The sequence below is a fragment of the Acidovorax sp. LjRoot118 genome, from assembly GCF_964253575.1.
Classification (GTDB): Bacteria; Pseudomonadota; Gammaproteobacteria; order Burkholderiales; family Burkholderiaceae_C; genus Acidovorax.
In genome coordinates this window covers 3200271-3315613 of the sequence record NZ_CAXURB020000001.1, presented here as the reverse complement: position 1 = coordinate 3315613, position 115343 = coordinate 3200271, and the positions used below count along the sequence as shown (strand labels likewise).

At 65.9% G+C, this 115343-nt stretch carries 89 protein-coding genes (2 of these 89 cut by a window edge); 40 read left to right on the top strand and 49 right to left on the bottom strand.

The window, feature by feature from the left end; translation table 11 throughout:
* On the top strand, positions 1-128 hold the end of the coding sequence (locus ACSQ9E_RS15590) for a hypothetical protein (RefSeq protein ID WP_436218382.1). The gene continues 139 nt to the left of window position 1, outside the view; the window shows 128 of its 267 coding nt (coding positions 140-267); its start codon lies off the left edge, out of view; it ends in the stop codon at positions 126-128.
* Positions 129-167: 39 nt separating this feature from the next.
* Here the strand turns inward: ACSQ9E_RS15590 and ptuB are convergent, their stop codons facing one another.
* The 4 genes from ptuB to ACSQ9E_RS15570 all read right to left on the bottom strand — a co-directional run bounded on the left by ptuB (position 168) and on the right by ACSQ9E_RS15570 (position 6039).
* A complete protein-coding gene (gene ptuB, locus ACSQ9E_RS15585; protein ID WP_436218381.1) occupies positions 168-821 on the bottom strand; it encodes a retron Ec78 anti-phage system effector HNH endonuclease PtuB in 654 nt (217 codons plus the stop codon).
* The gene (locus ACSQ9E_RS15580) at positions 821-2296 is read right to left on the bottom strand and encodes an AAA family ATPase (RefSeq protein WP_436218380.1); all 1476 of its coding nucleotides are present in this window, start codon (positions 2294-2296) and stop codon (positions 821-823) included. The genes ptuB and ACSQ9E_RS15580 overlap by 1 nt, the downstream gene beginning before the upstream one ends.
* 146 nt (positions 2297-2442) lie before the next feature.
* A complete protein-coding gene (locus ACSQ9E_RS15575) occupies positions 2443-5247 on the bottom strand; it encodes a PAS domain-containing protein (protein ID WP_436218379.1) in 2805 nt (934 codons plus the stop codon).
* 117 nt (positions 5248-5364) lie between these two features.
* The gene (locus tag ACSQ9E_RS15570) at positions 5365-6039 is read right to left on the bottom strand and encodes a hypothetical protein (protein WP_436218378.1); all 675 of its coding nucleotides are present in this window, start codon (positions 6037-6039) and stop codon (positions 5365-5367) included.
* 164 nt (positions 6040-6203) lie between these two features.
* On the opposite strand from ACSQ9E_RS15570, the gene ACSQ9E_RS15565 reads away from it, so the two are divergent.
* Positions 6204-6560 carry a hypothetical protein gene (locus tag ACSQ9E_RS15565; RefSeq protein WP_436218377.1) on the top strand — a complete coding sequence of 119 codons (357 nt, stop codon included), beginning with the start codon at positions 6204-6206 and terminating at the stop codon, positions 6558-6560.
* A 53-nt stretch (positions 6561-6613) separates the two neighbouring features.
* Here the strand turns inward: ACSQ9E_RS15565 and ACSQ9E_RS15560 are convergent, their stop codons facing one another.
* On the bottom strand, positions 6614-8593 hold the full coding sequence (locus ACSQ9E_RS15560; protein ID WP_436218376.1) for a hypothetical protein: 1980 nt from the start codon (positions 8591-8593) through the stop codon (positions 6614-6616).
* 557 nt (positions 8594-9150) lie between these two features.
* A complete protein-coding gene (locus ACSQ9E_RS15555; RefSeq protein ID WP_436218375.1) occupies positions 9151-10731 on the bottom strand; it encodes an NYN domain-containing protein in 1581 nt (526 codons plus the stop codon).
* Positions 10732-10899: 168 nt separating this feature from the next.
* Here ACSQ9E_RS15555 and ACSQ9E_RS15550 point away from each other — a divergent pair, with 168 nt between their 5' ends.
* Positions 10900-11253 carry a hypothetical protein gene (locus ACSQ9E_RS15550; RefSeq protein WP_436218374.1) on the top strand — a complete coding sequence of 118 codons (354 nt, stop codon included), beginning with the start codon at positions 10900-10902 and terminating at the stop codon, positions 11251-11253.
* Positions 11254-11470: 217 nt separating this feature from the next.
* Here the strand turns inward: ACSQ9E_RS15550 and ACSQ9E_RS15545 are convergent, their stop codons facing one another.
* From ACSQ9E_RS15545 to ACSQ9E_RS15505, 9 genes are all read right to left on the bottom strand, one after another.
* Positions 11471-11848, bottom strand: a complete 378-nt coding sequence (locus ACSQ9E_RS15545) for a tetratricopeptide repeat protein (RefSeq protein WP_436218373.1) — start codon at positions 11846-11848, stop codon at positions 11471-11473.
* 82 nt (positions 11849-11930) lie between these two features.
* Entirely contained in the window at positions 11931-13295 is a 1365-nt protein-coding gene (locus ACSQ9E_RS15540) for an MATE family efflux transporter (protein WP_436218372.1), read from the bottom strand.
* A 251-nt stretch (positions 13296-13546) separates the two neighbouring features.
* Complete coding sequence (locus tag ACSQ9E_RS15535; RefSeq protein WP_057199778.1) at positions 13547-13972, bottom strand: type II toxin-antitoxin system VapC family toxin; 426 nt, start codon at positions 13970-13972, stop codon at positions 13547-13549.
* Complete coding sequence (locus tag ACSQ9E_RS15530) at positions 13969-14283, bottom strand: type II toxin-antitoxin system Phd/YefM family antitoxin (RefSeq protein WP_057267340.1); 315 nt, start codon at positions 14281-14283, stop codon at positions 13969-13971. Before ACSQ9E_RS15530 ends, ACSQ9E_RS15535 begins: the two co-directional genes overlap by 4 nt.
* Before the next feature lie 144 nt (positions 14284-14427).
* Positions 14428-15051: a hypothetical protein gene (locus tag ACSQ9E_RS15525; RefSeq protein WP_057199779.1), complete on the bottom strand. Its 624-nt coding sequence runs from the start codon at positions 15049-15051 to the stop codon at positions 14428-14430.
* A gap of 201 nt (positions 15052-15252) precedes the next feature.
* On the bottom strand, positions 15253-17301 hold the full coding sequence (gene fusA, locus ACSQ9E_RS15520) for an elongation factor G (RefSeq protein WP_057199780.1): 2049 nt from the start codon (positions 17299-17301) through the stop codon (positions 15253-15255).
* A 490-nt stretch (positions 17302-17791) separates the two neighbouring features.
* Positions 17792-18091, bottom strand: coding sequence for a hypothetical protein (locus tag ACSQ9E_RS15515; RefSeq protein ID WP_157412307.1), 300 nt, complete (start codon positions 18089-18091; stop codon positions 17792-17794).
* Between the two features lie 105 nt (positions 18092-18196).
* Positions 18197-18733 carry a GNAT family N-acetyltransferase gene (locus ACSQ9E_RS15510; protein ID WP_369819429.1) on the bottom strand — a complete coding sequence of 179 codons (537 nt, stop codon included), beginning with the start codon at positions 18731-18733 and terminating at the stop codon, positions 18197-18199.
* A 38-nt stretch (positions 18734-18771) separates the two neighbouring features.
* Complete coding sequence (locus ACSQ9E_RS15505) at positions 18772-19173, bottom strand: hypothetical protein (protein ID WP_057199782.1); 402 nt, start codon at positions 19171-19173, stop codon at positions 18772-18774.
* 228 nt (positions 19174-19401) lie between these two features.
* On the opposite strand from ACSQ9E_RS15505, the gene ACSQ9E_RS15500 reads away from it, so the two are divergent.
* Entirely contained in the window at positions 19402-20145 is a 744-nt protein-coding gene (locus ACSQ9E_RS15500) for a TerC family protein (RefSeq protein WP_436218371.1), read from the top strand.
* A 51-nt stretch (positions 20146-20196) separates the two neighbouring features.
* Here ACSQ9E_RS15500 and ACSQ9E_RS15495 read toward each other — a convergent pair whose 3' ends face one another.
* The 7 genes from ACSQ9E_RS15495 to ACSQ9E_RS15465 form a co-directional block, all read right to left on the bottom strand.
* Complete coding sequence (locus ACSQ9E_RS15495) at positions 20197-21195, bottom strand: J domain-containing protein (protein WP_436218370.1); 999 nt, start codon at positions 21193-21195, stop codon at positions 20197-20199.
* Positions 21196-21390: 195 nt separating this feature from the next.
* The gene (locus tag ACSQ9E_RS15490) at positions 21391-21654 is read right to left on the bottom strand and encodes a hypothetical protein (RefSeq protein ID WP_057267334.1); all 264 of its coding nucleotides are present in this window, start codon (positions 21652-21654) and stop codon (positions 21391-21393) included.
* A gap of 9 nt (positions 21655-21663) precedes the next feature.
* Positions 21664-22419, bottom strand: a complete 756-nt coding sequence (locus ACSQ9E_RS15485) for a hypothetical protein (protein WP_436218369.1) — start codon at positions 22417-22419, stop codon at positions 21664-21666.
* 29 nt (positions 22420-22448) lie between these two features.
* On the bottom strand, positions 22449-22853 hold the full coding sequence (locus ACSQ9E_RS15480; RefSeq protein ID WP_436177979.1) for a DUF4345 domain-containing protein: 405 nt from the start codon (positions 22851-22853) through the stop codon (positions 22449-22451).
* Positions 22854-22982: 129 nt separating this feature from the next.
* Positions 22983-27209 (bottom strand): DUF4347 domain-containing protein, encoded by a 4227-nt coding sequence (locus ACSQ9E_RS15475; RefSeq protein ID WP_436218368.1) that lies wholly within the window; start codon positions 27207-27209, stop codon positions 22983-22985.
* Between the two features lie 226 nt (positions 27210-27435).
* On the bottom strand, positions 27436-35856 hold the full coding sequence (locus ACSQ9E_RS15470) for a DUF4347 domain-containing protein (protein WP_436218367.1): 8421 nt from the start codon (positions 35854-35856) through the stop codon (positions 27436-27438).
* 578 nt (positions 35857-36434) lie between these two features.
* Positions 36435-37274, bottom strand: a complete 840-nt coding sequence (locus tag ACSQ9E_RS15465; protein ID WP_436218366.1) for a sulfotransferase family protein — start codon at positions 37272-37274, stop codon at positions 36435-36437.
* A gap of 161 nt (positions 37275-37435) precedes the next feature.
* Here ACSQ9E_RS15465 and ACSQ9E_RS15460 point away from each other — a divergent pair, with 161 nt between their 5' ends.
* The 11 genes from ACSQ9E_RS15460 to ACSQ9E_RS15410 all read left to right on the top strand — a co-directional run bounded on the left by ACSQ9E_RS15460 (position 37436) and on the right by ACSQ9E_RS15410 (position 49112).
* Positions 37436-39754, top strand: coding sequence for a portal protein (locus tag ACSQ9E_RS15460; RefSeq protein WP_436218365.1), 2319 nt, complete (start codon positions 37436-37438; stop codon positions 39752-39754).
* Entirely contained in the window at positions 39751-39987 is a 237-nt protein-coding gene (locus ACSQ9E_RS15455; RefSeq protein WP_436218364.1) for a hypothetical protein, read from the top strand. The genes ACSQ9E_RS15460 and ACSQ9E_RS15455 overlap by 4 nt, the downstream gene beginning before the upstream one ends.
* Positions 39988-39989: 2 nt before the next feature.
* On the top strand, positions 39990-41429 hold the full coding sequence (locus ACSQ9E_RS15450) for a hypothetical protein (protein WP_436218363.1): 1440 nt from the start codon (positions 39990-39992) through the stop codon (positions 41427-41429).
* Positions 41426-41878, top strand: a complete 453-nt coding sequence (locus ACSQ9E_RS15445; protein WP_428001212.1) for a hypothetical protein — start codon at positions 41426-41428, stop codon at positions 41876-41878. The genes ACSQ9E_RS15450 and ACSQ9E_RS15445 overlap by 4 nt, the downstream gene beginning before the upstream one ends.
* Positions 41879-41881: 3 nt before the next feature.
* Positions 41882-42799 carry a hypothetical protein gene (locus ACSQ9E_RS15440; RefSeq protein WP_428001211.1) on the top strand — a complete coding sequence of 306 codons (918 nt, stop codon included), beginning with the start codon at positions 41882-41884 and terminating at the stop codon, positions 42797-42799.
* Between the two features lie 9 nt (positions 42800-42808).
* Positions 42809-43363, top strand: a complete 555-nt coding sequence (locus ACSQ9E_RS15435) for a hypothetical protein (protein ID WP_436177987.1) — start codon at positions 42809-42811, stop codon at positions 43361-43363.
* The gene (locus ACSQ9E_RS15430) at positions 43360-44238 is read left to right on the top strand and encodes a hypothetical protein (RefSeq protein WP_057203432.1); all 879 of its coding nucleotides are present in this window, start codon (positions 43360-43362) and stop codon (positions 44236-44238) included. Before ACSQ9E_RS15435 ends, ACSQ9E_RS15430 begins: the two co-directional genes overlap by 4 nt.
* Positions 44238-47150 carry a hypothetical protein gene (locus ACSQ9E_RS15425; RefSeq protein ID WP_436218362.1) on the top strand — a complete coding sequence of 971 codons (2913 nt, stop codon included), beginning with the start codon at positions 44238-44240 and terminating at the stop codon, positions 47148-47150. The genes ACSQ9E_RS15430 and ACSQ9E_RS15425 overlap by 1 nt, the downstream gene beginning before the upstream one ends.
* On the top strand, positions 47147-47743 hold the full coding sequence (locus ACSQ9E_RS15420) for a hypothetical protein (protein WP_157412576.1): 597 nt from the start codon (positions 47147-47149) through the stop codon (positions 47741-47743). The genes ACSQ9E_RS15425 and ACSQ9E_RS15420 overlap by 4 nt, the downstream gene beginning before the upstream one ends.
* A 116-nt stretch (positions 47744-47859) precedes the next feature.
* The gene (locus tag ACSQ9E_RS15415; protein WP_436218361.1) at positions 47860-48507 is read left to right on the top strand and encodes a hypothetical protein; all 648 of its coding nucleotides are present in this window, start codon (positions 47860-47862) and stop codon (positions 48505-48507) included.
* An 8-nt stretch (positions 48508-48515) separates the two neighbouring features.
* Positions 48516-49112 carry a hypothetical protein gene (locus tag ACSQ9E_RS15410; RefSeq protein ID WP_305745432.1) on the top strand — a complete coding sequence of 199 codons (597 nt, stop codon included), beginning with the start codon at positions 48516-48518 and terminating at the stop codon, positions 49110-49112.
* Positions 49113-49604: 492 nt separating this feature from the next.
* Here ACSQ9E_RS15410 and ACSQ9E_RS15405 read toward each other — a convergent pair whose 3' ends face one another.
* The 3 genes from ACSQ9E_RS15405 to ACSQ9E_RS15395 form a co-directional block, all read right to left on the bottom strand.
* Positions 49605-49907, bottom strand: a complete 303-nt coding sequence (locus tag ACSQ9E_RS15405) for a hypothetical protein (protein WP_057268261.1) — start codon at positions 49905-49907, stop codon at positions 49605-49607.
* A gap of 244 nt (positions 49908-50151) precedes the next feature.
* Positions 50152-51651: a M12 family metallo-peptidase gene (locus ACSQ9E_RS15400; RefSeq protein ID WP_436218360.1), complete on the bottom strand. Its 1500-nt coding sequence runs from the start codon at positions 51649-51651 to the stop codon at positions 50152-50154.
* Between the two features lie 236 nt (positions 51652-51887).
* Entirely contained in the window at positions 51888-52664 is a 777-nt protein-coding gene (locus ACSQ9E_RS15395; protein ID WP_436177992.1) for a hypothetical protein, read from the bottom strand.
* Positions 52665-52885: 221 nt separating this feature from the next.
* Between ACSQ9E_RS15395 and ACSQ9E_RS15390 the strand changes: the two genes are divergently transcribed.
* Positions 52886-53287, top strand: coding sequence for a hypothetical protein (locus tag ACSQ9E_RS15390; RefSeq protein WP_057268258.1), 402 nt, complete (start codon positions 52886-52888; stop codon positions 53285-53287).
* 119 nt (positions 53288-53406) lie between these two features.
* Here ACSQ9E_RS15390 and ACSQ9E_RS15385 read toward each other — a convergent pair whose 3' ends face one another.
* Together ACSQ9E_RS15385 and ACSQ9E_RS15380 are read right to left on the bottom strand one after the other, a co-directional pair.
* The gene (locus ACSQ9E_RS15385; protein WP_436177993.1) at positions 53407-54195 is read right to left on the bottom strand and encodes a hypothetical protein; all 789 of its coding nucleotides are present in this window, start codon (positions 54193-54195) and stop codon (positions 53407-53409) included.
* Between the two features lie 252 nt (positions 54196-54447).
* Entirely contained in the window at positions 54448-55680 is a 1233-nt protein-coding gene (locus ACSQ9E_RS15380) for an NAD(P)/FAD-dependent oxidoreductase (protein WP_436218359.1), read from the bottom strand.
* Positions 55681-56016: 336 nt separating this feature from the next.
* Here ACSQ9E_RS15380 and ACSQ9E_RS15375 point away from each other — a divergent pair, with 336 nt between their 5' ends.
* From ACSQ9E_RS15375 to ACSQ9E_RS15365, 3 genes are all read left to right on the top strand, one after another.
* A complete protein-coding gene (locus ACSQ9E_RS15375; RefSeq protein WP_436218358.1) occupies positions 56017-58455 on the top strand; it encodes a PAS domain S-box protein in 2439 nt (812 codons plus the stop codon).
* A 147-nt stretch (positions 58456-58602) separates the two neighbouring features.
* Positions 58603-59028 carry an SRPBCC family protein gene (locus ACSQ9E_RS15370; RefSeq protein WP_436177996.1) on the top strand — a complete coding sequence of 142 codons (426 nt, stop codon included), beginning with the start codon at positions 58603-58605 and terminating at the stop codon, positions 59026-59028.
* 116 nt (positions 59029-59144) lie between these two features.
* Positions 59145-60803 (top strand): hypothetical protein, encoded by a 1659-nt coding sequence (locus ACSQ9E_RS15365; protein WP_436218357.1) that lies wholly within the window; start codon positions 59145-59147, stop codon positions 60801-60803.
* Between the two features lie 72 nt (positions 60804-60875).
* Here ACSQ9E_RS15365 and ACSQ9E_RS15360 read toward each other — a convergent pair whose 3' ends face one another.
* From ACSQ9E_RS15360 to ACSQ9E_RS15315, 10 genes are all read right to left on the bottom strand, one after another.
* Entirely contained in the window at positions 60876-61199 is a 324-nt protein-coding gene (locus ACSQ9E_RS15360) for a hypothetical protein (protein ID WP_157412569.1), read from the bottom strand.
* Positions 61200-61831: 632 nt separating this feature from the next.
* Entirely contained in the window at positions 61832-62134 is a 303-nt protein-coding gene (locus ACSQ9E_RS15355) for a hypothetical protein (RefSeq protein WP_436218356.1), read from the bottom strand.
* A gap of 16 nt (positions 62135-62150) precedes the next feature.
* Complete coding sequence (locus tag ACSQ9E_RS15350; protein ID WP_436218355.1) at positions 62151-64100, bottom strand: hypothetical protein; 1950 nt, start codon at positions 64098-64100, stop codon at positions 62151-62153.
* A gap of 340 nt (positions 64101-64440) precedes the next feature.
* On the bottom strand, positions 64441-64725 hold the full coding sequence (locus ACSQ9E_RS15345; protein ID WP_428001195.1) for a hypothetical protein: 285 nt from the start codon (positions 64723-64725) through the stop codon (positions 64441-64443).
* A 17-nt stretch (positions 64726-64742) separates the two neighbouring features.
* Entirely contained in the window at positions 64743-65183 is a 441-nt protein-coding gene (locus tag ACSQ9E_RS15340) for a hypothetical protein (RefSeq protein WP_436218354.1), read from the bottom strand.
* A gap of 10 nt (positions 65184-65193) precedes the next feature.
* On the bottom strand, positions 65194-67929 hold the full coding sequence (locus tag ACSQ9E_RS15335; protein WP_436220228.1) for a JAB domain-containing protein: 2736 nt from the start codon (positions 67927-67929) through the stop codon (positions 65194-65196).
* A gap of 117 nt (positions 67930-68046) precedes the next feature.
* Positions 68047-69684: a hypothetical protein gene (locus tag ACSQ9E_RS15330; protein WP_436218353.1), complete on the bottom strand. Its 1638-nt coding sequence runs from the start codon at positions 69682-69684 to the stop codon at positions 68047-68049.
* Positions 69685-70458: 774 nt separating this feature from the next.
* On the bottom strand, positions 70459-70899 hold the full coding sequence (locus ACSQ9E_RS15325) for a hypothetical protein (RefSeq protein ID WP_436218352.1): 441 nt from the start codon (positions 70897-70899) through the stop codon (positions 70459-70461).
* 2 nt (positions 70900-70901) lie between these two features.
* The gene (locus tag ACSQ9E_RS15320; RefSeq protein WP_436218351.1) at positions 70902-79346 is read right to left on the bottom strand and encodes a JAB domain-containing protein; all 8445 of its coding nucleotides are present in this window, start codon (positions 79344-79346) and stop codon (positions 70902-70904) included.
* Between the two features lie 798 nt (positions 79347-80144).
* Positions 80145-81056, bottom strand: coding sequence for a LysR family transcriptional regulator (locus tag ACSQ9E_RS15315; protein WP_057268249.1), 912 nt, complete (start codon positions 81054-81056; stop codon positions 80145-80147).
* A gap of 357 nt (positions 81057-81413) precedes the next feature.
* Between ACSQ9E_RS15315 and ACSQ9E_RS15310 the strand changes: the two genes are divergently transcribed.
* Both ACSQ9E_RS15310 and ACSQ9E_RS15305 read left to right on the top strand, forming a co-directional pair.
* A complete protein-coding gene (locus tag ACSQ9E_RS15310; protein WP_057203450.1) occupies positions 81414-82385 on the top strand; it encodes a Bug family tripartite tricarboxylate transporter substrate binding protein in 972 nt (323 codons plus the stop codon).
* Positions 82386-82439: 54 nt separating this feature from the next.
* The gene (locus ACSQ9E_RS15305) at positions 82440-84026 is read left to right on the top strand and encodes an amidase (RefSeq protein WP_436218350.1); all 1587 of its coding nucleotides are present in this window, start codon (positions 82440-82442) and stop codon (positions 84024-84026) included.
* A 6-nt stretch (positions 84027-84032) separates the two neighbouring features.
* Here ACSQ9E_RS15305 and ACSQ9E_RS15300 read toward each other — a convergent pair whose 3' ends face one another.
* Positions 84033-85847: an RCC1 domain-containing protein gene (locus tag ACSQ9E_RS15300; protein ID WP_436218349.1), complete on the bottom strand. Its 1815-nt coding sequence runs from the start codon at positions 85845-85847 to the stop codon at positions 84033-84035.
* Between the two features lie 102 nt (positions 85848-85949).
* A complete protein-coding gene (locus tag ACSQ9E_RS15295; RefSeq protein ID WP_436218348.1) occupies positions 85950-87812 on the bottom strand; it encodes an RCC1 domain-containing protein in 1863 nt (620 codons plus the stop codon).
* A gap of 241 nt (positions 87813-88053) precedes the next feature.
* Here ACSQ9E_RS15295 and ACSQ9E_RS15290 point away from each other — a divergent pair, with 241 nt between their 5' ends.
* Entirely contained in the window at positions 88054-90090 is a 2037-nt protein-coding gene (locus ACSQ9E_RS15290) for a tetratricopeptide repeat protein (RefSeq protein WP_436218347.1), read from the top strand.
* An 81-nt stretch (positions 90091-90171) separates the two neighbouring features.
* On the opposite strand, the gene ACSQ9E_RS15285 is transcribed toward ACSQ9E_RS15290, so the two are convergent.
* Positions 90172-91008, bottom strand: coding sequence for a dienelactone hydrolase family protein (locus tag ACSQ9E_RS15285; protein WP_436218346.1), 837 nt, complete (start codon positions 91006-91008; stop codon positions 90172-90174).
* Positions 91009-91250: 242 nt separating this feature from the next.
* On the opposite strand from ACSQ9E_RS15285, the gene ACSQ9E_RS15280 reads away from it, so the two are divergent.
* The 6 genes from ACSQ9E_RS15280 to ACSQ9E_RS15255 all read left to right on the top strand — a co-directional run bounded on the left by ACSQ9E_RS15280 (position 91251) and on the right by ACSQ9E_RS15255 (position 95702).
* Complete coding sequence (locus tag ACSQ9E_RS15280) at positions 91251-92072, top strand: hypothetical protein (protein ID WP_436218345.1); 822 nt, start codon at positions 91251-91253, stop codon at positions 92070-92072.
* Positions 92062-92793 carry a hypothetical protein gene (locus ACSQ9E_RS15275; RefSeq protein WP_436218344.1) on the top strand — a complete coding sequence of 244 codons (732 nt, stop codon included), beginning with the start codon at positions 92062-92064 and terminating at the stop codon, positions 92791-92793. Before ACSQ9E_RS15280 ends, ACSQ9E_RS15275 begins: the two co-directional genes overlap by 11 nt.
* Positions 92783-93610: a hypothetical protein gene (locus ACSQ9E_RS15270; protein ID WP_436218343.1), complete on the top strand. Its 828-nt coding sequence runs from the start codon at positions 92783-92785 to the stop codon at positions 93608-93610. Before ACSQ9E_RS15275 ends, ACSQ9E_RS15270 begins: the two co-directional genes overlap by 11 nt.
* A gap of 349 nt (positions 93611-93959) precedes the next feature.
* Positions 93960-94241, top strand: coding sequence for a hypothetical protein (locus ACSQ9E_RS15265; RefSeq protein WP_057203402.1), 282 nt, complete (start codon positions 93960-93962; stop codon positions 94239-94241).
* A 160-nt stretch (positions 94242-94401) separates the two neighbouring features.
* Positions 94402-94806, top strand: coding sequence for an SRPBCC family protein (locus ACSQ9E_RS15260; RefSeq protein WP_235514626.1), 405 nt, complete (start codon positions 94402-94404; stop codon positions 94804-94806).
* Between the two features lie 185 nt (positions 94807-94991).
* Positions 94992-95702 carry a hypothetical protein gene (locus ACSQ9E_RS15255; protein ID WP_436218342.1) on the top strand — a complete coding sequence of 237 codons (711 nt, stop codon included), beginning with the start codon at positions 94992-94994 and terminating at the stop codon, positions 95700-95702.
* 60 nt (positions 95703-95762) lie between these two features.
* On the opposite strand, the gene ACSQ9E_RS15250 is transcribed toward ACSQ9E_RS15255, so the two are convergent.
* Positions 95763-97580: an RCC1 domain-containing protein gene (locus tag ACSQ9E_RS15250; RefSeq protein WP_436218341.1), complete on the bottom strand. Its 1818-nt coding sequence runs from the start codon at positions 97578-97580 to the stop codon at positions 95763-95765.
* 74 nt (positions 97581-97654) lie between these two features.
* A complete protein-coding gene (locus tag ACSQ9E_RS15245; RefSeq protein ID WP_436218340.1) occupies positions 97655-99502 on the bottom strand; it encodes an RCC1 domain-containing protein in 1848 nt (615 codons plus the stop codon).
* A 285-nt stretch (positions 99503-99787) separates the two neighbouring features.
* Here ACSQ9E_RS15245 and ACSQ9E_RS15240 point away from each other — a divergent pair, with 285 nt between their 5' ends.
* The 3 genes from ACSQ9E_RS15240 (at position 99788) to ACSQ9E_RS15230 (ending at position 101899) form a co-directional block, all read left to right on the top strand.
* A complete protein-coding gene (locus tag ACSQ9E_RS15240; protein WP_436218339.1) occupies positions 99788-100777 on the top strand; it encodes an alpha/beta hydrolase in 990 nt (329 codons plus the stop codon).
* A gap of 25 nt (positions 100778-100802) precedes the next feature.
* A complete protein-coding gene (locus ACSQ9E_RS15235) occupies positions 100803-101228 on the top strand; it encodes a DMP19 family protein (RefSeq protein WP_436218338.1) in 426 nt (141 codons plus the stop codon).
* A 137-nt stretch (positions 101229-101365) separates the two neighbouring features.
* On the top strand, positions 101366-101899 hold the full coding sequence (locus ACSQ9E_RS15230; RefSeq protein ID WP_436218337.1) for a hypothetical protein: 534 nt from the start codon (positions 101366-101368) through the stop codon (positions 101897-101899).
* Between the two features lie 151 nt (positions 101900-102050).
* Here the strand turns inward: ACSQ9E_RS15230 and ACSQ9E_RS15225 are convergent, their stop codons facing one another.
* The 4 genes from ACSQ9E_RS15225 to ACSQ9E_RS15210 form a co-directional block, all read right to left on the bottom strand.
* Positions 102051-102452, bottom strand: a complete 402-nt coding sequence (locus ACSQ9E_RS15225; RefSeq protein WP_436218336.1) for a hypothetical protein — start codon at positions 102450-102452, stop codon at positions 102051-102053.
* A gap of 124 nt (positions 102453-102576) precedes the next feature.
* Positions 102577-102804, bottom strand: a complete 228-nt coding sequence (locus ACSQ9E_RS15220) for a hypothetical protein (protein WP_436218335.1) — start codon at positions 102802-102804, stop codon at positions 102577-102579.
* A 136-nt stretch (positions 102805-102940) separates the two neighbouring features.
* Positions 102941-104056 carry an FUSC family protein gene (locus ACSQ9E_RS15215; protein ID WP_436218334.1) on the bottom strand — a complete coding sequence of 372 codons (1116 nt, stop codon included), beginning with the start codon at positions 104054-104056 and terminating at the stop codon, positions 102941-102943.
* 5 nt (positions 104057-104061) lie between these two features.
* Positions 104062-104514 carry a MarR family winged helix-turn-helix transcriptional regulator gene (locus ACSQ9E_RS15210; protein WP_436218333.1) on the bottom strand — a complete coding sequence of 151 codons (453 nt, stop codon included), beginning with the start codon at positions 104512-104514 and terminating at the stop codon, positions 104062-104064.
* A gap of 182 nt (positions 104515-104696) precedes the next feature.
* On the opposite strand from ACSQ9E_RS15210, the gene ACSQ9E_RS15205 reads away from it, so the two are divergent.
* Positions 104697-105419, top strand: coding sequence for a class I SAM-dependent methyltransferase (locus ACSQ9E_RS15205; RefSeq protein WP_436178020.1), 723 nt, complete (start codon positions 104697-104699; stop codon positions 105417-105419).
* A gap of 13 nt (positions 105420-105432) precedes the next feature.
* Complete coding sequence (locus tag ACSQ9E_RS15200; RefSeq protein WP_436218332.1) at positions 105433-105828, top strand: VOC family protein; 396 nt, start codon at positions 105433-105435, stop codon at positions 105826-105828.
* Positions 105829-105869: 41 nt separating this feature from the next.
* Here the strand turns inward: ACSQ9E_RS15200 and ACSQ9E_RS15195 are convergent, their stop codons facing one another.
* From ACSQ9E_RS15195 to ACSQ9E_RS15185, 3 genes are read right to left on the bottom strand one after another with little or no spacing between them, the layout of a single operon-like run.
* Positions 105870-106262: a hypothetical protein gene (locus ACSQ9E_RS15195; RefSeq protein ID WP_436218331.1), complete on the bottom strand. Its 393-nt coding sequence runs from the start codon at positions 106260-106262 to the stop codon at positions 105870-105872.
* Between the two features lie 60 nt (positions 106263-106322).
* Complete coding sequence (locus tag ACSQ9E_RS15190; protein ID WP_436218330.1) at positions 106323-107354, bottom strand: Bug family tripartite tricarboxylate transporter substrate binding protein; 1032 nt, start codon at positions 107352-107354, stop codon at positions 106323-106325.
* Between the two features lie 60 nt (positions 107355-107414).
* On the bottom strand, positions 107415-108560 hold the full coding sequence (locus ACSQ9E_RS15185) for a M20 aminoacylase family protein (protein ID WP_436220227.1): 1146 nt from the start codon (positions 108558-108560) through the stop codon (positions 107415-107417).
* Positions 108561-108860: 300 nt separating this feature from the next.
* Between ACSQ9E_RS15185 and ACSQ9E_RS15180 the strand changes: the two genes are divergently transcribed.
* From ACSQ9E_RS15180 to ACSQ9E_RS15150, 7 genes are all read left to right on the top strand, one after another.
* A complete protein-coding gene (locus ACSQ9E_RS15180; RefSeq protein WP_436218329.1) occupies positions 108861-109835 on the top strand; it encodes a LysR family transcriptional regulator in 975 nt (324 codons plus the stop codon).
* Between the two features lie 173 nt (positions 109836-110008).
* On the top strand, positions 110009-110821 hold the full coding sequence (locus tag ACSQ9E_RS15175; protein ID WP_436218328.1) for an SHOCT domain-containing protein: 813 nt from the start codon (positions 110009-110011) through the stop codon (positions 110819-110821).
* A gap of 175 nt (positions 110822-110996) precedes the next feature.
* Positions 110997-111509 (top strand): hypothetical protein, encoded by a 513-nt coding sequence (locus ACSQ9E_RS15170; RefSeq protein ID WP_436218327.1) that lies wholly within the window; start codon positions 110997-110999, stop codon positions 111507-111509.
* Positions 111510-111632: 123 nt separating this feature from the next.
* The gene (locus ACSQ9E_RS15165; protein WP_436218326.1) at positions 111633-111881 is read left to right on the top strand and encodes a hypothetical protein; all 249 of its coding nucleotides are present in this window, start codon (positions 111633-111635) and stop codon (positions 111879-111881) included.
* A gap of 353 nt (positions 111882-112234) precedes the next feature.
* Positions 112235-114130, top strand: coding sequence for a hypothetical protein (locus ACSQ9E_RS15160; RefSeq protein WP_436218325.1), 1896 nt, complete (start codon positions 112235-112237; stop codon positions 114128-114130).
* Between the two features lie 59 nt (positions 114131-114189).
* Positions 114190-114498: a hypothetical protein gene (locus ACSQ9E_RS15155; protein WP_057203386.1), complete on the top strand. Its 309-nt coding sequence runs from the start codon at positions 114190-114192 to the stop codon at positions 114496-114498.
* A gap of 244 nt (positions 114499-114742) precedes the next feature.
* Positions 114743-115343: the 5' portion of a hypothetical protein gene (locus tag ACSQ9E_RS15150; protein ID WP_436218324.1), read on the top strand. Its footprint extends 488 nt past the window's final position; 601 of the gene's 1089 nt are visible here — the first part of the coding sequence; the start codon lies at positions 114743-114745; its stop codon lies beyond the right edge, outside the window.

Below are 115343 nucleotides of genomic sequence, written 5' to 3'. Positions count from 1 at the left end.
ACAGTGGCGAGGAGTTTCTGGTGGTGCGCCTGATCTACCCCGCCGAGCAGGCAGCGCAGGCCATCAGCGACCTGGACGAGCAGTGCGATACGCATGGGGTGCTGCGCGAGTATGTGGCTGCTCAATGAACGCGAAGGGCAGGGACGGGTCGGTAGTGCAGTTCTCTGTCAGGCGATACGCATCAGCGTGTGTCTAATAGCGGTGGCAAAGGGCAGGTGCCGGGTATCTGCGAGAGCCAATTCAAGCTCCTCTTTGACAATTGGGAGCCATTCATTTTCGGGGAACTCAAGGGCCAACTCCGCCCACGCTTCCAGATACTGTTGGTAGCCGCATGCAGCGCCTCTCCGCATATGCGGTAGGCCCCCACTTTGAAGATTCAAGATTCGAATAGTCTCTTCTGCTCTGTGCTGCGACTGTTGCGATAAACCTGCTTTCGGATGAACGCCGCCCTGCGGGTCAAACACCAGGAAATCATCGGGGTCTTCGGTGTCGGGTTTGATCAAGTCGCCGTGCTGATAAAGGCCACATTGGTCCTTGTGCCTGCCGCAGGTGTCGTCACGGTTGCATGAACCGAAGAGATTCGACCATTCGAAAGTGCCTTGGGGGTATCGGTCGCGCTGGCGGAAGTGTTCGATGTGGCGGGCGTCCTCTTTCAGGGCGGCTTCGCAATAAGCACACCGGGTGGCTTGCATGGTATCAAGCTGAGTCCAGATGTCGGCGCGCTCGACAGGGTTTGGGCTTTGCATGCACCATTTGTCGCGACCATGGCGGTAGTGCTTCAGGCAAGCTGGGGCCTGCGGGTCACGGTGCAACCGGTGCATCAGGTGTTTCCCTCGTCTGTGCTGCGCATCGCAGGAAGCCTTTGCTTGAAGGCCTGCAAGCGGATCATGCGGTCGCAATCAAGCATCACGGGATGGTCAGAGGAGAAATGCATATCCAGCTCGGCGCGCATGCGCCTTCCGTCTTCTGAGTCGTGCAGGTTCTGCTGGATCAACGCGTGGTATGCAGAAAGGGTCTTGGCTTCGGGAACGTCGGGAATCGGGTTGACTCCCATGATGGAGGCCAGTGCATCAGCACTGGCTACGCCCCGGGTCTGGTGCGTGACGGGCTCGATGCTCACGCGGCTCTTGCCGGTTTGCTCATCTATGACCGAAACCAGCTTTCGAATGCAGGAGGCATCGACGCTGGTCAGCACCTGGGGACTGTGGGTGGTGACGATGAATTGCGTCAGCGGGAACGCGCGCATCAGGTCATTCAGTACCCGCTGCTGCCATGAAGGGTGCAGGTGTAGATCAATTTCGTCCACCAGCATGATGAGCGGGGCGCTCATTGTAAGGGTGTGCTGAAATGGGCTGTAACTGGCTGGATCTGGTCCTTCCAACACTGATGTCACATGCATTAGAAGTTGCTGATGCGCAAAGTCATCCCGCAATTCCAAATGGGGGTTCGCAATGGCCAGGCGGCGCGCGAAATCCATGGCCATTGCCAACATGCTTTGATAACCCTGGCTCAACTGGTTGACCTGCAGTTCGGCACCGTCGCTGACACGTTCCAGAATAAATTTGTGCCCCGCATTGAATCGTGGGTTGCGAAAGGCGCCGCTCAAAAGCTCAATTACCGTGGCGCGTACCGCTTCCAGCGACTCGAGAGGTATGTAGTTCTCGTCTGAGACGCCCTTGTTTGCGCGCAGTTCGGATGATTCCTCCTGATCGAACCAAGCCAGCATTTCCCGAAAGTCGCTGCGGGGATTGAAGCAGTCCACCAACGCTGCAGTCGGGTGCCCATAGTTATGTTTGGCAGAGCGTAGGCGCTCCGGCACTTCAATGTGGCCGCGACTGGCTCCGTAGTATGCAAACACGGGTGTGAAAGCCGGTTTTGCAGATTTGTAGCTGGCGGTAATTTCGTCCAGATACTCTTTGAGAGTCGTTTCGCCCCATGTGTCAGCAGGCTTCTTGCCCTTGCTTCCGCTGGACGGACGCCAGTAGTCCCAGCGCAGATTGCTATTGGTGGTGAGCATGATCTGGGCATAGTCGGCAGTGGTCCACTGCTCCCTGCCACGCGGTCGGGAGAATGACTGGAGGCGAAAATCCGAATCCTTGATTCCACGCCCGGTCAACCGCTGGTCTGCCGAAGACAAGTGCGTGAGAACCGGGGTCAATCCGCTGGCTATCCCATCCAGAATGGCCGTCTTGCCCGCCCCGTTCTCACCCACGATCACCGTGAGGCGCGGATGCAGGTCCAGTGTGAGGGACTCAAAGCACCGGAAGTTGTTGAAGGTGACAGATTTCAATCGCATGGTGCAGTCTTCGTTACACGCACAGGGGTGTCCCTGGAATTTCTTCGATTCTTCAGCATGAATGCCTGCGCGCATTGGGCCATCGGACGCGCCAAGCATGGGGCATCTCAGGCCGGCGGGCCAGTCTAGCAGGCGGGAAGCGGCGCCTACCTCACCCCATCCAGCATCTGCCGCACCTTGTTCACCAGGTGCGGTATCTCAAAGGGCTTGGTGAGAATGGCCATGCCTTCGTCCATGAGGCCGTTGCCCACGGCGGCGTTCTCGGCGTAGCCGGTGATGAACAGCACCTTGAGCCCTCGGCGCACGGTGCGGCCGGCGTCGGCCACCTGGCGGCCGTTGAGGCCGCCGGGCAGGCCCACGTCGGTGAGCAGCAGGTCGATGCGTTCGGGGCCCTGCAGCAGGTGCAGGCCGGTGGGGCCGCTGTCGGCCAGCAGCACGCGGTAGCCGGCCTCGGCCAGCACCTCGCTGACCAGCTCGCGGATGGTGTGCTCGTCCTCGATCACCAGCACCGTCTCGCCTGCACCTGGCGCCAGGTCGTGGTGGGCCGCTGCGGCTTCCTCCTGCGCATGGCCCTGGTGGCGCGGCAGGTACAGGTGCATGGTGGTGCCCTGGCCCGGGGCCGATTGCACGCGCACCTGCCCGCCCGACTGGCGCACGAAGCCATACACCATCGACAGCCCCAGGCCGGTGCCCTGGCCCAGGGGCTTGGTGGTGAAGAAGGGGTCGAAGATGCGCTTGATGAGACCCGGTGGCATGCCGGAGCCGGTGTCGGCCACGCTCAGCACCAGGTATTCGCCGGGGGCCAGTTCGTGCTCGCGGGCGCTGCGCTCGTCCAGCACCCGGTTGGCGGTGGTGATGACGAGGCGCCCGCCCTGGGGCATCATCGCGTCGCGCGCGTTGATGCACAGGTTGAGCAGCGCGTTCTCCAGCTGCGAGGGGTCGATGCGGGTGGCCCACAGGTCGGGGGCGGCGGCCACCTGCAGGTCCACCGTGGGGCCCACGGTGCGGGCGATCAGGTCCTGCATGCTGGCGACCAGGCGGTTCACGTCCACGGGGCGCGGGTCCAGCGTCTGGCGGCGCGAGAAGGCCAGGAGGCGCTGGGTGAGGCTGGCGGCGCTGCGCACCGAGCGCTCGCACATCTCGATGTAGCGCTCCAACCCCTCGCGCTTGCCCTTGGCCATCTGGATCTTCATGACCTGCAGGCTGCCGCTCATGGCGGCCAGCAGGTTGTTGAAGTCGTGCGCAATGCCGCCGGTGAGCTGGCCCACGGCCTCCATCTTCTGCGCCTGACGCAGGGCCTCTTGCGCCTCGTCGAACGCGGCCTGCTGGCGCAGCCGGTCGGTGATGTCCACACCGGTGGCAAATGCCCCGATCTGCGTGCCGTCGGCGGCGCGCAGCACTTCGAACTTGAGCTCATACTGGCGCTGGGCAATCGCCGGGTTGCCGAACTGGCCCTGGATGGTGAAGGACTCGCCGGCCATGGCACGCTGCCACAGCGCCAGCGCGGCCTGCACGTCGGCACCCGTGCCGTTCAGCAGCGCGGTCAGGCTATCGCCGGGAGCGGGGCGCACGCCGTACACGCGCTCGTACTCGTCCGCATTGGCCTGGTTGATGGCCAAAAACCGGTAGTCCCGGTCCAGCACCTGGATGAAGGCGTCGGTGGTCTGCACGATGGTGGCCAGCACGTCGCGCTCGGCCGTGCGCTCGGCCAGTGCGGCGGCGTGGTCCTTTTCGTCCTGCACGTCGCGGGTGATGCAGTAGACCAGGCCCTCTTCAGGCACCGCCACCCAGGACAGCCAGCGCCAGCCGCCGGCCTTCATGCGGTAGCGGTTTTCAAAGCGCAGCACGGGCAGGCCGCGCTCGCTGGCATCCACCCAGGCGCGCTCGCTGGCGGCCAGGTCGTCGGGGTGCACCAGCTCGCGAAAGCCCATGCGCTGCATCTCGTCTTCCGTCCAGCCCAGCGTGCGTTCCCAGGCGGGGTTGGCGGCCTCGAAGTGCCCGCTGGCGTTGATCACGCACAGCAGCTCGGGGCTCACGGCCCAGGCGCGGCCGCGAGATAGGGTGCGCTCGATCACCTGGCGCTCCAGGTCGGCGTTGAGCGCGCGCAACCGCGCCTCGCTGGCCTGCGCGGCGACCTGGGCCTGCACGCGCTCGGTCACGTCGTAGCCGCCGACGAAGATGCCGTGGATGGCGCCGGCGTCGTCGCGCATGGCTTCGTAGAGGATGTCGATATGGCGCTCGTGGGCCTCGCCCTGCAACTGGATGGGCATGGCCGAGGCTTGCATGGGCTCGCCGGTGGCGTACACCCGGTCCAGCATTTCGTAGTAGCCCTGGCCTGCCAGATCGGGGAACACTTCGCGCACGGTGCGGCCGATGAAGTCGCGCGGGCCCGAGATCTTCACGTAGGCATCGTTCACGTACTCGAAGGTATGTTCAGGCCCGGTGAGCACGCCCACGAAGCCGGGCATCTGCTGCAGCAGGCGCTGCTGGCGCGCGCGCTCAGACCGCGCCTTGCGTTCGGCGAGCACCTTGTCGGTGGTCTCGACCACCGTGTCGAGCATGGCGACGATGGCGCCGTGCTCGTCGAACCAGGGGCTGTAGCAGAAGGTGAAGTAGGCATCCTCCAGCGTTCCGCTGCGGTCGATGCGAAGCGGGAAGTCTTCGATGAAGGTGGACTCGCCCGCCAGGGCCTTCTCTGCAATGGGTTGGAGCCCCTCCCACGCCTCGGCCCAGGTCACGCGCAGGGGCTGGCCCAGCGCTTCGCCCTTACCGCCCAGGATGGCCTGGTAGCCGTCGTTGTAGATCGCGACCAGGTCTGGCCCCCAGAACAGGCACGAGGCGAAGTCGGAGCCGAGCATCATGTCCACAGCGATGCGCAGCGAAGCCGGCCACTGCGCGATGGGCCCCAGTGGCGTGGCAGCCCAGTCGAATGCGCGGATGCGGGCGCCCATTCGGCCACCGCCACCATGGAATGCAGAAGGTCGATGGGGGAGGGGTTTTATCGGGTCGGCTGACATGCAGTTACGAGGATAACCGGACGACAGCGCACAAGTTTGTCAGCCATTGCCTCATTGCACCCAGCGGAACGGCACGGTCTTGACCCCATCGCCGTTCCACGCCGACACGGTGCCCGTGATCTCGCGCCCTGCAGCGGTCTCCTTCGCCTGGATCAGGCTCAGGTGGTAGCGGTAGCCATCGCCATGGGCGGCGCGCGCCTGGGCGATGGCACGCGCCGCCGCATCGGTGTGCTGCAGGGCCATGCTGGCACCGGCCAGCAGCACGGCGATGCCCGCGCCCATGGCAATGGGCCAGCGCGTGCTGCGCACCTTGAGGCCGGCGGCGGCAATGGCGGCACGCACCGTGGGGGCGCCCAGCTCGCGCGCCAGCCACGCCATCAGCGCCACGGTGAACACCAGCAGCACACCGCCGAGCAGGGCCAGTGCAGCATGGGTCTTGACCATGGCGAGCGTGAGGCCCGGCGGCTGCAGCAGCGGCGACACCAGCACCACGGCGGCCAGAAGCGCCAGCATGGAGATGGCCATGCGCCGCACGATGGACGCCGCGCGCAGGCTGCCGCGCAACAGGAAGATGCCGCCCGCCACGGAGAAGATGTTGAAGCTCGACACATAGGGCACGTCGAGTGCCAGGCAGACGAGCCAGGCGGCGATGTCGATGCCGCCCACGATGAGCAGGGCCAGGCCGGTGCGGTGCAGGTGGGGGCGGTAGGAGGTATCGGTGGGCATGGGCTGTAATCGGTTTGCCCCGCAGTCTACGTGGGCTTGCGGGTCTTTCAGGCTTTGCCGACGGCTGCCATGCCGCCTCGCCGTCTTGAAGTGCCGCCATGGGTGCGGCGTCTCAGCCTGTCAGTACGTTTTGTGACAGGCCATGCGCTCGATGTGTCTATAACGTGAAAGCGTCTTCGGTACTGGTCGGCGCAGGACAAGTACAACCTGAATGGGAGAAGCGCATGGGATTTGTTGGTTTTTCGGGCTTGCTCGCGTTGTTCGCACTGGCCGGGTGCTCGGCCATGACCCGGCCACTGGAGGTGCACATCCGGCCCGATGCGTACCAGGTCGGCAGCGTCAAGTCAGCGCTTGCAACGCCTGCAGTGGACGAGGTGGTGCGCGTCAACCCCAGGAGGGTCTTGATGGTGACGTGCCGCAGCACGCCCCCGGCCAAGATCATTCAGTTTGAAGTGGAGCTGCGAGCGCGGCACAAGGCCGAGTTGCAAGGCACTCTCACGAGCGAAGGCTGCGCTGCGTAGGCACTTTTCCACCCCACTCCATCCCGAACCAGGGCACGCCCCATCGCGAAGACTTACTCCGCGTTGCTCGAGGGAGCTGCAGCCCTCTGGATACGGTACACGCGCAACTCGCCATCTGCCTGGGTCACCAGCAGTCGGCCGTCGGCACTGAACGACAGGGGGTACTGCGCCGCAGTGCGGATGCGCTGGCGCACAAGGCCGCTGGCCGCGTCGACGGCGATGAGTTCGCCTGCGCGCGATGCCTGGTGGGCGCGGCGCTCTATGAGCAATCCGTTGGCGGCGGATGCCAGGCTGTAGGCCGCGCCGTCCGGGGCTTCGGTCTGCGACACCATCGCGCCCGTGCGCATGTCATACGCCAGCTGGCCTTGGCGGCGCTCGCTCCAGGCGTTGAACCGGGCGACTCCCCGGCTTTCGTCGAACGAAAACTCCTGCAAGGTCCATTTCGGCCGGGGGAATGGTTCATCGGGAGGGGGCTGCAGGGCGACGGGCACGCGATCCCTGCCCAAGTCTCGAAAGCGCGCGTACGGAGGTCGGTGGTCGGTGTGCCATGACCACACCGATTCACCCACCTCCTTGAGCCCGCGCAATCGCCACGGTGCCAGGTCGCCGTAGCGGCGTTCTGCCTGCACTTGCAACAGCGGCACATCGAGCCGGAGCGCGAGGAGGTCGGCCGCCGTGGGCTGGAATATCGGTTCGCAGGCCAGCCACACGGCCGCGCCATCCCGCCCGAACAACACGGCGTTCTCGGTATGCGATTCGGCGAGGCAATGGGTTCCCGTGTGGCGGTACTCGCCGGCCGGTGCAAAGCCCGGCACTGCATACAGCCGCAGGCGAACCTGGTGCCGTACCCTCTTGTCCACCACCACCGTGTCACCGCGCGTGCGCAGCGCCAGCCACCGCGCGTCCGGGCTCCAGGCCCAATCGGGCGACTCGTGCATGCGCAGGACATCGGGGAGCCGGTGCACCAGCTTGCCGGTTGCCGCGTCGACAATGATGACCTGGTGATCGCTCGCCACCGCGATGATCCAGCGGCCATCGGGTGACACCGACGCTTTGCGCGGAATCTCGCGCACCCGCACGGGTGCGCTGAATGCGTATTTAAGCAGTGGCTCGCCTTCGGAGCTGTCCTGGGCCGGAGCGGGTGAGAGCGCGCGCTGCGCGGCCAGCTTGAGCCACTCGCCGCCACCGCCACCGGGCGCCAGCGCGGCCACGATACCTGGCACCAGCAGTGCGCCGACCAGCGCCGCTGCGCCCAGCCCGAGGCGCTGCTGCGATGTCTGCAGCAACGCGCCATGCGTTACGCGCACGGCCTGCGCAAAGATCAGCAGCGCGACGGCGGCCCAGATGGCGTGCGCCAGAGTCTGGGCGACCAGTGCCGAGGCGCGTCTGCCCGATGTCCAGCCGTTCATGGCGCTGGCCAGCAGATCGACATTCACCCCGGCCAGCGCCCACAGCCCCCACAAGAGCGCAACGACCATGGTGGCGCCGATCATCGCGACCAGCGGCACCCACCGCCGCACATGGGTGACGCGGGCGAAGAGCCAGGCCAGCACCAGCACGCCAATGGCGAAAAGGGCGCCAGCGGGCCCAATGAACAGCCTCCATGGCAGGCCGACGAACTCATCCGAACGGAATTCGGCGAGCGGGAAGACGCTGCGCATGACCACAATCGTCATCCGGTATGCAACACTCGCCGCGGCCTCAGCCGCCATGCTCGCCATCCACACGAGCGGCATGGCCAGCACGATCTGGCGCCAGCGCAGCGCCGGTGCCGCCCGCCGCAACACCAGGGCGTGCAGTAGCAGGGGCGCGGGCAGGGCCAATGCCCCCAGCAAGGCCAACGCGAACGCAAGCCATGAGGCGAGCGGGTCATCGGGCCGCACATCCTTGTTCAGCGCCGTCCAGCCCAGCGCCTGGAACACCGGCGTGGCTGCATGGACGAGAACCCAGGCGAGCGCGATGCCGCGCGTCAGGCACAGTGCACTATGGGTGTTGCTGCCGGCTGCAGCAGCAGGAGGTATTGCAGGGTTCAAGGGGTGTTGCTCTCATGCCTGGGCCGGCCCGCCGCCGCGCCCCTGTCTGTCGATCCTGAAGAGGCCGCTGTCGGGCCTTGGATCGAGTATTGCGGGCTTGTGTGAGGTGGGTATGAAGTCCTCTGGCCATGGGCATGGCGGTGCCGACAGCCCCATGGAGCCGAGCGTAAGCTAGACTTTTATCGAGTGCTCGTAGCGGCCGCTCTCGACGCCTCTTCCCCTCTAATGACCCCACCCGAACCAGGTACGCCGCTGAAATAAAATGCCCTTGGTGTTCAAGAGGCGTCGGCTTTCCAATCCCCAAGCGCACTTCGGCCCAGTGCCCCGTCTGCGGTGGCCAGGTCACCTATGCGTGTCGGGCCAAATGGGTGGTGCCTGGGCTGGCCGCAACGGCGGTGGCCTTGCGCCATGCGAATGGCGGCCTCCATAAGCGTGCTTGCGATTCCCAGAAGGGGTGGATGGGTTCCCTTTCCTCGACAGCAACAACCGCTGCAGGCACATGGGGCCCTTGCGGCCAGCGGCGGTAGTCGCTCGGCCGCAAGGGTACGCAAAGGGGACTATTCCGCCGCTTTGGCCGACTTGCCTTCACCGCGTGGCTTGCGCGCACGGGGTGCGGCCGCTGCCTTGGCGGGTGCGGCTGCAGGGGCGGCAGTTGCCGCCTTCTTGGCCCTTGCCGGTGCGGGCTCGGCGGAAGGTGCGTCGGCCTGCGCTGCGGCTGGCTTGCGCCCGCCGCTGCTGCTTGCGCCCTTGCGCGGTGCAGGTGCCGTGGCCGCACGGCGGCTGCGGGGGGCGCGCGCGGTGGCCGAAGCTGCTGCGCCAACGCTGTCCGCAGCGTCGTCCAGCGCGTCTACCATCGCAGCGGCTGCTGCCTCGGCACGCTCGTCGGCGGCTTCGGCATCGTCTGCCGGCTCGTCGCGGTAGGGCGGTTGTGCTTCAGCAGGCTCTGGCACCGGCACGGGGGCGGGCGCTGGCTGGGTGAAGTAGCTGGTGCGGGCCGGGCGCTCGGCTGGCGCGTCGTCGCGCTCATCGGCGCCCTGGTGGTCTGTGCGGACGTCTGCATGCTGTGGCTGCTGCAGGTCTTGCCGCGCATCGGCATGCTGCTGCGTCGCCCCGGATCGCGCGGAGCCGTCTCCACGGCGCCCGCGCGAGCGGCCGCCGCGCCCGCCACCGCCTTCACCGCTGCCGCCGCCAGAGGCATCTGGCAGCGCTGCCACGGCGTGGAAGTCATGGCGCTGGTTGCCCGCGTTGTTGCCCTGGCGTTCGGCGGGGGCTGCATCGCTGCGGCCGGCAGACTCGGGCGCATCGCCACCTGCGGTGCCCAGGCCGCGGAACACATACGCGCCAGACCGTTCGTCGCGGCCAAACTCCAGCAGCCCGCGCGCCTGCGCCTCTTCGAGCAGGTTGCCGAAGGTGCGAAAGCCGTAGTAGCTTTCGCTGAAATCGGGCTTGCGGCGCTTGATGGCTTCCTTGAGCACCGAGGCCCAGATCTTGCCGCTGTCGCCGCGCTCGGAGGTCAGGGCCTCGAAGGTCTCCACCGCCAGTTCCACGCCCTGGGCGCGGCGCACGTCCTGCGATTCCTTGCGGCTGCGCTCTTCCTCGGGCGTGCGGCGCGGGGCGGGCGGCGAGCCGGGGCTCTGGCGCCGGGCCAGGGCGCGCTGCTTTTCGCGCACCAGGTCGTCGTAGAAGATGAACTCGTCGCAGTTGGCGATCAACAGGTCCGAGGTGGACTGCTTGACGCCCACGCCGATGACCTGCTTGTTGTTCTCGCGCAGCTTGGAGACCAGGGGCGAGAAGTCCGAATCGCCGCTGATGATGACGAAGGTGTTGACGTGCGACTTGGTGTAGCACAGGTCCAGCGCGTCCACCACCAGGCGGATGTCGGCCGAGTTCTTGCCCGACTGGCGAACGTGGGGGATCTCGATCAGCTCGAAATTGGCCTCGTGCATGGTGGCCTTGAAGCCCTTGTAGCGCTCCCAGTCGCAATAGGCCTTCTTGACCACGATGGAGCCCTTGAGCAGCAGGCGCTCCAGGATGGGCTTGATGTCGAATTTGTCGTACTGCGCATCGCGCACGCCCAGGGCGACGTTTTCAAAGTCGCAAAACAGGGCCATGCTGATATTGTCGGGAGGGGTTGCCATGGAAGTGTGTCCGTTCTAGTTCGGTTGCCATCATCACACGGATCGCGGATGGCCCTGTGTCTGCAGGGGCTCAAGCGCCCCCCAACCGCGCTCGGATACCATCGTTGCCGACGTCTTATCCGTCCGCCTGCCTGCTTATCCACCTCATCGACACCACGGCTTGATGACATGATCGACATCATTTACTACACGCTGATGCTTCTTCTCGGGTATGCCGTGTACCGCTACGGGCAGAAACAGCTCGCCAAAGGCTATCGCGACGAGAACGACGAAGTCACCAAGCCGCCCCTGGGGCCGGTGGGTTTCGTGGTGTGCGCTGCCATCACCGGCTTTCTGTCCTTCGGCCTGCTGCGTGCGCTGGCCAAGGGCGAGATCGAATGCGTGGGAAAGGGCTGCAGAGGGCAGGTCTACACCCTGGCAGAACAGGCGGGCCAGTACTGGAGCAACATGTTCTTTCTGGCTTGGATAGTGCTGTTCCTGGCGTACATCCTGTACGTGACATTCAGGATGTGGAGGGGCTAAGAGCGGCTAACAAAACTCTTCTGGCGTCGTTGCAGCGTCTTGTCGTACTGCTCGTACTGCCTGCGACGCAGCGCCTAGCCAGAACCGCTTCGCTGAGTTTTGTTAGCCGCTCTAAGAGGCTGAGAGTCTTTCGTCCATGCCCGCCTTGCACGCCAAAACACCCCGGCTCGTCGTTGCAAATGCTCACCATAGCCCGAGCTATGGCTGCGCTTTGCGCCTAGATCCAGGGCGTTGTGGCGTGCCTTTCGGGCACGGTCAAAAAACTCCCAGCCTCTGAGGTCTGGTCTGTGCGCTGCAGGCGGCGCAGAAACACCTGCATCTCCTTGCTGGCCTGGTGATCACCCTTGCGTTCGGCCACGGCCATGCCCTGGGTCCAGGCGTCCTGTGCGGCCGCAGGGTTGGCGTTGAGCGCTTGGGCCTTGCCCAGCAGCTTCCACGCGGCGGAGTAGTCTGGAGACCATTGCAGGCACCGCTGAAGGTGGGCGACGGCTGTGCCAGCGTCGTTCATCTTCAGGTAGTGCGATCCTAGCGTGAACCTGAGCACGGCGTTGTCCACCCCGCGCTGGAGCAGGGCTTCGAGGGGTTGGATGTGCATGGTGCAGGGGCCTTGGTAGTTGCATTGCCCGTGTTTTTAAAACATCAACCGCACTTGAGGTCAAGCAGACCCGCCGGCCCCGCTACACCAGCCGCGTGATCGGCCGCTTGCGCCACACGGCATAGAAGTACGTCGCCTGCAGCACCAGCGCGCACAGGTAGGTCAGCGGGTAGCTGGCCCATATGCCCTGCAGGCCCAGCACCTGCTGCAGGGCATAGGCCAGTGGCACCAGCAAAAAGGCCAGGCACGACAGCGAGATCGTGGTGGGCACGCGCACCGTGCCCGCCGAGCGCATGACGCCGGTGAACACGCTGGCCATGCCGAAGGCGAGGCTGCCCCATACGGTGATGCGCAGCACCGTGGCGGCCAGGCCCACCACGGTCGGGTCGCTGGTGAACAAGCGGGTCGCCAGTGGCGCAGCGGCCGCCACGACGCAGGCCAGGCCGCCGGTCAGGCCCAGGTTCATCCACAGCCCCACCCGCGTGACGCGGCGCACCTCGTCGGGGTTGTTGGCACCAATCGCCTGCGCCGCAAACACCGAGGCCGCTATCGCAATCGACATGGCGGGCATCTGCACATAGGCCATCACTTGGTTCACCGTGCCCCACGCCGCCGTGGCCTGCCACCCGTAGCTGTTGATCAGGCGGAGCAAGAGCACATCGGCCAGCGAGCTGGTGATGAAGAACAGCCCGGTGGGCACGCCCAGCCGCGCCACGGTGCGCAACAAGGGCGCATCCCAGCGCAGGTGCGGCCGCAGGTGTCTGAGGGCCAGCAGGTGGTCCTTGCGATGCAGGTGCCAAGCCAACCAGGCCACCGCCACGCCGTTGCCTATCAAACTGGCCCAGCCGGCACTGGCCGTGCCCAGCTGCGGCAGCCCCAGCCAGCCCAGGATGAAGGCCGGCGTGAGCAGCATCCACAGGCCCGAGGCCAGCACCAGCACGCGCAGCGGCGTGGTCGTGTCGCCCAGGCCGCGCAGCAGGGCAGCGGCCAATTGGTGCACGAACAGCACCGGCATCGCCAGGAACAGGATGCGCGCATACGCCGTGGCCTCCGGCAGCACATCGTCGGCCGTGCCCAGCAGGCGCAGCAGCTCGCCAATGACCGCAGCGCCCAGCACCGCCACCACGCAGCCCAGGGCCAAGCCGCCGACCAGCACGGCGCCAGCGACGCGCCGCACCTTGTCCGGGTCGCGCGCGCCCCAGGCCTGGCCCACCAGCACCGACGAGCCCGCGCCCAGCCCGATCACGAACGCGATGCAGCACATGAACAGCGGAAAGAAGCTGACCGCAGCGGCCAGGGCGCGTGCGCCCAGCAATTGCCCCAGGCAGATGACGATCACCGTGCCGCCGAGCGCCTGGAGCAGGTTGGTGGCGAGCAGGGGGCCGAGGAAGCGCAGGAAGCGGCGGGGGAGGGTGGGCGTCGGGGTGGCGCCGGTGTCTGTTGGCATGGGAGTGCCATGGTAGGGGCGCTGCCAGCGCCGCGACAAGCGGTGGCGCGGAAACGCAACACGGAAGCCAGCGCAATGGCGGCCACAATGAGACGATTGCGCTGCTGTTGGCGGGAGCGCAGTTTGTAGAAATGCTGCGAGTGCAATCAATCACTGGAATTGATGGCATGAAGGCAGTGCCGGCGTGAGCTGGTGGTTCTGCGCTCGTTTTGCACCATCAGATAGGGTACTTTGCTATTGCGAATTCACCTTCAATTCACCCAAGGATTGCCCAGTGAAACGCCTGTCTTGTCATACCCGCCGGTATCCCGGGTCACGACGGACAGGCCATGGTGCAAGGCGGTGGCTGCAATGATGGGGTCCGGCTGCGGAAAGGTGTGGCCCGCTTTGCGATTTTCCTCGACCAGGAGTCTCCATCGAAGCATGGCATCCTCGCTGACCGGCAGCAACCGGTTCTCGAACATCGGACGCAGTTCGAGGTTCAGCCAATCCGTCAGGACCGAACGCTTGTGAAGGTCGTCGATCCGCTCGATGCCGAAACGGATTTCGGCGAAGGTGACGGAGCTGACGAAAAGGCTTTCAAGCGCTTGGGCGCTGACGAAGGCGACCACCCGGGGTTCCGGGCGGGGACGCCGCAACTCGGGCAGGATGTTCGTGTCGAGCAGGAAGCCCTTCACAGCTCCACGTCCCGAACGGGTGCGGCCACGGGTGGTGCCAGCGCAAGCTCGATGTTCTGGTGGGGCGAGGCCTGAAGGGCATCGACCAATGCCTGGCCGGTCCGCGCACCCTGCAGGCGCCGAAAGTCCTCCACCGCAATGACGACGACTTCATCCCGCCCATGGATGGTCACATGCTGGGGACCCTCGCTGCGCACGCGTCGCACCAGCTCGCTGAAGCGTGCTTTCGCATCCTGAAGCAGCCAGTGCCCCGGAGGCGGGGCCGGGCGCCTGGCGGAAGGTGGGCCATCGGGCTCGTTGAATCTGGTCATTCTGACCAAAATATCATCCGCCCCGTTGCACGGCAAGGAAAATCGGCCCCGCGCCGCTCCAACGCAGCAGCAGTCACGCACTCTTTTTGGCTTTTCAGTTTCGACAGTTCCTCTGGGGTCGCGTCGCCTTCATGGGCCTGCAACTCAGCCGTTGTGCGAGAAGATGATCAATCCCATAGAAGGAACGAGCACCAGATCGTGCTCGGGGCCGGTGGTGAAGAAGGCGCCTTCCTTGTCAACGAGTCGCTGTGCCTGCTGCAGCAAAGCGGGCGCATTTTTCACGCAGTGGGCACCGCGAAAGAGGTCCTCTTTCTTCGCAGCCGGGGTGGCTGTCCACGGCTGGTACTGGTAGTAGGGCGTGCCGACCCGACCCAGGCGAGCCGATTCCAGGTAGGTCAACCCTCCGCGGTGAATCCTCGCAATGCTCTCGTCGGAAAGACGGAAGATGGCCACACCGCAGCCCTCGCGAAAACCAGAGATCTCATCGTGGTAGAGGGTGTCAAGCAGTTCGAACTGCGGTGGGATCGCCTTGCGGTACATCTGCACCTGCAGATAGTCGCACCCTCGCATGGGCAGCAGAATCAACAGGCAGAGGGCGCAAGCGGCTGACCCAAGACGCAGTGCTGCAGCCGGAGGTCGGCGTTGAAACAGCAGGTAGGCCACTGACCCGAGGGCGTATGCGATCCCCTTTGCCGTGAAGAAGACCGCCACTCCCAAAAGCGCCAGACAGAACAAGCCGAAGCCAACAGCCATGATGACGATACCCATTGCCAACCTTCACGAGTTTCAGAATTGCGCGCAAGTGTTGACGCGCTGTGTGAGCTGAGCATGAAGTCTGTGAGGACCATGTGATCTTCTGGCGGAATGCGGCCATGCATGCTCTTCGCAAGAAAGAAAAGGGGCGCAGACTCCCGTCCACGCCCCTCCCGTCTTTGCGCTGCCAGGCAATCAAGCCCGGCTCAGTTCACTTCACTGAACCAGCGCAGCCATCGCCCCCGCAGGCACCACCCCGTAGTGGTCCAGCTGCATCGAGTACTGCGCACGCCCCGAAGACAGCGCACGCAAACTGCCGATGTAGCCGAACATCTCCTTCAGCGGTACCTCGGCCTCGACCGTGGCGGCGTTGCCGCGTTGGCCCTGGCCGCGCACCACGCCGCGGCGGCGGTTCAGGTCGCCGATGGCATCGCCCAGGTAGTCGGCCGGGGTGATGACCTCGACGGCCATCACGGGTTCGAGCACCTGGGGCGCGGCCTTGGCGAACGCCTCGCGGAAGGCGGCCATGGCCGCCAGCTCGAAGGCCAGCGTGGACGAGTCGCGCTCATGGAAGCTGCCATCCACCAGCGTGGCCACAAAGTCCACGGCGGGGAAGCCCGCGACCACACCCGTGAGGGCGGCGCGGCGGATGCCGGCCTCCACTGCGGGGATGAACTCGCGCGGCACGGCGCCGCCGACGATGCGGTTCTCGAACTGGATGCCTTCGCCCCGGGGCAGGGGGGCGAGCAGCAGCCTCACCTCGGCGAACTGGCCGGGGCCGCCCGTTTGCTTCTTGTGCACATGGTGTACCTCCACACTCTTCGAAATGGTTTCGCGATAAGCCACCTGGGGGCGGCCGACCGACACGTTGACGCCGTGGCGTGCGCGCAGCTTCTCGATCGAGACTTCGAGCTGCAGCTCGCCCATGCCGGACAGAATGGTCTGGCCGGATTCGGCGTCGTGCTGCAGCCGCAGGCTCGGGTCCTCGCGCAGCAGGGACTGCAGGGCCTTGGACAGGCCTTGCTGGTCCGCGCTCGCCTTGGGCTCGATGGCCACGTGGATCACCGGCTCGGGCACGCTAATCTGCTCCAGCACCACGGGGTGGCCCGGGTCGCTCAGGGTGTGCCCGGTCAGCGTGTCCTTGAGGCCCACGACGGCGGCGATGTCACCGGCCACCAGCTCGTCGCGCTCGATGTGCTTGTCGGCATGCACTTCGTACAGGCGCGAAACGCGCTCGGTCTTGCCCGTGCTGGTGTTGAGCACCACGTCGCCCCGGCCCAGCCGGCCGCTGTACACGCGCACGAACACCTTGGCGCCATGGTCGTCGGTGACGACCTTGAACGCCAGGGCAGCGAACGGGTCGGCGGCAGAAGCCGGCTTCTCGCTGCCTTCGCGCACGATGTCGTCCGGCGAGGGCAGGTAGTCCACCACGGCGTCGAGCAAGGGCTCCACGCCGCGGTTCTTGAAGGCCGAGCCGGCGAGCGCGGGCACGAAGGCGCCGGCCAGCACACCCTTGCGGATGGCGGCGCGCAGCACGTCGCCGGCGATCTCTTCGCCGTTCACGTAGGCCTGCAGGGAGGCTTCGTCCTGCTCCACTGCCGCTTCGACCAGGCGGGCGCGGCTGCGCACGGCTTGCTCAAGCAGGTCGGCGGGCACGTCGGCTTCGCGGTAGGGCGCACTCGCGTCGTCCTGGTCCCAGATGCGGGCGCGCAGGCTCAGCAGGTCCACCACGCCACGGAAGTCGCCTTCCGCGCCGATGGGGATCTGCAGCGGCACCACGCGCACGCCCAGGCGTTCTTCCATCATGGCCACCACGCGCTGGAAGTCGGCACCCACGCGGTCGAGCTTGTTGATGAAGGCGATGCGCGGCACGCGGTACTTGTCGGCCAGGCGCCAGTTGGTCTCGGTCTGCGGCTCCACGCCGGCCACGCCGTCGAACACGACGACCGCACCATCAAGCACGCGCAGCGAGCGGTTCACCTCGATGTTGAAGTCGATGTGGCCGGGTGTGTCGATCAGGTTGAGCTGCGTGCCCTTCCAGTGCACGGTGACGGCCGCGCTGTTGATGGTGATGCCGCGCTTTTGCTCCTGCGGGTCGAAGTCCATGTGCGCCGTGCCGTTGTGCACTTCGCCGATGCGGTGGCTTTCGCCGGTGTAGAACAGGATGCGTTCGGTGGTCGTGGTCTTGCCCGCGTCGACGTGGGCGATGACACCGAGGTTGCGCAGTTGCGCGTTGCTGTTGGGGGTGCGTGAATTCTTGGTCATGGCGAATCTTTCGGTCTTTCTTGCGGCTGCACTCGGCTCTGCGAGCAGTTGCCGCCTGGTTGGCATTGCGCCAGCCCAGGCATCACAAAAAAGGATTCGCCTGGGGGCTAGCGTCGATGGGAATTGCTGGTGCTGTCGCCGGAGCCCGGGCGCACGGGGCTCATGCTCCGGCGGTCGGGAATCGTGGCGATCAACTTGTCGTAGGTACGCATGGGTTGAGAAGTGAGTGAGTAGTCTGAAAACAAAAAACCCCGGGAGGGACGAAGCCTGCCGGGGTTGTTGGGTCCGGAAGGCGCACAGCCCTCCGACACGCGATCGAGGGGCGCAACTAGGTGGCGAACGATGCCTTGATCACGTTGGTGAGGATTTTCATAATGGGTGGATTATCCGCGCGGTGCACAAAGCTTGCAAGCGGCCTTGCCTATCGCGCCGATAGCGTAAGACCCGGCAGACCGGTGGGCCCCGGGAGGCGACCAGTGGCGCGTGCCCATCATGGCTCGCGCACCAACCGGTGGTACCGCCAGACCCCCCAGATCGCGCCGACGGTGAGGCCTATCCCTATGCTCCAGCCCGCCGGAACACCGAATGCGAACGTCAGGACGAACATCAGGCCGGCACTGACCAGCGCGATGAAAAACAGCGTGACGAAATCGAAGCGCGCGACTTCGATTGTGTCTTCCATGGCGCTGCGCTCCCGGTGGCCCTGCGCGCGGCGCTGGCCCCGGAACAGCAGGACATCCACCACGAACTCGAAGAAACCGATGACGATATCGGCGAGGGTACTGAACATGGGTTGCTCCATTGGCGGCGCAAGCTGAGCGCACGGTCGGCAGGGGCGGCCATCGTAGTCCTTTACCCCATTGACCGCAGGCGGACTGGGGCCTTGCACGCCGGCCTACCTGGCCACGATGGCCCAGCGCTCGTGGTCGCGCCAGCGGCCGCCGATCTTGAGGTACTTTGGCGAGTAGCCTTCTTGCGTGAACCCGCAGGACCGCACCAGTGCCAGCGAGGCGGCGTTGCCAGGCTGGATGTTGGCCTCCAGCCGGTGCAGCTTGAGCGTGCGAAAGGCATGCCGAACGGCCAGGGTGAGCCCTTCGCGCATCAGGCCCTGGCGCTCGTAACCCGCAAAGGCGTAGTAGCCGAGGTAGCCGCTGCAGAACGGTCCCATCACCATGTTGGTGATGTTGACCACGCCCGCCAGCTCCAGCGAGCCGGCGCCTTGCCGCACGACCAGCAGGCCGCAGTTGCCGGGCGTCTGCATGCGTGCCACGTAGGCAGTGAACTGCTCGGTTGTGGCGGGCGGTGATGTCCACGGGCGGTGCAGTGCCCGGCTGGCGCGCACGGCGGCAAGGAATGCGGGTTGGTGCATGGCCTGCACGGGCAGCAGGTGCACGCGGGCGGCGGTGGCTGGTGGTTTGCGGCGGGTGGTCACCTAGGGATTGTGACCCCGCCGCATGCCTTCCCTCAGGTTCAGAACTTGGTGGCCTTGATGTCCGCCTTGGCCTTGTCGTAGTCGGCCTTGGCCTGCTTCTCGCAGGCGTTCTTGGCATCACCCGTCTGGTCGTCGCACTTTTCCTTGGCGACATCGTGCGCGCCTTCGGCCTTGGCTTCGGCCACCTTGCGTGCATGGGCGGGGCTGGGCTTGTACTGCTGCTCCAGCTCGGCCTTGGCGATCTTCTCCTTCGCCTCGGCTTCTTCTTCGCAGACATCCTTGGCGTTGGCCTTGAGGGTGTCGCACTGGACCTTCTGGGATTTGTAGTCGGCTTCGATCTTTGCCTTGGCGGCCTTGTGCTGGTCGGCGGTGAGGGCGTGGGCGCCGGAGCAGGCCAGGAGGCCCGATGCAATGACTGCTGCAATGACGTTGGTCTTCATGGTGAACCTCCTTGGATGAGAGACAGTGCACTGTCGCTGTGCTGGCGCCTGTGCCACGTAGGCCATCGCTGACGAAGAAGGTCGGACGGGCCCATGGCCCGAAGCGCCTGGTCGGCCGGGCCAGCCTAAAAGGACGAAAGCCACGGCGTAAACGCTCTCGCCAAGCATGGTGCGTTTTCATCGGAGTTCATGGATGATGGAGAGACCCCGCCCAATGCCGAACTCGCCATGAATTACCTGCAAACGCTCGTTTCCGATCCTGCCGCCTGGATTGCCTTGCTCACCCTGATTGCGATGGAGGTGGTGCTGGGCATCGACAACCTGATCTTCATCTCGATCCTCACCAACAAGCTGCCGGAGAAGGACCGTGCCCGGGCGCGCAACATAGGAATCGGCGCTGCATTGGTGATGCGGCTGGCCTTGCTGGGGACCATCGCGTTCATCGTTGGGCTGACCGCAACGGTGTTCACCGTCTTCGGCAAGGGGTTCTCCTGGCGCGACATGATCCTCATCGCGGGCGGGCTCTTCCTGGTGTGGAAGGCGACCAAGGAGATCCACCACAGTGTGGACCCGGACCCCGGGCCGGATGTGTTCACGCCCCAGAGCGTGGGGCTGACGGTGCCGGCCGCCATCGGGCAGATCCTGCTGCTGGACCTGGTGTTCTCTATCGACAGCATCATCACCGCCGTGGGCATGACGGAGCACATTCCCATCATGGTGGTGGCGATCCTAGTCACTGTCGGGGTGATGCTGTTCGCCGCCACGCCGCTGGCCAATTTCATCCAGGCCAACCCGACCATCGTGATGCTGGCGCTGGGCTTTCTGCTGCTGATCGGCACCACGCTGATCGCAGAGGGCTTTGGCGCTGCCATCCCCAAGGGCTATATCTACGCGGCCATGGCGTTCTCGGCGCTGGTCGAGCTGCTCAACATGTTTTCGCGCCGCGCCAGGCAGCGCAATGCGTCCAGATGAGGGCGCCTGCGGCGGCATGCGCGCCCCCGCAGCGTCAGTTTGCCCCGCCCCTCAGAAGAAATCCGCCTCTGCCAGCTGCAGCGCACGCGGGTTGCCCTGGGGCTGCTTGTGCAGCGCCACGGTGGGGCCGGTGTCGCTGCTCGCGTTGCCCTGCTGATCCGTTGGTGCGCCGGCTTCCTGCACGGCCACGGCACTTGAGCGGGCGAGGGCGCCGGTGGCCAGGTTGCGGTAGCGCACTTCGTAGCGGCCGGCGCTGAGCTGCTCCACGGCGAAGCGGCGGAAGGCGGGCACGTACAGGTGGCGCACGGCCTGGGGCTGCATGCCGTCCAGCGACACCAGTTTGACGAACATGTCGCAATCGTTGTGGCTGTTGTCCACGGTCAGGCGTGCCGCCCCATCGGTGTTCAGCTGCGGGTAGCTGGCGAGGTAGCCGGCACTGGCGGGCCAGGGCTGGCCATTGGGGTCGGTGGCGGGGCGGTTGTAGCGCGGCACAAAGAACACGGGCACCGCGAACCCGCGCAGCGGCCCGGATGCTGCGGCGCCGATGTCGTTGTCATCGCCCAGAAAGGGCCGGGGTACCAGGGTGACCAAGGCCAGGCAGGCCACCACGGCGCCCAGGGCGTACAGGCTCCAGTTGCGCTGCAGGTGCTGCGCCAGGGCGCTGGTGGCGGGCGCATGCGCCCGGTTGCGGCGGCGGCGATGGCGGTTGCTGCCCCCGTTGATGCTGCTGCCCGATTGCAGCCCATGCGCCGTGGCGTGGCTGTAGCGCGGCGTCTCGCTGTGCATCCACAGGGGCTGGATGGAGGGGGGCGCTGTATCCACTTCGTCGTTCTGGTCCACCCACAGGTCGTGCAGCGCGCGCTGGTGGGGGTTGGAGAGCACGGCGTACGAGGTGTCGATGATGGCCATCTTGCGCGCGGCCTGGGGGTCGCCTGCGTTGTGCCCGGGGCCAAACCTGCGCACCATGGCCTGGTAGGCAGCATCGATCGCCGCCGGCGACGCATCGCGCGCCACCTTCAGGTTGTCGTAATGGGTGTGCAGCGTAGTCACGCGGGTGGCCATTGGGGTGAAGAATTTGCCGACCGTACCGGGGCTGGTGATATGAAACTACATGTTACATCGGCCGCTGTCTGTAATCCAGAGGATGCGTCTTGCAAATGCGCGCGAAAGTGATCCGCGTCACGGGAGTGCAGGCGGCGGCATATGAGCCTGCGTGCATAGGTTCCGTGCCCTTGCCCCCCGGTGTCAGTCGAAGACAGCCATGCCTTCGGCCCAGATGGTGTGGCCGGGGTGGTGCTCTGCGATGGTGAGCACGGCACCCGCCATGGCATCTGTGTCGCCGGGGTCGATGGTGTAGCTGAAGATGCTGACGTTGGCCACAGTGAGTTCGGGGCCGTGCAACTCGTCCTCGGCAAGCACGTTCGCGGTCACCCACAGCGGTGCTGTGGCGGTCAGGCCGAGAGAGAGGTAGTTTTCATATCCCTGGCGGGTATGGGCGAAGAACACCATGGGTTGATTTCAGGCAGGGTTGGAATGGCCCTGCAGTGTGCCAGCCGCGATGCCACGCCCGCCCAGGAACACCGCTACCGGTGCATCCAGCGCGAGCGGTTGCAGGGCGAAGCAGGCGGTGAGGCCCTGCAGGTCGGCGGCGCGTTCCACGCGTCGCACGAAGGGTTCGGCGATCTCGGGCTTGAGCGCGCCATGCCGGTCCAGGAACTGGCCCCACAGCGGCATATTGCGAAAGCGCTGCACGGGCACGGCGGTGGCCAAGTAGCCTGCGGGGAAGAGGCGGCGATAGGCCTCGATCTGGTAGAGCCATGAGGTGCCCAGCACGCGAACCCCTGGCGGCTCGTTGCGCTGGACCAGGTCGAAGAGGGCAGCGAGTTCTTGCGCGCGGTGCTCGCGGCGGGAGGCCGCCAGGGGTGACTGCCCCGATGCGTCGGAGTTGTGGAAGTGCAGCCGGATATGGCCGGGGCCCGCCAGGACGTACGCAAAGCAGCCCACGCTGGCGGCCGCAGGAGCGGGAATGTCGTGCGCCCGGCGGCCTTGGTAGAAATGCCAGGTCCAATTCTGGTTGGCTGTGCAGGACGAGGCCAGGCCACAGAGGTAGGCCTGCCATACCGGGTGCGTGGCATCGAATTCACGCCCCATGCCCCAGCGCACATACAGGTTGGTGTAGTCGAGAAGGGCCTGGGCCAAGGGCATGCCCGCCAATGTCGCCACGCGGTGTGCGAAGCGAAGCTGCAGGTCGAAAAAGGCCTTGCCCAATTGCACGGACAGCAGGTGCGCGGGCGGCCGGCTCTTCAGGCCGACGGCCTGGGGTTGCGGTGTGCCAGGGCCAGGATGATGGGCACGACCAGCTCGGGCACCAGGTAGCCGATCCAGGCAGCAGCCGGCTCGGGCAGGCCCACCTGGCTCATCGAGACCAGGCGCCCCACGGCGGCCATCGCCACGCCCAGAGCGATCAGGTAGACCAGCGTGCCCTGCTGGCGGATGGTGACGGCGGTCCATGCGGAGATGAAGCCCATCGACAGGTACACGCCCGCCATGAAGCGGTGCACGTTGTCCAGCCGGGGTGTGGTGTCGGGCTGGCCGAGGAACATCTGCAGCGTGCCGCCGAAGATGGAGATGGCGGCGACGAGGAAGAGGCAGACCTGCACCACGCGCTGGCGGCCGGTGATGGGGGATTGCGGTGGGCTGGGTGGCATGGCGGTTCCCGGTGGGTGGGCCGAGGCGCATGCCAGGGTTGCTGCATGCTAACGCCGGGGCGACCAGTTTGGCAAAGCATGTTTGGCATGCATTGGTCCACTGAATCCGAGAGTCAGGTCCCTTCGCCCTCAGGCGAATTCAAGCCCCTTGCTCGTGAGGCCCACCAGGTCGATGCGCACGGCCGTAGCATCCAGGTTGGCCGCCATCACCACTACCTCATTGAACGAAACCCCGCTGGCCATCAGGTCGGTGATCAGCTTGAGCTCGGCCTGCGTGCCCGCGCGGCCCACCACGTTGGTCCACAAGAGCTGCGCGACTTGGTTGGGCGTTTGCACGCCCAAGGCCTGCAGGCCGATGCCTGCGATGGTCTGGCTGGTGGCGCCAGCGTCCAGCAGGCGGATCACCTCGCCCACCACGCCCTTGTTGGTCAGCAGTGCTGGGCCGCCCAGGGCACCGAGCAGCTTGGCTGCCTGGCCGGCGTTGCCGGCGAGGTCCAGCGCCAGCTTGGTGTCGCTGAAAGTGACGCGTTCGACCTGCGTCACATCGAGCATGGCCCCATCGGTCAGGCGCTGCAGCGTGTAGTTGCCATTGCCATTGGCCTGCACATGGGTCTGGCCCAGTGTGGCAGGGATCACCACCGTGTCGGTGCCTGCACCGCCATCCACATACCGGGCCAGGCCCAATGTGGGGCTGATGGTGTTGTTGCCCGCATTGCCCGTGACGGTGACCTCGCGGATGGCATCCACGCGCACGGCGCCTGCGGCGTTCATTCCCTCCAGCAACTGCGCTGGCGTCTTGCCCGCGCTTTGCTGCGGGAAGAACTGGGCAAACAAGGTGGCCACCTCCAGCGCCGACGTGCTGGTGAAGGGTTGGATGATGGCCCCCTCGCCCTGCGTGAGATCGCGCCCCAGCCACTTCTGGAACAGGAAGGCGGCAGCCTCCTCGGCGGCACTGTGCGCCACGGTGAGGCTTGGGCCCGTCGCAAAGCGCACCTGCTCCACATCGACCAGCCAGTCGGAGACGCCCGAGGCGGTATGGGTCAGCTTGATGCCATTGGCTTCGAGCACCACCGTGTAATCTGCGCGCGAGCCTTCCTGCACGGCCACATCGAAGCCCGTGCCGCCATTGAGTTTGTCGCTGCCCGTGCCGCCCGAGAGCAGGTCGTTGCCCGCACCGCCGAAGACGATGTCGTCGCCCGCATCGCCGTAGACCTGGTCGTCACCGGCCTCGCTGCCCACGGTGTCGTTGCCGGCGCCGCCGTGGAGGGTGTCGTTGCCCGGGCCGAGCACGATCCACTGGGCGGCACTGTCGCCGACGGCCATGTTCGGGCCGGCACCGCCGATGGTGCGCACGGCACCGACGATGGCCACGAACTCCACGTTGTCCACATGGATCACGGTGCCCGCGGGCAGGGCGCTGGCGTCGATGATGATGGCCTGCTTGCCGTCACCGGCTGCGGCGCCGCCGTTGATCACCAGGGGCACATTGGGGTTGAAGCCTGCGCCGGTGATGGGTTTGATGGTCTGCACCACCAGCGATTCGCTGGAGCCCAGGGTCCCCAGGAAGTCCTGCGCCTGGGGGGTCAGGTCGGAGTTGCTGCCCGCCGCAGAATCGATGCGCTTGAGGAGCTCGGCCTGTGCGGCAGAGCCTGTGGTGCCGACGGACTGCCCCACGGCCGTGACGCCCATGCCCACGGGGATGCTGACGGACACCAGTGCGTGGCCGTCGGCGGCCTTGACGATGGGGATGTCGGCCAGCGGGCTGCCCGAGCCGGCCGTTTCGGGCCGGTTGCTGGCGACCACGGGTACCGTGGTGGTGGTGGTGCCGTCAGGCGCCGTGGTGATGATGACCGGCGTTCCATCCACGGTGTTCGATGCAGGCGGCGTGCCCCCGACCGTGATCGCGTTGCCGGTGAGGTCGGCGATCACCACGGTCGCATCGGCACCGGCGTTCCAGTCTTCGGCAAAGGCGATGTTGTAGGTGGTCTTGTCGGTGGCGCTGGTGCCGGTCTTGTCCAGCAACTGGTTCACGAAGGCCTTGTCGGAGGCGCTCAGCGTGAGGCTGAAGGTGGTGGCGCTGGTGGTGTCCACGTTGGGGGTGTCGGTCAGCACATAGGTGCCGCCGCCCTTGCCGGTGAAGGTGAGCTTGTTGGCCACGATGTCGTTGGCGGTGCCGGCCTTGCCCAGCAGGTTGGTGCCCGTGACCACCAGCACCCCGGTGCCCACGTCGTAGGTGGCGCTGGTGACTGTGGGTACGGCGACGTTGCTCACGGTGATGGCATTGCCCGTGAGGTCGGCCACCACCGATGCGGCATCCGCCCCGGCGGCCCAGTCCTCGCCGGCGGCCAGGTTGTAGGTGGTGCCACTGGTGGAGCCGGTGCCGTTCTTGTTGACCAGCAGGTTCAAGGCCGCACGGTCGGCCGTGCTGAGCGTCAGGGTGAAGGCGGTGGCGCTGGTGATCTCCACGTTGGCGGTGGTGGTCAGCGTGTACTGTGCGTCGCCCTCGCCGGTGAAGGTGAACTTGTTGGCGACGATGTCGTTGGCGGCCCCCGCCAGGGCGGTGAAGCCGGTGCCGGTGACCACCAGGGCGCCGCTGGTGGCGTTGTAGGTGGCGCTGGTGATGGTGGGCGCCGGCCCCGGGATGGATACCGTGACGGCATTGCCCGTGAGGTCGGCGATGTTGCCGCCCGTGACCACGCTGTTCCAGTCATCGGCTGCGGCCAGGTTGTAGACGGTGCCGCCCGTGGAGCTGCTTCCGACCTTGTTGAGCAGCGCCTCCACCGCGGCGATGTCGGCGCCCGAGAGGGTTACGGCAAAGCTGGTGGCCGACGTGACCTCGACGTTGGCCGAGGTGGTCAGCATGCGGGTGGCGCCGCCTTCGCCGGTGAGTGTCAGCTTGTTGACCGTGACGTCGTTGGTGGCCCCGTCGGCCTTGACCAGGTTGGTGCCCGTGACGGTGAGGACATGGGAGCTGGTGTTGTAGGTGGCGCTGGTGATGGTGGGGGCGGCCACGCCGGAGACGGCGACGGCGTTGCCGGTGGCATCGGCGGCGGCCGCCGACTGCCAGCCCGCCGCTGCCGCCAGGTTGAAGACGCTGGCGTCCACCGCCGCGACGCCGTTGCTGTTGAGCAGGCCGTTGACGTTGAGCATGTCCACCGCGTTGAGGGTGACCGAAAAGGCGGTGGCGCTGCTGGCGTTGACGTTGCTGCTGGTCAGCGTGTAGCTGGCGCCGCCCTGGCCGGCGAGGGCGAGCTTGCCGACATCGACATTGCCGCCGCTGGCGAGGTTGGTGCCTGTGACGGACAGAATCCCGGTCGATGCGTTGTAGGTGGCGCCGGTGATGGCGGCGAGCGATACGACTGCTGCCTCGAAATCCAGGTCATCAAGGGCCAGGGAGAGGTTCGTTCCCGCGAAGGTGAAACCGGTGATGTTCTGGAAGCTGGTGTTGGCCGAGGTATTGATGTTCTGCTGCAGGATGGTCGCGCCGCTGCTGGCGTAGGTCAGGGCCGATCCAACGTCGGGGGTGACGGTGATGTTGCCATCTGCCGCTGCACCGAAACTCAGGCCATTGAGCCGGAAGGCGCTGCCGTCGGCAGCCTCGACCTTGATGCTGGAAATGCCCGAGACGTTGGTCCGGTCGAAGCGCAGAAAGTAGTCGCCCGCGTCGTTGCCGAGCGCCGACAGGGTGCTGTCGTTGGAAACCCGGTTGGTGTAGCTGCCGGTGCCCGTGATCGTGTACTTGATCCCATCCAGCGTGAAGCTGGCCGTGGAGAAGTTGGTGACGCCATTGGAGTCGTAATTTTCGTCGGCGGGCACGGCCAGCACTGCGGCATAGGAGGCAGGGCCCACCAGCGCGGGGGTTTGCACGGTGCCGTGCTGCCGCCCGAGCACCCAGTCGCCGCCCAGCTGCGGCGATCCGGTGAGCGTGGTGGATGCCGCCACGTTGGCCCCGAACAGGTCGGACAGCGTGCGCAGCAATGCGGCCCCTTGCCGGCCCGCGCCGGAGTGGCAACCGTAGAGCAGCACGTCGCCATCGTCGGCAAGCGCGCTTCCCATGGCGCGCAGCAGGTCGGCATGCCCGGCGGCGCTGGCGGCATCCAGCACCGTGGTGCCCCAGTGCAGCCGGCCATGGCTGCCGTGGCTGAGCACATGCAGGGCGCCGATGCCACTGCGCCCCTGCAGGTGCGCGGCCATCTGCGCCAGGCCGTCGCACATGCCGTCGAGCACCACGACCTCGGCGCCCTGCGGGGCCGAGGTCGCCAGCGCAGCCCCATCGTGCAGGTCGTTGAAGATGAAGACCACCTGCACGGGGCCGTGAGCGCTTGTGGGATGGGTGAGGTCGATAGGGTAGGCCATGCTGATTGCATCCTCGTTCTGGCGGCCAGGAGACCGCATGCCTGCGGCATCAGAGCTCCATGGGGGACCGGATACCTGCGCGGGCGTCCGGCTTGGGGGCGTGCGGCACAGCGGCATGGGCTGGAGAAGCCCAGGATGTGATCGGCCGCGACCATTCTTTCTACCAGAAAGCAAGCGGCAGGGCGATGTGTTTATTGTTTGGGGCGCTTTGGCGTCCCCGTCGCCATCAGGCGAACTCGATCCCCTTGGCCGCCAGCCCCACCAGATCAATCCGCACCGCGTTCAGCTCCAGATTCGCCGCCATCACCGTCAGCTCGGAGGCTGATACCCCCCCAGCCATGATGTCGGTCAGCAGCTTGAGTTCGCTGTCCGTACCCGCCCGGCCCACCACATTCGTCCACAGCGTCTGCGCAATCTGCGTGGGCGTGCTCGCTCCCAGCAACTGCAGCCCCAGCCCCGCAATGGTCTGGCTGCTGGCCCCGGCATCCAGCAGGCGGATCACCTCGCCCACCACGCCCTTGTTGGTGAGCAAAGCCGGCCCGCCCAGGGCACCCAGCAGCTTGGCCGCTTCGCCCGCATGGCCGTTCAGGTCCAAGGCCAGCCTAGTGTCATTGAACGTGACCCGCTCCACCCGCGTCACATCCAGCATCGCCCCATCGGTCAGGCGCTGCAGGGTGAAGCTGCCATTGTTCTGGGACTGCACATAGGTCTGTGAGAGGGTGGCCGGGATGACCACGGTGTCGATGCCCGCCCCTCCATCCACATACCGCGCCAGGCCCAGCGTCGGGCTGATCGTGTTGTTGCCTGCATCGCCGGTCACAGTGATATCGCGCACGGCATCCACGCGCACGGCTCCCGCTGCACCCATGCCTTCCAGCAGTTGGGCAGGCGTCTTGCCCGCACTCTGCTCGGGGAAGACCTGGGCGAACAGCGTGGCCACTTCCAGCGCCGTCTTGCCCGTCAGGCTCTGGATGATGGCCCCCTCGCCCTGGTTCAGATCGCGCCCCAGCCACTTCTGGAACAGGTAGGCACCCGCTTCTTCGGCGGCGCTGTGCGCCACCGTCAGGCTTGGGCCCGTCGCAAAGCGCACCTGCTCCACATCCACCAGCCAGTCGGAGACGCCACTGGCGGTATGGGTCAGCTTGATGCCTGCGCCTTCGAGAGTCACGGTGTAGTCGGCGCGTGTGCCCTCCTGGATCGCCACGTCAAAGCCCGTGCCCCCATTCAGGCGGTCACTGCCGGTGCCGCCCGAGAGCAGGTCATTGCCCGCGCCGCCAAACACGATGTCGTCCCCGGCATCGCCAAAGACCTGGTCATCGCCGGCCTCGCTGCCGACCACATCGTTGCCGCCACCGCCGTGGATGATGTCGTCATCGGGGCCCAGCACGATCCATTGGGCACCGCTGTCGCCGCTGGCCGCGTTCTGGCCGGCGCCGCCGATCAGGCGCACATTGCCCACCACGGCGATGAACTCGATGTTGTCCACCTGGATCACCGTGCCCGAAGGCAGGGAGCGGGCATCCAGGATCACGGCCTGCTTGCCGTCGGCGGGGTTGTTGCTGCCATTGATCACCAGGGGCTGGGTGCCGTCGTAGCCGGCACCGATGGTGGGTTTGAGGATCTGCACCGACAGCGGTTCATTGGGATTGAGGGTGGCATAGAACACCTGGCCGGCGTTGGTCAGCTCGGGGTTGTTGCCGGTGACCCGCTCGATGCGGAACCCCAGTTCTGCCAGGGCGGCGGAGCCCATGGTCGTGGTGGTCAGGCCCTCGGCCTGCAGCCCCACCCCGGTGGGCACGCTGACCGAGACGATGGGGGTGCCGCTGGGCGAGGTGACCAAGGGGATGTCGGCCAGCGGAGAGGGTGTGCCAGGGGTATCGGGCCGGGTGGGCAGCACCACCGGGATGGTGATGATGGTGGAGCCGCCGGGGCCCGGTTCGGTGATGACAGGCACGCCGTCGATGGGGGTGCCGGCGGGTGGGGTGCCGCCACCGTCCGAGGGGAAGCCGCTGGCGGTGACCGCATTGCCCGTGAGATCGGCGATCACCACGGCCGCGTCGGCCCCGGCGTTCCAGTCTTCTGCCAGGGCAATGTTGTAGGTGGTGCCGCCGTTGGAGGCGGTGCCCTCCTTGTTGAGCAGCAGGTTCACGGCGGTCTTGTCGGTGGCGCTCAGCGTCAGGGTGAAGCTGGTGGAGCTGGCGATGTCGGCGTCCGGGGTATCGGTCAGCGTGTAGGTGCCCCCGGCCTGGCCGGTGAAGGTCAGCTTGTTGGCGACGATGTCGTTGGCAGCGCCCGCCCGGCCCAGCAGCCCGGTGCCGGTGACCACCAGCACCCCGGTGCCCACGTTGTAGGTGGCGCTGGTGACGGTGGGCACGGCCACGCTGGCCACGGTGATGCCATTGCCCGTGAGGTCGGCCAGCACCACGGCGGCATCCGCCCCGGCAGCCCAGTCCTCGGCCGCAGCCAGGTTGTAGGTGGTGCCGCTGGTAGAACTGGTGCCGTTCTTGTTGGCGATGGCGCGCACGGCTGCCTGGTCGACCGGGCTCAGGATCAGCGTGAACGACGTGGCGCTGGTGATGTCCACATTGGCGGTGGTGGTCAGCGTGTAGGTGGCGTTGCCCTCGCCGGTCAGGGTGAACTTGCTCGCAACGATGTCATTGGCAGGTCCCGCCTTGGAGCCCAAGCCCGTGCCGGTGACCACCAGTGCCCCCGTGGCCACGTTGTAGGTGGCGCTGGTGATGGTGGGCACGGGCACGTTCGAGACCGTGATGGCATTGCCGGTGAGATCGGCAATGTCGCCGCCGGTGACCACGCTGTTCCAGTCGTCGGCCGCAGCCAGGTTGTAGGTGGTGCCGCTGGTGGAGGTGGTGCCGTTCTTGTTGAACAGCGCCTCGACGGCAGCGACGTCGGCGCCGGCCAGGGTCACGGCAAAGCTGGTGGCCGAGAGCACCTCCACATTGCCGGTGGTGGACAGGGTGCGGGCCACACCGCCTTCGCCGGTGATGGTCAGGGCCGCGACGGTGACGTCGTTCGTCGCCCCCAGGGTCTGGACCAGGTTGGTGCCGGTGACCGTGAGGATGTGGGTGGTGACGTCGTAGGTGGCCGAGGTGATGGTGGGTGCCGAGACATTCGACACGGTCACCGCGTTGCCCGTCAGGTCTGCACCCGAGGTGGTCGTCGCATCCCAGCTGGCGGCGGCGGCCAGGTTGAAGGTGGTGGCGTCTGCGGCCGTGGTGCCGGCCTTGTTCAGCAGGCCGCCCACGGCCAGCTTGTCTGCGGCATTGAGCGTGACCGAGAACGCCGTGGCGCTGGCAGCGGCGACGTTGCCACTGGTCAGGGTGTAGGAGCCCCCGCCCTGGCCGACGACCGACAGCTTGCTCACATCGATGGTGTCGCCACCGACGATGTTCACGGCCGATACCGAGAGGATGCCGGTGGCGGCATCGTAGGCGGACGAGAGGATGCTCGGGGCGGCGTTGGCAACGGTGATGCCGTTGCCCGTGAGGTCGGCGATGTTGCCGCCGGTGATGACGCTGTTCCAGTCATCGGCAGCAGCGATGTTGTAGGTGGTGGCGCTGCTGGCCGAAGAAGTACCGTTCTTGTTGAGCAGCGAGGCGACGCCGGCGATGTCCGCACCGGCGAGGGTGACGGTGAAGCTGGTGGCCGATGTGACCTCCACATTGCCGGAGGTGGACAGGGTGTAGGTGGCACCGCCTTCGCCGGTGATGGTGAGCTTGTTGACGGTGACGTCGTTGGGGGCGCCGATGGTCTTGACCAGGCCGGTGCCGGTGACCACCAGGGTATTGGTGGTGCCGTCGTAGGTGGCCGAGGTGACGGTGGGGGCGGCTACGTTGGAGACGATGACACTGTTGCCCGTGAGATCGGCGCTGGACGTGGTGGTCGCATCCCAGCTGGCGGCAGCGGCCAGGTTGAACACCGTGGTGTCCACCGCAGAGGTGCCGTTGGTGTTCAGGATGCCATTGATGGCCAGCTTGTCGGCGGCGTTCAGCGTGACCGCAAAGGCCGTGGAGCTGCTGGCCGTGACGTTGGCCGTGGTCAGGGTGTAGCTGCCGGTCTGGCCGGTGAGGGACAGTTTGGACACATCGATGGTGTCGCCACCGACGATGTTCAGGGCCGAGACGGTGAGGATGCCGGTGGCAGCGTCGTAGGTGGCACTGGCAATGCTGGGCGCTGCGTTGGAGACCGTGATGCTATTACCCGTGAGGTCGGCAATGCTGCCACCGGTGATGACACTGTTCCAGTCGTCGGCCGCCGCCAGGTTGTAGGCGGTGGCACCTGCCGAAGAAGTACCGTTCTTGTTGAGCAGGGCATCGACCGCCGCGATATCGGCACCCGCCACGGTGAAGGTGAAGCTGGTGGCAGATGTGACTTCCACATTGCCGGTGGTGGACAGGGTGCGCGTGGCGCCACCCTCTCCGATGATCGTTAGCTTGTTGATCGTGACATCGTTGGTGGCGCCAATCGTCTTGACCAGGCCCGTGCCGGTGACAGTGAAGACATGGGTCGTGCCGTCGTAAGTGGCAGACGTGATGGTGGGGGCTGCGACGTTGCTGACCGTGACGCCATTGCCCGTGAGGTCGGCACTCGACGTGGTGGTCGCATCCCAGTTGGCCGCAGCGGCCAAGTTGAAGGTGGTGGTGTCCACCGCCGTAGTGCCGTTGGTGTTCAGGATGCCGTTGATGGCCAGCTTGTCTGCGGCATTCAGGGTGACCGAGAACGCCGTGGAGCTGCTGGCCGTGACGTTGGCCGTGGTCAGGGTGTAGCTGCCTGCCTGGCCTGTGAGGGACAGCTTGGTCACATCAATGGTGTCTCCACCGACGATGTTCAGGGCCGAGACCGAGAGGATGCCGGTGGCCGCATCGTAGGTAGACGAGAGGATGCTCGGCGCAGCGTTGGAGACCGTGATGGCGTTCGTCGCATCCGCGATATTGCCACCTGTGACCACGCTGTTCCAATCGTCGGCAGCCGCCAGGTTGTAGGTGGTGGCACCTGCAGAAGACGTTCCGTTCTTGTTGAGCAGGGAGTCCACTGCCGCAATGTCGGCGCCGGCCAGGGTGAAGGTGAAGCTGGTGGCCGAGGTGACCTCCACATTGCCCGTGGTGGACAGGGTGCGGGTGGCACCCCCTTCGCCGGTGATGGTCAGGGTGGACACCGTGACGTCGTTGGTGGCACCGATGGTCTTGACCAGGTTGGTGCCGGTGACAGTGAAGACATGGGTCGTGCCGTCGTAGGTGGCACTGGTGATGGTGGGGGCAGCGACATTCGATACCGTGACCGCATTGCCGGTGAGATCGGCACTGGACGTGGTGGTCTGGTCCCAGTTGGCGGCAGCGGCCAGGTTGAAGGTGGTGGTATCCACCGCCGAGGTGCCGGTCTTGTTCAGGATGCCGTTGATGGCCAGCTTGTCTGCGGCATTGAGCGTGACCGAGAAAGCGGTGGCGCTGCTGGCCGTGACGTTGGCGGTAGTCAGCGTGTAGCTGCCGCCCTGGCCGGTGAGGGACAGCTTGGAGACGTCGATGGTGTCGCCGCCGACGATGTTCAGGGCCGAGACGGTGAGGATGCCGGTGGCAGCGTCGTAGGTGGCACTGGCAATGCTGGGCGCTGCGTTGGAGACCGTGATGCTATTACCCGTGAGGTCGGCAATGCTGCCACCGGTGATGACACTGTTCCAGTCGTCGGCCGCCGCCAGGTTGTAGGCGGTGGCACCTGCCGAAGAAGTACCGTTCTTGTTGAGCAGGGCATCGACCGCCGCGATATCGGCACCCGCCACGGTGAAGGTGAAGCTGGTGGCAGATGTGACTTCCACATTGCCGGTGGTGGACAGGGTGCGCGTGGCGCCACCCTCTCCGATGATCGTTAGCTTGTTGATCGTGACATCGTTGGTGGCGCCAATCGTCTTGACCAGGCCCGTGCCGGTGACAGTGAAGACATGGGTCGTGCCGTCGTAAGTGGCAGACGTGATGGTGGGGGCTGCGACGTTGCTGACCGTGACGCCATTGCCCGTGAGGTCGGCACTCGACGTGGTGGTCGCATCCCAGTTGGCCGCAGCGGCCAAGTTGAAGGTGGTGGTGTCCACCGCCGTAGTGCCGTTGGTGTTCAGGATGCCGTTGATGGCCAGCTTGTCTGCGGCATTCAGGGTGACCGAGAACGCCGTGGAGCTGCTGGCCGTGACGTTGGCCGTGGTCAGGGTGTAGCTGCCTGCCTGGCCTGTGAGGGACAGCTTGGTCACATCAATGGTGTCTCCACCGACGATGTTCAGGGCCGAGACCGAGAGGATGCCGGTGGCCGCATCGTAGGTAGACGAGAGGATGCTCGGCGCAGCGTTGGAGACCGTGATGGCGTTCGTCGCATCCGCGATATTGCCACCTGTGACCACGCTGTTCCAATCGTCGGCAGCCGCCAGGTTGTAGGTGGTGGCACCTGCAGAAGACGTTCCGTTCTTGTTGAGCAGGGAGTCCACTGCCGCAATGTCGGCGCCGGCCAGGGTGAAGGTGAAGCTGGTGGCCGAGGTGACCTCCACATTGCCCGTGGTGGACAGGGTGCGGGTGGCACCCCCTTCGCCGGTGATGGTCAGGGTGGACACCGTGACGTCGTTGGTGGCTCCTAGGGTCTTGACCAGGCCCGTGCCGGTGACGGTGAAGACGTGGGTGGTGCCATCGTAGGTGGCGCTGGTGATGGTGGGGGCGGTGACGTTGGAGACAGTCACGGCGTTTCCGGTGAGGTCGGCCGGGGCGGACGCAGTGGTATCCCAATTGGCCGCGCCGGCCAGGTTGAAGGTGGTGGCACCAACCGAGGCTGTGCCATTGTTGTTCAGCACGCCATTGACGGCCAGCTTGTCTGCGGCGTTCAAGGTGACGGAGAACGCCGTGGCGCTGGTGGCCGTGACGTTGGTGCTTGTCAGGGCGTAGGTGCCTCCTTGGCCGGTGAGGCTGAGCTTGGTCACATCGATGGTGTCGCCGGTGGTCATGCTGGCGCCGGTAACCATCAGGGTGCCGGCGCTGGCATCGTAAGCAGCACTGGTGATGGTCGGCGGAATGGGCGTTATCGTGCCCAGATTTGTATTTGCAGTCGCCCCTACTACGCCATCGGAGCCACCACCTGCAATACCACCCGCCCCACCGCCGCCTTTGTTGTTTGTCGCCAGCGAACTTGATGACGCGGCATCCATTTGCAAGGTCCCGGTGGACCAGATACCACCAACACCGTTGCCACCGGCACCACCGTTGGCGGTACCGTGCCCGGCAGTGCTGCCACCACCGCCACCACCGCCAGCACCAATGTTGTTGGTGATGGACGTGGTTAAAAAAGTGATCGTTCCGCTGTTGAAAACACCGCCAACAGCGTTGCCACCACGCCCGCCGGCGGCATCGTACCCAGCTCCACCCCCACCGCCGCCTATCTTCAGCGTGCCACCTGCATTGGCGGAACCCCCTGTGCCGCCAAATGAATAGCCGCCATAGTTTGCACCTAGTCCGCCCACTGTCGATCCGCCGCGGCCTCCCAGGAAGTCGCCACCTTTGACGTAGCCGCCCCCGTGTCCACCGATGCCAGCGCTCGGTCCCGCTTGGATGTTTCCGCCAAAGTTATTCCCGCTGGCACCCCCAAATGTGGTCCCGTAGCCGCCGCCACCACCACCGGCGCCTGCTCCGCTGCCGTTGAAGAGGTTGCCACCAGCACCGCCGCCACCTGCTGCTTTGTTGCCGGTAATGGTGCTGTTGGTAATGGTCAGGGTGCCTGCATTGGAGATGCCTGCCCCGAGCGAGTCACCACCTGCGCCCCCCGCACCTGCTGCGCGGTCGCCACCGGCGCCGGTCACAAAGCCATTGGTAATGGTCAGGTTGTCAATCGATATTTCGCTGCCTGCCCCGCTCGTTGTCGTGTTCAACACCTGCGCAACGTTGTTGCCGCTCAATGTGAACCCGCCGCCGACGATGGACATCGTTTTACCGTCTGTCACGTTGATGGCGATGGTGTCGGCCGCACTGGCGAAGGTGATATTGCCCGTGAGCGTGATGACGTCATTGGAGCCGTCGGTGTTGCCGGTGGTGATTGCAGCCTTGAGCTGCGCCACAGTGCTGACGCTGGCCGTATGCAGGCTGTATTCATAGCCTGCCAGTGCCTGCACATTCAGTGCTACGGGCGCTTCGACCTGGCCTGTGGACACCTCCAGATCCCAGTCTCCTGCCTTGCCGGAGCCGCCAGTCGAATCATTGGACGCAGCTACGTCCGCCCCGGTGGCGTCAGACAGGGCTTGCATGAATTGCGCGCCTACCTCACCCGCTCCCACATCGCAGCCGTACAGCTGGAGGTCACCATCGGGCCCCAGTGCTGCGCCGATTGCCTGCAACTCGGTCTGGTGCTGTTCGATGTTGCCTGTGAACAAAGGCCCATTGCCCAGTAACAGAACGCCCTTGTCGCCATGCGAGACGACACTGATGGATGTCAGGCCGTGCTCGCCTTCCAACGCCTTGGCCATCTGGGACACACCGCTTTCGCTCGCACTGAGCACCACCACCTTCACACCCGGCTGTGCGGCCGCGATGATGGACTGGAGGTCGGGCACCCGGCTGTCGATGAAGACGATTTGGTGCGTGGCCGTGTCGGTGGTGTGGGACGTGTTGGTCATGGTGCTGATCCGGTTAAATCGGTGTGTTCGCAGCAGGTCTGTTGCGTGGGTTGACTGGCACGCACTGCTGGCGGCACGAGTGAACGAGAGCGGTCGCCGTGGTAAGTGGAGCCAGGCGCCAACCACTGGGGCTGCGGGTCAATGAAGGGGTGGCTGGCTGCATGGCAGTGGGGAGTTGCACACACAGACCGGCCCCTGTTCAACACGGGCCGAACGCAAGCGGTGCGGGCGCGTGGCAACCCGCATGGCGGCGTGGGCCGCTTGATGCGTGCAGGGTCGAGGCGTCTGTTGCGTTCATTCCATGACAAGGCTTGCAGCCGAAAATCCCCTTATTGAGGCGACGGTTGAAAGTAAGTGAAAGGAATGTGAGGGTCAACAAAAAAGCTGCCATGTGGCAGCCCTCGTAACATCTTGATTCCATTCAGTGCGGCCCGCTGCCGCCGCAGGCCGCAGAGCAGAGGCCAAGGCGGTGTTGGCCATGCGCAGCGTTGGCGATAGCTGTATGACAGCGCTGCGCCGCAGGCTGGCAATGCCATTGAACGCCGCCGATCCGCGCAGCCAGGTGGCTGCACTGCCTGCTACGTTGCCTTGGCCGTGATCACGCTGGCGCGGCTGTTCGCCTGGTCGTGCCAGAACGACAGCTTGCCGTACTGCTCGAACAGGTCGGGCGGCAGAATGGTCTCGCGCCGCTCCAGGCCCACGGTGGGGCGCACCTTGTGCAGGCCGTGCAGGCCCAGGGCCTCGTCGAAGTCGGGGGCGTCGTACTGAACTTTCTCGAAGTTGTGCTCGAAGGCCGGCTCCTGCAAAAACTGGTAGATCAGCGGCAGCACCTTGTGCGGGGCCTGGGCCAGCAGGTCGTAGTCCACCAGCAGCAGCGAGGCGGCATGCTCGCCGTAGAACGCCTCTTTGAGCGCAGTCCAGGGGTAGCCGACCATGCGGTTGCGCTGGGCCAGGGTGTCCACGCGGCTGTAGACGGTGTTGCGCTCGGTGTCGTCGTTGAACAGGCGGGTGATCTCGAAGGGGTTGGCGCGGTAGCGCCGCTCGATGCTGTCCATGACCCAGGCCACGTTGCGCACGCAGGCGATCAGCTTGGCGCCTGGGAACATCTCCATGAGGGCGGGCATCTGCGCGCTCCACATGCGGTTGGTGTCGAAGATGACCTCCTTCTCGCCCGCCTGGTCCGCGTAGTAGCTGTCGAACAGGCCGCGCGCCAGGCGGTGGCGCTGCGCGCGGGTGACCACCGGGCCGAACTCGCTGCCCGCGCCCAGCTGGTTGAGCATGCCGCGAAACAGACCGCCCACGGGGCTGCTCATGCCGGCATGAAAGCGCGGGTTCTGCAGCAGCAGGGCCGACAACAGCGTGGAGCCCGAGCGGGGCAGGCCGGTGATGAAATGGTAGCGGGGAGAGCCAGTGGTCATTGGGATGAAGTGCGGGCAGTAAGAAGAACAGGGCAATCGGTCGGCGCCTGCGCATACTGTATCGCCTTGCATGCCCATGGCGCCAGGCGCGGGGCTTGCGCGCAAACCTGCATATATGCCGCGCGTTGTTCGCGCGCTACCGCCCCGCAACACTGCGGTGCATGCGCAATCCACCGTTTTCCCATCCCTCTTTTGCCGTGGCCGATGGCCTGACGAGCCAGGCCGCCGATGACATTGCCGCCCTGGTCGCCAGCGGCGCCATGGGCGCCGACGAAGTGCTGGCCCTGCTGGCCGAGGCGAGCGAGGCCGATGCCGCGCAGCAGCGCATCGATGACGAGGAGTTCGCCGCGCAACAGCGCCGCGAGGCCGAGGCCCGCGCCGTGCGCGTGGGCGCCCTGGGCCGGCGGCTGCTCACCCTGGCGCAGGAGCAGGTGCAGCAGCGCCAGGTGATCGAGGAGCGCTGGTACAAGGACGTGCGCCAGTTCAACGGGCAGTACGACCCGGGCATGTTCGGTGATGAGGGAGAGTACGGCAGCCGGGTCTTTGTGCCGCTGACACGCCGGCTGTGCGGGCTGGTGGAGGCGCGGCTCTTTGACATGCTGTTCCCCAGCGAAGAGCGCAACTACGTGATCGAGCCCACGCCCGTGCCCGACCTGGACGAGGCCCTGGACCTGGCCGGGCAGCTGCCCCCCGATACGCCCATGCAGTCGCCCGAGGGGCCGATGCTGACGGCCGGTGGCATACAGCAGGCGATTGGCCAGATGGTGGACGAGGCGGCCAAGCGCTGCGACGCGATGCAGCGCGAGATCGACGACCAACTGGCCGAGTGCAGCTACCCGCGCCATGCGCGCGATGTGATCCACGATGCGGTGCTGTACGGCACGGGCGTGCTCAAGGGGCCGGTGCCGATGTTTCGCACCACAAAGCGCTGGGCGCGCCAGGGCGATGGGGCGTATGTGATGAGCCTTGCGCGCAAGCCGCTGCCGCAGGCGGCGCGGGTGGACCTGTGGAACTTTTTCCCCGACATGAGCAGCACGCACATCCGCGAAGCGGAGTTCGTGTTCGAGCGCCACTACCTCACGCGCCAGGAGGCGGCCGACCTGCAGGACATGCCCGACGTGGACGCCGATGCACTGCGCCGCATGCTGGGCGCCGAGCCGACCACGCCCACCAACAACTACCGCGAGCGGCTGCGCGCCATCAGCGGCGCCAGCGGCGCCAAGGACCGGCGCTATGAGGTGTGGGAGTACCACGGCCCCATCACCGCGCAGGACCTGATCGACTGCGGCTGCGCGGTGGAAGATGACCCGCTCAAGACCTACACCGGCGTGGTGTGGTTCGGCAGCCAGGGTGAGGTGCTGAAAGCGGCGCTGAACCCGCTCGATAGCAACGAGCACCCCTACAGCGTGTTCACCTGGCAGATGGACGAGGCCAGCATTTTCGGCTTTGGCATGCCGTACGAGGTGCGCGACAACCAGGAGAGCGCCAACAGCGCGTTTCGCGCCATGCACGACAACATGGGCCTGTGCGTGCTGCCCCAGGTGGTGGTGGACGACCAGGCCATCGAGCCGGTGGATGGCTCGTGGCGCATGGCGCCGGGCAAGTTCTGGCGCAACAAGCGCCCGGGCTCGGACGCGCGCCAGGGCATTCAGTTCATCGCCATCGATGCGCGCTTGCAGGAGCTGCAGGCCATCTTCGGCATGAGCAAGCAGCTGATCGAAGAGGTGGGCACGCTGCCCGCCTTTTTGCAGGGCACCGAGGCGCCGAGCTACATGCAGAGCGCCACGGGCGCCAGCATTGCCTACAACGCCGCCAACCTGTGGGTGCGCCGCGCGGTGCGCAACTGGGACGACGACATCGTGACGCCGCTGATCACGCGCTTTTTCGACTGGAACATGCAGTACAGCGAGAAGGCCGAGATCAAGGGCGACAGCCGCGTGCGTGCGCTGGGCATTGCCGCGCTGGTGGAGCTGGAAGGCCAGGCGCAGCGGCTGCAGGCCTTCATGCAGACGGCGCAGGCCATGGGCCTGCCGCCCAGCAACCAGATGCGGCTGATGCGCGAGTTTGCGCGCGCCTTCAAGCTCGACCCCGACCGCGTGCTGCCCACCGAGCAGGAGATCGCCCGCATGCAGCAGGCCGAGGCGCAGAAGCCCCCCGGCAAGAGCGGCCCCGACGCCGAGCGGGTGGCCCAGCAGCGCGAGCAGGCCGCGATGGATGGCGAGCTGGAGAAGGCCCGCCTGCAGCTGCGCCGCGACGAGGCCATGGCCCAGCGCGAGCTGGCCCAGCAGCGCATGGCGCTGGACGCGGCCACCGCCGCGGCGCGCGAGCGCACAGGCCAGACCGAGGCCCAGCGGCGCCAGGCCTTTGAGGTGAAAAAGACCCGCGCCGTGCTGGCCGACCGCCAGGCCGACCGCGACAGCAAGGCGCAGATGTTGAACGCCGAAATGCAGTTCGCCGCCCAGACGGGGAGGGGGGTATGAGCTGGATGGAGCAGATCAACCCCGCCACCGCCGTGTGGCGAGGTGTGCAGACCTATGTAGCGGAGCGTATCGCCGAGCTGATCACCGTGTGCACCACGGTGCGTTCCACCGACGCCGAGATCCGCGCCGCACAGGCCGCCATCCAGGAGCTGCAGGCCCTGCTGGCCCTGCCAGGCCGCATTGCCCTGCAGGCGCAGCAGCGCGGCACCACCGACCGCAGCAAAGGATATTGACCATGGCAGAGTACACGCAGGATCACGTCAACGCAGCCTATGCGACCGAGCGGGCCAACGGCGCGTCGGACGAGGACCTGGCACGCATCGGCAAATCGCTGGGCGTCACCGACGCGCAGTTCAACCTGGCCAGCCAGGCCTGGGGCGCAGCGCCGTCGCCAGCCCCGGCACCCTCGTATGCGCCATCGCCGGCACCCGCCGCCGCCCCCACCGGCTGGGAGGGCGGGCGCGACCTCACGGCCGACGAGATCAACACCGGCAAGCAGTGGTCGGTGGGCAAGACCAGCCAGGAAGTCGCCGCACAGGCCCAGGGCCTGGGCCTCACGCAAAAGCAGTTCGGGCAACTCTACGGCTGGTCGGCCGAGGACTCGGCCATCGGCGGCTATGGCACCGCAGGTGGGCTGGAGAAGCCCTATTACGACTACACCTACGACGCCCAGAAGGGCTGGACCAAAGACGCCAAGAAGCCGCCCACCACCGGCATCAACCTGTCGCAGCTGCAGGGCATGACGCGCTGGGACGTGGCGCCCAACGAGACGGTGCGCAGCCAGTTGCAGCAGATCATTGCGGACGACAGCCCGCTGATGCAGCAGGCCCGCGCCCGCGCGCTGCAGACGGCCAACACGCGCGGCCTGCTCAACAGCTCGATGGCGTTGACGGCGGCCGACTCGGCCCTGTACGACGCGGCCATGCCGATTGCCCAGCAGGACGCCAGCACCTATGCCCGCGCAGGCGAGTTCAACGCCGGCCAGGCCAACACCTTTGCGCGCGACAACAATGCCTTTGTGCGCGACGCCACCATGGCCGACTTCAACGTGCAGGCCAACGAATGGGCGGCGCAGCAGCAGTTCGACCGCGAGTACCGGATGCTGGACCGCCAGCAGCAGCTGACGCTGGAGCGCGACGCGGTGCAGAACGGCTACCAGTCGGCGCGCGACCAGTTTGCGGCGCAGACCCAGATGTCCATTGCGCAGCTGGATGCGGCCTCGCGCGCGGCGGCGATCCAGCCCGACACCAGCATGGCGCGGCTGCAGATGCAGCTCAACCACGACGACCGCAACCAGCAAAACCAGACCGACGCGAATGACCGCGCGACGCTGAACAACCTGCGATCCGACTACGCCGCCAAGATCTTCCAGATCAACACCGCCGACCTTTCCCCGGAAAAGGCAGACCGCGCCATCTCTGACCTGGCTGCGACCTACAACCCGCAATTGACCGCCTTGTCCAACCGGCTGGGCTACAACCCGGACAGCTGGATCATCAAGACGGAGGCGAGGGCGAACACGTCTGCTGATGCTTCCAGGCCGTCTAACCCGTATGCAGACGCCGACACAGGTGGAAATGGCACTGGTGGCGCACCAGGTGGATCCAGTGGAGCCAGTGGGCCTAGTGGGCCTAGTGGGCCTAGTGGCAATGACGGTAACGCGGCAAGCCCATGACTACCGCCATCATCCGCCGCGCCACCCGCGACGACCTGCCCGGCCTGGTGGCGCTGGCCTTGCGCGAGCACGCCGCCAGCCGCATGGCAGACCAGCCTATCGAAATGGCCCAGGTGCAGGCTTCCTTTCTGGGGGTCATCCACAACCTGGCCGGCGCGGTGTTCGTCAGCGAAGAGGGCGGCGCGCTGCGCGGCCTGATCGCGGGCATCGTGCAGCCCGGCCTTTTCAACCGCCGGCAGACCGCCTACGAACTGCTCTGGTACGCCGAGGACGGCTCGGGCCTGCGCCTGCTGGCAGCGCTGCAGGACTGGGCCACGCGCATGCGGGCTGTGCAGTTCGTGGTGCACGACTACGCCGGCATCGCCGATCCGGCACGTTTCAACAAGGTCATGGCCCGCCGCGGCTTTGGCGTCATGGGCACAGCCTACGTGTCCGCACTGGAGAGCTGATCCATGGCCATCATCGTCCCCATTCTCTTGAGCTACACGGGCGCTGCGGCCGCCATTGGCACCGCCGTTGGTATCTCCGCCACTGCGGTGACCGCCATTGCGTCGGTGGCTTTCCAGGTGTCCGGAATCAACAACAAGATCAACCAGGCCGCCGCCAAGGTGTTCGGGGAGGATCTGGTGATGATCGCCAACGTCGCAGGGGCGGTGTACGGGGCTGTCAATGGTGGGTTCGGTGGTGGCGGCGGGGAGGCAGCGGGGCTGACCGAGGCCGGAGGCGCATTGAGCACGAAAGCGATGCTGGACGGCACCAATGCCTTCGGGGTCAATTCGGCAATAGGGGCCTTTGACCTGGCGGACACGGCGGGTGCCCTGGGCAGCGCGACGGATGCATCCTCCCTCTGGGCCACGAACGGCATGGATGCCGCCGACAACGCCTTCAATCTGGCGAACAAAGCGGCAGGAGGCGGGCTCGTTTCTGACGGGGTGGGGGTCAATCTCCTCAATCCTGAGGCGCCCATGCAGGTGGATGCCAAGCCTGCTTTCAATGCGACGTCGTCGGCGGCCGATGAGCTTGCCAATCGATCCCAGGGAGCGAGTTCCTCCTTTCAGAGCGGTGCTGCCAGCCAGACGGCAGCTGCGCAGAACGCCTCCGGGATGAAGGCTTCGTCGGGCCAGCAGCTCAAGGCAGGCGACATCACCAAAGGCGTTGAGGCGCCGAAGACGCCGGCCGTGAACACGGCAGCCACCAAGCCGGGCAGCTTCTTCGACAAGCTGCTCAGCAACGACAAGGCCGCGGGCGAAGTGATCAAGGGCGTGGGCGCTGGCATCAGCGGCGCGGCCAACGCCAAGGCCGAGGAAAAAAAGCTGGCATGGCAGAAGCAGCGCTACAGCTACACCCCCACCACCCGCATCGTGCAGTAAAGGACCACCATGAACCTCAACGAAATGGCACAGGGTGCGCCCGCGCACTCGCCCACCACAGGCACGACCGGCGGCAAGACCCCTGCCAGCGCAGAGCAGCAGGCCCAGTTCGACATGCTGCTGGGCCGCGCTCGCCAGTTGCTGGGCGAGTCTGCGGTGGAATGGAAGGGCGCAATGGACATCGACCCTGCCGGCGCAGCGGTGAAGTTCGGCACGCAGACCCTGCGCTTCCTGGCCACGCAGTCCGAAAAGGCCGGCCAGCCCGTGGACCCGGCCGTGCTGCTGCACGTGGGCGTGCAGTTCGTCAAGGACGTGGCCGCCCTGGCCAACGACGCGGGCATGGTGCCGGACGAGCAGCTCGAACCCTTCCTGCAGCAGGTGATGCAGGAGTCCATCGCCGAGTACATGCGCATGGACGCCGAGGATGGGCTGATGCCTGCGCCCGGTGCTCCACCCGGTGGCCAGCCGCTGCCGGCGCCCGGGCCCGCACCCGGACCGCAGGGCCTGAACCTCGCGCAGATGGCGCAGCAGCAACCACAGCCATTGCAAGGGGGTATGCAATGAGCTTCTTCGCCAACCTGTTGGGCGGCACGCTGCAGGGCGTGGGCGGCGGCATGTCGGCCATGGCGGTCGACGATGAGAAACTGCAGGCACAGCGCGCGCTGCTGCAGGACAAGCAGCAGGCCGCGCTGGAGCTGCAACAGCAACGCACGGCCGACCGGCAGTGGCAGCAGGAGCAGACGCGGGTCGGGTCCGCTGGTGGTGCTGGCAGCGGCAAGGGCTTCAACCTGATGGAGGAAGCCGCCCGCGCCCGGACGCCCGAGCAACGGCAGGACCTGGTCAACCGCGTGCGTGCCGTCCATGAAGACGCCGGCCTGCGCCTGGCCGACGTGGGCTTTGGCATGCCCGTGATGAACGCCGTGGCCCCCACGGCCGGCGACTTTGCCCGCTACGACCGGGCCGGCAGCATGGACGCTGCGCCGCCCACCACCACGCTGGAGCGCGCCGCCTACGACCGCGAGAAGGGCGCGCAGGCATTGCAGCGGCTGTACACGCTGTTCCTGGACCCGGGCAAGCTCGACGTGCATGCGCGGGGAGAGCGGCAGTTCGGGCTGAACGACCGGGGGGAGGCCAGTGCCGTGGCCGTGGAGCAGGGCGGCGGCTCTGCCCTCGATGCTGCTGCGGCCTTCCAGCGCAGCAGCGCCGTGCAGCCCGAGCGCCCGAGTGAGCGTCCAAGGCCTGAGCCGGCTTTGCGCCCCACGGCCCCGGTCCAAATCGGAGAGGCCGGCACTGGCTCGCGGGTGGGCGCCAGCACCAGCGCTGGTGCGCGCCGGCCGCTGTCGTCCGCGCCGCAGGACGGAACGGTGGTCCGCGACGCCAGCGGCCAGCGGTACATCGTGCGCAATGGCCGGCCCGAGCCCCTGGCGAAAGCGCAGTGATGGATTGGTCCCGCTTCGAACTGGTGGAGGAGCCAGAGGTTTCCAATGCAGGCATTGATTGGTCTGCGTTCGAGCTGGTGGCGCTGGGGCCTGGCGATGGTAGGCAGGCGACTTCAATGGTGGATATGGAGCCGGCCGCGCGCGCACAGGATGGCCGCAAGGTGGATGACCCGCGCAGGACGGATGCGCCCAGGCAGGCGTCGATCCTGTCGGACGCTGCAGACCAGGCCTACGGCCTGGTGAAAGGTGCTGCCGCAGCAGTGATGCCCTGGATGAGGCCGGCCATCGAGGCGTCCAACGGTCCGCGCCCGGAGTGGAAGAGCGTGCTGGAGGGCCCCGATGTGGTCGGCGCTGCGAGAGGCATGGACCTGGCCGAGGCCGAAAGACTCTCCCGCCGCGACTATGCAGAAGCCGTCGAGCAGCGCCAGCGCATCGCCAATTCGCCACAGATGCGGGCGCCTACGCCCTTGAACAGGGTGCAGGCCTATGCCGAAGCCAACCCCGTCAAGGCCGCCCTCAAGCAGGGCGCGGCGAGTTCGCTGGCGGGGACGCTCAATGTCCCGTCGGTGGCGACTGGGTTGGTCACCGAGGGTGTCAACAAGGTCCTGGTCGATGGCGGCGGCTCTCCCGTATTCGGCCGTGTACCCAACATGCCCTTGGTGGATGACTTGCGCCAGATGAGCGAAGGCTACGCCTCCACCCTGTCGCGCCAAGGCCCGGCGCAAGCCTGGGACAACGGCGAGTTCGGCCGCTGGATGACGGTCCAACTGGCAGGCAACTCCCTGCCTGCAGCGCAGGCTCTCGCGGCCATGATGGTGCCTGGCGCGCAGTCCAGCCTGTCGGCGCCCATGGCGGCCAGCGCGGCTGGATCCGCCTACGCAGAGGGTGACAGTGCGGCGGCCGCCGCGCTCAAGGGAGGGCTGGCGGCCGCCAGCGAGAAGCTGCCGCTGCCTGCGGGGCAAGCGATCAAGGACATGGTGCTCAAGATCCCGCCACCGGTGCGCACCCAGGTGCTGGCCGATGCCGGCAGGCGCCTTCTGGCGACCGGCTCAGAGATCACCACGAAGGGCCTGACCGGGGCCATCCAGGAGTCGGCCAACACCATCGGCAGCAACGCTGTCGACATCCATGTGTCGGGCAAGGACAAGGGCCTGCTCGATGACGCCGGCCGCAGCGCACTTGTCGGGGGCGTCCTTGGCACAGTACCGAGCGGTTCCAAAGGAACCCGGGTGCAGGCTGCACCCCTTCGCCCCGGCCCGGATAGCCCGGTGGGCCACGCGCAGCAAGGCCCACCCGATGCCTACAACCCCGTGCTGGATAACTCGGCGGGCGCTGCAGAGCGCGGCAGTGGGTATGGAGACGACTTGCTCCGGTCCCTGGTGCAAGGCCAGCCGGTGACCCCGGTCGCCTCGGCCGTGCCGCAGGCGGTGGACTCTTCATCCATGGAAAGGAATGCGCAGCCCTTGCCAAGCGGCCATATGGACGAATTGGCGGCACCCGCTGTGCCCGGGGGCGAGGCTGGGACGATCGCGCATCAGACCAGTGCTGAAGTTGCAGATGCACAGCAGGAGATCGTGCCGTACTCGCATGTGGCACTCCCCCAAGGCACTTCCGCGCCCGAGTCGACTGCTGATGCTGCGGTGGAAGCGCCTGTTGGCGCAATGCACCTGTCCGACAAAGGCACGCTGAGCGTGGAAGGAGACCCTTGGCAATTGGACAAGCGACTGCGCGCTGCCGGGGTAGATCAGGTGTGGATGTGGACCGACAGCGTATGGGTAGCACCCGAGCAGGCCGCACGGGCCCAGCAGGTGCTGGCGCAGCCGCAGCCTGGCGCTGCTGCCGATGCGGTAAGGCAGCCGCCACCACCGGTGCAGATGACGATGCGCGAGGGCGGCATGCTCGACGTGGAGGGAGATACCCAGGCGGTGCGCCAGTGGCTTGAGGGCGCGGGCATCCCCAAAGGCGCAATGATGGATGGGCCGGGGAAGGTTGTGGTGACGGCCGGCAGTGTCGAGCGGGCGAAGCAGGCATTGGCAGCACCAGCACCACTCCCAACGGCGCAAACGACTGATCACGAGGACCAGGTTGTGCCAGTGCAGGATGCGCGATCAACCACTGCACGGCCCGCGCCGATGGTGGCAACCAAGCTCGAAACGGGTGCGCTCAAGATCAAGGGCGATCCCAAGAAAATCCTCGCGGTTCTTCGCAACGGTGGAGTTACCAATGTGAAGGTGCGAAAAAAGGAGGTCACGGTCTGGGCCAACGAAGCGGCACTTGCTCAAGAAATACTTGCAGACAACAATCTGGCAGGCGATCCGGCAGGGACTGAAACTGCGACAGCCAACAATGGCGTGAAGGAGTTCGATGGTGCGGGACCTGGAGCTGCAGCTGATGATTTCTCCAACCTCGGCCTTTCGGACCTGGGGTCCAAGTTGGGCGAAGGGGGCACCAAGGATGTATTCGCCTATGGCGAAAAGTACGCCGTTGGCGTCTTGCACTCAGGCCGCATCAGTGAATTGGAAAGCGAGTTGAAACTGCTTGGCCAACTAAAGGAGATGGGCCTTCCCGTCGTTAACGCCAGGGGGCCGATCATGGTAGGTGATCGCCCTGCGCTTGTGTACGATCGATTTGAGGCGGGGACCAAAGATGCGGTCAGAATGGTGCGCAATCAACCAATAGTCGTTGGAGAGTTGGATTATTTAAATAAAAAAAGCATATCGGATTTGACTTTTATTAAAAAGAAGATTGTGGATGCGAGATTGCACATAGAAGATCTACAATTTCTTGTTAGGCGTGATGGTGGTTTGGTAATATCTGATCCTTTGGGGGTAAAAGTTGGGCCTGGCTACAGAAAAAATCTCCAAATGATTGAATTTTTGATAAACTTGGCTCGTGCAGGAAAGAAAAAATGACTAACAAAGAGTTTCCCGCTTCAATGACCCCTCTTCAGTCGGTTTCACTGCTTCGCAGTTTTTTGGGGAAAGAGCTTGTTTCATTTACAAGATACAGTTTGTTTTCCAAAGAGGAAGCGGCCGCCGAAATAGAGAAACCTGTTTCACTTGTTTTTGAAGGGACAGAAGGGCCTGTGGGTCTCAATTTTGAAGGAGCCGGAACTCTTGGGGTTGGAGAGGACGATAGCCTGAATAGCGCAATCGTCTGGCTTGACAGGGACAAGGATGGACAGCCCGATTTCAGTCCGATGGACGAGAGTGTAAGCGTATTTTTTCCGATCGAAGCTTCAGATCCTGTTTTTTCACGAACGCAATGGAGTGAATTTATAGGGGATCGATTGATTGGGATGTCAATAATAAAGGAAAATCCGATAAATCCTCGGCTGTATAATCGGCCGTGTGAGATTGCTTTGTGCTTGAATTGGCAAAAAAATGGCAAATTTGCGGCAATCCTCGGCGGGCACGGGGATGACTATTGGGAATGCAAGCTGATGCTATGGAATGCAGTGCAGCCCAAGTTGAACTCCCGATTCTATGAAGTACCTTTGCTGTAATTTCAGTTGGGAGCCTCTAAAAACCGCTGCTTTCAGCCAGTCACAGGCGCAGGCGGCTTGAGCGCTTCGGATTAGCTCATTTTTTAAGCAATTCCCCCCTTTTTTTTGGGCATTTCTTGCCCACAGATGACTTCACAATACACGCACTTGCAGACAACAATCTGGCAGGCGATCCGGCAGGGACTGAAACTGCGCCAACCAGCAATGGCATGAAGGAGTTCGATGGTGCGGGACCTGGAGCTGCAGCTGATGATTTCTCCAACCTGGGCCTTTCGGACCTGGGGCCCAAGCTGGGCGAAGGGGGCACCAAGGATGTATTCGCCTTTGGCGAAAAGTACGCCGTTGGCGTCTTGCACTCAGGCCGCATCAGTGAATTGGAAAGCGAGTTGAAACTGCTTGGCCAACTAAAGGAGATGGGCCTTCCCGTCGTTAACGCCAGGGGGCCGATCATGGTAGGTGATCGCCCTGCGCTTGTGTACGATCGATTTGAGGCGGGGACCAAAGATGCGGTCAGAATGGTGGATGGCCATGCGACGGTTGTCGGCGATCTAAGTTTGTTGAATAAGCGAAGTATTTCTGATTTGATACTCATCAGAGGAAAAATTGAAGGGGCCAAGTTGCATATATCCGATCTGCAGTTTCTTGTGGGAAAAGATGGTGGTATTGTGATATCTGACCCATTAAGGCTTGCGGTGGGTGGTGTGGGTTATCGAAAAAACATAAAGATGATCGATTATTTGGTAAAATTGGCCGAAGGAAAATAGGGATTTTAATGATTGACCAATATAAAGATCAACCGACGCCATCTCAATCTATTCCTCTTCTCCGAACTTTCTTGGGGCGCAAGCTGATTTCATTCACGAGATACAGCATATTTCCCAAGGAAGAGGCGGGAGCCGAAATGGAAGAGTCGCCTTCGCGTGTTTTTGAAGGGACTGAAGGGCCGCTGGGTCTCACGTTCGAAGGAGCCGGAATCCTCGGGGTTGGGGAGGATGACAGCCTTAATAGTGCGATTGTTTGGCTTGACAGTGACAGAAATAGGCGGCTTGGCGCCACGCCGATGAGCGAAAAGGAGGGTGTGCTTTTTCCAATTGAAGCATCGGATCCGGTCTTTTCGCAAGCGAAATGGCGCGATTTTGTCGGTGATCAATTGATTGGCATGTCCATCATCAAGGAAAATCCGATTAATCCTCGACTGGAGAATCGGCCGTGCGAGGTTGCTCTGTGCTTGAGCTGGCAAAAAAATGGCAAGCTTGCAGCGATACTGGGAGGGCAAGGCGATGACTATTGGGGGTCCAACAAGCTGATGCTATGGAATGCAGTGCAGCCCAAGTTGAACTCCCGATTCTACGAAGTGCCTTTGCTGTAGCTTCAGTTGGTAGGTACGCTTTTGCCGAGCCATGGGGGCATCTTTCAATACCCTCAGCTTCCAGCCAACAGCTGAACAGTCGCGCTCTCTGCAGACGCAGATGGCCTGATCCAGCCCTTCATTCGCGCGCTGCAAGCCCAAGATGGTTGCCGGCAGCCCGGGGCGCTTGGATTGCCCTGCCCCGCTTTGGAGGCTGGCGCCTATCGGCTGCGCAGCAGTGCGCTTCGGTTGCCAACGAGTTGTATGCAGAGCTGCAAAAACTGCCCACGCAGCACGCGAAAGCACGGCTGGATCAAGTCGCATCCGCGCCGAAAGTGATGTTTGTTCAGCTGCTGGCGGGAAGTCGGGGTATTGAGAGGTTCCCTATCCGGAGTAGCTCGGCTGGCCGCTTTGTTCACTGCAACGGCGGAGTGTCCAGGGGCGGTGCGATCAGGCCCTGCCAGGTGCCGGCAGGCCCGGTGGGCTGACCAGTGGCGGGGCGGGCGGGGCGCCTTACGCCGCCAGGGGGCGTGCGGTCTGCCAGTCGCTGTGCGACATGCGCAGGGCGTTGGACACGGTGATGTCCAGGCGGCGGGCCCAGGAGTCGAGGTCGTGCCGTTGGGCGGTGTCGTGCCGCTCGTTCCAGCTGAGCTCGGCCACCAGGCGGTCGGGCAGGTCGAGCACCGTGCGGAATGCGCGGTCATTGGCCATCAGTGTCCAGTTGAGCAGCACGGCCTGGGCGTCTGTGGAGGCGGATACGCTGGGCGCAAACCTGCAGACGCCGGAGCGGGTGAATTCGAAGAGTGCGGTAATCACGTTGGGAATGCCCCAGTCACTGGGTTGGCCAGGTGTTGTGCGCCCGGGACCTTGGCACCAGCGGGGAGTTGTTCTCCGGGGCCTGCAGTCGCCGGGGGCGAACATGGCTGCCCTTGGCAAAAAATGGCTTGCCAAGGAGCATCGAACGTGATTCAAACGCAAATTTCTGGCGGGCGGTATCCCCCAAAGGTAGGGCTGCGCCAAGGCCGTGGATGCGCAGGCCGTCCCTGCGCATCCGTTCGGTTCAGATGTATTCCAGCCCCACCTGGCTCAGCCCCACCAGATTGATCTTGCTGGCCGTGAGGTCCGAGCTGGCCACGGCCCAGGTCAGCGATGCGCCGGTGTAGCTGCCCGATTGGAGCAGGCCTGCCAGGTTCTGCACGGTGGCGGCATCGGCCGCAGTGCCGAACAGGTTGGCGTACAGCAGGGCCACCACCTGCTGGGGCGTAGCGGAGGGGCCGGCCACGGCGGCCAGGGCCAGTTCTGCCAGTTGCTGGGGCGTGGCACCCGATTCGTCCACGGCCTTGATCACGGCGCCCACCAGGCCCTTGTTCTTCAGCGCGTCGGAGCCCAGCAAGGTGCTGATGAGGCGCGCGGCGGTGCCGGCAGCGCCGTTCAGGTCCAGCGCCACGGAGTGGTCTGCAAAGCGCACGCGCTCGATCTGCTGCAGGGTGTCGATGCCGTCGAGGCCGGTGCCCTTGTCGTTGAGCAGCCAGTTGCCACCCGACAGCGGCTGCAGCGTGTACTGCCCACGGTTGCCGTGGGCCACCAGCGTATCCACGCCCGCACCGCCGTTGAAGGTCTCGGTGGCGGGCTTGCTGTTGAACAGGTCGGCATCGCCCGTGCCCTGGTTGCCCGTGGGCAGGTTGGGATTGGTGGGCGTAGGTGTTGGTGCGGGCGTGGGCTTGGTGGGGGTGGTTGGGGCCGTGGGCGTTGTCGGTGTTGTGGGCGCAGGGGCGGGTGTTGGGCTCGGCGTTGGAGCGGGTGTGGGTGCCGGTGCCGGGGCGGGGGAAGGTGCCGGGGCGGGCGCTGCATCGAAGGTCAGCGTCGGGCCCTTGGTCGAGTTGAACCCGTAGGTGCCGCCCAGGCCGTCGCGGCCATACAGCCAGTCGAGCGCCAGCAGGTCGTAGCTCTGGAAGGTGGTCTTGTTCGGACCGGCATGCGTGTACGACATGACGGTGTTGTTGGTGTTGTCCTGCGCCGAGGGCAGGGGGTGCGAGGAGTCGAAGGGGTGCGACAGGCCCAGCGCATGCCCCACTTCGTGCAGCAGCACCTCGTAGCCCGAGCCGCCGGCCGTGGGGTTGTTGTTGATGCCGGCGTGCTCCACATTGTCCAGGTACACCACGGCCTCGATGTTCAGCGAGGTCAACACCTGGCCTGGGACGGTGTAGCCGTAGCTGTAGCCCGACGATGCCAGGCCTGCAGTGGAGGGGCCTTGCAGGTTGGTGGCGGCAAAGTGCAGGTCGGCCTGCGCGGAAGTGGCCACCTCGGCGAAGGTGATGCCGGTGACGCTGGATGCATATGCCAGGATCTGCTTTGCGGACTGCTTTTGCGCGGCGTTGAAGGCGGTGACCGGGCTACCCGTCTTGGCCGCCTCGCTGCCAGCGCCTGCGTCAAAGGTGTAGTAGATCACCTTGCGGCCGTCGGGCCAGAAGTTCCACACCGGAGTGCCCCCCAGCAAGGCATCGGCCTGCGGGTTGCCGGAAAAACGCATGTTCTGCAGGTCGGAGACGGTAACGGCCATGGTGTGTGTATCTGTTGGCGGTGGATCGGGAGAGCGCCCGGCGCGTGGCCCGAGCGACCGGCGAATCTATCACCGGGGTGGGGCGCGCACTGTGGCGTGAAACCAAATGTCACGACATGGCGCTGCGCGCCGACGGGCGGTATCGGGGAGGCGCTGGACGGCGCACTGCAGGCGCTTCGCCCCCGGTGGGGCTCAGCCGCGCGCGAGATGCCTTGAGAGAAGGGAGAAGGGCGCTATCAGCGCCTTGCGCAGACGAAGATGTGCGAGGCGCTGAAGTCGTTGGCCTGGTAGGCGAGCGCGAGTGGGTAGCGGGCGGCTGCCGTCGTATCCAGCGACACCAGGTACAGCGGGAAGTCGCGGTTGGCGTAGATGCGGTCGCCGCTGCTGCCCAGGCCGTCGAAAGGCACGCTGATGCTGGGCACCGCAATGGCGGGCATGCGGGATGTGTCCACCACCGCCTGGGCGGCTGTGAAGGTGGCGGTGGCGTTGTAGGTGGCGCCCGTGTTGCTGGAGCACAGGTAGGCGCCGCTGTAGGCCGCATAGGGATCGCCCGCCACGGGCGGGATAGGGTACTCCGCCAGGGTGGCCACCTGGCGGTAGCGGCCGCTGGCCAGCATCTCCCAGAAGTCGGTGCCATAGCCCACGAAGATGGCGCCACCCAGCTGTGCGCGGGTGTTCCAGTTGCTGACGGCGATGGTCTCGGTCGCCTGGCGGATGGTGCGGTACTCGGGGATCTCGCCGCCCGTGTAGGGCACGAAGCCACGCGCCTCGGACAGCAGGTAGAACTGCCCGTTGTGCAGCAGCACGAAGTACAGCTTGCCCTGGCCCAGGAACCGGGCCTCGGTGTTGACGCTGACGGCGAAATTCAGGGCCTGCGTGGTGCCGCTGATGGTGGTGGCCACCGTGGTGATCTGGCCGAAGGCGGGCGCGGCGACCAAGCCCAGTGCCAGTGCGGCGCCTGCGAGGAGGTTGCGCAAGTTACTCAGGGTACTTGGGGGCTCGGTGGTGGGCATGGCGATGTCCGGTTACAGCGCATTCAACGCGGTGGCGTTGAATGCGGTTTACGTGGATACGGACGCGCTGCCGCTGCTGCAGCAGCAGGCGCGCGCAGTGCATTTTGCGCCCCGTCTGGGCCGCGGGGCACGCGGTGGGCGCATACTGTTACGTTGGATACGTGCCCACACCGCCTGCGCGCTGTTGCCGTTGCCATTCCTCAGCCCAGCCGACCGCCACCATGCCCTCAACAACCCCCACCCCTACCCGCCTGCCCACCCCGTTCGAGTCGCTCGCCGGCGTTGCCAAGTTCCTGGGCACCGAAGAGATGAGCCCGGCCTTCCACGCGCGGCATGCGCAGGCCATCGATGGGGCCTGCGCTTTTCTGCAGGAGCTGGTGCGCGAGCACCCGTCGCTGGACATGGCGTTCAACGCGGCGCTGCCACTGCCGGTGGTGGATGGGGGCAAGCTGGTACTGCAGGCGCTGTCGTCCATCCAGTTCGCCGAACAGAAGCTGCACTGGTTCGACAGCCAGATGAACACCGCACTGCGCGCCCTGGCGCCCGTGGTGCGCGACCCCGCGTTGCCCACTTGGATGGCGGAGTGCCGCTGGGCGGTGGATGGGGCGGCGGTGAATGTGTAATCTGTGACGGGATGTGCTGGATGGCCCGGCTCGCTTGCAAAAGAAGCACCGAGGCTGCCAGCGTGTTCTCGCGGCGGTGATTGCCGCAGGGCACTCTTGCTTGCGTTTGCCGCGCCGTCTCAGCGTTTGGTGCAGACGTAAACAATCTGGCTGCTGTAGGCGTTCGATTGGTAGCCGATCGCCAAGCTGTAAGGCCCCCCGGACGGATTGAGCATGACCAGCTTGAGCGGCAGGCTCGTGCTGCTGTAGGTCCTGTAACCGGGCTGGCTGACGATGGTGCTCAGCGAAAGGTTGTACGAGTACACCGGAATCGTCGTCAGCCGGGTGGTGTCGATCACCGTGTTGCTGGCGGTGAACGTGGCGGTGACGGTGCCCGAGCGGCCATAGTCGTCGTAGCACATATAGGTGCCGTTGTGCACCGCATAGGGGTTGGTGGTCACCGGGGGCGTTGGGGTCGGTGTGGGCGTCGGCGCCGGCGCAGGCGCCGCCGGCAGCGTTGCCACCAGCTTGAACCTGCCGTTGTTGACCATGTCCATCACGTCGGTGCCAAAGCCCACGAAGATCGAGGCACCGGCCTGGGCCGTGGTGTTCCAGCCCTGCACGGTGATGGTCTCGGTGGCCTGGGAGATGGTGCGGTATTCCGGCGGTTCGCCACCCGTGTAAGGGACGAAGCCACGTGTCTCCGACAGCGCGTAGATCTGCGAGCCGTGCAGCATTACGAAATACAGCTTGCCGCGGCCCACGTACTGGGCTTCGGGCGTGACGCGGGCAACCAGGGTGTAAGCGCTCGATGGGCCGCTGGCCGTGGCCGATGCGGTGATGTCGGCCCATGCGGGGCTGGCGGCACCCAGGCTGGCGACGATGGCGGTGGCGGCGGCAATTTTCTTGAGCGTGCAGGTAAGGCGCATGTCGGTGATGGATCGAAGTTGAGCCGGCGTGGGATTCTTGGGGTTGTGGTGGCCGGCAGAGGGTGACAAGGAAAACGCGCACAAAGCGCATGTGTCCACATGGACACACTTGTATCCATTGGTTTCTTGATTTCAAAGCAATGGAGCGATCACCACAATCGCCAATATGGGTGATGCCAGCAGGGTTTACCGCCAAACGCCCTGCAGCGCGGGGCGAGGGGCGGGACCGCGCCCCGTGCGCGGACTGCGCTGTTACAAAAACCGCTGCGCCAAATACGGCGCCGGGTCCACGAACGGCGCCTCGCCGCTGATCAGCTCGGCCACCAGGCGGCCGGTGACGGGCCCCAGGGTGAAGCCCTGGTGCGCGTGGCCGAAGTTGAACCACAGGCCCGCATGGCGCGGCGCGGGGCCGAGCACGGGTTTCATGTCGGCGGTGCAGGGGCGGGCGCCCAGCCAGGGCGTGGCCTCCACGGGCTCGCCCAGGGGCAGCAGTTCGCGCGTGGAGATCTCCGCGCGGCGCAGCTGCACGGGGGTGGCGGGTGCATCCAGCAGGGCGAACTCGGCCCCGGTGGTCAGGCGCAGGCCGCGCGCCATGGGGGCCAGCATCACGCCGCGTTCGATGTCCAGCGCGGGCATGGTCAGCGTGGGCCCGCCGGCAAAGTGCCGGTGGTAGCCGCGCTTGCTGAACAGGGGCAGGCGGTAGCCCAGGCGCGTGGTGAGCGCGCCGGCCCAGGGGCCCAGGGCAATGACGGCGTGCTGCGCGCAGATGCTGCCAGAGTCCACCTGCACGGCCCAGCCGCTGCCTTGCTGGCGCAACGTCAGCGCGTCACCGGTGGCCAGTTGCCCGCCGCGCTGCACAAACAGCCGCGCGTAGCGCGCCACCAGCTCGCCGGGGTCGCGCACGGTCCAGGGATCTTGCCAGTGCACGGCGCCGGCCAGCGGCATCTGCAGCACCGGCTGCGCGGCGGCCAGGGCGGCCGTGCCGAGCACCTGGCAGGTCAGGTGGTGCGATGCGGCGACGGCGGTGGCCTGCTTTGCCGCAGCGTCGAACGCCGGGCCGCTGCGGTACAGCTGCAGCCAGCCATCCTTGTGCACCAGGTCGCTGGCGCCGGCCTGCTCGATCCAGCCGCGGTGCTCGGTGGTGCAGTGCTCGATCAGGCGGCTGTAGGCCTGCGCGATGGGCGCGTAGCGCGCAGGGGCCGATGCGGCCCAGTAGCTGAACAACTGCGGTGCCAGGCGCAGCAGGGCCCCCCAGTGGTAGTGGGCGTCGTTGCTCAAACCGGTGGCCACACGCGCCAGCGTGGCGATGCTGCGCGGAAAGGCGTAGGGCTGCACGGCCTCGCGCTGGATGATGCCGGCATTGCCGTACGAGGTCTCGCGGCCAGGCGCCTGGCGGTCGACGAGGGTCACGGCGTGGCCGCGCTGCTGCAGCGCCAGGGCGGTGCTGACGCCGACGATGCCGGCGCCGAGAACAAGGGTTTCCATGGGGGTGATTATTGCGGCGGCGGACAGGGATGGGCAGGGCCGAACGGTCGGGCTGAAGGCACCGATTGTGCCGGCCCCCAACGCATGCCGAGCCCGGCTGGGGCGCCATTTTTCGACGACTGGATTGCCGGATTGGCAATCCAACTGCACACTGGTGGCGCGGGAGACGAGGGCGCTGCAGGGTGCACGTGGGCGCTGTCCTACAGGGCCCGGGGGCAAGACCGGTTAGGGTTTGGGCAGGGAGCGAGGGCAGCCCTGCGGTGGACCGCCGCTGCTGCCTGCATGGCAAAGCACAAGAACAGAACCCGGGATGCACGCCGGGGTTGGAGGGCGCATATGAGAACAGCTCCGGTGGTGATGAGAGGCCGATGCGCTTGCCGCCGCGTCGAGTACGCGGTGCATGCCCTGGAGCTGGAGGCCGCCGTGTGCTACTGCGAGAGCTGCCGCCGGGCGTCTGGCGGGGCCGGCATGGCGTGGCTGGAGGGCGAGCGTGCCACCTTGCGCACCTACGGCGCCCTGCACACCTGGCAATCGTCCGAGCACGCGGTGCGCCTGCTGTGCCCGCAGTGCGGCAGCCAGCTGTTCCGGCTGGAGGAGGGCCGGCCCGACGTGGTCGAGGTGGCGGTGGGCACGCTCGACGACCCGGGCGCGATCCGCAGCACGCGCAGCGCCTTTGCCAGCCAGCGCCCCCGCTGGGACCTGCGCGAGCCGCTGGGCAGCGACCCGCATGCGCGGGCGCCAGGCTCCCTGGCCCCGGGCCTGCCAGGCAGTACGCACACCTTGCCGACCCGGTCGGCAAGCGACGAGGCACTGCAAAGCATGCTGGTCAGCACGCAGGACGCCTTCATCAGCATCGACCCCGGCGGCTTCATCACCGAGTGGAACCACCAGGCGCAGGCGACGCTGGGCTGGAGCCACGACGAAGCCATGGGGCGCCCGATGCACGAGCTCATCATCCCGCCCGAGCTGCGCAGCGCCCACCTCTATGGCATGGCCCGGCTGCAGCGCACGGGCGAGGGCCCCATGCTGCGCCGCCGCTTCGAGCTGCAGGCGCTGCACAAGGACGGACACCGCCTGCCCGTGGAGCTGTCCATCGCCCCGCTGCGCATGAATGGGGGCATCGGCGCCACCGGGTTCATCCGCGAAGCCAGCCACCGCCACACCGCCGAGCGCCAGCTGCAGGCCAACCAGGCCCTGCTGCAGCGCATGGGCGAGCTGGCGCTGGTGGGCCCCTGGACGGTGGACCTGCACACCAACGAGGTCCACTGGTCGCCCATGGTGCGAGGCATCCATGGCGTGGACGATGCCTTCGTGCCCACGCTGCCCGGCGTGGTCGGCTTCTACGAGGACGGCGCGCAGGAGCGGCTCATCGCCGCCTTTGAAAAAGGCATCGCCACCGGCGAGAAGTGGGAGATCGAAGCCCCGCTGCGCCGGCCCGACGGCACGCGCGTCTGGGCGCGCGCCATCGGCAACACCGAATACGATGAGCTGGGAGCCCCGGTGCGCGTGGTGGGTGCGCTGCAGGACATCACCGACCGCAAGCGGGCCGAGGAGTCGCTGCACATGCTCAGCCAGATCCTGGAGGCCACGCCCGACTTCGTGGTGCAGGCCGACGCTGAAGGGCGCGTGACCTACATGAACCCGGCTGCGCGCCAGGCCCAGGGCTATGGCGCGGGCTACGACGTCACGCAGCACCGCTTCACCGACTTCAACACGCCCGAAACCACCCGGCGCTACCGCGATGAGGTCATGCCGTCGGTGATCAAGACCGGGGTGTGGATGGGCGAAAGCACGGTGCTGGTGGCCGGCCAGCCGATTGCGGTGGACCATTCGGTGCTGTCCCACCGCGACGCCGATGGCCGGGTGGTGCGCTACACGGCCGTGATGCGCGACATCTCGGCGCAGCAGCGCTCGCGTGCCGACCTGTTTCGCCAGCAGCGCACCCTGAGTTCGATTGCCGAGGCCATTCCCGACGTGATTGCCGTGGTGGACCGCGAAGGCCGCTACGAGTTCGTCAACTCCGCGTTCGAAAAGCTCGTGGGCCCCACGCGCGCAGAGATCGTGGGCCGGCGCATCGGCGAGGTGGTGCCGCTGGCCGAGCTGCGCGACAGCATGGGCTTCATCGACAAGGCGCTGGCCGGCGAGCCCACCGCCTTCGAGCTGGTGCTGCAGCTGCGCGGGCGCCCGAGGAACATGGCCATCAGCCTGGTGCCCCGCCAGTCCGAGAGCGGCCAGCCCGATGGCTTCATCGCCGTGCTGGACGACGTGACCATCCACCGCCAGCGCGAGTCGCGCCTCATCGGCCTGAGCGAGCGCGATGCGCTCACCGGCCTGGTGAACCGGCAGGGCCTGCAGGCGCACCTGCAGCGCATCCCCCTGGCCGAAGCACACGGCGTGGCCATGCTGTACGTGGACCTGGACCGCTTCAAGCCCGTCAACGACACCTGGGGCCACCCGGTGGGCGACCAACTGCTGCAGGCGGTGGCCGCGCGCTTCATCGCCCTGGTGCGGCCCCTGGACCTGGTGGCGCGCGTGGGCGGCGACGAGTTCGTGGTGGTGCTGGGCGGCATGCCCGGCCAGGCAGCAGCCGAGCAGGTGGCCGACAAGCTGGTGGCCGCCGCCGGCCAGCCCTTTGACCTGGGCGGGCGCAGGGTGCACATCGGCGCCAGCGTCGGCGTGGCCTTTGCGGGCGACGACGGCTGGCGCGGCCTCATGGAGCGTGCAGACGCCTCGCTCTACCGCGCCAAGGCGGCCGGGCGGGGGCGGCGTGCTTGATCCCTGGCACCGGAACCCAGGGTCGCCGCCATTCGCCCTGGCGCGCCTTCGTGTGCCTCTGTGCGACTCTGTGCGCGGCACACCTGCCAGAGCCGTTAGAGTCTGGGGCTTCGTTGAATCATCGGTAAGCCCTACAGGAGTCCCCGCATGCAAGTGGAAAGCCGAGTCACCGTCTCCGTGCCGCCCGAGAAGATATTCGCCATCTACGCGGATGTAGGCAACTGGAAAACCTGGGACCCGGATACCAAGGACTCATCGATTGACGGCCCCTTCCAGACCGGGAGCAAGGGCCGGATCACGCCGCCCAAGGGGATGGCGGTCCCCATGGATTTCATCTCCGTGGTGCCCAACCAATCGTTCACCGTCGAGTCCCGGATTCCCCTCTTTCGCATGCTGTTCGAGCACGAGCTCCACCCCACGGCGGCAGGCACCGAAGTCGTCCACCGAGTGATTTTTTCCGGTGCACTGTCTTTTGTGCTCGGCCCCATCGTCGGCAACCCGTTGCGCACCGGGCTTCCTATCACCCTGGCATCGCTCAAACGGCTGGCCGAGAGTGGCCGCGTCGCGGCCTGATGACGATCTGCCTTCGTTCACCCGCTGAACGGGGCACTCGACGGCTGCGCGAGCAACCCATCCCCCGCAGTTTTGGGTAGCATCGACTTTGCCGGGCTCCCCACGAAAGGCCACCCATGTCCGCTGAGTCCCACCCCGCCTGCGTGCGGGAGTTTCGCCAGGTCCTGCTGTGGCCCCTGCGCCTGATGCCGGTGCGGGGCTCCGAGGGCCAGCACGCCAAGCCCTGGCAACTGCTGGCGGACATGGGCGAGGAGGCCTCGCCCTGGCGCGAGGTGGTGGACGAATTCACGGGCGACAGCAGCCGTTTTCACGAACGCCACTACAACGAGTTCGTGACCTTTTTGCCCTATGTGCAGCGCTTCCTGTATGGCGAAGGGCGCAGCCGGGAAGGCGCCCGCGCCACCGGCTCGCCGATGCGGGTGTTCCGGCGCAGCGACGTCAGCGCCGTGCGGGCGGTGCTGCGCCCCGGCGATGCGCCGATCACGCTCGACATCGTGCATGTGGACCTGTACTTTTTTCTCGACCTGGACCTGGTGCTGCTCAATGTCGAGGTCAGCGTCCGCGACCTGGCGCTGGCCCAAGCGCAGGAGCTGCTGTACCGCTTCGGCCGTGGCTACCCCGCCGGCTGGGATGCAGAGGGCCATGCCCAGCACTGCCTGTACAGCGCCGAGTGGCTTGACGCCGCCGGGCAGGTGCTGGCCGCGTCCGACGCCAACCAGCGCGACCTCTTCATGGCACACGTCAGCAGCCACCGCGCCCCGCGCATCTCGGCCCACTGGGCCTGGCTGCTGGAGCCGCTGGTGAGCGACCATTCCGAACGCAGCGGGTCCCTGCGCTACCGCCAGATCGAGTACTACCGCATGCCGCAGCTGGCCTTTCTGGCGCTGGACGACCCGCGCGCGCTCAGCCGCAGCGACTTCATCCGCTTCGGCCTGGTCACGGGGGCGGCCCCGCCCAGCGACGACGACACCTGCCTGCCTTATTCCGAAGAGCACCTGGCCGACTTTGAAAAGCGGTTCTGCTACGACCGCTTCTGGAGCAGCAGCGGTGCCGCCCCCAACACGCGCTATCTTTGCAGCGGCCACTCGCTGCTGGTGCTGGGCAATGCCGGCAGCCCGTTCTACGTCTGCCGCGACCGGGGCGTGCTGGCGCAGTTCCGGCACCAGCACTTCCTGCTGTTTTTGATCGCGCACTTCCAGAAGGCGGCGCTGCTGATGTTCTCGGACCGGCTGGCCGAGGCCCTGAAAGACCTGGACATTGCCGACGCCGCCAGCGTGCGCCGCTTCAAGCGCACCATCCGCGACAGCTTTGCCGGTTTTCTGCGCTTCACGCACCGCTACTGGTTCCACGAAGTGTCCGAACAGGCCCAGGTGCGCGCCCTGTTCCGCATGTGTGCCAACCACCTCGGGCTCGACCCGCTGTACACCGAGGTCAAGGAGCGCATCGGCGAGATGAACCAGTACCTGGACGCCGACAGCCTGCGCCGCCAGGCCAACACCGTTGTGCGGCTCACGGTCGTCACCATCTTCGGCCTGATCGGCACCGTGACCACGGGCTTCCTGGGCATGAACCTGCTGGCCGAGGCCGACGCGTCTTTGGGCCGCAAGCTGGGCATCTTCGCCCTCGTGTTCGTGCTGACCACCGCGCTGACCATCTACACCATGGTCAAGTCCAAGCGCCTGTCGGACTTTCTCGACGTGCTCTCGGACGAACGCGCCACAGCCTGGCAGAAATTCAAGGCGCTGGGGCTGGTGTGGCGGCGTGCGGGGGGTTGAGGAGGGCGGGTAAGCGGTACGCCATGGGCCGCAGCCGTTGAACGGCCGGCAGGCAAAGCTGCTCTGGCGAATCTACCCGTTCACCGACAAGGGCCTGGCTGCCGGCAAGCTCGACGCGCTCGGCGATTCCAAGTCCCACAAGAGTGGCCCGGGGTGCCGCGGGCCCTCCTTGGCCCGCCCCTCCACGGCGCGCTCCGCCAGCAGTTGCTCTGGCTGGTTGTGCGGTGCCCGCAGAGTATCCATCGTCGGGCTGGGCGGGCTCGTGGAGGTAAAAGCGGCCACTGCCGTGACTTGAGGTATCTGCGGCAGTTCTGTCAGGGCCAAAGTCGCCCCGTCCACCGCGTCCTGTTCGTCCGACTCCCAGATCAACGGCCCGCCCGGATCGTAGTAATCCATGCGTGTCTCCGACTCGCGCACTGACAGGAGCGACCGGTTCTGGTGAGGCGGAATCCGTGTCATGCCGGTCAACGGATGGGGCAGGGCGGGTGGGGACGTCGTCATCACGGAAAGTGTAGCGGGAATGCCCCTGGCGATCCCCAGTATGGGGCCCGGATCCTCGTTCACCAGATGTGTCGCGCACGGGCCTTCGCGCAGTAGTCCCGTCGCTATTTGCAGACACCGATGCATGACCTGCCGACTGGCCTGATGGCGCCAGAGCGCGCGATGGGCGAAGCAAGACCCGTTGTGTCAGTGCCGCCTGGTCCACGGGGACCAGGGTCACGCCCGCGAATGGCTCGGCACCGCGCACGCCGCCGGCCTGCAGGTGCGCCAGGATGGTGGCCTGGTCGCCGCCGACGACGAGCATGCCGGAGTCCAGGGCCTGGACCTGTGCGTCTATGGGGGCGGTGGCCGGGCCTGGGGCGCTGTTGCAGGTGCGCTTGCGGGAAGTGGGTTTGTTCAGGACGGTAAGTGGCTCGCCGACCTTAACCCATTACAACTACCAATCGAACAAATTTGGATGGGCTCGCGGCGTTGCTCTTTAAATTTGAGACCGCCGGGTCATTCCGCTGACGCCGGCGTACCATATTTCAGGATGCAGGAGGGCTCTTTCTCCATTCGGATTTATAAGACTCCTTCAGCCACAAATTTATATCTTCCCCTCCTTTGACTACATACTCCATAAAAGACATCGTGTTTCCAAGGTCGCCATTCCAGCCGAGAAGGAATAGTATGAATTTGTTGGTGTAAACACTGCCCATGGGCATGATTTTTCGTACTTCGTCAATATGATGATTGTATAGATCAAGGTAATCGCTGCAGCTACCCCCTTCTTGGGATATATCTCTTCCAAGGGCCGCCCCCAGAATCTCTATGGTATTCGTATTGGTCATGATGTTTTCTTGAAAATCAGCTGGGCCTTGAAATAATATTTACATTTTTGGGTAGATTTTTCAGGTCGTCGATATCAATAGAGTCCGATAATTCAATTTCAAAGATTCCATACCCCAGTTTTTCCCTGGATTTTCCGAATGATATGTCTCTTATTGCTGCCTGTGCCCAATCATCCTTCGTGCCATTGTGATTGATTTTTCGATGTCTGTCGAATTCCTTTCGGAAATTTTCAAGATTGCTTCCGGCTAGATTTCCTGGCAATCCAGTTGGAGGTCCCCCTCTTTCTTGTGTGTAGTAAAGGATTATTTTTCTCAACATCGCTTCTGTCACTCCGTGATCATCAATCTTGATATACTCTTTTGATTCCATTTGTGCCGTTTTGCTAATATTTAGGCGAGGGCCATATTTCGTATCTTCTATGTTTGCAAAACTAACATACTCGCCCTCCACGAGCAAAGCAATGTCGTCTTCATAGGGGTTGTCTTTTGACATCCGGACCTTGAGGTCTTCTTCTTTGAACGGGATTGGCCGAGGATTTGTCTCTGTTCCCAGCGGACCTTTCTCCGGTGCTGCACCTGCGTTGTCCACTCCCGCCCCGCGGCTCATCTGGATGGGAAAGTATGGGGCGGAAGGTGCGCTGCCATTGGCCCGCTCAAGACCGTTCTGCGGCGGGGCCGAGGCTGAGCGCTCCAACTGCGCAATGCCAAACGCCAAATCCACCAGGTCCTGCCCATCAAAAGCCTGCGGATTGCCCGTCAGCTTGCCGAGCACGTCCTTCAGCGATGCGCGCACCCGCGCCAGCCAGCCCTGCACCGAGTTGTTCGGCATCAGTGCGGTAGGCTGCACGCCCAACTCCATCGCCACCTGCACGGCATAGGGGAAGAGCTCTTCGCTGCTGTAGCTGGTCTCATCCGCTCGGGCCGGCTGCGAAGCCTGCACGCGCGCCATGGCCTCGTCGTGGACCCGCCGCTCCAGGCTCCCCTCGGGCCTGATCGCCCAGCTGCCAATCACCTCGTGCAGTTGCCTCCACCTCGCTTTGCCCAGCACCGCCTTGCCATGCTTGTGCACCAGCTCGTGCGCGGCCACAGCCATCTCCTGGCCGGCTTCGATGTGGTCGGCGATCAGGAAGACGGTGTCGGTGTTGGGGTCGAAGAACCCCTGGGCCAAGCTGGTGTCCGGCGAGCCCATGTCCACCTCGCCGACCATTGGCTCCCGGTGCGCCTGGATGTCGGCCGAGGTGGCCACCACCACGCGGCCACGACCCTCTGCGAGCAGGCCCATGCTGTTGGTGAGCTTGGCCACGGCAGCGCGCACGGACTGCACGGTGGCGGGCTGGGAGGGCAGACCCATGGCCCGTGAGGGGCGGTCTGGCGAAGGGGGTGCGCTGCGGCTGAACTGTTGGCCCGTGGCGGCGGGGCCGGCCGAGGCTTGGGCGTGTGGTGACTGCTGCAGTAGCTGCCGCGCCTTGTGTACCTGGTCGAGCCCGACGACCACGCCTCCCTCGCGCCGCAGCACGCGGTCCACGCCGCCTTGGCGCAGGCGCTCCTGCAACTGTGTGGGGTCACCTCGGACCATCAGCGTGCCATCGCGCTGCATCTCCATGACTGGCACGGGCTGAAACGCTCCAGCATTCGCCTGCGATCCATGACCTGTGCGAGGTGCATCGGCGCCCACCGCGCTGAGGCCCGCTGTGAAGTCGCCAGCCGTTGGTTTTCGAGCAGTAGCGGGCGCAAGCTGTGCGGCAGCTCTGGTCCCTGGCAAGGTGACCATTGCCGATGCGCGCTGAGACCCACGGCCTGCCTGCGGGTCAGCCGGTGCAGCGAGTGGGCGGCTGAGCACCTGTTGCGCCAGTACCGCCTGGTCCACGGGCACCAGCGTCACGCCCGCAAACGGCTCGGCACCGCGCACGCCGCCTGCCTGCAGGTGCGCCAGGATGGTGGCCTGATCGCCGCCGACGACGAGCATGCCGGAGTCCAAGGCCTGGGCCTGTGCGTCTATGGGGTCGGGGCAGCCTGCTACGTCACTGGATCGTCTGTCGCGGCTGTAGAAGATCCGTTGCAGAGGGCGATCACTTCCGAGTCGATCTCTTTGTTCAGCAATTCCAGCCAGCGTGCCGCGACCGTGTTTGAACTCGCCGTTTCGAAGTGGCGCCACAAGGGCTGAAACAGGCCTGCAAACGGTGTCAAACCGGTCCCAAAAAGCGGATTACGTAGGCATCAAGTGACCTTGCGCTCGACATCAGGCTGTGCCGGTCTGGCGAATTGGGTTTTGCAGACCATCCTTATAGCTTTCGCAGAAAATTATCTCACCCTTCCTGGTAACTATCTCTCAACCAATCATCAATATTTTCATTCTCTTTAACAACATCACATATAAATAATTTTGCATTCCGAAGCCCCCCCTTCCCAAGAAGATGCATTACGTACATCGCTGCATACACATCAGCTCTTTTTCGAACAAGCTCGCGCAAATCCTCGATATGCAGATTGTACACATCCATGTAATCACGACAGCTCCCTACCTCCTGGGAAACGTCTCTCCCAAGATAAGACTTCAGCATCTCCAAACCTTCTTCATCCAACCCCGTCATGGTAACTCCTTTAAAAATCAATACCGCCTTGCAATAACATTTATTTCTTTGGGCACATTCTTAAAATCACCGACATTGACAAAACCCAGCAACTCTATTTCAAAAACCCCATACCCCAGTTTCTGCATGGCTTTACCGAACGATATGTCCCTTATTGCGGACTGCGCCCAATCATCCATTGTGCCATTGTGATCTCTTGCGCGATGTTTGTCGAACTCTTTTCGGAAATTTTTGCGATTATCATCAGTCAAATTCCCCGGAAATCCAACCGGAGGGGCGCCCTTCGTTTCAATGTGATAAGAAATCACTGCCTTCAGCATCGCCTCTGTCACTCCATGGGCGTCGATTACTATGTGCTCTCCTGATTTCTTTTTTCCATTTTTTCCAATAAATAGGATGGGATCGCCATCCTTTATTTCGATGCCGGAAAAAACAACAAGCTCTCCGTCCACGAGCATCGTAATGGCGTTACTTGGGTCGTTGTCCGTAGTTAACCTTGAAGTCTGTGAGCGGAACCGGACGCGGATGGCCCTCCGAACCCAGCGGGCCTTTCTCCTTCGCCGTCCCCGCACCGTCGTTGCCTGTATCGCGGCTCATCTGGATGGGAAGAGAGGGGGCGGAAGGTGCGCTGCCATTGGGCCGCTCAAGACCGTTCTGCGGCAGGGCCGAGGCTGAGCGCTCCAACTCCGCAATGCCAAACGCCAAGTCCACCAAATCCTGCCCATCAAAAGCCTGTGGATTGCCTGTCAACTTGCCGAGCACGTCCTTCAGCGATGCGCGCACCCGCGCCAGCCAGCCCTGCACCGAGTTGTTCGGCATCAGCGCCGTAGGCTGCACGCCCAACTCCATCGCCACCTGCACGGCATAGGGGAAGAGCTCTTCGCTGCTGTAGCTGGTCTCATCTGCTCCGGCCGGCCGCGAAGCCTGCACGCGCGCTGCGGCCTCGTCGTGGACCCGCCGCTCCAGGCTCCCCTCGGGCCTGTTCGCCCAGCTGCCAATCACCTCGTGCAGTTGCCTCCACCTCGCTTTGCCCAGCACCGCCTTGCCATGCTTGTGCACCAGCTCGTGCGCGGCCACAGCCATCTCCTGGCCGGCTTCTATGTGGTCGGCGATCAGGAAGACGGTGTCGGTGTTGGGGTCGAAGAACCCCTGAGCCAGACCTGTGTCTTGCGAGCCCATGTCCACCTCGCCGACCAGGGGCTCCCAGTGCGCCTGGATGTCGGCTGAGGTGGCCACGACCACACGGCCGAGGCCGTTGGCCAGCAGGCCCATGCTGATGGTGAGCTTGGCCACGGCAGCGCGCACGTACTGCACGGTGGCGGGCTTGGAGGGCAGGCCCCTGGCCTGTGAAGCTTGATCTGGTGGGCTGCGGCTGAATTGCTGGCCCGATAGGGAGGGCCGGGAGGGGCCTGCCCAGGCTGGGGCGCTTGGCGGCTGCTGCAGCAGGAACTGCCGCGCTTTGCCCACTTGGTCAAGCCCGACGAGCACGCCGCCCTTGCGCCGCAGCACGCGGTCCACGCCGCCTTGGCGCAGGCGCTCCTGCAACTGTGTGGGATCGCCTCGGACCATCAGCGTGCCGTCGAGCTGCGTCTCCATGCTCGCTGCGCTTGGGGAGGTCGGTGCTGGACCGCCTTCGGCAACCCGGCGCCCTTGGGTCAGCGAGAAGCCTTTGCCGCCCGTATGTACGCCCTGCTGGTGCAGCGTGCGCCCGGCATCGGGCAGCGCATCACGAAGGATGCCCGCGGCCAGTGCATCGCGCACAGGCTTGGACCCTATGTCGCCCGCGTCGCCTACCGCGAAAACGCTGCCCGAGCCTGACTGGCGCATGAAGCGGCGCACGGTGGCCGCCAGGTAGGGATAATTGCGCGTGAGGATGCTGGCTGGGGCCTCGGAGATCGCGCGCACCTTGCCATCTGCGCCGGTGCCGATGAGCGTGATCCAGCCTGGCCGCTGCATGGACTTGCCTACGATGGCCAAGTCGTCCGATCCTGCGATCCTCTCGCCCAATACCGCCATGGGCTTGCTGGCCTTGAGCAGCCTGTCCTCGCCGAAGTCTTGGTAGCGCACCATGTTGGCAGGTTCACTGCCCTGGTTCGCAGCGTCGATCACGGCGTACTTGTTGCTGTTGATGACAACGTGGGCCAGCAGGCCCGGCACATGCGCGGCGAGGGTCTTGGTCAGTTCCAGGTCCGGCCCGCTGGGCGTGGGGTTGCCAGATGGATGGTTGTGCAGCACATAGTAACCATCAGCCCCAGTGCGCTGCATGTTGTCTCGGAACTCTTGATAGTACTCAGGATGGGTCATCCCGGCCGGCACCATGGGCGTCTCGCCCGGCAGCCGCGCGCTGACGCCAGTGGCATGCACCACCTGGCCATCCTTCATGAAAAAGACCCGGAACGTCTCGAACCGGGGGTCGCGATACACCTGGGCCAGTTCGGCCAGGCGCGCGGGGCTGTCTACTTGCTGCCCGACGAGAGATTGACTGCCGGTACGCTCAATTCGCTTGGCGATTCCAAGTCCCACGAGAGTGGCGGTTCGAGGCGGTATGGCATCACCCGCCCCCCGCAAGCTGTCAGCGGTGGAAGCACTGGATCGACCAGTTGTTGGTCCTCGGCCATCGTCAGGCTGTGTAGGTTCTTGAGCGCGTCCATTGGCATCACTGTAGCCGCTGCGGTAGCTCTCTGCAACGAAGTCGCCTTGGCTTGGTGCAGGATTGTGAGGTTGCGCAGGCTGCAGGCCGCCCAGCAACTGCCGCGCCTTGCCCACTTGATCGAGCCCGACAACCACGCCGCCTTTGCGCCGCAGCACGCGGTCCACGCCGCCTTGTCGCAGGCGCTCCTGCAACTGTGCGGGGTCTCCTTTGACCATCAGCGTGCCGTCGCGCTGCATCTGCATGCGCATGGAGTGGATCTGCGTGCCATCATTCTTGTCATCAGTTTGAAGGCCGGCCGATGGATCTTGCGCGCTGCGGGTGCTGAACCGTGTCTGCCCGGTGTGCGAAGCTTCCGCGCCAACTGCCCCCGCCTGGTCGATGGCGCGCATCACGAAGCGCTCGGCCTCGTTGTAGCTCATCGCTCGGATCGAAGCGGCCAGCCGCCCCATGCCCATGCGGTCCGCCACGCTGGCCAGCCAGTTGGCCAGCGTTCGGATGCGCATGCCCAGACGGGTGCCCGCCAGCTTCTGGGCACGAAGCTCTTCGGCCACTACGGCCAAACCCTCTTCGATGGCAAGGGCCTCGTATTGGGCTGTCAGCTCAGTTCCGGTGAAGCCCCTCTCACGCAACACGCGCAGTTGATGCGGAGCATCCGGCGCTTTCGCCTTTCATTCAATCGCGTATTGCTGCACCCGTCTGTCGCGCTTTGCCAAGTCCAGCATGGACTGCACATAATCGCGGCTCGGCAATACATTGCGCACTCCCAAATGGAACATTTCATGGAAAAGCGTCTCGGCCACCGCGTCGGCGTTCTGGTGAGCCGAAGCGACGATCACGATCCGGCCCTCTTCTGGCAGCGCCGCGCCCATTACACCCTCCGGCGCCCCGACCCAAGCCTCTTCGCTCCGCCCCACGACGTCGACTGGTGGCGGGTTGCGGAGCCCCGACAAGGCCTGCTGCACAAGCTCCTGCACCTGTTCAAGAGATAGCCCTGGTGCGTGGTTACCGCTGTGCGTACTGAATTTGGATGTGGCATTGCGGGGTGAAGGCTTGGAGATGCTGGCAACTGGCACCTCTACGTTGACCGTCAACAACCTGCGAAGTACACTGGCCACGTCTCCTGAAGTTGCCTTGCTGGATCGCTCCACACCGTCCACGGTGTCGGCCCCGGAATTACCGGACTTCAGGAGGCTTTCTTTTGTGATTGCACTGTGCAGGTACATGCGCTGGCTGTTCGGCGTTGTACGAACCAGCACGGTGACTATGTTCTCCACCCCTGCAATGCTCACCGGCGCGCTGATGAAGTGGCCCGTGGTGTCGCGACTGTGCTGTGCGCTCAGTACGAGAGCACCATGCTCCACCACCTGTCTTGCTGCGGCGAACGCCACCGCCTTGTAAGGATTCATGCGGTGTGCCATTGAGTCGCGCACCGACCGTTCGTCCAGCACCACCTGACCAATTTCTCTGTTCGTGGCTTTGTTGCCGAAGCCTTGGAACAGTCTCACCGCCCAGTCGCGCAGGAGCGGATACCCGTGAGGCGCTTCGTTGCCTTTGAGCACAGCCGCAGGTGCTCCTTGCAGTATGCGCGCCTGTTCCTGAATTCTGGATTCGCGTTGAGCATCGTCACTTGATGATGCAACTGAGGTGGCTGAGGGCGATTCGAAGGCGACCGAACTGGCGTGGAGGGCATTGATGGGTGGCGATCCTGCAGTGTCTGCGCCTTCGCTTATCTGCGCAGGGTGGGGTTGGGGTGCACCCAGCAACTGCCGTGCCTTGTCTACTTGGTCGAGCCCGACGAGTACGCCGCCCTTACGCCGCAGCACGCGGTCTACCCCGCCTTGGCGCAGGCGCTCCTGCAACTGTGCAGGGTCGCCTTTGACCATCAGCGTGCCATCGCGCTGCATCTCCATGACTGGCACGGGCTGAAGCGCTCCAGCATTCGCCTGCGATCCATGACCTGTGCGAGGTGCATCGGCGCCCACCGCGCTGAGGCCCGCTGTGAAGTCGCCAGCCGTTGGCGTTCGGGCAGTAGCGGGCGCAAGCTGTGCGGCAGTTCTGGTCCCTGGCAAGGTGGCCGTTGCCGATGCGGGCTGAGACCCACGATCCGCCTGCGTGCCAGCCGGTGCCGCGAGTGGGCGGCTGAGCACCCGTTGCGCCAGTGCCGCCTGGTCCACGGGCACCAGCGTCACGCCCGCAAAAGGTTCGGCACCGCGCACGCCGCCTGCCTGCAGGTACGCGAGGATGGTGGCCTGGTCGCCGCCGATCACGAGCATGCCGGAGTCGAGGGCCTGGACCTGGGCGTCCATGGGGGCGGGGGACTGGGGCTGGACTTGTGCCGCTGCGGTATGGCGGGCTGTGCCGTACTGGGTAGTTGTGGGTGCTGCTTCTGCAGCGCTGGCATCCACTTCGGCATTCAGCGTGGACGCTGTTGGGGCCGGAGCTGGGGTGCCGGGTGCCTGGGGGACTCTCTCCGCCTGGCTCGCATCGCTGTTGACCTGTCCTTGCGGCAAGGCGTTGGCGCCTTGTTGGGTGCCGCTGCGGTTGCCGTCAGTCGATGCCGGCAAGGGCGTCGCGGGGGTGGCCGATGGAGCGGCAGGTCCTGATGGCCTAGTGCTGTCTGTGTCGGGAGAGTCTCGGCTTTCCCTGGCGGTAGCTACCTACGTCAAACTATTGGGTGACATTGAGCGCGGACTCGTCTTGGTAGCCCGTTGCTGACGACGTAGGGACCGGTGACGGCACCGGCATGAGGCATGCTTGAGTTGCCGGTGCCGTGCGCACCTTATGACCCTGCGTTGCCGGCGGGTCGCTTCGTAGGAACCTTCAGGGGGCTGAGGGCGCTCGACGTTCAGCCATGCGAAATCAAGATTTGCAAGGATTAAGTTTTTACTGTTTTGTGCCGCCTGTAGAAGTCATGCCAAATTTCTCGGACATCCCCCAATTCCATCTCAAATATGCCAGCCACAATTAGCATGCAGTCGGAGGTTGTCCAACCATCAACTTTTAGTCTCGCGAATACCTCATGGCTGCTTGCGCCAGAATTTTTCATCTCTATGTAAGGCCTCATTTTTTCGGATGTGGAATTATTCATTTTTCAAACGCTCCATTTTGCGCAATGTTGGCACATGCTTGCTGAATCCATAGCCTCTAATGAAGACGGATTCCCCTTCTGAAAAACCACGCTTAGCCAATAGCCTTGCGAGACGAGTATTCCTAATATCTGCTCCAAACAGTTCCAGATGGCTAACTCCAAGAGTCTGACCTAGTGATCGTGCTTGGTTTGAAAAATTCATTATAGCGCCACTCTCATCGCTGATCAAATCCCAAATGCCTGCTCTAAAGATTCCTCTATCTAATTTGAAAACGTATATCACTGATTTTTCAGTGGATGGGTCTTCGAAAATTACCTGTTCACCTTGAAGAAAATCTCTGCGTTGTTTTGCATTCATTCCAAATTTATGGAGTTCTATTAAGGTGCGCCGGGAAGGTCGAGCAAGGAGTTGTGATCCTGGTCGTTTGGGCATGCTCACCGTCTCAATTTTTGTATGCCTCGATATTTTTTGAATGATTTTCCTTTCCTTTTGACTGCCGTAGCGCGCTCCCGCTGCGCAATGCCAAACGCCAAATCCACCAGGTCCTGCCCATCAAAAGCCTGCGGATTCCCGGTCAGCTTGCCGAGCACGGTCTGCAGCGATGCCCGCACCCGCGCCAGCCAACCCTGCACCGAGTTGGCCGGCATCAGCGCCGTAGGCTGCTCGCCCAGCTCCATCGCAACCTGCACGGCATAGGGGAAGAGTTCTTCTCTGCTGTAGCTGGTCTCATCCGCTCCGGCCGGCCGCGAACCCTGCACGCGCGCTGCGGCCTCGTCGTAGACCCGCCGCTCCAGGCTCCCCTCAGGCCTGTTCGCCCAACTGCCGATCACTTCGTGCAGTTGCCTCCACCTCGCTTCGCCCAGCACTGCCTTGCCATGCTTGTGCACCAGTTCGTGCGCGGCCACTGCCATCTCCTGGCCGGCTTCGATGTGGTCGGCGATGATGAAGACGGTGTCGGTGTTGGGGTCGAAGAACCCCTGGGCCAGACCGGTGTCTTGCGAGCCCATGTCGACTTCGCCGATCAGGGGCTCCCAATGCGCCTTGATGTCCTCTGAGGTGGCAACCACCAAGCGGCCGCGACCCTCGGCGAGCAGGCCCATGCTGTTGGTGAGCCTGGTCACTGCGGCGCGCACGGACTGCTCGGTGGCGGGCTTGGCGGGCAAGCCTCTGGACCGCGAGGTGCGGTCAGGCGAAGGCGGTGCGCTGCGGCTGAACTGCTGGCCCGACAGGGAGGGGCGGGAGGGCAGGGAGGGGCCTGCCCAGGCTGGGGCGCTTGGCGGCTGCCGCAGCAACTGCCGCGCCTTGTGTACCTGGTCAAGCCCGACGACCACGCCGCCTTTGCGCCGCAGCACGCGGTCCACGCCGCCTTGGCGCAGGCGCTCCTGCAGCTGTGTGGGATCGCCTCGGACCATCAGCGTGCCGTCGCGCTGGATTTGCATCTGCACTGAGTCGGTTGGCTGCGCGAAAAAAGTTGCAGCACCGGCTTGCGGAGCTTGTGCGCGGCGGGTGCTGAACCGTGCCCGGCCAGAGTTCTCCATCTCGCCGCTTGCCGCTCCCGCGTGGTCGATGGCGCGGATCACAAAGCGCTCGGCCTCGCTGTAGGTCATCGCCCGGATGGCATCTGCCAGGCGGTTCATGCCCATGCGGTCGGCAACGCTGGCCAGCCAACCCGCAAGCACTCGCACCTGCTCTCCGAGACGCAAGCCTGCCTGCATGCGCCCGCGCAGTTCCTCGGCCACCACGGCCAGGCCTTCCTCGATGGCCAGGGCTTCGTACTGCGCTGTCAGCTCGCTGCCGGCGAACCCGGCATCGCGCAGGGCTTGTAGCTGCATCGCCGCTTCAGGAGCGTCCTTCTTCCAGTCCATCGCGTACTGGTGCACTCTGGCGTCGCGCTTTGCCAGATCGAGCATGGCCTGCACATAATCACGCCGGGGCAAGATGTTGCGCAGCCCCGCATGGAACAGCTCATGAAAAACCGTCTCTCGAACCTGTATGACCTGCCGATGATTCTCGACGACGATGGCAAGCCGATTCCCCGTCCATACACCCATTGCACCTTCCGGCGCGACTATCCCCAGGTCAGCGGCCCGCAGCACGACATCGACTGGTGGCGGGTTCCGGAGGCCCGACAAAGCCTGCTGCACAAGTTGCTGCACCTGTTCAAGCGATAGGCCTGGGCCCTGGTCATTGCTGCGTGTGCTGAACCGAGGCGTCGCATCACCGGCAGCGTCCCCACGCGCATTGCGCCGCTCTATCTCCTGGGCTAAACTGAACAGGTCCCCAGCGGAGTGGTTCACGGCGCGAGCCGGGAGCTGCACCCCATAGAGGGTTGTTCTAGGGTCGGTCTTTCGTGGATCGGCTATCTCGCCAACCCACTCCCCCCGCTGGGGATCTTTTGTGTTCAATTCCAGCCCGTCCTCGCGGGCTGCAGCTTCCAACCACTGGGCGCTGGGCACATGCTCGTTGAGTTCCACCGCCTCCACTGTGTACAGTGTGTTGGCCCGTCCTTCTTGCCCCGTTTCCTTAACGGTCAGCTTGACCAGCTTTGAGCGTCCATTCACCTGCATGTGTGCGAAGAAGCGGTGAACTGCCCGAATGTTCACGTCGTCACTTCGGTCCTGCTTGCTCCAACCCAGGATTGCATGCTCAAACAAGCTGTCCGCATTGGCTACGGCCATGGCATGCGTAGCGGGTGTCTCGGACTTGGCCACCGCCTTGCCGCTGAGCATCTTGTCGAGTGAATTGCGCGATACCACTGCCTTGAGGCCAGTGGACTCGTTGGTTAGCTCTTTGCCCTGAAATTGCTTAACCGCCTCGCGTGCTTCGCTGAAGGTTGATGCTTCGCGCACCTTCGGCACACGGGTTCGGCTGAACAACAAGGCAGTGCGTTGGGCCGTTCCATGCACAAGGTCAGTTGCGGCACCAGAAGTATCGTCGCGTGTGGAGCGTTCCCGCTGCGCAATGCCAAACGCCAAATCCACCAGGTCCTGCCCATCGAAAGCCTGCGGATTCCCGGTCAGCTTGCCCAGCAAGGCCTGCAGCGATGCCCGCACCCGCGCCAACCAGCCCTGCACCGAGTTGGCTGGCATGAGCGCCGTAGGTTGCACGCCCAGCTCCATCGCCACCTGCACGGCGTAGGGAAACAGTTCTTCGCTGCTGTAGGTGCCCGGCTCTGCACTGTCTGGACGCGAAGCTTGCACGCGTGCCATGGCTTCGTCGTAGACCCGGCGCTCCAGGCTCCCTTTGGGCCTGTTCGCCCAACTGCCGATCACCTCGTGCAGTTGCTTCCATCCTTGTTCTCCCAGCACCGCCTTGCCATGCTTGTGCACCAGCTCATGCGCGGCCACGGCCATCTCCTGGCCGGCTTCGATGTGATCGGCGATGAGGAAGACGGTCTTGCTGTTGGGGTCGTAGAAACCTTGTGCCAAGCCCGAAACCGGCGACCCCAGATCGACTTCGCCGACCAGAGGCTCCCAGTGCGCCTGGATATCTGCTGAGGTGGCCACCACCACGCGGCCACGACCCTCTGCCAGCAGGCCCATGCTGTTCGTGAGCTTGGCCACGGCAGCCTTTACGGACTGCACGGTGGCGGGCTGGGAGGGCAGGCCCTGGCTGGTGTGGGCGCCTGGACGCGCGCCAGGGCCTTCGCCTTGTGCGCGGCGGTAGCCAGCCAAGTGCTTTTCCGATAAAATCCGTCGCGTTCCCGGCTTGTTTTGGACCGCCGTACTGGGCAATCGGAGCCCAGCCTGCGCCAAGATGGTCGGGAACTTTTTTTGGTCGACATACCGCGCCAGTCCGTCCCTCAACCAGCGGCCATAGGGCGGCGGCCCGTCGTCCTTGTCGTATGCGTTGACCAGTAAATGCAGTCGCAGCGCCGCGGAGCCGATTTCCGCGTCAGGCTCTACGACCATGAGTACATGCGAACCTTGCACTGTCTCTGGGGCGACCACCACCAGCCTTCCTGCAACGGTATCCGAATCAAAAACCGCAGCTGGGCTTTCCAGCCATTGCGGTACCTTCATCCACTCAGCAGCAGTCATGTGGGGATGCTTGAACTGTCCTTGCAAGACTTTGCTTTCCTGCAAGTACAGTGGTGTTGCCGCGTATCCAAGCAAACCCAGCATGTCAGACGAGTCCAGAACAGTGACGCCGATTCTGTTTGCTGGCGCTCCCGCAAACAATGCATCGATTCGGGCCTCGTAGGCAGTTTTGGTCGCTGCAGTTCGAGAGAACTGCAACGTACCTGCACCGGCTGCACCCGATCCCTGCGACTGGTGTGCGGATGTGGTGTTGAACCGGGCTTGGCTGTTGCCTTGGGCATCGCCATCCTTGCGCCCCGCATGCTCGATTGCCCGCATCACAAAGCGCTCGGCCTCGTTGTAGGTCATGGCTCTTATGGCCCGCGCCAGCTTGGCCATGCCTGCCTTGTCAGCCACGGTGGCCAACCATTGCGCCAGTGCTCGGATGCGCGATGGCTTCCAGCGCGTTCCCATGCTCAAATCGACATTCAGCTCCTCGGATATCCGTGCCAAGCCTTCCTCAATGGCCATCGCCTCCAACTGCCCTTGCAGTTCACTGCCTGTGTATCCAAGGCGCGCCAGTTGCTCACGCTGTTGCGGCACGATGCCAGTGCGCTTCCACTCATTGGCATACTGCTGAACCCGCGTGTCGCTTGCCGCCAGGTCCAGCATGGTCTGCACGTACTGCGCGCGTGGCACCAGAAAGCGCACACCCCGATGGAGCAGTTCATGGAAAACGACCAGCCGCACGTCCAGGTCCGAGCCCACGCCCGACTGGAACACATAGATATCCCCACTCCCGAGGGTAATGCCCGATGCCATTACTTCCGCAGGCACGACGAGTTCGATATCTCCGGGGCTGCCCACGGCCTTGACTGGTGGCGCACCAGCAACCCCCGCAAGAGTCTCCTGGATCACCTGGTCGATGCGTTCAAGCGAAAGCTCCGCCTTGGGGAGCGTTGAACGGGTGCTGTAGCGGCTGGCAGGCGAAGGTCCATCTTCGGCTTTGCTTGCTGATGCGTTGCGGCTGAACTGCTGGCCCGACAGGGGGGAGGGCAGAGAGTGGTCCGCCGAGGCCGAGGTGCGTGGCGGCGGCTGCTGCAGCAACTGCCGCGCCTTGCCCACTTGGTCGAGCCCGACAACCACGCCGCCCTCGCGCCGCAGCACGCGCTCCACGCCGCCTTGGCGCAGGTGCTCCTGCAGCTGTACGGGGTCGCCCTTGACCATCAGCGTGCCGTCGCGCTGCGTGTGCATGCTCACGGCGCTTGGGGCGCTCGACCCAGGTTCGCCCTCGGCGACCCGGCGCCCCCGGGTCAGCGAGAAGCCTGTGCCGCCCGTATGCACGCCCTGCTGGTGCAGTGTGCGCCCTGCATCGGGCAGCGCGTCATGCAGGATGCCGGCGGCCAGTGCATCGCGCACAGGCTTGGACCCTATGTCGCCCGCGTCGCCTACCGCGAAAACGCTGCCCGAGCCTGACTGGCGCATGAAGCGGCGCACGGTGGCCGCGAGGTAGGGATAGTTGCGCGTGAGGATGCTGGCTGGGGCCTCGGAGATCGCGCGCACCTTGCCATCCGCGCCGGTGCCGATGAGCGTGATCCAGCCTGGCCGCTGCATGGACTTGCCCACGATGGCAAGGTCGTCTGGCCCAGCCATCTTTTCGCCCAATACCGCCATGGGCTTGCTGGCCTTGAGCAGCCTGTCCTCGCCGAAGTCTTGGTAGCGCACCATGTCGGCAGGTTCTCTGCCTTGGTTCGCAGCGTCGATCACGGCGTATTTGTTGCTGTTGATGACAACGTGAGCCACGAGACCCGGGACATGCGCCCCCAGCATGCGTGTGAGTCCAACGTCCTCAGGGCTGGGCGTGGGATTGCCCGACGGATGGTTGTGCAGCAGGTAGTAAGAGTCCGCCCCAGTCTTCTGCTTGATGTCGCGCATCTGGTTCACATACTCTTGCTCGCTGACGCCAGCAGGAGCCATGGGCGCTGTGCCAGGCATGCGGGAACTAACGCCGGTGGCATGCACCACCACGCCGTCCTTGACAAAGAAAACCCGGAACGTCTCGAACCGGGGATCGCGATACACCTGGGCCAGCTCGGCCAGGCGTTGCGGGCTGTCTACTTGCTCGCCAAGGAGGGATTGGCTGCCGGAGCGTTCGATTCGCTCGGCGATTCCAAGTCCCACGAGAGCGGCGGTCCTACGTGGTAGGGATGTTCTTCCATCCCGCCGCAGAATCCCCTGGCTGCTCCCTTGGTCGTCGGCTGGCTCCATTCGCCCGGCAAATCCGACTCCCACGAGAGAGGCGGTCCGATGCGGTAAGGGTGCTCCACCACCCCGCCGCAAAGCACCATCGCCGGCCGCTCGGGCGTCGCCTTGAGTGGGTCCGAGTCCATCGTCGGGCTGGGTTGGTTCTTGAACGCGTCCATTGACACTACTGTAGCCGCTGCGGTAGCTCTCTGCAACGAGCTTGCCTTGGCTGGGTGCAGGATTGTGAGGTTGCGCGGGCTGCAGGCCGCCCAGCAACTGCCGCGCCTTGTCCACCTGATCGAGCCCGACAACCACGCCGCCTTTGCGCCGCAGCACGCGGTCCACGCCGCCTTGTCGCAGGCGCTCCTGCAACTGTGCGGGGTCGCCTTTGACCATCAGCGTGCCGTCGCGCTGCATCTGCATGACTGGCGCAGGCTGAAATGCTCCCCCATTCGCCGGTGAGCCATGCTCTGTGCGTGAGGCGCCGGCGCCCACATCGCTGGAGCCCTCCTTGGAGCTGCCAGCCGTTGGCGCTCCACCTCGAGGGTCTGCGGGCGCGAACCGCGAGGCGGCTCTGGCCTGTGGCAGGGTGGCCGTTGCCGATGCGCGCTGAGACCCGCTCCCCACCTGCGGGCCAGCCGTGACGGCGAGTGGGCGGCTGAGCACCCGTTGCGCCAGTGCCGCCTGGTCGACGGGCACCACGGTCACGCCCGCGAATGGCTCGGCACCGCGCACGCCGCCTGCTTGCAGGTGCGCCAGGATGGTGGCCTGATCGCCGCCGATGACGAGCATGCCGGAGTCAAGGGCCTGGACCTGTGCGTCTATGGGGGCGGAGGCCGGGGGCTGGACCTGTGCCGTTGCCGTGTGGTGGGCCGAGCCGTGCTGGGTAGTGGCTGGCGCTATGTCTGTGGCTGCGGCGCTGGCATCGGCTTCAGCGTTCGCAGCGGAAGGCGTTGGGGCCGGAGCTGGGGTGCCGGGTGCATTGGTTGCGGGATCGGCGGCGCTTGCCTGGGTGGCTGTCTCTGCCTGATCTGCGTCGCTGTTGACCTGTCCGTGCGGCAAGGCGTTGGCGCCTTGCTGTGTGCCGCTGCTGTTGCCGTCCGTCGATGCCGGCATGGGCATCGTGGGCGTGGCCGATGGGGCGGCAGGGCTTGGTGTGGTCGCCGCGCCGGTTGCAGCATCCTGTGCCGGCAGGGCCTCGGCCTGGCGCAGTATCTCGGCTTCGGCTCGGGCTTTCTTGTCGGCGGCGGCTACGTCCGACCATTGGGTGGTGTTGGGCACGGGCTCGCCGTGGTAGCCCGTTGCTGGTGCCGTGGAGCCTGATGAGGGCGCTGGAGTGGGGGCGGTGGTGTTGCCGGTGCCTCCCTCATAGGTCCCTTCACCGGCCTGGGGTGCGTGCGGTGCGGTGGATTGGTCCTGTACGCGCGGTGCGGGCTGCGTCACACCACCTCCCAGCACGCGCCGTCCCCCGCTCATCATTGCGCCCTGCATCACGGTCTGGGTGATGGTGTCGCCCAGCTGTTGGACGTAGTCGCCCAGCGTGGCGTTCGGGTTCAGCGCCATGCCGGAGGGGGCCCATTTGTCCACGGCGAACTGGCCGGTGGTGGTGAGCACCTCGCCGGGGATTTCCTTTTTGACCAGGTTGGCCAGAAAGCCCGCCAGCGCATCCCCGTGCATGCCGGCGGTGGCCTTGCGGATGGCCCCCATGTTGCCCTTGAAGCCGAACTTCTCGCCGATCACCTCGAAGGCGGCGAATGCGCCTGCGCGCCCGGCCGCCTGCTGCGGGTCGAGCCCGCGCGACTTGCCGTCGCTGTACTCCTGCCCGAACGATTGCACCGCTATGCCGCCCATGCTGAGCAACTGCGACGGTACGAAGCTGCCCGCGACCAGCATGGGCAACTGCTGGGTGATGGAACTGACGGCACCTTCGAAGTTGCACTGCAGGTGCGTGCCGCGCTCGCCAATGGCCTGCTCCATGCCGCGCAATGAGGTGGCGCGGTCTGCGGTGCGTTGCCGGGTTGCATCGTCTGCGCCGGTCAGGTCTTCGATGGCCTGGCTCAAGCCCACCACACCCTTGCCCAGGCCCAGCCCGCCTTTGGCGACGCCGCGCACCACTGCGTTGTTGAGCAGGTTGGCGGGGCGGTCGGGGTCGAACAGGTTCTTGGTGTCGAAGTCGTAGGTGGAAGGCTGCACCGTGCCGCCAAGGGCCTTGATCTCTTGCCCCGGTGCGACGCCTGCGGCTGCGCCTTCACTGGCCGCGCGCCGCGCGAAGTCGGGGTGCTCGCCCTTGGCGATCAGTGCCTTGGTGCGGCCTTCGGCGCGGGTATCGAGCAGGGTTGCGGTGGGCGAGCGCGACAGGGCGCCTTCGTCTGCCCGCGCGAACTGCGCGGCCCTCTCACGTGCGAGTTGGCCCTGCCATCCTGGCATGGACTGCATGCGCTGGCGGTCTTCAGGGTTGGCTGCGTTCCATGCGTTGCCAAAGGCCTGGCGCACCTCGGGCCGCACCGGGGCGAAGCTGGCGCTGGGCAAGTCCGCAGGCGGTGCGGCGCGTTCCAGCACGCTGCCAACGCTGGCTGGCGTGGCCTTGCCGGCGGTGGCCTCGGGCTGGGTGGCCACCCATCGTGCGGCGGCGCCGATGCCCGGCAGCATCCAGGCCAGGGTCTTCGCACCCGACGCCAGCTGGCTCTTCACCTCATCCACGAAAGGCTTCTGCGTCGCCGGGGCCTGGCGGTACAGCAGGCTGCGCGGGTCGTCGGCGGCGCCCAGCCTGCCGTCTGGCGGGGCAGGGGGCTGGTCTGGCCTTGCGGCTTGCGGTTGCGGCGCCCCCGGCACGGGCGTGCTTGCCTGGGGCCGCGCGGGCCGGGGCCGTGCCGAGGGGGCCGGTGCTGGCCCCGGGGCGGGCACCTGCGCATCGGCCTGCGTTGGGGGCGAGAGGGGTGCAGCGGCCGGTGCCGCCAAGGCATCGCCAGCGTTGCCCTCTTCTTCCCGGCGGTAGGAGGCCAGGGCCTGGGCGTAGTCGCCATCGAAGGCCTCCAGGCGCGAGCGCAGCGAGGCTGCGGTGTCGAAAATGGAATCGACCGAGCCGCCAGGGCCCAGCGCGCGCAGCACGTCGGCGTCCACCCCGTATTCGCGGGCGGCAGCCTCCAGGGCTGCGTCAAGAGGTACTGGGCCGGGCGGCATGGAGGCGGGCGGGTCCGCAGGCCAGGCGGACCAGGGCGTGGTGCTGTCATCGAGGGTGAAAGCGCCCCAGGCCTCGTCTTGCGAGGCCAGTTCGTACAGGTTCATGGAAAGGGCTCCGCGCGGAGGTTGGTGGTACGAGACCACTCTGGCGCGCGGATCAGCCGCTGGGGAGTGCCGGCATATATGCAGCAGGGCGGGGGGCCAACCCCCACCCACCCGCCCGCCCGCCCGCCGCTACCCGGCCCTGATGTGCTCGGTGAGGAACTGCACGAAGGCCTTGCCTGCGGCGGGGAGGGCGCGGCCGGCCAGGGTCTGCACCTCCAGGTAGCGCTCGTTCATCTCGCGGTCGCGCAGGGCAATGGCCACCAGCTCCAGCGACTGCAGGCGGGTGCGCACCGAGAGTTCGCCGTAGAAGGCGATGGATTCGAGCGCGGTGGCGGCGTAGCTCACCAGCGAGTCGGCGTGGTTGCTGGTGATGGCGGTGGCGTACTGCAGGCCCTGGCGGCTGCAGCTGGTGTCCAGCAACTGGCGGATGGAGCTGACCGGCGTGGGCAGGGCCAGCGGGTAGGCCACCACCTGGCTGAGCGATAGCTGGCGCTGCGCGGCCAGCGGGTGGCGGCGCGACATGACGGCCAGCACCGGGCAGGGGTGGCGCAGCTCGAGCTTGATGCCGGGCTCGGGCAGGCCGCTCAGGGTGATGCCGATGTCGGCCTCGCCGTCGCGAATGCGGCCCGGCACGTCGCCCTGGGCGCACATCTCCAGGTGGAAGCGAATGCCCTCATACGTTTCGCCAAAGCGCGCGATCAGCGTGGGCAGCAGGTCGTAGGCAAAGCCGGCCGCGCTGGCCACGCGCACAAAGCCCTTGCGCAGGCCGCGCAGGGCGGATATGTCGCTGAGCACACGCTCGTTGTCTTGCTGCACGCGCTTGGCGTGCGCGGCCAGCAGCTCGCCTGCCGCATTGGGCACCATGCCGCGCGCCTGGCGCTCGAAGAGCAGGGTGTCCATCTCGCGCTCCAGGCGCGCCACCTGCCGGCTTACGGCCGAGGGGGCCACGTTCAGGCGCAGGGCGGCGTCTTTCACGGAGCCGGCGCGCACCACTTCGAGGAAGTAGCGGACGGCGGTCTCTTGCAGGATGTGGCTGGCCATGGGGTTTCCTGTCGGTTCAGTTATCTATCGCGCTATGCGTTGCCCGCAGCCCATGCAACTGGCGCGGCCAGAGCCAGTGCCCCCGTGCAAGGGCCGCCCCGCCGCACTGGGGGCGTCCCCCTGAGGGGGAAGGCGCGAAGCGACTCAGGGGGCATCTGGTTCAATTGCTTTTTCGGCAATCGACAATTCTAAACATTGCGCTTGTTGCATTCAATACCGCCTCCTACCATGGCTGCATGGCGTGGATGTGACGCTGACGACCAACCGACCTCTCTTTCAGGAATGCTGTTCATGAAAACACCGATGCCGCTGTCTGCTCTCCGATCCAACCCTGCGCGCGCCCACCGCCTGCACGCCATGCTGTTCGCCGGCCTGGCCAGCGTGGCCGCGCTGGCTGCGTTCAGTGCCCCCGCGAAGGCGGCCGAAACCACATTCCCCACCAAGCCCATCACGCTGGTGATCCCCTTCCCGCCGGGTGGCGCCACCGATGTGCTGGGCCGGGTGATCGCGCTGCGCATGGGCCAGGCGCTGGGCCAGCCCATCGTGATCGAGAACCGCGCGGGCGCGGGCACCATCATCGGCGCCAGCTACGTGAGCAAGGCGCCGGCGGACGGGTACACGCTGCTCATGAGCTCGGGCACCACCTTCACGGTGAACCCGGCCATCCGCAGCAACCTGCCGTACGACCCGGTCAAGGGCTTCGAGCCCATCGGCATCTCGGGCCGCACGGGGCTGATATTGCTGGCCAACCAGGAGGTGCCGGTGCAAAGCGTCAAGCAGTTCGTCGACTACGTGAAGGCAGCGCCGGGCAAGTATTCGTACGGATCGTTCGGCAGCGGCACCACGGCGCACTTCGCGGGCGAGACCATCTTGCAGGCCACGGGGCTGAAGATGGCGCACATCCCCTACAAGGGCAGCGCCCCGGCCATGACGGACCTGATGGGCGGGCAGGTGCCCTTCACCGTGGACACGGTGAGCGCCGCCATCCCGCAGCTCAAGACCGGCAAGATCAAGGCCATTGCCGTCACCACCGCCAAGCGCTCGCCGCTGCTGCCCAACGTGCCCACGCTGGCCGAGGCCGGCTACCCCGACATCAACCTGGACACCTGGCTGGTGGTGGCCGCCCCCAGGGGCCTGCCGCCCGAGGTGCGCGCCAAGCTGGAGAAGGCCCTGGCCACCACCGTGGCCGACCCCGAGACCAAGGCCAAGCTGACTGCCCAGGGCATGGAGCCGGCGTTCAGCAGCGGCGCTGCGGCCAGCGAATTGATCCAGCGCGAATTGCCCGCCATGCGCGCCGTGGCAGCCCGTTCCAACATCACTGCCGACTGATCCCCGCGCTGTGCGCGCAGCGCACGGTGCCCTGAACAACATTGCCGAGACAACATGCCAGACATCGCTTCTTCCACCGCCACCCCATCCGACCGCCCCGACACCACCAGCCGCCCCGGCGACGCGCTGGTGGAGCAATCCGCCGTGGCGCTGCGCCGGCTCATCGGGCGCAAGGAGATCTCGCCCGTGGAGCTGCTCGAGGCCTGCATCGACCGCATCGAGCGCATCAACCCCTTCGTGAACGCCGTCACCGCCACCTGCTTCGACCGCGCCCGCACCGAGGCACGCGCGGCCGAGCAGGCCGTGGTGGATGGCACTGCGCCCCTGGGCCTGCTGCACGGCCTGCCGCTGGGCGTGAAGGACCTGGAGCCCACCGAGGGCCTGCTCACCACCTGGGGCTCGGCCATCTACCGCGACCATGTGCCCACGCAGGACATCGAGCTCGTGGCGCGCCTGCGCCGGGCCGGTGCCATCGTGGCGGGCAAGACCAATGTGCCCGAGCTTGGCGCGGGCGCCAATTCGCGCAACACGGTGTGGGGCGCCACGGGCAACCCGTTCAACCCCAACCTCAATGCCGGGGGCTCCTCGGGCGGCTCGGCGGCCGCGCTGGCGTGTGACCTGCTGCCGGTGTGCACGGGGTCCGATACCGGGGGCTCTCTGCGCATCCCCGCAGCCAAGTGCGGGGTGGTGGGTTTTCGGCCATCGCCCGGCGTGGTGCCCAGCGTGCGCAAGCCGCTGGGGTGGACCCCCATCTCGGTGGTCGGCCCCATGGGCCGCACGGTGGAAGACGCCTGCCTGCAACTGGCCGCATCGGCCGGCATGCAGGCGGGCGACCCGCTGAGCTACCCGCTCGATGCGCTGAGCTTCCTCACCCCGCCCGAGGTGGACCTGGGCCGCTTGCGCGTGGCCTACACCGAAGACTTCGGCACCTGCGCGGTGGATGAGGGCATACGCGCCACCTTCCGCACCAAGATTGCGGCCATGAGGCACCTGTTCCGCAGCTGCGACGAGGTACAATTCGACCTGGGCGACACCCACCGCTGCTTCGACGTGCTGCGCGCCGAGGCCTTCGTCGCCGGCATGCAGGCCGCCTACGACCGCGACCCCGACAGCCTGGGCCCCAACACCCGCGCCAACTACGAGATGGGCAAGCGCATGAGCCTGCTCGACAGCGCCTGGGCCCAGGCCGAGCAGACGCGCATCATCCAGGCCACGCAGCGCACGTTTGCCGATTACGACCTGGTCCTGTCGCCCACCACACCCGTGTCGCCTTTCGCGTGGACACAGCTGTATGCCGATGTCATCAACGGCGAGCAGCAGGCGACCTACTACCGCTGGCTGAGCCTGACCTATGTGGTCACGCTGATGACGCACCCGGCGCTGTCGCTGCCCTGCGGCGTGGACCATGCGGGCATGCCGTTTGGCCTGCAGATCGTGGGTGGTTTTAGGCAGGACCACCAGGTGCTGGGGGCATCGCTGGCGCTGGAGCGGGCGTTTGCGGCCAAGCCCGAGCTGCGCCGGCCCCGGCCGGATCTGGCGGCGCTGCGGCGGGCGGTGCCGGATTTGCGGTCGATTGTGACCATGCCGCCGGTGCTGGGTACGGCGGCGCAGGGGGCTGCTGCGTCGGTGTCGGTGGTGTGATGCAGTCTACGCGGCAGAGCCGACTTTCGCCTTGGCGCGCAGCAGGCCCTTTTTCTGCCCGAGGGTGTAGAAGACAATGACATCCACCTCGCCCGAGGTGCCGATGGTGGGGCATCCCTCTGCTGCGCCGTAGTAGATGGGCTCCTGCTTCATCCCTGGGGGAACCGGCTGGCCTGGTTGCAAGCTCTGCTGTGAGAGCCAGTTTGTCGCCGTGGTCAGCACGGTGAAGCGGTGCCGCTCTCGGATCGGAAACTCCATGGACTGCCCCCCGCTCTCGATGCGCACGGCGGTGGTGACCAGTCCATCGGGCAGGCCTTGTGCTCCGCCCCGGATGGCATGGGGGACGATCATCTCCCAGCAGGGGCCCGAACCGGGCATCAGGTCGACGTAGGGGCCAGCCTGTAGCTGCATGCCGCTGGCGATGCCCGCGTCCCGGCTCGCCTGGAACACCCATTGGCTCAGCGGCCCCAGGTCAAGCAGCCGCCCGCCGCTTTCCGGCCCCAGGTACATCAGGTGCGGAGTTCCGTGGCCGTTGACGGCGAGCTTGTGGCCGCCGGGGTACTCGCGCAGGTAGTAGGGGCCGTCGATGTGCGCGGGCACCTGGGCTGCCTGCGGCGCAAAGGTCTGCGGCATCGTCTTTTCTGCCCAGTCCAGCACCAGCGCCGCGTCGTGCACAGGGCCCAGCCCCTGCACCGCCATGGGCGCTGCAGAGCCCTGGGGCAGGCAGATGGCCAGATCGGGGGGTGGGTTGTAGGTGGCGGGCACGCCGGGGTAGAAGCTGGTGGTCATGCGGCAGGGGGCGCTGTTCCAGCCGGCGCCTTCGCCCCAGCACTGCACGTACCCGCCTTCGAGCACGGCGCAGGCGGCTGTTCTGCCCGCGCTGATGGCCGTGGCGTCCGTGATGCCCGTGACCTGGCCGGCAGTGCCTCCGGCGAGGCCCGTGCCCAACTGCCCATTGGCATTGTTGCCCCAGCAGGACACGGTGCCGTTCACCAGCAAGGCGCAGGTATAGCCGTTGCCCACCGCCACGGCCTTGGCGGCGGCGGCAAGGCCTGTCACCTCGACCGGCGTGGTCAGCGGGCCGCTGCCTGCCGGCACGCCCAGTTCTCCATAGCGGTTGTTGCCCCAGCAGGAAACCTTGCCGCCCCATCGCAGCACGCAGGCGTGGCCATCGAAAAGCGATACCTCCAGCGCATCGCTGATGCCCGGCACGGTGCGCGGCTGGCGCGGGTCGTCAGCAGCCCCCGCAAGCCCGCTGCCGGCGCCCACGCAGACCACCTTGCCGTCCAGCCGGGCCACGCAGGTGCTGCCATGACCAGCCGCTACGTGCCGCACGTCCGACAGGCCATCCACCGCTGTTTCCGTGCCTATCTGGGTCTGCACGTGCCTGCCGAGTTGCCCCTGGCTTCCATCGCCCCAGCACGAGATGCGCGTGACAAAGCGAAAGCACGCATGCGTTGCGCCCACGGCAATGGCGTCGGCGTTGTAGTAGCGCGCGACGGTCTCGGGCACGGGTGGCCCGCCCAGTTGCTGTAGATCGTTGCTCCCCCAGCACTTGACCGATGCATTGGTCAGCAGGGCGCAGCTGAAGTCACGCCCCACCTTCACATCCTTGATCGAATAGGGGCCGAAGTCAGGGGCGGCCAGGCTGCCCCAGCAGGTGATTTTGTGGGTGTCCGCCGCCGAGCAGCCGTGGCTGGTGCCCATGCTCACAGTGGTGGCCATGGCCACCGTTGGCGCAAAGGCCGCGGACAGCAGCAGCGCTGCGGTTAGGAGCACCATTTTCTGGAGAAGCCGCGGCGCGCTGGTTGTGCTGTGCATGGTCATGGTCCTTGAAGGCGGGAAAGCGCAAACGCGCCGGGGCAAAGATGTCGGGATGGTGGACGTTGATGCTGCAGAGCGCTGTGCGCAGGGGCGTGCAACTCAGTACGCCGCCCCCACCTTGGCCCGCGTGCGCAGTTGCCCCTTGCGGCCGCCCAGGGAGTAGAGAACCGTCACACCCACCTCGTCGTCCGGGCGCACGGCCACGGGGCAGCCTTCGGCGATGTCGCTCAGCACCGTCTCCAGCTTCATACCGGCCGGCATCGCCTGGCCCGGTTGGAGGAAGCGCTGCGTGACCCAGTCCGTCTCGGTGATGAGGCGCTCGCTCGCATACTGGCCCAGGCCACGGATGGGGAACTCCATGCTCGTGCCGCTGGTGTTCTGCACCCGCACGCTGGTGGCGACCAGCCCTTTGGGTAGGCCGTTCGCGCCGCCGCGAATGGCAAAGGGCACCAGGAAGTAGCTGCACGGGCTGGGGATCCTGTCTATGAAGGCGACACCAGGCATGAGGTTGAGGTAGGGCGCGGCCTGCAACTGCATGCCGCTCTTGGTGCCTTCTTCCTGGCGCGCCTCGCTCAGCCACCGGTCGAGCGGGCCCAAGTCGAGCAGCCGGCCCTCGCTGATGGGCCCCAGGTACAGCAGGTGCGGTGTGCCGTGGGCGTTGACGCCCAGCGTGTGCCCGCCCGGGTACTGGCGCAGGTAGAACTGGGTATTGCCTGGATCGGGATCACTGGACGCCTGGGCCTGGAAGGTGCCGGGCATGGCTTTCTCAGCCCAGTCCAGCACCTGGCCTGCGTCGCTGGCCACGCCCAGGGCCTTGATGGCCAGGGGCGCGAACGAGCCAGGCGGACGGCAGATGGCGATGTCGACGATGGGCCCCCACGAAGCGGGGTGCTCCGGGTAGGTGCCGCCCAGTGTGCCGCAGATGCCGTTGCCCCAACCCGCGCCCTGGCCCCAGCACTGCACGTAGCCACCCTGCAAGGCCACGCAGGCCGCTGTCTGCCCGGCGCTGAGGGCGGTGGCGGTGGTGATGCCGGTGACCAGCCCGGTGGCGGCACCCCCCAGGGCCGTGCCCAGCTGGCCGTTGGCGTTGTTGCCCCAGCACTTCACAGTGCCGTTGACCAGCAGGGCGCAGCTGAAGCCGTTGCCCACGGTGACGGCCTTGGCCGCAGCGCCCAGGTTCGTCACCTCGACCGGGCTGCGTTGGATGTCGCCACCGGCCGGTATGCCCAACTGGCCATGGCTGTTTTGCCCCCAGCACGACACCTTGCCCCCGGCGCGCAGCACGCAGGCATGGCCGTCGAAGAGTGCAACCTCGCGTGCATCGGTGATACCGGGCACGGTGCGTGCCACGCGGGGCTCATCGAGGCCGCCGGAGAGCTCGCTGCCCAGGCCGACGCAGGCGACCTTGGCGTCCCACTGCACCACGCACGTGGCGCCCTGGCCCGCCGCGAGGTGCACGGCCTTGGACAACCCTTCCACCGCGATGGGCGCCGCCGAGCTGGCAGCACCGCCGGCACCCAATTGCCCTCGGCTGCCGTCACCCCAGCAGTAGGCCTGGGTGTCGAGCAGGGCGCAGGCATGCGTTGCGCCTACGGCCAGCTGCGTGATGCGCCACAGGCCTCCTACGCTCGGGCCGGCGGAGGATGGGGAGTTGACGCCCAGCTGCGAGAAATCGTTGTTGCCCCAGCAGCGCACGGTGCGGCCCGCCATCAGGGCGCAGCTGAAATCGCGCCCGGCCCGTACGTCGAGCACCGTGTCAGGCGCCTGGTCCTGTATGGGCAGGCTGCCCCAGCAGGTGGGCTGGTGGGTGTCGGACACCGAGCAACCGTGGCTGTGGCCCACGCTGATCGTGGTGGCCGTGGAGGTCGATGGTGTGAAGGCAGCGGGCAGGAGCAGCGCTGCGATGGCCAGTGCCTTGCGCACCAGCCGCGATGCAAGCATCGGGGTGTGTCTGACGTCCATGGTCCTCAACCTCTCAATGTGTTTTCGGCCATTCTAGGAACGCAGGGCCCGCAGCACATGTGGCCGCGATCACAGGGTCGATGTAACGAAATGCGGCAAAACAGGCCTTTGCAGGGGGCCGGCGCTGCGCCCGGTGGCGTTGCCGGCCCGCGACGGCTGGCCTTTCAGCACTCCACAAGACCTTGCGGTCTCGCCCTAAAATCCGCGACAAACACCGCTGAGCCTGGGGAGGGCACCGAGGATGAGTTACACGCTGCAACTCTGGGAAAAACCTGCCGATTGGCCGTGGCCCACGACCAAGGCGGATGCCGACGCGCAGTTCGAGCGCGTGTTCGCCACCCCGCCGCCGGGACAGAACCCCCGATTTCTGGTGTGGGGCCGGGCGCTGCAGGAGCGCTACCCCGAAGCGATGGACGTGTGGCTGGACGGCAGCGAAGACGGCGTCACCGAAGACGCCACGCTCGGCTTTGGCATCAACACCCGTACCGAACACTGGGACGATGCCTTCGAGTTTGCCTGGGCGCAGGCCACCCGGCTGGGCCTGAACCTGTACGACCCGCAAAGCGGCGTGCACTACCTGGGCAATGGCGATGTGCCCGAGGAGCCGGACCTGCAGCTCAAGCGCGCCGAGCAGGCCCGCAAGGCCGGCGACGACGCCACGGCCTGGGCCGAGTACCGCGCCCACGCCGCGCGCGGCAACCTGCACGCCCTGTACGCCATGGGCCGCGCGCTGCGCTTTGGCACCATGGGCCAGCGCCGGCACTTTGACCTGGCGGCCGCGCTGCAGCTGCTGGGCGCGCACGATGCGCCGACCCGGCAGGACGCGCAGGCCTTCTACGAGCGCTTTCCCGTCGAGGCCAAAGGGCGCATACAGACCTTGATGGCGCGCCTCAAGTCCGCATCTGGCGCCATGCTGCTCACGATCGTGGATGGCGAGCGCAAGGCGGTGGACGATGCCTATGTGCACAACGAGCAGATGCTGCTGTACACCCGAAAGCGCATCGAGGCCGCGGATGGCATGAAGGCTGCGGCATCGATGGGCCACGAGCTGGCGGCCTTCTACACCGCGCTGGAGTCGGTGATCGGCTGGGAGGAGCCCAGCTACGAGAACGCCCGCTATTGGTGCCAGCGCGCCGTGGACTGGGACCATGAGCCCGCCAAGCGCCTGCTGGCACTGATGCACGAGCGGGGCTGGGGCGGCCCGGTGGACATGGCCGAGGCCGCCAAATGGAACGCTGCAGCCAGGGACCAGTGGCAGCAGGAGCAAAAGCTGCGGCAGGCGAAGGAAGAGGCCGAATCCCCCGGCGGCCTGAGCCTGGCGCCCATGGCACCTTCGGCGCCCGCCACGGCCCCGGTGGTGTGGACCGGATCGGTGCTGCGTGACCTGGTGGGCTGGTTCGCCCGCGAGGGCAACCCGCATGCGGCGTTCTACATGGGCACGCTGGACGAGCACGGCCGCGACGGCGGCCTGGTGAACCTGGCCCAGGCCCGCGACTGGTATGCCCAGGCGGCCGAGGCCGGCCATGCCGACGGTACCTACAACCTGGGGGTTGCCATCGAGAACGGCACTGGCGGCCCCAGGGACAAGCAGGTCGCCAAGGCGCTGTTCATGCTGGCCAACACGCGCGGCACCACCATGCGGGTGGACGATCTGAAGATTGCGCCCCATGAGCAGGGCCCCGTGCGCGCGCTGGTGGCCGCCCTGCGCGAGCCGGGCCGCCTGCGCGCCGTGCTGCGCGAGAAAGGGCTGCAGGCAGGCGCGGGCGGCATCGGCGCCCCCCCGAGGGGTGCAGCGGGCGCCGCTGTGGTGGCTGGTGTCGGCGCTGCCGCAGCGGCCGGGCTGTCCGGCACGGACTGGGGCCGCACGGGCGGCGCGCCAACCCCACCGGCCGCTGCCGCATCCCCTCAAAGCCCGGCACCAGGCCGATCACGCGGCCAACTGGCGCAGGACGATGGCGAGGATGACGACGACCGCATGCCGGAGCGCGACCGCAGCTACCAGCGCACCACCTTTTCCCTGCACCTGGGCCACCTGGCCCTGCTCATTGGCGCGGCCAACGTGGTGCTGCTGATCCTGTTCTTCAAGGAGGGTGCGAGCTTTCGCACGGGCATGGCCGTGATGGGCCTGATCGCCGCCTTCGGCGCCTGGCGCACGGGGCGCGACTTCGATTGGCCGCCTGCCGCGCGCGCCGCAGTGGCGGTGGTAGCGGCCATCCCCATGGTGGGCATGGCGGTGAGCGTGTGGATGCTGTTCCGGTCGTTTCGCGGGCGGGAGTGAGAGAGCCAAGGGGCGTGCGGCAGCCCGGCACATGCATGCCCGGACGCTGCAGCGCCCGGGATGCATGCGTCCAGCCCGGTATCAGGCCAGTGCCTTGCCGAAGTTGGCGAGCAGGCGCGCCCAGGCGCGGTCTGCCTGGGCGGCGTCGTAGACCCGCGAGTCGGACGGGCACCAGCCGTGGGCGGCGGGGTAGACCTCCACCTCGGCCTGCAGCTTGGCGCTGTCGAACGCGGTGCGCAGGCTGGCCTTGGCCTCGGGGTCCTTGGTATCGTCGTTCTCGGCAATCGCAATGAGGTACTGCGCCTTGGTCTGTGCCACCAGCCGATGGGGGCTGTCAGCCGCTGGCGTCACCATGGCGGCGCCATGGAAGCTGGCCACCGCACCGACGCGGCCCGAAGCCACCATGGCCGTGCGCACCGCAATCGGCCCGCCCATGCAGTAGCCGGTGGTGCCGATCTTGCGCGCCTTGTCCACCTCGGCCTGGGCGTCGAGCCACGTCACGAAGGTCTTGCCGTCGCTCAAGTGCATGGCGGGCGTCAGGGCCTGCATCAGCGGCATCACTTCGGCAATCGGCGTCTGGCCGCCCTGTGCTGCGGTAGGCGCCTTCTTCTGCCGGTAAAAAGGGTTGACGACAAGCACGCTGTAGCCCGACTCTGCCAGGCGCTTGCCCATCTGCCTGAAAGCCGGGCGCAGGCCGAAGATGTCGGGCCACACCAGCACACCAGGGGCCGGGCCCGAGGTCGGCGCGACGAAGTAGGCATCGCAGCTTCCGTCTGGCGTGGTGATGGTCACCTCACGCTCGGCCACCGCTGCAGCGTTGGCCACCGCAGGCAAGGCGGTGAGCAAACCGGCCGACGCAGCCCACGCGGTGAAGTCGCGGCGGGTGTACTTGTGGAGGTCGTCATTCGAATCGCACATGGTGGTCCAGCTCCTTTTCGGTCAAAAACAGTTGCGGCAGGGCGTGCCATGGTACGTGACAAACAGGAATGCTGCAGGCTCTGTTGTGCGGTGCCTGGGCACATGGGCTGCATGCGCTTGCTCCCTTGTCTTGAGGGCGGCCCAAAGCACCCACAACCTGCATGGCAAACGCGAAATTTGCCGATTCAAGGGCTGCGCTTACGATGGCTGCGAGGGAGTTTCGAGCCATAAAAAATGACACCATGAGAGACCACCGCCACCCCGAAGGCCTGGCCCCTGCGCTGCCAGCCGCCTACGCAACGGGCGCTGCCACACCCGGCAGCACCGCCCGTGCAACCGATGCACCCCCACAGCGCCGCCGCAGCCGCGAAGAGCTGGCCGCCGCCCAGCAGCGTGCCCAGTCGCGTGTGCAGGGCCAGGTGCAAAAGCAAAAAGACCAGGAGCGCCGCGCACGGATGCGGCAGGCCCAGCAGCGGCGCGAGCAACTGCTGCGCAACCAGCCTGCCGCACACCTGTTCGTGCCCTACGGGCTGGCCGTGGTCTTCGTGGCCCTGCTCGTCTTCGTCTTTGGCGGTGCCCTCTTCGAGATGGCACAGGGCGACCATTTCCTCGTCTCCGGTCACGCCACCCTGCGCGCCGCCACCCCCTGGCTGGTGCTGGCCGCGGCCCCGCTGTGGTACTGGGCACTGTGCCGTACGGAGGTGCTGGCGCCCTGGTGGGTGCAGCAGATGCCCACCTGGTTCGTGCGGCAGATGGTCGTATACCCAATCGCCGCCTTGCTGACCGCCGCAGCGCTGGGTGCCGCCCCATGGGGCTGGGCCGCCTACCTGGGCGAACTGGTGGGCAAGCCTGCGCGCGTGGATGCGCTCGTGGTGTCGGTGGAGGCACCGCGCATCTCGAGCAGCTGCAACCAGTACGCCCGCCTGGAGTTTCGCGGCAGCACGGGCAGGGTGTGCATGAACACCGCCGTGACGGGCGTGATGCCGCGCGCGGGCGATACCGTGGTGGTGGCCGGGCTGGTCTCGCGCTGGGGGTTGCATGTGGGGGCGGTGCATGCGAAGTGAGCCCAGTGGGCCAAGGCGAAGGCAGACCCCCGAGGAGCTGGCGGCTGCGCAGAACCGGCGTGAAGCGCGGGTGTTGGGCGAAGTGCGCAAAGGCATGGGTGCCATCCAGTCGCTGCGGGCACGGCACCTGCGGCTGGCCCGACTGCAGCGAGAACAGGAACGCGCCAGAATCCTGCTGCCCTGCAGGTTCGCGGTGCCTGCCGTGGCGGCGTTCGTCTTCGTGTTGGGCGGCCTCTATTTCGAATGGGCCATGGGTGGGGGATTCCTGTTCTTCGGCAACACCGCCCTGCGCGCTGCCATGCCGTGGATGGTGGGTGTGCTGGTGCCGGTCTTCGTCGTGGTGTTGTGCCGGCTCGAACGGGTGATGCCCCAGCTGGCAGACCCACTCCCTGGGGTATTTTTTCGCACGGTGATCGCGTACCCCCTCCTGGCCCTGCTGTGCGCGGTAGCGGTGGCCGCTGCGCCCTGGGGATGGCTTGCCTACCTGGGCTGGATGGCCGGCACGCCTGCGCGCGTGGAAGCCCGTGTGCTCTCGATCGAACCGCTGCGCAACTATGTGCCCTGCGGCCAGCACGCCCGCCTGGAGTTCCGTGGAACGGTTGCGCGCATCTGCGTGGAGGAGCGCCTGGCCGCGAAGGCGCCGGGTGCCGGGGACACGGTGGCGGTGTATGGGCGCGTTTCGGGGTTGGGGCTGTATGTGCGAGAAATCCATGCCAAGTGAGCGTGCCACGGCCCTGAAACCACCGAAGACCCAGATCGGCGATGCGCCCCATGGTGCTAAGGGCGATGCCGCCGATCCGCCTGGCCTGGAGCGCGCAAGGCCCGGGCGAGGGGTGAATCCGGACGAACAGGAAACAGCCCACATCGAGGCGCGGTTGCTGGCGATTGGCGAAGCCCAGGTGCGCGACATGAAGGCGCGGGAGGCGGCGCAAAGGAATCGCAGGCCATGGAACTTCGATGCGCCGGCCAAAGAGCCCAGGCGCTGGACGCTCGCGCGCAAATACCGGGTTCCGGTGCTGCTGGTCGTTGCCTACACAGTGATCGGCACGGTCCTCGGGCTGTCCCTGGCGCATCAATTCATATGGTTTGGCGAGGTCGCCTACGGCCCGCTGGCGTGGCTGCTTTTTCTTGGCTTGCTGCCGGTGTTTGCGGCCATCTGGTTCATTGCGGCGCGGATTGCCCAGGCGCAGGAACCCCGTGCACGCAGCTGGGCCGGGCGTTGGCTGGTTGCGTACCCTGCGTGGGTGGTTCTCAGTGCCTGCATGGTGGCGACAGCACCCTGGGGCTGGGCCGCGCTGCTGGGGTGGACCTTTGGCTCGCCTGCCCGCGTGGAGGTCCAGGTGACGTCCGTCGAGCAGCGTCACGCACGACGGGGGTGCAACCACACTGCGACATTCGAACTCCAGGGTGCAACTTCCTTCAGGATCTGCCTGCATCGGCGCCTGGAAGGTGCCATGCCGCCGGCCGGTGGCACGGTTGAAGTGTCTGGGAGGTTGTCGTGGCTGGGGTTGTATGTGGAGCAGGTGCATGCACGATAGGTCCGGTGCGCACGATCTGCCTTGCCAATCCCACGTCCGGTGGCGGTGCCAACCTGGCGCCACTCCATGTGGCGCAGATGGCCGCGTTGCAGAAGTACCCTCTGGCGATGAATGCGCTGGTGGACGGTAGGGCGTGCACGGGCGGGTGGCGCCCGCTCAACTCCGTCGAGTTTGTGCAGGTCAAGATTCGGCGGGCAGGGGGTCATTGGCATTCACCAGCCGTGGTTGAACCGGAACAAGCCTATTGGACCATTGCGGGTGACCAGCCTCCCTAGATGTCGGCTGAAGTGCAGTATGTGCCTTATTTGGTACACTGGTACCTTGGTAAATCCGATGCACTGCGTTCACCATGCCCCCAAATCCCGAAGACAGCACACCCACCATCCCCGTCGAGCGCATACAGACCGGGGTGCGGCTGGAGAAGCAACTCGTCAAGGTGCTCAAGGCCCTGGCCGAGCACAAGGACATGACGCTCGGCGAACTTCTCGAAGGCGTGCTGCTGCACGCGCTGGAAGGCAAGCAGCCTTTCTCCAAAGACACGCTGGCGCTGATTGCCCAACTGCGTACGATCTACGGCATGCAGATCGACGCGTCTTCGAGCCACCGCCTTCGCGACAAAAGGGGAGCGTGAACCCGCGCATGCCGATGCCCATGGAGCTTCGTTTCAAACGTATCGACTTTCATGGAGTTCTTCGCACATGTCCCAATCACCATTCACGGCTGCTGCAGCCCTTGGATCCGTCCACAGCAGTCATACCATTCGCATCGCTGCGCCAGCCGATTCAGCGCTGATGTTCTTCACACCAGAGGGTGAATCGCATTGGGTGCCCGGCTGGGCGCCACGCTACCTGAACTCCCTCGATGGCCATACCCGCGAGGGTCTGGTCTTCACCACCGGCGAGGCCGATGAGTTCACCATCTGGTTGGTGAGCCGCTTCGACACTGCTGAGCGGCGAGCGCAGTACGTGCGCACCACGCCGGCCCTGCGCACCGGCACAGTGGAGATCGCCTGCACGCCGGTAGGCGACTCCGCTTGCGATGTGACAGTGGGCTATGCTCTCACGGCGCTGACGCCGGCCGGGCTGGAGTCGCTGGGTACCTATCGGGGTACTGCCTTCGTGGACATGATCGAGGGCTGGGCCACGCTGATCCATCAGCGCCTGCCCGGGCTGCTGCTCGCCGGGATCGGCGAGTAGGTGGTCAGCTAGCCCTGGAACCTCGCGCCTTTCCCGCATTTGCAACGCCTCGGCACAACACTCGTAACAGCGCTCGACCGCGCTGCCAGGGCCCCGCACAATGGGTTGTTCATCCATTCGCATGGGCGCGCTGTCCATGTGCCGGCGTGCCGGAAAGGCCCCGGTTGTTGCGCTCGATACTCCGCGTGTTGTGCATCCCTGCCACCCTGGCCGGCGGGGCCGCGTTGGCGGACCCGGGCTACTACGTGGTCACCGCGTACAGTGATCCCGGTGAAATGACCATTGATTTCCGCTACTGGACCGTGGCCTCGCGGGGCTCGGCGCTGACCAAGTGGCCCGAGGTGGGGCTGGGCTGGAACGTCAACGCCCGCTGGTACACCGAGGTGATTGCCAGCTGGATCACCGCGTCGGACACGCCCACCACGCTGTCGAGCTGGAACTGGCAGAACGACGTGCTGCTGACCCAGGGCGAATACCCGTTCGACCTGGCGATCCACACGCTGGTATCGGCACCGAAGCACCTGGGCGATGGGCACACGCTGGAGTTCGGCCCGGCCTTCCAGACCGACATCGGCCGCACGCAACTGAACTTCAATGTGTTCTTCGAAAAGGGCTACGGCGGCTTCTCGCGCAAGCCGACGCAGCTCAAGTACCAGTGGCAGGTGCGCCACCGCTGGATGCCAGACCTGCACTGGGGCGCGCAGGGCTTCGGCGAGGTGGGTCGGTGGGACGATTGGGCGCCGCGGCGCGAGCAGTCGCACCGTGCAGGCCCGGCGTTGTTCGGCAGCTTCAAGTTCGGCGACCACGAGTTCGGCTGGCAGGCTGCCTACCTCTACGGCAAGACCTACGGGCAGCGCGGCAATATGTTGACCGCGCGCATCAAGTACGATTTTTGACGGATCAGCGCCCGCCAGGCCTGCGGGCCTGATTCGGCATGGCGCCGTGGGGGCTGGCCCTCAGGACGTTTCCATCACTTTCACCTTGGCCCGCACCTGCCCCGCCTCGCCGCCGATGGTGAAGTACAGCACGACCTCCACGTCGTCGTCGCCACGGATCAACGTGGCGGGGCAGCCCCCGGCCGTGCCCAGGTAGGTGTCAGGTGACACAGGGGATCTGCTGTCCTCGCGGACGTTCGGTATATCGACATAGGTGTCGCCCTTGAGCAGCCGTACCGAGGTCGGCGTGAACCCCGCGGGCAGGGCGTTGCCAGCGGTGGCGCTCAACTGGTACCAGACGTACAGGTTGTCGCAACCGGTGCGGTGAGCCCCGGGAAAGAAGTCCACGGTGACCAGTGTCCGCAGCAGTTGCAGCGTGGTGTTGATGGGCGGCGTAACGGGCTGCGAGGCGCGCGCCTGCCGCGCCCACTGGGCCAGACGGCCCAGGTCGCGCAGCTGGCCGCCGCTGTCGGGGCCCAGGTACATCAGGTGCGGCGTGCCGTGGCCGTTGACGGCGAGGTAGGTGTTGCCGGGGTAGGCGCGGACCAGGTAGTTGGGGATGCGGTCAGGCAAAGAGGGGATCTGGAACTGGGGTGGAAAGGTTTGTGGCAGGCTGGCCTCTGCCCAGTCCATCACCTGGTTCGCATCGGCCAACGGGCCAAGCCCCCGCACGGCATAGGGCGTGGCGGATGCCCCACTGAAGCAGGCCGCGAGGTTGGAGCTGGGGTAGCTGTACTGCACGCCTGGGTAGTAGGCTCCCACGGTATCGCAAAGGCCATCGCCACGGCCGACGCCGGTGCCCCAGCAGTTGACGTAGCCAGCATCGAGCACCGCGCAGGCATGCGTTGCGCCTGCGCTGATGGTGGTGGCATCGGCGATGCCCAGCACCTTGCCTGTTTCTGGCGTGGCGGAGTCCCGGTGGTAGCCTACGCCCAACTGCATGTTGGGATTGCCACCCCAGCACTTCACCGTTCCGTCGGCGAGCACGGCGCAGGTATAGCCCGGTCCCACGGCAACGGCCTTGGCTGCGCCGCCGAGGTCCGGTACGTCCAATGGAGCGGTCACCGGCGTGGTGCTAGGCGTCGTGCCCAACTCCCCTTTGGCATTGCTGCCCCAGCAGGCCACAGCCCCCGTCTTGCGCAGCACGCAGCCGTGGCCGTCGAAGAGCGATACGTCCACCGCGTCGCTGATGCCCGGCACCATGGTGCCCGTGCCGGGCGCGGGGGCCATGCCGCCCGGTGCGGTGAGCTGGCTACCGCTGCCGTAGCACCACACGGTGCCATCAACCTTGACCCCGCAGGTGCTGCCGTTGCCGGCGGCCACGCGCACCACCTGGTACAGGCCCTCCACGTAGGTGGCCTGGGCCGAGGGTGTAGGGCTCACCGGAGCACCGCGCTGGCCCCGGCTGGCATCGCCCCAGCAGTACACCACCCCCCGGCTGAGCGCGCAGGCGTGGGTGGCGCCCACGGCCAACTGGGTGGCCTGCCGCACGCCCGCAATGGCCTGGCCCGGCGTGTCGCCCGTTGCGGGGCCGAACGACAGGCTGCCCATGTCGCCCCAGCAGCTCACGGTCTCGTCCTTGCGCAGCGCGCAATTGAAGCCCTTGCCTGCGCGCAGGTCGGCAATGCCCGCGGTGCCGGTCTGGGCCAGCGGCACCGCACCCCAGCACTGCGCCACCCAGTCGTTGGAGACGGAGCACGAGGTGTCGTACCCGGTGCTGAGCGTGGTTGCCCGGGCGGGGGATGGCGCCGCGGCCAGCAGCAGCAATAGCCCGGCGGCCAGGGCGAGAAGCCAGACTTCAATGCGCTGCCGCTGTAGTAAAAATCGGTGGGCGTTCATGGCAAGGACTTCATGGGTGGGAAAGCGGGTTTGGCCAAAGAGATTTCGCTGGCGACCAGCGCAGGCCCTCAGGTTCAGGAAGTCGCCAGAATCGGTCCCTTGGCCTTGACGCGCAGCGACCCGCTCCCCTGGTCCGTGGTGTAGAAGAGCACTACATCCACGTCGTCGCCGGGCGTCAGTCCGGCCGGGGGGCAGCCTTGGGCGACGCCGCTGTAAACCGGCTCTTCCATCATTCCGGGCGGGATGGGTGCGCCGGGCAACCGGCCGCGGTTGGAGAGCCAGTCGGCGGCAGTCGTCAAACGTGCGTAAAGATACCGGTCCCGCACGGGCACATCGACCACCAGGCCGGGCTTTTCCAGCCGCACCGACGTAGCCCTGAAACCGGCGGGAAAACCGGTGGTTCCGGCGCGCACCGCGTAGGCGGCAAACAGGTTGTTGCAGCCGGGGCTGGGAGGGCCTGGCATGTAGTCGATCCACACGGTGGCCTGCAGTGCCAGGGCGGGCCGGGCGGCCAGTTGCGCCCAGTGGGCCAGGGTTCCCAGCTCCACCACGCTGCCGCCGCTTTCCGGCCCTTGGTAGAACAGGCGGGGCGTGCCATGGCCCGTGACAGCCAGGGTGTGGCCGCCTGGGTAGTTCTCGGTGTAGAAGTCCTGCAGTGGGTCGGCCAGAGAATGCGACCGCGCGGGAAACAGCGAGGGCAAGGTCTTTTCGGCCCAGTCGAGCACCAGGCCGATGTCGTGGGCGGGCCCGAGGCCCTGCACGGAATAGGGGGTGATCGCACCGGTGAGCCTGGCATGGCACACCGGAAGGTTGTCGCGGGATGCGACATAGTCGAAGCCGGGATACGTGGCAATGTGCGTATCGCACAGTCCATGGCCCATCGCCTGGAGGGGCTCTGGCTTCCCCCAGCAGTTGACGTACCCGCCGTACAGGGCGGTGCACGCATACCCCTGTCCTGCACTGACCTCGGCGGCCTCGGTGATGCCCACGACCTGGGTGGGCGCTTGGCTATCTGCGTAGGGAAGGCCCGTGCCCAACTGGGCGTTGGCGTTGTTGCCCCAGCACTGGAGTGTGGCGTTGGCCAGCAGCGCACAGGTGAAGCGGTGGCCCGCCGTGAGGGCCTTGACGGGGCCCAAGAGGCCCTCCACGTCGACAGGACTGGTGGCCACGCCGCTACTGGCGGGCGCGCCCAATTCTCCATGCTGGTTGTTGCCCCAGCAGGCGACCTTGTCATTGCCCAGCAGCACGCAGGCATGGCCATCGAAGATCGATACGTCGTATGCATTGCGGATGCCTGGCACCGTGCGGGCCTTGCCTGGATCGGACTGCGCCCCTTCCAACAGGCTGCCGGCGCCCACGCAGACCACGGTGCGAATGGTCAGCGCTGCGCAGGTGCTGCCATTGCCGGCTGCAATGCGCCATGTACCCGAGAAGCCTGGCACCTTGGTCGCCTCGGCCGTGGGTGTCGCGCGCAGCGGCTCGCCCAACTGGCCCTGGCTGCCGTCACCCCAGCAGTACACCTCGCGGAAACGGCTGAGTGCGCAGGCATGGCTGGCCCCTGCCACCAGCTGTATTGCATCCGAGATGCCGGTGATCGGTGTACCCAGCGTGTCCGCAGACGCTGCGCCCAGCGAGAGGCCACCCATCGTGCCCCAGCAACTGACGGTGCCGGTCTTGAGCAGGGCGCAACCGAAGCCCTTGCCCACGCGAACGTCGGCAATGCCGGCCGTGCTGGTCTTTGCCAGCGCCATGGCCCCCCAGCATTGCGCGGCCCCGGTATCGGACACCGAGCACGAGGTGTCATAGCCAGCGCTGACGGTGGTGGCCGTGGCGGGTGCCGGTGTCGCGGCGAGCAGCAACCAGGCCGTCAGTGCCAGAAGCCAGGGGGTGATGCGCTGGGGTAAAGGGCGGGTTCGGTTCATGGCGCGTGTTCTAGCAGCTTTGGCGCCTTGTGGACAGACGAAAGACACGTGATCACCCGTTCGGGTGGGTCGGTGTCGACGCGGGCGCCTGCGGTAGGTCTACATCTGGTGGTGCGGCCCGCGGCGCGGTTCCGCACGGCGGCGATGGCGATGTCAAAGGCGTGGATGGGGGCAAGGCCGGGGCTTGAGGGGGTAGCCCGCGGGTTTGACGGTAGCCCTGCCGGTGCACCCACGAGGCCACCACTTGTAACGGCCGATGGCTGCACATCGGCAATACTTGGCCACATGAAAGTACTCCTCCTGGCCCTGGCGGCTGTGGCCGCATCGCTGGCCGCAGCAGCGCAGCCCGCCCCCGATCCGCGGGATAAGCCCATCGAAGCCCGGGGTCCGCTGGGGCCGCTCAAGGGCACGCTGCTGTCGCCTGCGAAGCCGGGCGCGCCCGTGGTGTTGATCGTGCCCGGCTCGGGCCCCACGGACCGCGACGGCAACAACCCCATGGGCGTGAATGCCGCCACCTACAAACTGCTGGCGCGGGACCTCGCGTCCCGGGGCATTGCCACGGTGCGCATCGACAAGCGCGGCATGTTCGGCAGTGCCAAGGCGGTGGCCGATGCCAATGCCGTCACCATCCCCGACTATGCGGCCGACGTGCACAGCTGGGTGGGCGCCATCCGCCGCACCACCGGTGTGCCCTGCGTGTGGGTGCTGGGCCACAGCGAGGGCGGCCTCGTAGCGCTATCGGCCGTGCAGGGCAGCGAAGCCAGGGACATCTGCGGCCTGTTGCTCGTGGCCACTCCCGGCCGGCCCCTGGGCCAGGTGCTGCGCGACCAGCTGCGCGCCAACCCGGCCAACGCGCCCATCCTGGACCAGGCGCTGGCTGCGATCACCAAGCTGGAGGGCGGCGGCCGTGTGGACCCGGCCAGCCTGCACCCGGCGCTGCAGCCCTTGTTCAACGAGTCAGTGCAGGGCTTTTTGATCAGCGCCTTTGCGCAAGACCCGGCCAGGCTCATCGCCGCCACCGAAAAGCCCGTGCTGGTGCTGCAGGGCGAGCGCGATCTGCAGGTGGGTGTGCAGGACGCGCGCCTGCTGGCCCAGGCCAAGCCCGCTGCCCAACTGGTGCTGCTGCCCGATACCAACCATGTGCTCAAGGCCGTGGTGACGGACGACCCTGCGGCGAATATGGCGACCTATGCCAACCCGGGCCAGCCGCTGGCGCCAGGGGTGGTGGATGCGGTCGCACGGTTCATCGTCGCGCCGGGCAAGGCCAGGCCATGATGCTCGCCGGTAGGGAGTGCGCCCCATGAGCGTGACCAGTAGTCCCACCTGGAAGCGACTCGAAGCGCGCTGCGACCAGGGCTTCGACATCCTGCTGCGCGAGGAGCAAGAGGCCATTGCCCTGTGGTGGCTGGAAGCCGAGACCATGAACGGCACGCTCAACCAGTTCTACTGGAACAGCGCGGGCGACATGGCCCTGCTGGCACGTGGTGGCTTGCGCAGCCTGGGCATGCCCATCACCCTGGCTGCGCTGGAATCGACCCTGGCCCATTTCGGCGATGACTATCCGCTGGACCGCGATGCGCGCATGGCCGTGCTGGAGGCGATCGAAGAGCGCCATGGCGAGGACGTGTTCACACCCGCGTCGCGGATCATCCAGGATCTGCCGGAGGACTTCGTGCAGGCGGCGGTGGACCGGCTGGCGGTGCTGTATACAGGGGGTGTGGTGTGACTGACCGGAGTCTTCTGATGTCTTTGCCCAGCAAGGCCAGAATCAGACGCAGCCTGGCTGTGTGCGCATTGCTTTGCATGAGCTCATGGAGCCCTCTCGCCTGGCCAGTTCCCTCTTGGCACATGAACTGGTTGGTCATGGAGTTGCCCGACCCCGACCAGCCTCCTGCAGCGCAGGTGATGGAGGATTTGGTGAAGCGGGCGGAGAACGATGACTGGATTGCGCGGCAGCAGTTTGCAACGGCTTATCTCTACGATGTGTGGATTGCAAACATCGGCGCGAGGCATACGGGATGCGGAAACTTGCCCCGTGGCTACCATTGCCGCGCTTTGGCCAGGTACCCGGAGCTGGGGAAGAAGTACCTTCAAGAACTGGTCGATCTGGATGCGAGTGGCCCGGTGCCGCCAGAGAGGCTTGCGCGGTACCAGTCTGACTATGCGGGGCGGGTGCTGGCAGATGCCCGACCGGCCTATGAAACGTCAAGCACGAGCTGCAAGAGGGCAGTCAAGTACTACAGTGCTGCGGTTCAAAACGAGTTGATCTTAGACCGTGGACAAAGCTGTTCAGCCAGGAGGCTTCAATACATGTTCAAGCTGGGAACCTGTGTGCCGGTTGATGGTGAGAAAGAGGTCCTCTACGCGAAGTTGGTAGGTGGATGCCCGATAGACTGACTCGGCAGGGTGGTCGGCTGGCTAGGTTTGGGAACTGCATCTCGCCCGCTCTTGTGCAGCCCTGGACGAGAAGACCGCCATCGGCCAAGAGCCGCCGGTTGCTGCAAGTGATAGCGGACGTTCAGCGTTGGCGCTCCGCTTGAGAGAAGGGTTAGTCATTGTCGTCTTTGAGCCTCTTGCGCTCGTAGTCGGCGGACCACGCCTTCAATACAGCACGTGTACTCTCGACCTCGGCCATCTCGGTTTGGGTGAGTGTTCGATATTGTTTCCAGGGGAAGGGGGCACCGATGTACGCGGCTGACGCGCTTTCCTCGGCGGCGTCGACGTTCTCGAATCCGAAGCAAGCTAGCGCCCTCCAGTCGGAGGTGCAGTGCAGCAGCACCAAGTCGCCGTTCGACAGGTTCTCGCCTACGACCAATGCACGAACCTTTGCAAGGTCGATTTTTTCGTCCCCAGCGAAGATAGTGCGCCGGCCTGTCGGACGCGTGTCAGGGGAAAAGTTGCAGAACCGCAAGACTTGGACACCGTCGATAAGAACAGGTGGTTCGCTCATGAGGCCTAACCTGGAAGTAAGCGGCCGCCGAAGCGCGCAGCGCGCAGGGCACCATCAAGCGCTAGCTCAATAGCGGTCCGCTTGACTGTAGTGTTGGACGACTTTTGCATTGGTGTGTTGCGTTTCACGGTTGAGGCTGCGCGCCACTTGAACGCTCCGCCGCTCTTGTTTTTGCAATAGAGGCCCAAGTTTCATCATCCGGCGAAAGCTCTGGGTATGCCGCAATAACGGGGTTGATGATTTCTGTGACCTCTTCAGCCATTACTCGAGCAGATACGCGTTTTAAATCATTTTGCTCATGACTTTCAAGCCCGACCACTGCGCGACTCAATGCGTCGTTTAAAGCAGCCATGGCGTCAATTCCGCCGTCGCGTATGGACTGAGCGCATGCGATTGTTGGTGGATTCATTGGACGAGCCTAACGCAACTTAGACCGCATAACCGTCCAACGCCTCCTAGGAAAGCGCAAGGGCTCGGTGTGCAGGCGCCTAGGCGCTCTGCGCTCGCTTATGGTGCTGCGCCAGGTGCACCCTGTCCTCCAGCGTCGAGAACACCACCGCAAACGCCATGCCCACCAGCGCGCCGAGCACGGTGTCGAGCACGCGCGCCAGTGGCATACCGCTGCTCGCCGCAGGCGCTGCCAGCGAGGTCATGAGCAGGGCCATGGGCGTCACGAAAACCTGGCCCAGGGCGTAGTTGGCACCGATCACCACCTCGGTGGCCAGTTGCAGCACGATCACGGCCAGCAGCAGCGGCCAGAACGATGGGTGCTGCGCCAGGATCATCCAGGCCAGGGCCGCGCCGGCCAGGGTGCCGATGGTGCGTTGCACCGCGCGGTGCATGGCGGCATGCAGGGGGCCGCCCTGCAGCACGGCCATGGCGCCGATGGCGGCCCAGGCGGGGTGCTGCCAGCCGGCGGCGAGGGCCAGCAGGCCCGCGCTGGCAGTACACAGGGCGATACGGGCAAAGGCCAACCACGGTGCCTGCAGCGCGGGTGCGGCAGGCGGCGCAGAGGGCGCGGAGCGCAACCGGTCGGTGGCGCGGCAGACGGCAAGGGCCGTGGCGACACCGGCCAGGGTGAAGAGCAGGCGGGCGCCGGCGGCCAGCCCGCCATCCACCGGCACCATGGCTGCGCAGCCCGCAAAGACGAAAATCACCGCGCCCGGCGGGCCCAGGCGCCAGCGGCCGGCCAGCCAAGAGACTGCGCCGGCCAGCAGCCCCAGGCACAGCAGCAGGGCAGCCGGCGTTGCACCGGCCAAGCCCAACAGGGACATCAGCGCGACCGCGCCGACGAGCAGCGCGCCCGCCAGAAGTACGGCGGGCATGCGCTGGCCCACGGGTGCAAAGCGCCCTAGCAGCGCCGCCAGCGCGCCCAGCGCCGCATAGCCCACCAGGTGCGCCCATGGCGACAGGTGTGTGGCCGCCGCTGCGATCAGCACCGCCAGCCCGGCCTGCAGGCCCACCACGGCGGCATTGCGCAGCGAGGGCAGGGGGGCGATGGCGCAGCTCTCTCGCAGGCGCGCGGGTGCCAGCAGGCGAAGCAGGCTGGCCAGGTGCGAGCTGGCGGGGCTGGCGGATGAAGAGGGCATGGCGGTGTGCTGCATGGTGGTCATGCCTGTGCGGCGATGCGCGCCTCGATGCGCTCGAAGGCGCGCAGCATCGCCAGCGCGTCCTGCTCGCCAATGTCGGCCAGCAGCTCCGATTCAATGGCCTGTAGTTGCTTGCGCAGGGCGGCCACGGTGCGCCGGCCGGCGGGCGTCAGGTGCACCAGCTTCACGCGGCGGTCCTCGGGGTGGGGGCGGCGCTCGATCAGCCCGCGCTCCACCAGGATGTCGAGCAGCCGCACCAGGCTGGAGCCATCAAGCCCCACGGCCGCGGCCAGCGCGCTCTGCGATACATCGTTGTCGCTGCCCAGCTCGTGCAGGTGCATCAGCGGCGCCCAGGTGGCATCGCTCAAGCCGCTGGCAGACAGTCGAGCATCCAGCGCCTGGCGCCAGCGGCGTGCCAGGCCCACAAGGCGGATACCGATGCGGTGGCGTGGGTCGGGCAGGGCTTCTTTCATGGGAAACGATTTTACCACAATCATTTGAATTCAAATGATTGTGGTGCAATGGGGGGTTGCGGCCCAGGGGCCGATGCCTGTTACCGTTCCATGAACCAGGGGATAGGGGGCCGGGCCTTCTCTTGACCTATCATCTATTGAAGAAAAAGCCGTCCGAACAGGCCCCCAGCCAAAGCCCATCCATGCCCTCTCTTTCGTCCCCCCCGGCCGCTACAGCGTCACCCGCCTTCGTCCCCGAGACCCGCTTCGGCCTGTGGTTCCTGTCCACCGCGACCTGGCGCGTGCATGTGCTGCAGCGCGCCCTCAACGACCTGCAGCGCCTGGCACCCGACCTGCCCAAGGGCGGTGCCGTGCTGGACATCGGTACCGGCCTGGGCCACTCCATTCCGGAGCTGGCGGAGCGCTTTCGCCCCAGCCAGATCCATGCCCTCGATCCCGAGCCGGATTTTGCCGAGCGCAGCGCAGCGATGCGCCAGACGGTCAGCCCCCCTGTCACGCTGCACCACGCGCATGCCGAGCACATCCCGCTGCCCGACGCATCGGTGGACCTGGTGCTGTGCCACCAGACCCTGCACCACATCGTGGACCAGCAGGCCGCGCTGGCCGAGATCTTTCGTGTGCTCAAGCCGGGCGGCCACCTGCTGCTGGCCGAGAGCACCCGCGCGTACATCCACAGCCTGGCCATCCGGCTGCTGTTTCGCCACCCCATGCATGTGCAGCGCAGCGCGCCAGAGTTTTTGGCGATGCTGGGCGAAGCCGGCTTCGAGGTGAAGCCCGAGCACATCAGCATGCCCTACCTGTGGTGGAGCCGCAAAGACCTGGGCGCCCTGGAATGGATGGGCTTTGGCGTGCCCAAGGATCGCGAGGAAACCCTGCTCAATGCAGTAGCGCGCAAACCGCTTTGAGGAGCTGACCACCATGCAGATCAAACTCGCCAGCGTCCTCGTGGACGACCAGGAAAAGGCCCTGAAGTTCTATACGACCCAGCTGGGCTTCGTGAAGGACAAGGACATCCCCATGGGCAGCTTTCGCTGGCTCACCGTCAACTCGCCCGATGGGGTCGAGGGTGTAGAACTGGTGCTCGAGCCCATGGCCTTCCCACCCTCGGCTGCGTACCAGCGCGCGCTGTTCGAGGCGGGCATTCCGGCCACGGCCTTCATCACCAAGGACCTGGCGGGCGACTACGCGCGGCTCAAGGCCAATGGCGTGCAGTTTCGTGGCGAGCCGATGCGCGCGGGGCCGATCACGATGGTGCTGCTGGAGGACACCTGTGGCAACCTGATCAATCTCGTTCAACCCGATGAGGCTGGCTGAGCTGCACCGCAGCAAGCGCCCCTGCGAGCCCAGGTGCAGTCCTACCCCAGCGCCCTGATCACCGCCGCATGCGCCATCGCCAGCTCCGGCGAGGTGTGAAAGTGCCGCTGGTAATGCCCTGAAAAATCCGCCTCGGCCGAATGCTCCAGCTTGAGCATCTCGCGCACGCTGCGCGCCACGACGTGGGGCGCCTCGGCGGCGTCGGCATTATCGGGCTCCATGGCCTCGTCGAGCATCACGATCAGGCGGCTCAGGGGCTCCAGCCAGCGCATGGACTCGGCGTACGCCATGACCTGCAGGAACTCGCCGGCAGACTGGCGGCCGTGGACTTTCTCATAGTCGCGCCGCTCCAGCTCGATCAGGTGGCGGTGCAGCGCCAGCAGCGCGGTGCGCAGGGCCGCGCATTGTTCAGGGGTGGCGGGGGTGGTCGTCATGGGCAGGTCGTTGGAAGAACAAATAGGTCTGCCGCATGATCGCACGCCCTGACGAGGCGGTCAGTCTTTCATCTTGGCAAAGTCCACCAGCTTGGCGTATTGCGCCATGTCGTCACGCATCAGCGTGGCCAGGTCGGATTGGGGCGTGGGCAGCACCATGCCGGCGTCTTCGAGGCGGCGGCGCACGACCGGGTCCTGCAGGGTGGCCTTGAGGCCCTGGGTGAGCTGCTGGGCCAGGGCGGGCGGCAGGTTGCGCGGCGCTGCCATGGCGAACCAGCCGACCAGATCGTAGCCCTTGAGCAGCGGGTGCTCGGCCAGCGCTGGCACATTGGGCAGGGCCGGGCTGCGCGCGGCGCTGGTGATGGCCAGGGGCACCAGGCGCCCGCTCTGGATGAAGGGCAGGGCGGCGGTGGGCGAGAGCATCGCAAAGTCCAGCGTGCCGCCGGCCAGGTCGCTGGTGAGCGAGGCGGTGCCGCGGTAGGGGATGTGCGCCATGAAGATGCCGGCGCGCTGCTTGATGAGCTCGCCCGCGAAGTGCAGCGTGGAGCCCACGCCCGAGCTGCCGTAGCTGAACTTGCCGGGGTTGCGCTTGGCCAGGTCGATGAACTCGGCCAGGGTCTTCACACCCGTCTTGGGGCCTGCCACCAGCAGCACCGGGGCGGTGGCAATGAGACCGATGGGCGCCAGGTCCTTGAGCGGGTCGTACTTCTGCGCCGGGTTCACCAGGCCGGTGGCGGCCATCTCGTTGCTGGAGCCGACCAGCAGGGTGTAGCCGTCGGCCGGGCTGCTGACCACGCGCTGCGCGGCAATGGCGCCGGCAGCGCCGCCCTGGTTGTCCATGACCAGCGTGGCGCCGAGCCTGGGGCCCAGCGCGTCGCCGATGATGCGCGCGGCCTGGTCCACCGAGCCGCCTGGTGGGTAGCCAATGACGATCTTCACCGGCTTGGTGGGCCAGGCTGGCGCGCCCTGGGCCAGGGCGGCGGGCGCATGGCAGGCCCATGCCGCCACAGCCACGGCAAGCCCGAGGGCGCCCCGGCGCGTGGGCCGCACGGCGAGGAAGGGGGTCAACAGACGGGAGATGGGCATGTGCATGGTCGGGGGCCGTGGAGGTGAAGGGTTGCGAACAGGGTAAGGGGGCGGGGCAAGCAGGGATCAGGCCGGCGCTGCCAGAAAGCGCTCGGTCAGCTTGACCCAGTAGGTCGATGCCAGCGGCAGGCATGCGTCGTTGAAGTCGTAGCCGGGGTTGTGCACCATACAGCCGCCGCTGCCATGCGTATCACCCACGCCGTTGCCCACGATGAGGTAGCTGCCGGGGCATTGCTCCAGCATGAAGGAGAAATCTTCGCTGCCGGTCAGGGGCTGCAGGTTGGGCATCAAGCCTTCCTCACCCAGCCAGTCAAGCGCGACCTGGCGTGCAAAGTCGGTGCTGGCCACATCGTTCACCAGGGCCGGGTAGCGCCAGTGGTAGTCCACCTCGGCTTGCACGCCCAGCGTGGCGGCCTGGGCCTGTACCAGTGCGGTGATGCGCTCGCGCAGCATGGCGCGGATTTCGGGGCGGTAGGCGCGCACCGTCAGGCGCATGAGCACGCTGCCGGGGATCACGTTGGGCGCATCGCCGCCGTGGATGGCGCCCACGGAGATGACGGCCATCTCGCGCGGGTCCACATTGCGCGAGACGATGGTCTGCAGCGCCAGCACGATGTGCGCTGCCGCCACCACCGGGTCGGCCGCCAGGTGCGGGGCGGAGCCGTGGCCGCCCCGGCCCTTGACCGTGATGGTGACCGAGTCCGACGAGGCCATGAACGGCCCGCCCATGAAGCCGAAGGTGCCCACCGGGTGGCCGGGCATGTTGTGCAGGGCGAAGATGGCGTCACAGGGGAATTGCTCGAACAGGCCGTCCTCGATCATCTTGCGGCCCCCGCCCAGACCCTCTTCGGCAGGTTGGAAGATCAGGTGCAGCGTGCCGTCGAAGCTGCGCTCCTTTGCCAGGTGGCGCGCCGCGGCCAGCAGGATGGCGGTGTGCCCATCGTGCCCGCAGGCGTGCATCTTGCCCTGGTGGGTGCTGGCGTAGGGCAGGCCGGTTTCCTCGTGGATGGGCAGGGCGTCCATGTCGGCGCGCAGGCCCAGCACACGCGGGCTGCTGCCCAGGCGCAGCGTGCCCACCACGCCGGTGCCACCCAGGCCCCGGTGCACGGTATAGCCCCACTCGGCCAGGCGCGCTGCCACCAGGTCGCCTGTGGCGAATTCTTCGAATGCCAACTCGGGATGCGCATGGATGTGATGGCGCAGCGCCACCATCTCTGCCTCGATGGCGCGGATGCCGGGCAGCACTGGGTCGGCGGCGCAGGCGCTGCCGTGCGCATGGGCGAGCTGGTGCGGTTGCTGTTGTTGTTCGTTGTCTCGTTCGGTGACCTGGTTCATGGCGGTTCTTGGAGTGGTGTGCGGTATGCAGGCAAAGTCTAGAAACCCCACCCTCCCGGCGGCAGACAGGGGCTGCCATGCACCGTATGGCGGTGCTTGTCTTGCTGTTGTCACAGGGTTGTGCTGTGGCAGGGCTGCAAGGGCGGCCGGGGCCTGCGGGCACCCATAATGGCCACCATGAAATTGCACCAGATGCGCTACATCGCCGCGGTGGCCGCGCATGGCAGCATCCGCGCGGCGGCGCGTGCGCTGGGCGTTACGCAGGCGGCCGTCACCCAGGGCATGCGCGAGCTGGAGGCAGATTGCCAGCTGGCGTTGTTCACCCGGCACAGCGGCGGCATTGGCCTCACCCCCGCCGGGCGCGACCTGGTGCAGCACGCCCAGCGCATCCTGGAGCAAATGCACCAGGCCGAACAGGACCTGGCCCGCCACCGCGACGTGGGCGCGCCGCAGCGCCTGTCCATCGGTATCACGCCCTGGGTGGCCCAGACCCTGCTGGCGCGCGTGCTGCCGCCATTTCGCGCCGAGATGCCGCATGTGCAGCTGGAGCTGTTCGACGGCTTCTCGGCCCTGGCCTACCCCAAGCTGCGCGAGGGCAGCCTGGACCTGATGATCGGCCGCATCGCCGCGTCCGACGAGATGCTGGGCCTGCAGTCCACGCCGCTCTTCACCTACGAGGCCACCGTGATGGCCCGCGCCGGCCACCCGCGTGCGGGCGCATCGTCCATCCACGAATTGCTGGGCGATGACTGGGTGCTCAACTTCGGCCCCGGCGGTGAAAGAGAATTGATGGACCAGCTCTTCACCCAGCACGGCGCCGCAGTGCCGCGCCACCACATCCACCTGGCCCAGTCGGCCTCGCTGATGCTGACCCTGGTGCAAAAGACCGACATGCTCACCTTCTGCCCCTGGCCGCTGGCCGAGACCGCGTCGCTGCGCGGCAGCATGGTGGCGCTGCAGCTGCGCGAGCAGTTCGCTCCGCGCACCGTGGGCATCATCCGCCGCAGCAACGAAACCCCGTCGCTCGCTGCACAGCGCTTTCTGGCGCACTTTGCCGAGCAGGTGCAGGCCAGCGTGCAATCGGACGATGCGGAGCTGCGCCGGGTGTTCTACTCGGTGGAAATGGCGCCAGGCGTGGGCGCCGGGGTGTGATGCCGGGCAAGGCGGGGTTGCCTCTGCATCGGCCCTGCGCGGGCGCGGCCTTTGTCCTTTTGGTTCCTGTGTCATCCGCCGCCGCATCTGTGGCGTTGCTGTAGGCAGGTTCTATGATCATGCGGCTGCCTGGTGAGAGCCGGGCCCACACAACAAAGTCGAGAGGGAGACGCATGCAGGGACTTGCAAAAAATCTGGCCGTGGCCGCCATGGCGCTGAGCGCCGCTGCGGCCTTTGCCCAGCAGGCCACGAACATGGAGGCCATGAACCGGGGCGTGTTTTCCGATACGCCTGCACCGCCGCTCGGCGGCAGTGTGAAGGACGCGGCGGCCAAGAAGCGCGGAGCCCTCCAGCCGGGTACTGGCGATTTCTACCGCTTCGCCAAGCTGGAGGCGCAGCCCGTCAGCCGCGAAGCCGGTGCGATGGACGTGCGGCGCTGGACACTGTCGGCCCTGGTGAGCAAGGCCACGGGCGACGTCGACTTTTACGTGCACTACTACGAGATCTACCGCGCAAGCTCTTGGAAGGCGCTCTCGGTGGCGCAGACGGATGCGGGCGAAAGCCTCAAGCTCGGCCGCCTGGGCGCACGGGTGGTGTCGTGCCGCAACGGCTGCTCCTACGCGGAAGAAATTTTCATCGACCTCACGCCCGCCACCGTGGACCGGGCCCGCACGCAGCCCCTGCGCATACAGCTGTCGGGCCTGGGCGCCAACCCCACCCTTGTGGAGTTCGACTCGCAAACGGTGAACGACCTGGTGGCCAAGGCCAGCGTGGAGGCCGCGAAGTACCGCAAGGTGAGTGCTCCGGCGGCGGCGGTGATGCCGGTTGCGGCACCCGTGCTGGCACCGCCAGCCGCGCAAGCGCCTGCCGCTGCAGGGCCGGTTTCGGTGGCCGATGAGCTGCAGAAGCTGGGCAAGCTCCGGGCCGATGGCACGATCACCGAGCTGGAATTCCAGAACCTCAAGGGCAGGCTGCTGGCGAAGTGAACTCGGGCGGGTGCGCCGAGCCGGCCATTGTTTTATTGCACCTGTGCCACCTGCCCCTATGATCCAGGGATGGCAGTAGATCGCATTTCCCACTTCACGCACCGTTGCACCGCACCCTCGCAGGGCGCCGTGCATGGGATGCTGCTGCCAGCGCGAAAGAGGGCGGAAACCTAGCATGCCGTCCCCGGTGCCCCCCGTGGTGCCCAAGCGTCTCAGTACCTTTCCGACGTTGTGGGCGTTTCTGTTCAGCCGCCAGCGCTTCGCCAACATGGCGGCGGCGCATGACCTGGCCATCATCATCCAGCCCGCAGACCAGCTGGCGCGCTACAACGCGGGGGCATGGAGCACCGGCACCGAGCTGGAGGCCATGCGCCAGGCATCGCTCGCGCGCCTGCTGCGCACGCGCTCCCAGTTCTGGCGTTCGGGCCTGGCCATCGTGGGCGTGTTCATGCTGCTGGTCATCATGTACTCGGGTCTGGGCCGGCCGCTGGAGCTGGTCTTTCCGGACGACATGGGCAAGGTCCTGGCCGCCCTGGGTGCGATCTTCGCCACCTGGGGCTCGGTGATCCAGCTCACGGGCGTGGAGTCGTGGTCCGGCGAAAGCGCCGATGAAAAGCTGCGCAGCATGCTGTTCCAGACCATGTTCGTGCTGGGCGGGGCGTTTGCGCTGATTGGGGTGCTGTGGTGAAGAGGCGACGGTGTGACGGCGCTTGAGGGTTCGTGCAAACAGCTGCCTTGCCGCTGTTCAGCGACCGAGCGCCCGCCTGGATGCCTCTTCGGTTTTTCCCATCGACATTGAGTGAGCGTTTTCTTGCAGATACTCTTCCAGTTCTTCTACGGCATTCATCCATTGCTGCCCATTGCCTATCTGCTGCTTTTGGCCACAGGGCTTCTGGCGCCAGCGCTCTACTGTGCCGCCAGAAAAATCCCTTACTCGATCACAGTGATCTGGAGCCGCTCCAAGGCCGGGGATCGCTGGGCCAAAGCCGTCGTGGCGGTCTATGCGTTGTTCGCGGCAGTGACCTTGCTCGCCCTGGTTGCAGAATTGCTGCGGCGATAGTCGGGGCGGGTGTGGGCGGGTGTGGGCGCCGCAGCCGAACGCACCGATGCTGCACAAGCCTGAGCGCTCCAGGCCGCCCCGCAGCATTGCGCATCACATTGTTGGACAGGGGCTTGCGGGCGGTAGCTGGCGACAATCCGGCAGCCACCATTTCGCGCCTGCAACGGGCAGGTATCGGTACGGCTGAACTGATCCAGATAGTTGATCGCGTGCTGGTGTCGCCTGGCAGTGCGGACAGGGCTCGCCTGTTGCTTGGGTAGCCGGACGCTGGTGCCCCGCCCGGGCCAGGCTTTGGCGCCAGTGCTGCATCGCCCAATGAAAACGGACATGCAACCACCGTTCTCTCGGCCGGCATGGGTGGCCTGATCGCCAACACCTTGGGCAGAAAGGCGCTGGGCGAGGCGGTCGGCATTGCGCTGAACAACACCGTTCAGACCTTTGGTTCCGTCTATGGCGACGCGGCCGAAGAGGCCCACAGGACCGGCAACCCCATCGACCTGCCTGTGATGCTGACCGGTGCCACGGTCTCTACGGCCATCGACACGCTCGCGGACAGGATCGGCCTGGATGCCTTGACCGCCAAGACCTTCAAGGGCAATGCACTGGAACGCCTGGGCAAGTCCATGGGCGCCCAGATGGCAGTGCAGGGCGGCACCGAGGCTGTGCAGCGTGTGCCCGAGGAGTGGGGGGCCGGCCGTGATCCGTATGGCCAGGGCCAGGTGGCTCAGTACCTCGACGAAGCTGCTGCAGGCGCACTGTTCGGCATTGCGTCGGGCGCCAGGGGGCGAAGGCGCCCCGGGAGTGTCGATGCTGTGGCGTCCGTTTCTGAAGACGATGTTCCCGGAGGTGATATTCCGCCCGAGACGCCGTATCAGCCATCGCCGCACCTGCCTGCCCCCGAGCGTGAGAGTTCGGCAGGACCGAAGGAGTTGGGTGGCCATGGCCGCAGTCGGCACGGTGGTCCCAATGAAGCACAAGGTCGTGAGGCAGGCTGGCCACGTACCGACGATCTGCCCTTCGAGGCGCCGCAGGCCGCGACAGCGAGCGCCATGAAGTCCACGCCTGTGCAGGCGGATTCGGTGCAACGGGAGCGGGGCGCGCAAGACTCGCCGTCTGCAATGGCCGCCATATCCCGGATGGAGGTGCTGGACAGCGGTACCTTGGCCGTGCGGGGGGACCCCGTCCTCGTAGGTGAAGCACTTCAGCAGGCGGGAATAGCGCTCTCGGATATCTTTGCAAGTCCAGGCGGGGTGATGGTGGAGCCAGGCAGCGCGAGGCGAGCGCAGGAGGTTTTGTCGTTGTTGCCTGGGAAGCTTCTTGCCAGCAGGCAAGAGGTGTCTGAGCCGGCCGAACGCTCCTTCGATCCGTTGGGCGGCGCCGACGGTGCTGCACCAGCGTTGCCAACGCGCATGAAGTTGCTCAGCGAAGGGACCCTGTCGGTGGTGAGCAACGGGCAGTCGGCATTGGCACGGCTGAGAAAGGCTGGAATCCCCGAAGGCGATCTTCTCGAGATGCCTGGCAACCAGCTGCATGTGGCACCACGCAGCGCGTCGCGTGCAAAGAAAGTGCTGGCTCAGGAACAAGACGTCCCATTACCCGCCTTTGCGGAAAGGGCTGCGCCCCTTGGCGCGCAGGTGGCGGAATCCATGCAGTCCGGCATGGCTGGTGGGTATGCTGGATCGGAAGATCTCGCGATGCCGGATGTGGGCGATAGAACAGGCCCATCGATTGAAAGCGGTGAGGCGCAAGCCGATTCTCGCAAGGCGTTGTGGCCCAAGATGGGGGCTGACGGATTGCCCTGGGCTTCCCACGCCTACACGGTAGCTTTCGAGATGAAGTTGAAGCTGGAGGACTTTGGAAGAAGCCGGGCGGTGCATTTCAATCGCGCCAATGCGGCCCTTGATGGCGCCTTTGTTCTCGATCCTGAGTTTGCACAGATGATGGAGCGGCTGATCCCGGGTGTGATGGGTGCAGTGTCATCGACGGGGGGGCGCAAAACTCCTGCGGGTTGGGTGTGGGAGCATGCCTCCAGGTCGGCTGCTCATGGCGAGGCCGGTGTGATGCGCTTGGTCCCTCAGGAGCAACACACCCCTGGCTCGCCATTTTGGCGAGCTCTTCACCCCGACGATGGAGCTCGGGGTGGCTATTCGGAATGGGCAATCCCTGCGGGCGCGCCAGCCAACAAAAAGAAAAAGCCGAAAAACCGTGGAGAAGGGCCAGTCAATGGCCAGGCTTTGCCGGAAAGATAGTAAAAACAAGGCTCCGCTCACGACAGAGCTGAACCCCGATAAACCCAAGGAGGATTGAGATGGATCGCTACGCAGGCAAGCCCTTTCTGAGGCTGCTGGACAGCTATTTTCTGGACGTGATCGGCCAGTTGGGAGAGGCACAGAACGCTGCGTTGGTTGCCATGCAGCCGCGACTGGCCGCAGTGTACCGCGATCAGGGGTCGTGGCAGGAGATCGTGGCCAGGCAGATGGATTTTCCACCGGGCGTGACCGATCGGGTGCAGATGTTCTGGAGGAGCTACCAGGAGGTATGCCAGATCGACCGGCTGCAGCCCGATGCGCTCGCCTTTGTGGAGTCTTTCGTCAGCCAGAATTTTCCCGACATCTGATGGGAATCCGATAAATCAAGCCCGCCGAGTGCGGGCTTTTTTTTCGCTTGGCGTGCCGTGAAAAACCACCACCCTCATCACTCCTCTCGACTTGGCGGGCCGTTTGAAACGGCGGCATATATGCCACCCCTTCAGCGCGGTCGCCTCTTCGCGGACATTGCTTTCACGGGCGATGTGCCCGGTGTCAGCAACCACCACTGCCTCTGGCCCGCGCGGGCCATGCCGAAGAAGGATAGACCGCACCATGAACGCCACCGACAGCAGCAGCAACAGCAACCACTCCACCTCCGCCGCCAGCCTCGAATCCGACGAGGGCGCCGCCAGCGCAATGGATGCCGAGGACCAGATGGCACAGGCGCTGGATGCGCTGCGCCAGGAGCGTGTGGAAACGGGTGGTGATGCACAGGTGCCCACCTCCGCCATGCCGGCAGGCCCCGATGGGGACTTGCCCGCAGCAACGGCGATGGGCGCCGAAGCCACGGGCACCGATGCCGCGCAGGCCCGTGCGCGCGCACCTGCATCCAGCGCCGCGCAGCACACCGAAAGGGCCGGCAACCCCGACCCCGCCGAGCTGCTGCGCCGCACGCAGGAGGAGCTGCACAAGGCGCGCAGCGAGATGGGCCGCGTGGGCCAGCTCAACCGCTACCTGAACCAGGCGCGGGCCGAGCGCGACCGCCTGCTGCAGGAGAACGCCCAGCTCAAGGGCAGCGGCAAGGCCGCGCCGGGCGCTACCGCGGATGGATCCGCCGCCGCTGCCCGGCTGGCCGAGCTGTCCCAGAAGGTGCAGCAGTTCCCCGAGCTGCATGGGCTGGTGGGCGCCGTGCAGCAGGCCCTGCAGGCCGTGG

What these genes read in the sequence shown, in the direction of transcription:
- ACSQ9E_RS15455 (WP_436218364.1), top strand. Translation starts at nt 39,751, where the DNA reads ATGAGCTGGATGGAGCAGATCAACCCCGCCACCGCCGTGTGGCGAGGT.
- ACSQ9E_RS15220 (WP_436218335.1), bottom strand. Translation starts at nt 102,804, where the DNA reads ATGGCTGCTTTAAACGACGCATTGAGTCGCGCAGTGGTCGGGCTTGAA.
- ACSQ9E_RS15235 (WP_436218338.1), top strand. Translation starts at nt 100,803, where the DNA reads ATGAGCGTGACCAGTAGTCCCACCTGGAAGCGACTCGAAGCGCGCTGC.
- ACSQ9E_RS15340 (WP_436218354.1), bottom strand. Translation starts at nt 65,183, where the DNA reads ATGCTCGTGGACGGAGAGCTTGTTGTTTTTTCCGGCATCGAAATAAAG.
- ACSQ9E_RS15385 (WP_436177993.1), bottom strand. Translation starts at nt 54,195, where the DNA reads ATGCGCCTTACCTGCACGCTCAAGAAAATTGCCGCCGCCACCGCCATC.
- ACSQ9E_RS15555 (WP_436218375.1), bottom strand. Translation starts at nt 10,731, where the DNA reads ATGGCAACCCCTCCCGACAATATCAGCATGGCCCTGTTTTGCGACTTT.
- ACSQ9E_RS15355 (WP_436218356.1), bottom strand. Translation starts at nt 62,134, where the DNA reads ATGACCAATACGAATACCATAGAGATTCTGGGGGCGGCCCTTGGAAGA.
- ACSQ9E_RS15465 (WP_436218366.1), bottom strand. Translation starts at nt 37,274, where the DNA reads ATGACCACTGGCTCTCCCCGCTACCATTTCATCACCGGCCTGCCCCGC.
- ACSQ9E_RS15210 (WP_436218333.1), bottom strand. Translation starts at nt 104,514, where the DNA reads ATGAAAGAAGCCCTGCCCGACCCACGCCACCGCATCGGTATCCGCCTT.
- ACSQ9E_RS15490 (WP_057267334.1), bottom strand. Translation starts at nt 21,654, where the DNA reads ATGGTGTTCTTCGCCCATACCCGCCAGGGATATGAAAACTACCTCTCT.
- ACSQ9E_RS15175 (WP_436218328.1), top strand. Translation starts at nt 110,009, where the DNA reads ATGCAGGGACTTGCAAAAAATCTGGCCGTGGCCGCCATGGCGCTGAGC.
- ACSQ9E_RS15470 (WP_436218367.1), bottom strand. Translation starts at nt 35,856, where the DNA reads ATGACCAACACGTCCCACACCACCGACACGGCCACGCACCAAATCGTC.
- ACSQ9E_RS15265 (WP_057203402.1), top strand. Translation starts at nt 93,960, where the DNA reads ATGCCCCCAAATCCCGAAGACAGCACACCCACCATCCCCGTCGAGCGC.
- ACSQ9E_RS15380 (WP_436218359.1), bottom strand. Translation starts at nt 55,680, where the DNA reads ATGGAAACCCTTGTTCTCGGCGCCGGCATCGTCGGCGTCAGCACCGCC.
- ACSQ9E_RS15275 (WP_436218344.1), top strand. Translation starts at nt 92,062, where the DNA reads ATGCGAAGTGAGCCCAGTGGGCCAAGGCGAAGGCAGACCCCCGAGGAG.
- ACSQ9E_RS15195 (WP_436218331.1), bottom strand. Translation starts at nt 106,262, where the DNA reads ATGACGACCACCCCCGCCACCCCTGAACAATGCGCGGCCCTGCGCACC.
- ACSQ9E_RS15215 (WP_436218334.1), bottom strand. Translation starts at nt 104,056, where the DNA reads ATGCAGCACACCGCCATGCCCTCTTCATCCGCCAGCCCCGCCAGCTCG.
- ACSQ9E_RS15350 (WP_436218355.1), bottom strand. Translation starts at nt 64,100, where the DNA reads ATGCTCGTCGTCGGCGGCGATCAGGCCACCATCCTGGCGCACCTGCAG.
- ACSQ9E_RS15230 (WP_436218337.1), top strand. Translation starts at nt 101,366, where the DNA reads ATGGAGTTGCCCGACCCCGACCAGCCTCCTGCAGCGCAGGTGATGGAG.
- ACSQ9E_RS15365 (WP_436218357.1), top strand. Translation starts at nt 59,145, where the DNA reads ATGTCCGCTGAGTCCCACCCCGCCTGCGTGCGGGAGTTTCGCCAGGTC.
- ACSQ9E_RS15525 (WP_057199779.1), bottom strand. Translation starts at nt 15,051, where the DNA reads ATGGGTATCGTCATCATGGCTGTTGGCTTCGGCTTGTTCTGTCTGGCG.
- ACSQ9E_RS15285 (WP_436218346.1), bottom strand. Translation starts at nt 91,008, where the DNA reads ATGTGCGATTCGAATGACGACCTCCACAAGTACACCCGCCGCGACTTC.
- ACSQ9E_RS15530 (WP_057267340.1), bottom strand. Translation starts at nt 14,283, where the DNA reads ATGACCAGATTCAACGAGCCCGATGGCCCACCTTCCGCCAGGCGCCCG.
- ACSQ9E_RS15420 (WP_157412576.1), top strand. Translation starts at nt 47,147, where the DNA reads ATGACTAACAAAGAGTTTCCCGCTTCAATGACCCCTCTTCAGTCGGTT.
- ACSQ9E_RS15370 (WP_436177996.1), top strand. Translation starts at nt 58,603, where the DNA reads ATGCAAGTGGAAAGCCGAGTCACCGTCTCCGTGCCGCCCGAGAAGATA.
- ACSQ9E_RS15205 (WP_436178020.1), top strand. Translation starts at nt 104,697, where the DNA reads ATGCCCTCTCTTTCGTCCCCCCCGGCCGCTACAGCGTCACCCGCCTTC.
- ACSQ9E_RS15280 (WP_436218345.1), top strand. Translation starts at nt 91,251, where the DNA reads ATGAGAGACCACCGCCACCCCGAAGGCCTGGCCCCTGCGCTGCCAGCC.
- ACSQ9E_RS15400 (WP_436218360.1), bottom strand. Translation starts at nt 51,651, where the DNA reads ATGGCCGTTACCGTCTCCGACCTGCAGAACATGCGTTTTTCCGGCAAC.
- ACSQ9E_RS15170 (WP_436218327.1), top strand. Translation starts at nt 110,997, where the DNA reads ATGCCGTCCCCGGTGCCCCCCGTGGTGCCCAAGCGTCTCAGTACCTTT.
- ACSQ9E_RS15300 (WP_436218349.1), bottom strand. Translation starts at nt 85,847, where the DNA reads ATGCACAGCACAACCAGCGCGCCGCGGCTTCTCCAGAAAATGGTGCTC.
- ACSQ9E_RS15160 (WP_436218325.1), top strand. Translation starts at nt 112,235, where the DNA reads ATGGGTGGCCTGATCGCCAACACCTTGGGCAGAAAGGCGCTGGGCGAG.
- ACSQ9E_RS15310 (WP_057203450.1), top strand. Translation starts at nt 81,414, where the DNA reads ATGCTGTTCGCCGGCCTGGCCAGCGTGGCCGCGCTGGCTGCGTTCAGT.
- ACSQ9E_RS15425 (WP_436218362.1), top strand. Translation starts at nt 44,238, where the DNA reads ATGGATTGGTCCCGCTTCGAACTGGTGGAGGAGCCAGAGGTTTCCAAT.
- ACSQ9E_RS15430 (WP_057203432.1), top strand. Translation starts at nt 43,360, where the DNA reads ATGAGCTTCTTCGCCAACCTGTTGGGCGGCACGCTGCAGGGCGTGGGC.
- ACSQ9E_RS15550 (WP_436218374.1), top strand. Translation starts at nt 10,900, where the DNA reads ATGATCGACATCATTTACTACACGCTGATGCTTCTTCTCGGGTATGCC.
- ACSQ9E_RS15390 (WP_057268258.1), top strand. Translation starts at nt 52,886, where the DNA reads ATGCCCTCAACAACCCCCACCCCTACCCGCCTGCCCACCCCGTTCGAG.
- ACSQ9E_RS15330 (WP_436218353.1), bottom strand. Translation starts at nt 69,684, where the DNA reads ATGGACGCCCAGGTCCAGGCCCTCGACTCCGGCATGCTCGTGATCGGC.
- ACSQ9E_RS15435 (WP_436177987.1), top strand. Translation starts at nt 42,809, where the DNA reads ATGAACCTCAACGAAATGGCACAGGGTGCGCCCGCGCACTCGCCCACC.
- ACSQ9E_RS15500 (WP_436218371.1), top strand. Translation starts at nt 19,402, where the DNA reads ATGAATTACCTGCAAACGCTCGTTTCCGATCCTGCCGCCTGGATTGCC.
- ACSQ9E_RS15375 (WP_436218358.1), top strand. Translation starts at nt 56,017, where the DNA reads ATGAGAACAGCTCCGGTGGTGATGAGAGGCCGATGCGCTTGCCGCCGC.
- ACSQ9E_RS15475 (WP_436218368.1), bottom strand. Translation starts at nt 27,209, where the DNA reads ATGGCCTACCCTATCGACCTCACCCATCCCACAAGCGCTCACGGCCCC.
- ACSQ9E_RS15225 (WP_436218336.1), bottom strand. Translation starts at nt 102,452, where the DNA reads ATGAGCGAACCACCTGTTCTTATCGACGGTGTCCAAGTCTTGCGGTTC.
- fusA (WP_057199780.1), bottom strand. Translation starts at nt 17,301, where the DNA reads ATGACCAAGAATTCACGCACCCCCAACAGCAACGCGCAACTGCGCAAC.
- ptuB (WP_436218381.1), bottom strand. Translation starts at nt 821, where the DNA reads ATGCACCGGTTGCACCGTGACCCGCAGGCCCCAGCTTGCCTGAAGCAC.
- ACSQ9E_RS15315 (WP_057268249.1), bottom strand. Translation starts at nt 81,056, where the DNA reads ATGGCCAGCCACATCCTGCAAGAGACCGCCGTCCGCTACTTCCTCGAA.
- ACSQ9E_RS15190 (WP_436218330.1), bottom strand. Translation starts at nt 107,354, where the DNA reads ATGCACATGCCCATCTCCCGTCTGTTGACCCCCTTCCTCGCCGTGCGG.
- ACSQ9E_RS15480 (WP_436177979.1), bottom strand. Translation starts at nt 22,853, where the DNA reads ATGCCACCCAGCCCACCGCAATCCCCCATCACCGGCCGCCAGCGCGTG.
- ACSQ9E_RS15240 (WP_436218339.1), top strand. Translation starts at nt 99,788, where the DNA reads ATGAAAGTACTCCTCCTGGCCCTGGCGGCTGTGGCCGCATCGCTGGCC.
- ACSQ9E_RS15505 (WP_057199782.1), bottom strand. Translation starts at nt 19,173, where the DNA reads ATGAAGACCAACGTCATTGCAGCAGTCATTGCATCGGGCCTCCTGGCC.
- ACSQ9E_RS15295 (WP_436218348.1), bottom strand. Translation starts at nt 87,812, where the DNA reads ATGGACGTCAGACACACCCCGATGCTTGCATCGCGGCTGGTGCGCAAG.
- ACSQ9E_RS15155 (WP_057203386.1), top strand. Translation starts at nt 114,190, where the DNA reads ATGGATCGCTACGCAGGCAAGCCCTTTCTGAGGCTGCTGGACAGCTAT.
- ACSQ9E_RS15260 (WP_235514626.1), top strand. Translation starts at nt 94,402, where the DNA reads ATGTTCTTCACACCAGAGGGTGAATCGCATTGGGTGCCCGGCTGGGCG.
- ACSQ9E_RS15185 (WP_436220227.1), bottom strand. Translation starts at nt 108,560, where the DNA reads ATGGTGGCGCTGCGCCATCACATCCATGCGCATCCCGAGTTGGCATTC.
- ACSQ9E_RS15440 (WP_428001211.1), top strand. Translation starts at nt 41,882, where the DNA reads ATGGCCATCATCGTCCCCATTCTCTTGAGCTACACGGGCGCTGCGGCC.
- ACSQ9E_RS15245 (WP_436218340.1), bottom strand. Translation starts at nt 99,502, where the DNA reads ATGAACCGAACCCGCCCTTTACCCCAGCGCATCACCCCCTGGCTTCTG.
- ACSQ9E_RS15575 (WP_436218379.1), bottom strand. Translation starts at nt 5,247, where the DNA reads ATGGGCGCCCGCATCCGCGCATTCGACTGGGCTGCCACGCCACTGGGG.
- ACSQ9E_RS15570 (WP_436218378.1), bottom strand. Translation starts at nt 6,039, where the DNA reads ATGCCCACCGATACCTCCTACCGCCCCCACCTGCACCGCACCGGCCTG.
- ACSQ9E_RS15450 (WP_436218363.1), top strand. Translation starts at nt 39,990, where the DNA reads ATGGCAGAGTACACGCAGGATCACGTCAACGCAGCCTATGCGACCGAG.
- ACSQ9E_RS15345 (WP_428001195.1), bottom strand. Translation starts at nt 64,725, where the DNA reads ATGACGGGGTTGGATGAAGAAGGTTTGGAGATGCTGAAGTCTTATCTT.
- ACSQ9E_RS15545 (WP_436218373.1), bottom strand. Translation starts at nt 11,848, where the DNA reads ATGCACATCCAACCCCTCGAAGCCCTGCTCCAGCGCGGGGTGGACAAC.
- ACSQ9E_RS15360 (WP_157412569.1), bottom strand. Translation starts at nt 61,199, where the DNA reads ATGGATTACTACGATCCGGGCGGGCCGTTGATCTGGGAGTCGGACGAA.
- ACSQ9E_RS15305 (WP_436218350.1), top strand. Translation starts at nt 82,440, where the DNA reads ATGCCAGACATCGCTTCTTCCACCGCCACCCCATCCGACCGCCCCGAC.
- ACSQ9E_RS15180 (WP_436218329.1), top strand. Translation starts at nt 108,861, where the DNA reads ATGAAATTGCACCAGATGCGCTACATCGCCGCGGTGGCCGCGCATGGC.
- ACSQ9E_RS15325 (WP_436218352.1), bottom strand. Translation starts at nt 70,899, where the DNA reads ATGCCCAAACGACCAGGATCACAACTCCTTGCTCGACCTTCCCGGCGC.
- ACSQ9E_RS15290 (WP_436218347.1), top strand. Translation starts at nt 88,054, where the DNA reads ATGAGTTACACGCTGCAACTCTGGGAAAAACCTGCCGATTGGCCGTGG.
- ACSQ9E_RS15540 (WP_436218372.1), bottom strand. Translation starts at nt 13,295, where the DNA reads ATGCCAACAGACACCGGCGCCACCCCGACGCCCACCCTCCCCCGCCGC.
- ACSQ9E_RS15200 (WP_436218332.1), top strand. Translation starts at nt 105,433, where the DNA reads ATGCAGATCAAACTCGCCAGCGTCCTCGTGGACGACCAGGAAAAGGCC.
- ACSQ9E_RS15250 (WP_436218341.1), bottom strand. Translation starts at nt 97,580, where the DNA reads ATGAACGCCCACCGATTTTTACTACAGCGGCAGCGCATTGAAGTCTGG.
- ACSQ9E_RS15580 (WP_436218380.1), bottom strand. Translation starts at nt 2,296, where the DNA reads ATGCGATTGAAATCTGTCACCTTCAACAACTTCCGGTGCTTTGAGTCC.
- ACSQ9E_RS15410 (WP_305745432.1), top strand. Translation starts at nt 48,516, where the DNA reads ATGATTGACCAATATAAAGATCAACCGACGCCATCTCAATCTATTCCT.
- ACSQ9E_RS15515 (WP_157412307.1), bottom strand. Translation starts at nt 18,091, where the DNA reads ATGTTCAGTACCCTCGCCGATATCGTCATCGGTTTCTTCGAGTTCGTG.
- ACSQ9E_RS15270 (WP_436218343.1), top strand. Translation starts at nt 92,783, where the DNA reads ATGCCAAGTGAGCGTGCCACGGCCCTGAAACCACCGAAGACCCAGATC.
- ACSQ9E_RS15395 (WP_436177992.1), bottom strand. Translation starts at nt 52,664, where the DNA reads ATGCCCACCACCGAGCCCCCAAGTACCCTGAGTAACTTGCGCAACCTC.
- ACSQ9E_RS15445 (WP_428001212.1), top strand. Translation starts at nt 41,426, where the DNA reads ATGACTACCGCCATCATCCGCCGCGCCACCCGCGACGACCTGCCCGGC.
- ACSQ9E_RS15460 (WP_436218365.1), top strand. Translation starts at nt 37,436, where the DNA reads ATGCGCAATCCACCGTTTTCCCATCCCTCTTTTGCCGTGGCCGATGGC.